This window comes from Haemophilus parainfluenzae (assembly GCF_014931275.1).
Lineage (GTDB): Bacteria > Pseudomonadota > Gammaproteobacteria > Enterobacterales > Pasteurellaceae > Haemophilus_D.
The window spans coordinates 1,597,403-1,712,745 of sequence record NZ_CP063110.1 but is presented as its reverse complement, the minus strand read 5'-3'; the positions used below and the strand labels follow the sequence as shown (position 1 = coordinate 1,712,745).

The 115,343-nt window shown below is 39.5% G+C and carries 106 protein-coding genes, 5 tRNA genes, 3 rRNA genes, 1 pseudogene and 1 riboswitch (2 of these 116 running past the window's edge); of the genes and pseudogenes, 69 read left to right on the top strand and 46 right to left on the bottom strand.

Going from position 1 to position 115,343, the window contains the following annotated elements:
- Nucleotides 1-734: the 3' portion of a formate dehydrogenase subunit alpha gene (gene fdhF / locus INQ00_RS08320; protein ID WP_232086623.1), read on the top strand. It extends 1,426 nt beyond the left edge of the window; 734 of the gene's 2,160 nt are visible here — the last part of the coding sequence; the start codon falls outside the window, past its left edge; its stop codon occupies nucleotides 732-734.
- A gap of 83 nt (nucleotides 735-817) precedes the next feature.
- Here the strand turns inward: fdhF and INQ00_RS08315 are convergent, their stop codons facing one another.
- The 5 genes from INQ00_RS08315 to INQ00_RS08295 are packed head-to-tail and all read right to left on the bottom strand — an operon-like array spanning nucleotide 818 to nucleotide 3,899.
- Nucleotides 818-1,459, bottom strand: a complete 642-nt coding sequence (locus INQ00_RS08315; protein ID WP_197546773.1) for an energy-coupling factor ABC transporter ATP-binding protein — start codon at nucleotides 1,457-1,459, stop codon at nucleotides 818-820.
- Nucleotides 1,459-2,103 (bottom strand): energy-coupling factor transporter transmembrane component T family protein, encoded by a 645-nt coding sequence (locus INQ00_RS08310; protein ID WP_197546772.1) that lies wholly within the window; start codon nucleotides 2,101-2,103, stop codon nucleotides 1,459-1,461. Before INQ00_RS08310 ends, INQ00_RS08315 begins: the two co-directional genes overlap by 1 nt.
- Entirely contained in the window at nucleotides 2,100-2,711 is a 612-nt protein-coding gene (cbiM, locus tag INQ00_RS08305) for a cobalt transporter CbiM (protein WP_070775313.1), read from the bottom strand. Before cbiM ends, INQ00_RS08310 begins: the two co-directional genes overlap by 4 nt.
- A 1-nt stretch (nucleotide 2,712) precedes the next feature.
- The gene (locus tag INQ00_RS08300; RefSeq protein ID WP_197546771.1) at nucleotides 2,713-3,216 is read right to left on the bottom strand and encodes an HI_1622 family ECF transport-associated protein; all 504 of its coding nucleotides are present in this window, start codon (nucleotides 3,214-3,216) and stop codon (nucleotides 2,713-2,715) included.
- The gene (locus tag INQ00_RS08295) at nucleotides 3,216-3,899 is read right to left on the bottom strand and encodes a DUF4198 domain-containing protein (RefSeq protein ID WP_197546770.1); all 684 of its coding nucleotides are present in this window, start codon (nucleotides 3,897-3,899) and stop codon (nucleotides 3,216-3,218) included. The genes INQ00_RS08300 and INQ00_RS08295 overlap by 1 nt, the downstream gene beginning before the upstream one ends.
- A gap of 86 nt (nucleotides 3,900-3,985) precedes the next feature.
- Between INQ00_RS08295 and INQ00_RS08290 the strand changes: the two genes are divergently transcribed.
- The 5 genes from INQ00_RS08290 to hypE all read left to right on the top strand — a co-directional run bounded on the left by INQ00_RS08290 (nucleotide 3,986) and on the right by hypE (nucleotide 7,973).
- The gene (locus INQ00_RS08290) at nucleotides 3,986-4,399 is read left to right on the top strand and encodes a MerR family transcriptional regulator (RefSeq protein ID WP_197546769.1); all 414 of its coding nucleotides are present in this window, start codon (nucleotides 3,986-3,988) and stop codon (nucleotides 4,397-4,399) included.
- A 98-nt stretch (nucleotides 4,400-4,497) separates the two neighbouring features.
- A complete protein-coding gene (gene hypA / locus INQ00_RS08285) occupies nucleotides 4,498-4,839 on the top strand; it encodes a hydrogenase maturation nickel metallochaperone HypA (protein ID WP_111315573.1) in 342 nt (113 codons plus the stop codon).
- Between the two features lie 187 nt (nucleotides 4,840-5,026).
- Nucleotides 5,027-5,833: a hydrogenase nickel incorporation protein HypB gene (gene hypB, locus INQ00_RS08280; protein WP_197546768.1), complete on the top strand. Its 807-nt coding sequence runs from the start codon at nucleotides 5,027-5,029 to the stop codon at nucleotides 5,831-5,833.
- A gap of 9 nt (nucleotides 5,834-5,842) precedes the next feature.
- A complete protein-coding gene (gene hypD, locus INQ00_RS08275; RefSeq protein WP_197546767.1) occupies nucleotides 5,843-6,955 on the top strand; it encodes a hydrogenase formation protein HypD in 1,113 nt (370 codons plus the stop codon).
- 4 nt (nucleotides 6,956-6,959) lie between these two features.
- Nucleotides 6,960-7,973 (top strand): hydrogenase expression/formation protein HypE, encoded by a 1,014-nt coding sequence (gene hypE / locus INQ00_RS08270; protein ID WP_049385154.1) that lies wholly within the window; start codon nucleotides 6,960-6,962, stop codon nucleotides 7,971-7,973.
- 67 nt (nucleotides 7,974-8,040) lie between these two features.
- On the opposite strand, the gene INQ00_RS08265 is transcribed toward hypE, so the two are convergent.
- From INQ00_RS08265 to purR, 3 genes are all read right to left on the bottom strand, one after another.
- A complete protein-coding gene (locus tag INQ00_RS08265; protein WP_049385155.1) occupies nucleotides 8,041-8,364 on the bottom strand; it encodes an HI1450 family dsDNA-mimic protein in 324 nt (107 codons plus the stop codon).
- A gap of 113 nt (nucleotides 8,365-8,477) precedes the next feature.
- A complete protein-coding gene (gene ppc, locus INQ00_RS08260) occupies nucleotides 8,478-11,117 on the bottom strand; it encodes a phosphoenolpyruvate carboxylase (protein ID WP_197546766.1) in 2,640 nt (879 codons plus the stop codon).
- 177 nt (nucleotides 11,118-11,294) lie between these two features.
- Nucleotides 11,295-12,305 (bottom strand): HTH-type transcriptional repressor PurR, encoded by a 1,011-nt coding sequence (purR, locus tag INQ00_RS08255; protein WP_197546765.1) that lies wholly within the window; start codon nucleotides 12,303-12,305, stop codon nucleotides 11,295-11,297.
- A gap of 394 nt (nucleotides 12,306-12,699) precedes the next feature.
- Between purR and INQ00_RS08250 the strand changes: the two genes are divergently transcribed.
- The 11 genes from INQ00_RS08250 (at nucleotide 12,700) to INQ00_RS08200 (ending at nucleotide 23,133) form a co-directional block, all read left to right on the top strand.
- A complete protein-coding gene (locus INQ00_RS08250) occupies nucleotides 12,700-13,470 on the top strand; it encodes a glycosyltransferase family 25 protein (RefSeq protein ID WP_269473879.1) in 771 nt (256 codons plus the stop codon).
- A gap of 8 nt (nucleotides 13,471-13,478) precedes the next feature.
- Nucleotides 13,479-14,678, top strand: coding sequence for a hypothetical protein (locus INQ00_RS08245; protein ID WP_197546764.1), 1,200 nt, complete (start codon nucleotides 13,479-13,481; stop codon nucleotides 14,676-14,678).
- A complete protein-coding gene (locus tag INQ00_RS08240) occupies nucleotides 14,671-15,552 on the top strand; it encodes a glycosyltransferase family 2 protein (protein WP_197546763.1) in 882 nt (293 codons plus the stop codon). Before INQ00_RS08245 ends, INQ00_RS08240 begins: the two co-directional genes overlap by 8 nt.
- Nucleotides 15,553-15,574: 22 nt before the next feature.
- A complete protein-coding gene (locus tag INQ00_RS08235) occupies nucleotides 15,575-16,378 on the top strand; it encodes a glycosyltransferase family 2 protein (RefSeq protein WP_049375063.1) in 804 nt (267 codons plus the stop codon).
- A gap of 33 nt (nucleotides 16,379-16,411) precedes the next feature.
- On the top strand, nucleotides 16,412-17,521 hold the full coding sequence (locus INQ00_RS08230) for a lytic murein transglycosylase (RefSeq protein ID WP_197546762.1): 1,110 nt from the start codon (nucleotides 16,412-16,414) through the stop codon (nucleotides 17,519-17,521).
- 79 nt (nucleotides 17,522-17,600) lie between these two features.
- Complete coding sequence (locus tag INQ00_RS08225; RefSeq protein ID WP_197547519.1) at nucleotides 17,601-18,740, top strand: cytochrome-c peroxidase; 1,140 nt, start codon at nucleotides 17,601-17,603, stop codon at nucleotides 18,738-18,740.
- A 100-nt stretch (nucleotides 18,741-18,840) separates the two neighbouring features.
- Nucleotides 18,841-19,956 (top strand): ABC transporter substrate-binding protein, encoded by a 1,116-nt coding sequence (locus INQ00_RS08220; protein WP_049369299.1) that lies wholly within the window; start codon nucleotides 18,841-18,843, stop codon nucleotides 19,954-19,956.
- A gap of 15 nt (nucleotides 19,957-19,971) precedes the next feature.
- Complete coding sequence (locus INQ00_RS08215; protein WP_197546761.1) at nucleotides 19,972-21,021, top strand: FecCD family ABC transporter permease; 1,050 nt, start codon at nucleotides 19,972-19,974, stop codon at nucleotides 21,019-21,021.
- Nucleotides 21,021-21,794 (top strand): ABC transporter ATP-binding protein, encoded by a 774-nt coding sequence (locus INQ00_RS08210; protein WP_197546760.1) that lies wholly within the window; start codon nucleotides 21,021-21,023, stop codon nucleotides 21,792-21,794. Before INQ00_RS08215 ends, INQ00_RS08210 begins: the two co-directional genes overlap by 1 nt.
- Nucleotides 21,795-21,806: 12 nt before the next feature.
- Entirely contained in the window at nucleotides 21,807-22,241 is a 435-nt protein-coding gene (locus INQ00_RS08205; protein WP_049357412.1) for a pseudoazurin, read from the top strand.
- A gap of 70 nt (nucleotides 22,242-22,311) precedes the next feature.
- The gene (locus INQ00_RS08200; protein WP_197546759.1) at nucleotides 22,312-23,133 is read left to right on the top strand and encodes an ATP-grasp domain-containing protein; all 822 of its coding nucleotides are present in this window, start codon (nucleotides 22,312-22,314) and stop codon (nucleotides 23,131-23,133) included.
- 55 nt (nucleotides 23,134-23,188) lie between these two features.
- Here INQ00_RS08200 and INQ00_RS08195 read toward each other — a convergent pair whose 3' ends face one another.
- The 12 genes from INQ00_RS08195 to erpA all read right to left on the bottom strand — a co-directional run bounded on the left by INQ00_RS08195 (nucleotide 23,189) and on the right by erpA (nucleotide 35,127).
- Nucleotides 23,189-23,785 carry a PM1805 family lipoprotein gene (locus tag INQ00_RS08195; protein WP_197542100.1) on the bottom strand — a complete coding sequence of 199 codons (597 nt, stop codon included), beginning with the start codon at nucleotides 23,783-23,785 and terminating at the stop codon, nucleotides 23,189-23,191.
- Between the two features lie 101 nt (nucleotides 23,786-23,886).
- On the bottom strand, nucleotides 23,887-24,210 hold the full coding sequence (locus INQ00_RS08190; RefSeq protein ID WP_197546758.1) for a c-type cytochrome: 324 nt from the start codon (nucleotides 24,208-24,210) through the stop codon (nucleotides 23,887-23,889).
- A 5-nt stretch (nucleotides 24,211-24,215) separates the two neighbouring features.
- On the bottom strand, nucleotides 24,216-24,695 hold the full coding sequence (locus INQ00_RS08185; RefSeq protein WP_070590733.1) for a TlpA family protein disulfide reductase: 480 nt from the start codon (nucleotides 24,693-24,695) through the stop codon (nucleotides 24,216-24,218).
- Entirely contained in the window at nucleotides 24,685-25,356 is a 672-nt protein-coding gene (locus INQ00_RS08180) for an ABC transporter ATP-binding protein (RefSeq protein ID WP_178162252.1), read from the bottom strand. Before INQ00_RS08180 ends, INQ00_RS08185 begins: the two co-directional genes overlap by 11 nt.
- A gap of 1 nt (nucleotide 25,357) precedes the next feature.
- Nucleotides 25,358-26,491, bottom strand: a complete 1,134-nt coding sequence (locus INQ00_RS08175) for an ABC transporter permease (RefSeq protein WP_197546757.1) — start codon at nucleotides 26,489-26,491, stop codon at nucleotides 25,358-25,360.
- Nucleotides 26,478-27,818, bottom strand: coding sequence for an ABC transporter permease (locus INQ00_RS08170; RefSeq protein WP_197546756.1), 1,341 nt, complete (start codon nucleotides 27,816-27,818; stop codon nucleotides 26,478-26,480). The genes INQ00_RS08175 and INQ00_RS08170 overlap by 14 nt, the downstream gene beginning before the upstream one ends.
- Entirely contained in the window at nucleotides 27,818-29,212 is a 1,395-nt protein-coding gene (locus INQ00_RS08165) for a Fe-S-containing protein (protein WP_197546755.1), read from the bottom strand. The genes INQ00_RS08170 and INQ00_RS08165 overlap by 1 nt, the downstream gene beginning before the upstream one ends.
- 115 nt (nucleotides 29,213-29,327) lie before the next feature.
- Nucleotides 29,328-29,849, bottom strand: a complete 522-nt coding sequence (locus tag INQ00_RS08160; protein WP_049357398.1) for an iron transporter — start codon at nucleotides 29,847-29,849, stop codon at nucleotides 29,328-29,330.
- A 28-nt stretch (nucleotides 29,850-29,877) separates the two neighbouring features.
- The gene (locus tag INQ00_RS08155) at nucleotides 29,878-31,782 is read right to left on the bottom strand and encodes an FTR1 family protein (protein ID WP_197546754.1); all 1,905 of its coding nucleotides are present in this window, start codon (nucleotides 31,780-31,782) and stop codon (nucleotides 29,878-29,880) included.
- A gap of 219 nt (nucleotides 31,783-32,001) precedes the next feature.
- Nucleotides 32,002-34,401, bottom strand: a complete 2,400-nt coding sequence (gene mrcB / locus INQ00_RS08150) for a penicillin-binding protein 1B (RefSeq protein ID WP_197546753.1) — start codon at nucleotides 34,399-34,401, stop codon at nucleotides 32,002-32,004.
- A gap of 23 nt (nucleotides 34,402-34,424) precedes the next feature.
- Nucleotides 34,425-34,778: a YacL family protein gene (locus INQ00_RS08145; protein ID WP_197547518.1), complete on the bottom strand. Its 354-nt coding sequence runs from the start codon at nucleotides 34,776-34,778 to the stop codon at nucleotides 34,425-34,427.
- A 1-nt stretch (nucleotide 34,779) separates the two neighbouring features.
- The gene (gene erpA / locus INQ00_RS08140; RefSeq protein ID WP_049369279.1) at nucleotides 34,780-35,127 is read right to left on the bottom strand and encodes an iron-sulfur cluster insertion protein ErpA; all 348 of its coding nucleotides are present in this window, start codon (nucleotides 35,125-35,127) and stop codon (nucleotides 34,780-34,782) included.
- Nucleotides 35,128-35,252: 125 nt separating this feature from the next.
- On the opposite strand from erpA, the gene map reads away from it, so the two are divergent.
- Complete coding sequence (gene map / locus INQ00_RS08135) at nucleotides 35,253-36,056, top strand: type I methionyl aminopeptidase (protein ID WP_054418940.1); 804 nt, start codon at nucleotides 35,253-35,255, stop codon at nucleotides 36,054-36,056.
- Nucleotides 36,057-36,350: 294 nt separating this feature from the next.
- Nucleotides 36,351-38,936: a bifunctional uridylyltransferase/uridylyl-removing protein GlnD gene (glnD, locus tag INQ00_RS08130; RefSeq protein ID WP_197546752.1), complete on the top strand. Its 2,586-nt coding sequence runs from the start codon at nucleotides 36,351-36,353 to the stop codon at nucleotides 38,934-38,936.
- 45 nt (nucleotides 38,937-38,981) lie between these two features.
- Here glnD and hemL read toward each other — a convergent pair whose 3' ends face one another.
- A complete protein-coding gene (hemL, locus tag INQ00_RS08125) occupies nucleotides 38,982-40,265 on the bottom strand; it encodes a glutamate-1-semialdehyde 2,1-aminomutase (RefSeq protein WP_197546751.1) in 1,284 nt (427 codons plus the stop codon).
- Nucleotides 40,266-40,386: 121 nt separating this feature from the next.
- Between hemL and wecA the strand changes: the two genes are divergently transcribed.
- From wecA to rnd, 14 genes are all read left to right on the top strand, one after another.
- Nucleotides 40,387-41,451, top strand: coding sequence for a UDP-N-acetylglucosamine--undecaprenyl-phosphate N-acetylglucosaminephosphotransferase (gene wecA / locus INQ00_RS08120; RefSeq protein ID WP_111316100.1), 1,065 nt, complete (start codon nucleotides 40,387-40,389; stop codon nucleotides 41,449-41,451).
- A gap of 181 nt (nucleotides 41,452-41,632) precedes the next feature.
- Nucleotides 41,633-41,709: transfer RNA gene (locus INQ00_RS08115), tRNA-Arg, on the top strand.
- 30 nt (nucleotides 41,710-41,739) lie between these two features.
- Nucleotides 41,740-41,815 (top strand) — tRNA-His (locus tag INQ00_RS08110).
- 24 nt (nucleotides 41,816-41,839) lie between these two features.
- A tRNA-Pro gene (locus INQ00_RS08105) sits at nucleotides 41,840-41,916 on the top strand.
- A 173-nt stretch (nucleotides 41,917-42,089) separates the two neighbouring features.
- A 16S ribosomal RNA gene (locus tag INQ00_RS08100) occupies nucleotides 42,090-43,629 on the top strand.
- 82 nt (nucleotides 43,630-43,711) lie between these two features.
- Nucleotides 43,712-43,788: transfer RNA gene (locus INQ00_RS08095), tRNA-Ile, on the top strand.
- A 53-nt stretch (nucleotides 43,789-43,841) separates the two neighbouring features.
- Nucleotides 43,842-43,917, top strand: a tRNA-Ala gene (locus INQ00_RS08090).
- Between the two features lie 234 nt (nucleotides 43,918-44,151).
- Nucleotides 44,152-47,051 (top strand): 23S ribosomal RNA (locus tag INQ00_RS08085).
- A gap of 145 nt (nucleotides 47,052-47,196) precedes the next feature.
- Nucleotides 47,197-47,312 (top strand): 5S ribosomal RNA (rrf, locus tag INQ00_RS08080).
- Together the 16S, 23S and 5S rRNA genes with 5 tRNA genes alongside form the textbook arrangement of a ribosomal RNA operon.
- 121 nt (nucleotides 47,313-47,433) lie before the next feature.
- Nucleotides 47,434-49,356 carry a DNA repair helicase YoaA gene (yoaA, locus tag INQ00_RS08075; protein WP_420026371.1) on the top strand — a complete coding sequence of 641 codons (1,923 nt, stop codon included), beginning with the start codon at nucleotides 47,434-47,436 and terminating at the stop codon, nucleotides 49,354-49,356.
- Between the two features lie 2 nt (nucleotides 49,357-49,358).
- Nucleotides 49,359-50,069 (top strand): tRNA (adenosine(37)-N6)-threonylcarbamoyltransferase complex dimerization subunit type 1 TsaB, encoded by a 711-nt coding sequence (tsaB, locus tag INQ00_RS08070; RefSeq protein ID WP_197546750.1) that lies wholly within the window; start codon nucleotides 49,359-49,361, stop codon nucleotides 50,067-50,069.
- 20 nt (nucleotides 50,070-50,089) lie between these two features.
- Nucleotides 50,090-50,632: a Slp family lipoprotein gene (locus INQ00_RS08065; protein WP_197546749.1), complete on the top strand. Its 543-nt coding sequence runs from the start codon at nucleotides 50,090-50,092 to the stop codon at nucleotides 50,630-50,632.
- A gap of 46 nt (nucleotides 50,633-50,678) precedes the next feature.
- Nucleotides 50,679-52,367 carry a long-chain-fatty-acid--CoA ligase FadD gene (gene fadD, locus INQ00_RS08060; RefSeq protein WP_197546748.1) on the top strand — a complete coding sequence of 563 codons (1,689 nt, stop codon included), beginning with the start codon at nucleotides 50,679-50,681 and terminating at the stop codon, nucleotides 52,365-52,367.
- Nucleotides 52,368-52,436: 69 nt separating this feature from the next.
- Nucleotides 52,437-53,588 carry a ribonuclease D gene (gene rnd, locus INQ00_RS08055; RefSeq protein WP_197546747.1) on the top strand — a complete coding sequence of 384 codons (1,152 nt, stop codon included), beginning with the start codon at nucleotides 52,437-52,439 and terminating at the stop codon, nucleotides 53,586-53,588.
- An 87-nt stretch (nucleotides 53,589-53,675) separates the two neighbouring features.
- On the opposite strand, the gene pta is transcribed toward rnd, so the two are convergent.
- From pta to INQ00_RS08045, 3 genes and pseudogenes are all read right to left on the bottom strand, one after another.
- Complete coding sequence (gene pta, locus INQ00_RS08050) at nucleotides 53,676-54,749, bottom strand: phosphate acetyltransferase (protein WP_420026376.1); 1,074 nt, start codon at nucleotides 54,747-54,749, stop codon at nucleotides 53,676-53,678.
- A gap of 51 nt (nucleotides 54,750-54,800) precedes the next feature.
- Nucleotides 54,801-55,127 (bottom strand): annotated as a pseudogene (locus tag INQ00_RS09865) (AAA family ATPase); the annotation flags it as partial.
- A gap of 64 nt (nucleotides 55,128-55,191) precedes the next feature.
- Nucleotides 55,192-56,397, bottom strand: coding sequence for an acetate kinase (locus INQ00_RS08045; RefSeq protein ID WP_111303973.1), 1,206 nt, complete (start codon nucleotides 56,395-56,397; stop codon nucleotides 55,192-55,194).
- Between the two features lie 221 nt (nucleotides 56,398-56,618).
- Between INQ00_RS08045 and yfbV the strand changes: the two genes are divergently transcribed.
- The 3 genes from yfbV to purF all read left to right on the top strand — a co-directional run bounded on the left by yfbV (nucleotide 56,619) and on the right by purF (nucleotide 59,193).
- Nucleotides 56,619-57,065, top strand: coding sequence for a terminus macrodomain insulation protein YfbV (gene yfbV / locus INQ00_RS08040; RefSeq protein ID WP_054420379.1), 447 nt, complete (start codon nucleotides 56,619-56,621; stop codon nucleotides 57,063-57,065).
- Nucleotides 57,066-57,169: 104 nt separating this feature from the next.
- Nucleotides 57,170-57,661, top strand: coding sequence for a CvpA family protein (locus INQ00_RS08035; RefSeq protein ID WP_005696203.1), 492 nt, complete (start codon nucleotides 57,170-57,172; stop codon nucleotides 57,659-57,661).
- A 14-nt stretch (nucleotides 57,662-57,675) separates the two neighbouring features.
- Nucleotides 57,676-59,193 (top strand): amidophosphoribosyltransferase, encoded by a 1,518-nt coding sequence (gene purF, locus INQ00_RS08030; RefSeq protein WP_197546745.1) that lies wholly within the window; start codon nucleotides 57,676-57,678, stop codon nucleotides 59,191-59,193.
- 125 nt (nucleotides 59,194-59,318) lie between these two features.
- Here the strand turns inward: purF and dacB are convergent, their stop codons facing one another.
- Nucleotides 59,319-60,758: a serine-type D-Ala-D-Ala carboxypeptidase gene (gene dacB, locus INQ00_RS08025; RefSeq protein ID WP_197546744.1), complete on the bottom strand. Its 1,440-nt coding sequence runs from the start codon at nucleotides 60,756-60,758 to the stop codon at nucleotides 59,319-59,321.
- Between the two features lie 151 nt (nucleotides 60,759-60,909).
- Between dacB and greA the strand changes: the two genes are divergently transcribed.
- Nucleotides 60,910-61,386: a transcription elongation factor GreA gene (gene greA / locus INQ00_RS08020; protein WP_014065445.1), complete on the top strand. Its 477-nt coding sequence runs from the start codon at nucleotides 60,910-60,912 to the stop codon at nucleotides 61,384-61,386.
- A gap of 32 nt (nucleotides 61,387-61,418) precedes the next feature.
- On the opposite strand, the gene yhbY is transcribed toward greA, so the two are convergent.
- On the bottom strand, nucleotides 61,419-61,718 hold the full coding sequence (gene yhbY, locus INQ00_RS08015) for a ribosome assembly RNA-binding protein YhbY (protein WP_014065444.1): 300 nt from the start codon (nucleotides 61,716-61,718) through the stop codon (nucleotides 61,419-61,421).
- A 166-nt stretch (nucleotides 61,719-61,884) separates the two neighbouring features.
- Here yhbY and rlmE point away from each other — a divergent pair, with 166 nt between their 5' ends.
- The 9 genes from rlmE (at nucleotide 61,885) to bioD (ending at nucleotide 71,358) form a co-directional block, all read left to right on the top strand.
- On the top strand, nucleotides 61,885-62,517 hold the full coding sequence (gene rlmE / locus INQ00_RS08010) for a 23S rRNA (uridine(2552)-2'-O)-methyltransferase RlmE (protein WP_005697532.1): 633 nt from the start codon (nucleotides 61,885-61,887) through the stop codon (nucleotides 62,515-62,517).
- 92 nt (nucleotides 62,518-62,609) lie between these two features.
- Nucleotides 62,610-64,508, top strand: coding sequence for an ATP-dependent zinc metalloprotease FtsH (ftsH, locus tag INQ00_RS08005; RefSeq protein ID WP_197546743.1), 1,899 nt, complete (start codon nucleotides 62,610-62,612; stop codon nucleotides 64,506-64,508).
- 115 nt (nucleotides 64,509-64,623) lie between these two features.
- Nucleotides 64,624-65,454 (top strand): dihydropteroate synthase, encoded by an 831-nt coding sequence (folP, locus tag INQ00_RS08000; protein WP_197546742.1) that lies wholly within the window; start codon nucleotides 64,624-64,626, stop codon nucleotides 65,452-65,454.
- A gap of 76 nt (nucleotides 65,455-65,530) precedes the next feature.
- Nucleotides 65,531-66,865 (top strand): phosphoglucosamine mutase, encoded by a 1,335-nt coding sequence (glmM, locus tag INQ00_RS07995; protein ID WP_197546741.1) that lies wholly within the window; start codon nucleotides 65,531-65,533, stop codon nucleotides 66,863-66,865.
- 70 nt (nucleotides 66,866-66,935) lie between these two features.
- On the top strand, nucleotides 66,936-67,418 hold the full coding sequence (gene sixA / locus INQ00_RS07990) for a phosphohistidine phosphatase SixA (RefSeq protein ID WP_197546740.1): 483 nt from the start codon (nucleotides 66,936-66,938) through the stop codon (nucleotides 67,416-67,418).
- Between the two features lie 205 nt (nucleotides 67,419-67,623).
- Entirely contained in the window at nucleotides 67,624-69,153 is a 1,530-nt protein-coding gene (locus INQ00_RS07985) for a hypothetical protein (protein WP_197546739.1), read from the top strand.
- Between the two features lie 303 nt (nucleotides 69,154-69,456).
- Nucleotides 69,457-70,188: a histone gene (locus tag INQ00_RS07980; RefSeq protein WP_197546738.1), complete on the top strand. Its 732-nt coding sequence runs from the start codon at nucleotides 69,457-69,459 to the stop codon at nucleotides 70,186-70,188.
- Nucleotides 70,189-70,254: 66 nt separating this feature from the next.
- Nucleotides 70,255-70,521, top strand: a complete 267-nt coding sequence (locus INQ00_RS07975) for a YcgL domain-containing protein (protein ID WP_197546737.1) — start codon at nucleotides 70,255-70,257, stop codon at nucleotides 70,519-70,521.
- Between the two features lie 102 nt (nucleotides 70,522-70,623).
- Nucleotides 70,624-71,358 (top strand): dethiobiotin synthase, encoded by a 735-nt coding sequence (bioD, locus tag INQ00_RS07970; protein ID WP_197546736.1) that lies wholly within the window; start codon nucleotides 70,624-70,626, stop codon nucleotides 71,356-71,358.
- 56 nt (nucleotides 71,359-71,414) lie between these two features.
- Here bioD and can read toward each other — a convergent pair whose 3' ends face one another.
- Nucleotides 71,415-72,107 carry a carbonate dehydratase gene (gene can / locus INQ00_RS07965; RefSeq protein ID WP_054420412.1) on the bottom strand — a complete coding sequence of 231 codons (693 nt, stop codon included), beginning with the start codon at nucleotides 72,105-72,107 and terminating at the stop codon, nucleotides 71,415-71,417.
- A gap of 128 nt (nucleotides 72,108-72,235) precedes the next feature.
- The gene (gene asnS, locus INQ00_RS07960) at nucleotides 72,236-73,639 is read right to left on the bottom strand and encodes an asparagine--tRNA ligase (RefSeq protein ID WP_197546735.1); all 1,404 of its coding nucleotides are present in this window, start codon (nucleotides 73,637-73,639) and stop codon (nucleotides 72,236-72,238) included.
- 140 nt (nucleotides 73,640-73,779) lie between these two features.
- Here asnS and sohB point away from each other — a divergent pair, with 140 nt between their 5' ends.
- Both sohB and INQ00_RS07950 read left to right on the top strand, forming a co-directional pair.
- Complete coding sequence (sohB, locus tag INQ00_RS07955) at nucleotides 73,780-74,835, top strand: protease SohB (protein ID WP_197546734.1); 1,056 nt, start codon at nucleotides 73,780-73,782, stop codon at nucleotides 74,833-74,835.
- A 213-nt stretch (nucleotides 74,836-75,048) separates the two neighbouring features.
- Nucleotides 75,049-75,906, top strand: a complete 858-nt coding sequence (locus INQ00_RS07950) for an OmpA family protein (protein WP_197546733.1) — start codon at nucleotides 75,049-75,051, stop codon at nucleotides 75,904-75,906.
- Nucleotides 75,907-75,970: 64 nt separating this feature from the next.
- Here INQ00_RS07950 and INQ00_RS07945 read toward each other — a convergent pair whose 3' ends face one another.
- Nucleotides 75,971-76,834: a fructosamine kinase family protein gene (locus tag INQ00_RS07945; protein ID WP_054420408.1), complete on the bottom strand. Its 864-nt coding sequence runs from the start codon at nucleotides 76,832-76,834 to the stop codon at nucleotides 75,971-75,973.
- A gap of 200 nt (nucleotides 76,835-77,034) precedes the next feature.
- Here INQ00_RS07945 and pheS point away from each other — a divergent pair, with 200 nt between their 5' ends.
- From pheS to INQ00_RS07925, 4 genes are all read left to right on the top strand, one after another.
- Nucleotides 77,035-78,024 (top strand): phenylalanine--tRNA ligase subunit alpha, encoded by a 990-nt coding sequence (gene pheS, locus INQ00_RS07940; protein ID WP_014065431.1) that lies wholly within the window; start codon nucleotides 77,035-77,037, stop codon nucleotides 78,022-78,024.
- A 75-nt stretch (nucleotides 78,025-78,099) separates the two neighbouring features.
- On the top strand, nucleotides 78,100-80,490 hold the full coding sequence (pheT, locus tag INQ00_RS07935) for a phenylalanine--tRNA ligase subunit beta (protein ID WP_197546732.1): 2,391 nt from the start codon (nucleotides 78,100-78,102) through the stop codon (nucleotides 80,488-80,490).
- Between the two features lie 13 nt (nucleotides 80,491-80,503).
- Nucleotides 80,504-80,803, top strand: a complete 300-nt coding sequence (locus tag INQ00_RS07930; RefSeq protein ID WP_197546731.1) for an integration host factor subunit alpha — start codon at nucleotides 80,504-80,506, stop codon at nucleotides 80,801-80,803.
- A gap of 47 nt (nucleotides 80,804-80,850) precedes the next feature.
- Nucleotides 80,851-81,336: a C40 family peptidase gene (locus INQ00_RS07925; RefSeq protein WP_054420406.1), complete on the top strand. Its 486-nt coding sequence runs from the start codon at nucleotides 80,851-80,853 to the stop codon at nucleotides 81,334-81,336.
- Between the two features lie 42 nt (nucleotides 81,337-81,378).
- On the opposite strand, the gene metF is transcribed toward INQ00_RS07925, so the two are convergent.
- On the bottom strand, nucleotides 81,379-82,269 hold the full coding sequence (gene metF / locus INQ00_RS07920; RefSeq protein WP_049366608.1) for a methylenetetrahydrofolate reductase: 891 nt from the start codon (nucleotides 82,267-82,269) through the stop codon (nucleotides 81,379-81,381).
- Nucleotides 82,270-82,594: 325 nt separating this feature from the next.
- Here metF and rplM point away from each other — a divergent pair, with 325 nt between their 5' ends.
- The 4 genes from rplM (at nucleotide 82,595) to INQ00_RS07900 (ending at nucleotide 84,748) form a co-directional block, all read left to right on the top strand.
- Complete coding sequence (gene rplM, locus INQ00_RS07915) at nucleotides 82,595-83,023, top strand: 50S ribosomal protein L13 (protein ID WP_005628896.1); 429 nt, start codon at nucleotides 82,595-82,597, stop codon at nucleotides 83,021-83,023.
- A gap of 16 nt (nucleotides 83,024-83,039) precedes the next feature.
- Nucleotides 83,040-83,432: a 30S ribosomal protein S9 gene (gene rpsI / locus INQ00_RS07910; RefSeq protein WP_005696173.1), complete on the top strand. Its 393-nt coding sequence runs from the start codon at nucleotides 83,040-83,042 to the stop codon at nucleotides 83,430-83,432.
- A gap of 231 nt (nucleotides 83,433-83,663) precedes the next feature.
- Nucleotides 83,664-84,302, top strand: a complete 639-nt coding sequence (gene sspA / locus INQ00_RS07905; protein ID WP_005696172.1) for a stringent starvation protein SspA — start codon at nucleotides 83,664-83,666, stop codon at nucleotides 84,300-84,302.
- On the top strand, nucleotides 84,302-84,748 hold the full coding sequence (locus INQ00_RS07900) for a ClpXP protease specificity-enhancing factor (protein ID WP_197546730.1): 447 nt from the start codon (nucleotides 84,302-84,304) through the stop codon (nucleotides 84,746-84,748). Before sspA ends, INQ00_RS07900 begins: the two co-directional genes overlap by 1 nt.
- Before the next feature lie 47 nt (nucleotides 84,749-84,795).
- Here the strand turns inward: INQ00_RS07900 and trpA are convergent, their stop codons facing one another.
- From trpA to INQ00_RS07855, 9 genes are all read right to left on the bottom strand, one after another.
- Entirely contained in the window at nucleotides 84,796-85,605 is an 810-nt protein-coding gene (gene trpA, locus INQ00_RS07895; protein WP_197546729.1) for a tryptophan synthase subunit alpha, read from the bottom strand.
- Nucleotides 85,605-86,801: a tryptophan synthase subunit beta gene (trpB, locus tag INQ00_RS07890; protein WP_197546728.1), complete on the bottom strand. Its 1,197-nt coding sequence runs from the start codon at nucleotides 86,799-86,801 to the stop codon at nucleotides 85,605-85,607. Before trpB ends, trpA begins: the two co-directional genes overlap by 1 nt.
- Before the next feature lie 12 nt (nucleotides 86,802-86,813).
- Nucleotides 86,814-87,572, bottom strand: a complete 759-nt coding sequence (locus INQ00_RS07885; protein WP_197546727.1) for an SDR family oxidoreductase — start codon at nucleotides 87,570-87,572, stop codon at nucleotides 86,814-86,816.
- Between the two features lie 23 nt (nucleotides 87,573-87,595).
- Nucleotides 87,596-89,032 (bottom strand): bifunctional indole-3-glycerol-phosphate synthase TrpC/phosphoribosylanthranilate isomerase TrpF, encoded by a 1,437-nt coding sequence (gene trpCF / locus INQ00_RS07880; protein WP_197546726.1) that lies wholly within the window; start codon nucleotides 89,030-89,032, stop codon nucleotides 87,596-87,598.
- A gap of 41 nt (nucleotides 89,033-89,073) precedes the next feature.
- Nucleotides 89,074-90,075: an anthranilate phosphoribosyltransferase gene (gene trpD, locus INQ00_RS07875; RefSeq protein ID WP_197546725.1), complete on the bottom strand. Its 1,002-nt coding sequence runs from the start codon at nucleotides 90,073-90,075 to the stop codon at nucleotides 89,074-89,076.
- 11 nt (nucleotides 90,076-90,086) lie between these two features.
- Nucleotides 90,087-90,473, bottom strand: coding sequence for a tautomerase family protein (locus tag INQ00_RS07870; protein WP_005629316.1), 387 nt, complete (start codon nucleotides 90,471-90,473; stop codon nucleotides 90,087-90,089).
- Nucleotides 90,474-90,482: 9 nt separating this feature from the next.
- Nucleotides 90,483-91,067: an aminodeoxychorismate/anthranilate synthase component II gene (locus INQ00_RS07865; RefSeq protein ID WP_005697516.1), complete on the bottom strand. Its 585-nt coding sequence runs from the start codon at nucleotides 91,065-91,067 to the stop codon at nucleotides 90,483-90,485.
- Between the two features lie 12 nt (nucleotides 91,068-91,079).
- Nucleotides 91,080-92,630 carry an anthranilate synthase component I gene (gene trpE, locus INQ00_RS07860; RefSeq protein WP_197546724.1) on the bottom strand — a complete coding sequence of 517 codons (1,551 nt, stop codon included), beginning with the start codon at nucleotides 92,628-92,630 and terminating at the stop codon, nucleotides 91,080-91,082.
- A gap of 202 nt (nucleotides 92,631-92,832) precedes the next feature.
- The gene (locus INQ00_RS07855) at nucleotides 92,833-93,414 is read right to left on the bottom strand and encodes an FMN-dependent NADH-azoreductase (RefSeq protein ID WP_111327239.1); all 582 of its coding nucleotides are present in this window, start codon (nucleotides 93,412-93,414) and stop codon (nucleotides 92,833-92,835) included.
- Between the two features lie 261 nt (nucleotides 93,415-93,675).
- Between INQ00_RS07855 and thrS the strand changes: the two genes are divergently transcribed.
- From thrS to rplT, 5 genes are all read left to right on the top strand, one after another.
- Nucleotides 93,676-95,607, top strand: a complete 1,932-nt coding sequence (thrS, locus tag INQ00_RS07850) for a threonine--tRNA ligase (protein ID WP_070582446.1) — start codon at nucleotides 93,676-93,678, stop codon at nucleotides 95,605-95,607.
- Between the two features lie 127 nt (nucleotides 95,608-95,734).
- Nucleotides 95,735-96,550: a D-hexose-6-phosphate mutarotase gene (locus tag INQ00_RS07845; protein WP_197546723.1), complete on the top strand. Its 816-nt coding sequence runs from the start codon at nucleotides 95,735-95,737 to the stop codon at nucleotides 96,548-96,550.
- 123 nt (nucleotides 96,551-96,673) lie between these two features.
- Nucleotides 96,674-97,237, top strand: coding sequence for a translation initiation factor IF-3 (gene infC / locus INQ00_RS07840; protein ID WP_425306929.1), 564 nt, complete (start codon nucleotides 96,674-96,676; stop codon nucleotides 97,235-97,237).
- 198 nt (nucleotides 97,238-97,435) lie between these two features.
- Nucleotides 97,436-97,633, top strand: a complete 198-nt coding sequence (gene rpmI, locus INQ00_RS07835; RefSeq protein WP_005596065.1) for a 50S ribosomal protein L35 — start codon at nucleotides 97,436-97,438, stop codon at nucleotides 97,631-97,633.
- A 65-nt stretch (nucleotides 97,634-97,698) separates the two neighbouring features.
- The gene (rplT, locus tag INQ00_RS07830) at nucleotides 97,699-98,052 is read left to right on the top strand and encodes a 50S ribosomal protein L20 (RefSeq protein WP_005596075.1); all 354 of its coding nucleotides are present in this window, start codon (nucleotides 97,699-97,701) and stop codon (nucleotides 98,050-98,052) included.
- 242 nt (nucleotides 98,053-98,294) lie between these two features.
- Here the strand turns inward: rplT and dxs are convergent, their stop codons facing one another.
- From dxs to xseB, 3 genes are all read right to left on the bottom strand, one after another.
- Nucleotides 98,295-100,148, bottom strand: a complete 1,854-nt coding sequence (dxs, locus tag INQ00_RS07825) for a 1-deoxy-D-xylulose-5-phosphate synthase (protein WP_197546722.1) — start codon at nucleotides 100,146-100,148, stop codon at nucleotides 98,295-98,297.
- Nucleotides 100,149-100,217: 69 nt separating this feature from the next.
- Nucleotides 100,218-101,111 (bottom strand): (2E,6E)-farnesyl diphosphate synthase, encoded by an 894-nt coding sequence (ispA, locus tag INQ00_RS07820; protein ID WP_111327232.1) that lies wholly within the window; start codon nucleotides 101,109-101,111, stop codon nucleotides 100,218-100,220.
- 3 nt (nucleotides 101,112-101,114) lie between these two features.
- Nucleotides 101,115-101,357: an exodeoxyribonuclease VII small subunit gene (gene xseB, locus INQ00_RS07815; protein ID WP_005696153.1), complete on the bottom strand. Its 243-nt coding sequence runs from the start codon at nucleotides 101,355-101,357 to the stop codon at nucleotides 101,115-101,117.
- 167 nt (nucleotides 101,358-101,524) lie between these two features.
- On the opposite strand from xseB, the gene thiI reads away from it, so the two are divergent.
- The gene (gene thiI / locus INQ00_RS07810) at nucleotides 101,525-102,976 is read left to right on the top strand and encodes a tRNA uracil 4-sulfurtransferase ThiI (protein WP_197546721.1); all 1,452 of its coding nucleotides are present in this window, start codon (nucleotides 101,525-101,527) and stop codon (nucleotides 102,974-102,976) included.
- Nucleotides 102,977-103,011: 35 nt separating this feature from the next.
- On the opposite strand, the gene INQ00_RS07805 is transcribed toward thiI, so the two are convergent.
- Nucleotides 103,012-103,956: a gluconeogenesis factor YvcK family protein gene (locus INQ00_RS07805; RefSeq protein WP_197546720.1), complete on the bottom strand. Its 945-nt coding sequence runs from the start codon at nucleotides 103,954-103,956 to the stop codon at nucleotides 103,012-103,014.
- Nucleotides 103,957-104,113: 157 nt separating this feature from the next.
- A riboswitch (molybdenum cofactor riboswitch) is annotated at nucleotides 104,114-104,255 on the top strand.
- Here INQ00_RS07805 and moaA point away from each other — a divergent pair.
- The 5 genes from moaA (at nucleotide 104,244) to INQ00_RS07780 (ending at nucleotide 109,378) form a co-directional block, all read left to right on the top strand.
- Complete coding sequence (moaA, locus tag INQ00_RS07800) at nucleotides 104,244-105,257, top strand: GTP 3',8-cyclase MoaA (RefSeq protein WP_049355725.1); 1,014 nt, start codon at nucleotides 104,244-104,246, stop codon at nucleotides 105,255-105,257. Its footprint overlaps the riboswitch before it by 12 nt.
- 88 nt (nucleotides 105,258-105,345) lie before the next feature.
- On the top strand, nucleotides 105,346-105,828 hold the full coding sequence (gene moaC / locus INQ00_RS07795) for a cyclic pyranopterin monophosphate synthase MoaC (RefSeq protein ID WP_005625811.1): 483 nt from the start codon (nucleotides 105,346-105,348) through the stop codon (nucleotides 105,826-105,828).
- Nucleotide 105,829: 1 nt separating this feature from the next.
- A complete protein-coding gene (gene moaD / locus INQ00_RS07790; RefSeq protein WP_009499890.1) occupies nucleotides 105,830-106,075 on the top strand; it encodes a molybdopterin synthase sulfur carrier subunit in 246 nt (81 codons plus the stop codon).
- Complete coding sequence (gene moaE / locus INQ00_RS07785; protein WP_197546719.1) at nucleotides 106,076-106,528, top strand: molybdopterin synthase catalytic subunit MoaE; 453 nt, start codon at nucleotides 106,076-106,078, stop codon at nucleotides 106,526-106,528.
- Between the two features lie 264 nt (nucleotides 106,529-106,792).
- Nucleotides 106,793-109,378, top strand: coding sequence for a YadA-like family protein (locus tag INQ00_RS07780; protein ID WP_197546718.1), 2,586 nt, complete (start codon nucleotides 106,793-106,795; stop codon nucleotides 109,376-109,378).
- 99 nt (nucleotides 109,379-109,477) lie between these two features.
- Here the strand turns inward: INQ00_RS07780 and INQ00_RS07775 are convergent, their stop codons facing one another.
- From INQ00_RS07775 to purE, 3 genes are all read right to left on the bottom strand, one after another.
- Complete coding sequence (locus INQ00_RS07775; RefSeq protein ID WP_197546717.1) at nucleotides 109,478-110,668, bottom strand: amino acid aminotransferase; 1,191 nt, start codon at nucleotides 110,666-110,668, stop codon at nucleotides 109,478-109,480.
- Nucleotides 110,669-110,805: 137 nt separating this feature from the next.
- A complete protein-coding gene (gene purK / locus INQ00_RS07770; RefSeq protein WP_197547516.1) occupies nucleotides 110,806-111,894 on the bottom strand; it encodes a 5-(carboxyamino)imidazole ribonucleotide synthase in 1,089 nt (362 codons plus the stop codon).
- Nucleotides 111,895-111,963: 69 nt separating this feature from the next.
- Nucleotides 111,964-112,458, bottom strand: a complete 495-nt coding sequence (gene purE, locus INQ00_RS07765) for a 5-(carboxyamino)imidazole ribonucleotide mutase (RefSeq protein ID WP_197546716.1) — start codon at nucleotides 112,456-112,458, stop codon at nucleotides 111,964-111,966.
- Between the two features lie 161 nt (nucleotides 112,459-112,619).
- Here purE and pepN point away from each other — a divergent pair, with 161 nt between their 5' ends.
- Both pepN and pyrD read left to right on the top strand, forming a co-directional pair.
- Nucleotides 112,620-115,229, top strand: coding sequence for an aminopeptidase N (gene pepN / locus INQ00_RS07760; protein ID WP_197546715.1), 2,610 nt, complete (start codon nucleotides 112,620-112,622; stop codon nucleotides 115,227-115,229).
- Nucleotides 115,230-115,297: 68 nt separating this feature from the next.
- Nucleotides 115,298-115,343: the start of a quinone-dependent dihydroorotate dehydrogenase gene (pyrD, locus tag INQ00_RS07755; RefSeq protein WP_197546714.1), read on the top strand. 974 nt of this gene lie beyond the right edge of the window; 46 of the gene's 1,020 nt are visible here — the first part of the coding sequence; it begins with the start codon at nucleotides 115,298-115,300; the stop codon falls past the right edge of the window.

Sequence of the window (115,343 nt, the reverse complement as noted above, 5' to 3'; positions counted from 1 at the left end):
ATGTCAAGGATGACTGGGTGATCATTAGTGAAATTGCTACGGCAATGGGTTACCCAATGCACTATAACAATACCAAAGAAATTTGGGATGAGTTGCGTGATCTTTGTCCGCTTTATAAAGGGGCAACTTACGAAAAAATGGAAGGCATGGGTTATATCCAATGGCCATGTACTGACGAAGGCCCTGAAGATCAAGGTACGCAATATTTGTATAAAGGCCAAATCTTCGACCGTCCGAACGGCAAAGCTGAATTCTTTGCATGCGACTGGGAACCACCGATGGAAGATCTTTCAGAAGAATTCCCATTGGTACTTTCTACCGTACGTGAAGTGGGTCACTACTCCTGCCGTTCTATGACCGGTAACTGCCGTGCACTTGCGGCACTTGCTGATGAACCAGGATTCGTACAAATGAACGATCAAGACGCCAAAGAATTAGGCATTAAAAACAACGACTTGGTTTGGATTGCATCATCACGCGGTAAAGTGATTTCTCGCGCAGATGTCAGCACTCGTACCAACAAAGGCGCTTGTTATATGACCTATCAATGGTGGATCGGTAAATGTAACGAATTAACCGCTGAACATTTGAATCCAGGTTCTAGAACACCGGAATACAAATATAGTGCGGTTCGTATCGAGAAAATCGAAGACCAAGCCTGGGCTGAACGCTATGTGGTAACTGAATACGCGAAATTAAAAAATCGCTTAAAAGAAACCGCACTTGTGGCTTGATTAGCGTCATAAATGAATGACGGGCGAACTTAAATGGTTCGCCCGTTTTTTATTCAATTATTTTCTCATGATTATGAACGCATTTAGCCATCATTATCTGGAGCTAAAGACAAACAGGAATCGGCGAGCGTTTCACTAAAGTGTAAATCATGCGAGGCAATAAGCATCGGCAACTGTAATTCGCGTAAAAGTGCGGTCAGTTTAGCAATATTTTTTACATCCAGTCCATTGGTTGGTTCATCAAGTAATAATACTTTGGGTTGCATTGCTAGCACGCCAGCCAGTGCTGTAAAGTTCTGTTCTCCACCAGATAGGGTATTCACAGAACGATTTTTTAATCCAACAATATTCAGACGTTCCAGTTGTTGTAAGGCAATTTGATAGGCTTCATCTCTGTTCAATCCTTGATTAAGTGGACCAAAGGCCACATCATCAAGTACGGTTGGACCGAAAAGTTGATCGCCCGCATGTTGGAAACAGATCCCTACCTTTCCGCGTAATGGTACAAAATCCTTTTCTTGATGGCATGTTCGATCGAACCAGCGAACCTCTCCATGTTGGTAAGGTATAAACCCTAATAGACAGTGTAATAGCGTCGATTTCCCACAACCAATATCGCCTTGTAAAAAAAGGCGATGACCTTTAGGGAGTTCAAAAGAAAGGTTATCAATAATCACGCGTTGGTCGCGCATGATTTGTAATTGTTTGATTTCGAGGACGTTCATCAAGATTTATCCTGTGTTTTTTTCACATCATGCAGCTGAAAGCCACGAGCTTTTAGCGCCATTTCTGTTTTTTCTGCTTTAACGAGTGCATGAATTAATAATAGGGCGACACGCTGCGCCGCAATAAATAAGGTTCGGCTATTAAGTTTTGGCTGGTAGCCACGTGCTCGCATTGCCATATCCATCTTTTTATGTACTTCACTGAACACGGAAATATAGCGCACAGTGAGAACAAATAGGTGAAGTAGTTTTTCAGGCAATGGCAAACGACATAATGCTTGCAATAAAAGACTCTCGTTCATATCAATTAACAAGAGGCGAGTTAAACTTAAAATTAAATTGAAACGTAGCGTGATGAGTAGCGCGAGCTGAATGCCCATTGGATTTAATACTAAACCTTGCTCGGTGATTTTCCAGCTTAAGGTTAACCAAACGAGTAGTGTAAAGAGATTTAGTTTCAGCCAATATTTGAAATAACTGGCAAGGGATTTTTGATAGCGAATTAGCGCAATAAGTAATCCGCTGAATACGAGCAGATTAAGGATAATAAGCGTTGAAATATGTGTCATTGTGCTGACGATAAGTCCACACAAAAACACATAAATTAACCGTAAGTGCGGTTGAAAAATAGCAAGGAAATTCATTTCACCACACTGAGCGCTGTTGGATACATTTTGTTTAACAATAAGACCACACCAACACTGACGATACTGTCGATAATAAATACGGGGATATGTGATATCACTAGAAGCATGATCAGATCGCTATAGGCTTTACCGCCATCCAGAGCCAAGACTAAAGAAGCGAGCAAGGCTGAACCGCCAACGCCGATCACGCCAGCACCAATACCTGCTGCAATTTGAGTGCGACGGGAATTGTCATTTTCAAGTCTTTTTGCAAATAGCCAATGTACAAGAAGGGCAGGTAATGCCATCACGCATAAATTGACACCTAATACAGCAAATCCCCCAAAGGAAAAGAGCAGAGCTTGTAATACCAATGCGATTAAAAAAGCAGGGAAAACGGCCCAGCCGAGAAACAGGCCGGCCATGCCGTTTAAGATGAGATGCACGCTACCAATGCCTACCGGTACATGAATGGTTCCAGCAACAAAAAAAGCAGCGGCAAACAATGCTGTTAGCGGCAATTGCTGCGAATTGAGTCGTTTAAGACCAATCATTACGCAGACTAATGCGACAGCTGCACCACCAAGCAATACGGGTGTATGCAACACACCTTCCGATAAATGCATATTATCTTTCCTTAGATTGCGACGCACGCGTCATCTTTGAGGCTCTAATCAATGCCCATAAGCCAAAAATACCAACAATATAGCCGATACCGCCAATAATATCGTGCAGGTAAATTTTGTCTTTTAATTTAGAAATATCTTCGCGGACCAACATCAATGCATTGTCACTGTTATTAGTGGTTTGCGCAGATACTCTGTTGGCAACAATTGAGGCACGATGTCCTTCTTCACCTTCTATCACTACTTTAATGGCACCTTCGGTAGTTGTATTGATCGGATAGGCAAATTGCCCATCGCGATCCGTTTTACCTTCCAATAGAGGGGAGTCCTGGCCAGCTTGCAAAATCTCCATATAGCTTTCTGCCGCTGGGGTCATATCGGAATAATAGGCTTTGCCAGAAACTGTGCGTCCATCATATTGTGCAAAAACATGCAAACTATGAGCCAATGCTGATGGTGCGCACAGCCAGGTGAAAAGTACGGTTAAAAATACAACTCTTTTCATTATTTCGCGTCAAAAGTTAGCATATATTCAACACTACGTTTGGTATAGTCAGGATTGTCTTTAACTGGCTCGTCAAATTCAGCCCAGACTTTGTTATAGCCCGCTTTAGGGGTGAATTGTGCAATACCTTTTTCATTGGTTAAGTTGAATGGGTGATCTTCGCCTAAACCCACTTTGATGCCTTGCACAGGTTTACCTTTTACTAACACGAGAATATCGAGTGGTTGTCCCGCTTTCGGTTCACTTTGTGGGATCAATTCATAATCCATGTTGTGTGATTTATTTGCTTGCGCATCCCAGTGTAAAATCGCTTTGCCGAATTTGACTGGATTAACACTGAGTACAGCTTCAGGTGCTTGCTGTTTGGTTTTTTCGACATATTTACCGCTTGGCAATTTCGACCAAACACCATTATCAAAGCGAATAAATGCGATGGCAGCATCAGGTGCAGCAAAGTGTGCTTCGCCTTCCTTAAAGTTCACAGTGGCATTTTGCAATTGGCCCTTAGCATCGAGTAGGCGTACTGCTTTTAATTTGCTTTGAGGATAGGTTTCAGTTTCCTCATGACCAAATTTAACCACATATTGCCCTTTAGCATCCTTAGCAGGCTCCAACCAAACATTATGTGCATTAGCGAGTGAAGCACCGAATAGTGCGGTAATAAACAATGCTGTTTTTTTCATGGAAGTTCTCCTTTTCTAACATGTGAATACTGTGATAAAGTATAAAATATGAAGTAACTTCAGAGTCAAGTGTAATTTAATAAAAAATGAAAATTGGTCAACTAGCCAATATCGTTGGCTGCACGGTGGAAGCCGTACGTTTCTATGAAAAGCAAGGATTAATTGAACCCGCTAAGCGAACGAATGGTAATTTCCGCGTTTATACGGAAGAGCATTTGAAGCAACTTTCTTTTATCTGTTATTGTCGCAGTTTGGATATTTCGCTAAAAGAAATCAAAATGTTGCTGAATCCGCAATGTGCCACTCAAGAGCAAGAAAGAGAAATCAATGAGCTGCTAGATCGACATATTCGAGAAGTATCAAAACGGATCCATGAATTAGCTCACTTACGAATTCGCTTAATTCAGCTCAAAGGTAAATGTAACCATTTTGAGCAAAACAATGATTTAATGAATACTTTATTGCAGCACAGTGGCATTAATTTTGTGCCGTTGAAATAAAGTATAATGCCAACACGGGTGAAATATTGAAATGCAGAAAATGAATAGTAAAAAGAGTAGAATTAAAACATACTGCTTTTTATCCTAAGGAGAAAATCATGCACGAAATGTCCCTCTGTCAGAATATGATGGAAATTATTGAACAACAACAGAAAAAGCATGACATCCATGAAGTGACAGATATCTGGCTAGAAATTGGGGCACTGTCTTGTGTCGAGCAAAGCGCGGTTGAATTTTGCTTTGAAATTATGCGTAAAGATACCGTTGCTGAAAATTGCCAATTACATTTTATTCATTTACCCGCGATAGCATGGTGCTGGCAATGTCAAAAGGAAGTAGAGATTGAGGCCTATCAGGATTGCTGTCCACTCTGTCACAGTGCATGTTTACAACGTCGAAGCGGCACAGAATTTAGAGTGAAAGAAATCGCCGTAAAATAGCAGAGTATTTTAATTGATTAGAATGTCGTCTGACTTTTGAATATAAAACACGCTAACTGATTGATAGTATGCGTTTATCCCTCTTCAAAGAATATATTTAACATTGAGAATATGGTATTCTAATGCACATGAATTACCATAGATTCTAAGCATTTACAGAATAAACGAAAAATTATTGAGGTGACTTATGTGTACAACCTGTGGCTGTGGCCATCCAGACCAAGTCAGAATCGGTGAATTACCGCATGTTCATAATGATTCCAACGCGCAACATGCGATAAAACTACCTAATTTTTCTCACTCCTCATTCCGCATGCCAGACACGCCGCAACAAGAAGAAACGCAACAACGATTACTGAAAGTAGAACAAGATATTCTCGGTGCAAACAATCAATTAGCCGATATGAATCGTCGTTTTTTTGCGAATCAGCATATTTTGGCACTTAATCTTGTTTCAAGTCCTGGCTCAGGCAAAACAACCTTGTTGACGACCACATTAAACGCATTAAAAAATGACTATCCTTGTTATGTGATCGAGGGCGATCAACAAACAGAAAACGATGCGGATCGTATTCGTCAAACGGGTGTACCAGCGATTCAAGTTAATACGGGTAAAGGTTGTCACTTAGATGCACAAATGATTGGTAATGCATTGGTGAAATTGCAGCCACAGGAAAATAGTCTGATGTTTATTGAAAATGTCGGAAACCTAGTCTGTCCGTCAGAATTTGATTTAGGCGAGCATGCTAAAGTGGTGATCTTATCCGTGACAGAAGGCGAAGATAAACCGTTAAAATATCCACATATGTTTGCGGCTTCGAAGTTAATGATTTTAAACAAAGTAGATTTACTGCCGTACTTAAATTTTGATGTGGAAAAATGTATTGCTTATGCGAAACAAGTGAATCCGACAATTGAGGTTATCCAGTTGTCTTCTCAAAGTGGAGAAGGATTACAGCAGTGGCTAGATTGGTTAAAAGTGCAAGAACGATAGGAGCATCAAATGCAGTTTGTTGATGAATTTCGTGATCCTGAACTGGCAAAAAGTCTGTTGCAGCGACTACAAAAAATAATGGAAAAACAACCGCACTTTACGCCAGAAAATCCGTTATATCTGATGGAGGTCTGCGGCGGACATACTCATACCATTTTTAAATTTGGGCTTGATCGTTTATTACCGAAAAGTATTGAATTTATTCACGGTCCAGGTTGCCCGGTATGTGTCCTACCGATGGGGCGAATTGATGTTTGTATTGAGATTGCTCGTCGTCCAGAAGTAATTTTCTGTACTTTCGGTGATGCTATGCGAGTACGCGGACGTTTAGGTTCATTATTAGAAGCCAAAGCACAGGGCGCGGATGTTCGTATCGTTTATTCACCGCTTGATGCATTGAATATCGCATCAAATAATCGAGACAAAAAAGTCGTGTTCTTTTCACTCGGTTTTGAAACGACGATGCCAAGTGCTGCGATTACCTTGCAACAAGCGAAAAAACAGCAGGTAAACAACTTTTTTGTGGTATGCCAAAATATTACCATCATCCCGACATTACACAGCTTATTGTCACAAGGACAAGTCAAAATTGACGGCTTTCTTGCACCAGGTCATGTAAGCATGGTAATTGGTTCTGAACCTTATCAGGAATTGTGTGATACCTACCATAAGCCTTTTGTAATCACTGGTTTTGAGCCTTTAGATATCCTACAAGCAATTTTAATGTTGGTGACACAGATTGTTGAAAAACGCTGTGAAGTGGAAAATCAGTATAAACGCATAGTGCACCAACACGGCAATGTGTTGGCTCAACAGGCAATAAGCGAAGTATTCCGCTTGAAAGCCAGCAGCGAATGGCGAGGATTGGGCGAAATTGCAGAATCTGGCGTAGAACTGACAGATGATTATCAATGCTTTGACGCAGAAGCGCATTTTGCTTGTCAGCCACATCAAGTTGCTGATGATCCTGATTCTCGCTGCGGTGATGTATTAATCGGTAAATGCAAGCCGGCTGATTGCCCATTATTTGCTAAAAAATGTAATCCAGACAATGCCTATGGTGCATTGATGGTGTCTTCTGAAGGGGCATGTGCGGCTTATTATCAATACAGACGGGAATAAAACAATGACTGATTTTATTACGATGGCACACGGAAATGGCGGTGCCACAATGCAAGAGTTGATCCGCGATTATTTTGTCGAGGCCTTTGATAACCCGATACTTTCACAAGGCGAAGATCAGGCTCGCATTGCTTTACAAGAAATGAACGCTTTAGGCGGAACATTAGCTTTTTCTACCGACAGTTTTGTCATTGATCCGATTTTTTTTCCTGGTGGAGATATTGGTAAACTCGCCGTTTGTGGCACAGCTAACGATGTTGCCGTATGCGGTGCCGTACCAAAATATTTGTCTTGTGGCTTTATTTTGGAAGAAGGCTTACCACTGGAAACCTTAAAAAAATTGATCCAGTCTATGGCAAAAGCCTGCCATTCAGCCGGTATTCAAGTGGTAACAGGTGATACCAAAGTGGTACAAAAAGGCGCGATAGATAAAGTGTTTATCAATACGGCAGGTATTGGTGTGATTCCAAACGGGCTCGACTGGGGCGTGCATCGTATTCAGCCTGGCGATCAGATTATTGTGAGTGGTACTTTGGGTGATCATGGTGCAACCATTTTGAATTTACGTGAAAATCTCGGTATTCAAACTGATTTATGCAGTGATTGCGCCGTGCTTGCACCGCTTATTGATTGTATTCGTCCGATTGAAGGCGTGAAAGCCGTACGCGATGCGACCCGTGGTGGTGTGAATGCGGTACTTCACGAATTTGCGCAGGCACAGAAAGTGGGGATTCAAATTGATGAAACGGTATTACCAATTCGTCAGGAAGTACGCGGTATTTGCGAATTACTCGGTTTGGATGCGTTGAATTTTGCTAATGAAGGCAAATTGGTAATTGTGGCAGATAAAGCAAAAACAGCTGAAATTCTGACCGCACTTCGTAACCATCCATTAGGTGAAAATGCGGCCGTAATCGGCGAGGTAACGACTGATGGCAAAGTTCGTGCAGTTGGTCTTTTCGGTCAAAGTCGTTTATTAGACTTACCACGCAACGAACCTTTACCACGCATTTGTTAAGCAAAAACCGGTTTAATTTTTAATTAAACCGGTTTTAGTTTGTAAATTGATATAGAGAGAAGAGTGATTATTTTTTCCAAATAACGTGGAATTCGCGATCTTCTTCTCGATGTGAAATTAAGAATTTTGCAAACACATCATCCATTTCATCTTTATCATTCACTAAACCCACCCAAACTTCAGCAAAAGCGTCAGGATCGATTAACACCCCAATTTCTTGTTCCCAATCGTCTGCTGTTTCGACAAACTCGACCGCACCACGATCTTCAAATTGCAGATTGAATAGCATAATATCAGCGGGATCGAGATTTTCGCCTGCCATTTCTAAGAAAATATCATAAGCAAGATCAATCGCTGCATCGGGATCGAGTTTTTGAATATCAGTTGTCATTGGGTTTTCCTTCATCAAGTAAATTGCGCGTATGATACCGCAAGAAATAGAAAACAAAAAGTACGGCCAAATTTATCATTATTTTTGACCGCACTTATTTTTAGTTGCCGTAACTAGCCCGTATTTCGCATACCTGCGGCAATACCTGTGATAGTAATCATCAGGGCTTGTTCGACATCAGGGCTTGGGTTTTCAGGCGATTCACGGAAACGACGGAGCAATTCTACTTGAAGGAGATTGAGCGGATCCGTATAAACATTACGTAACGCAATAGAATCGGCGATCCATGGCAAGTCTGCCATTAATTCATCTTTGTGAGAAAGCGAAAGCACGGTTTTAATATCTGCATTCAGTTGATTACGCAGATTTTCACCTAAGTACCAAAGCTCTTTTTTCACTAAGTTGTGATCATATTGTTCAGAAAGCCAAGTATCGGTTTTACTGAAGACCATTTCCAACATGCCCACACGAGTAGAGAAGAATGGCCACGCTTTACACATTTCTTCAATAATATGACCTTTGCCTTCATCTACAATTTTTTGAATTGCCGCACCCGCACCCAGCCATGCCGGTAGCATTAAGCGGTTTTGCATCCAAGCAAAAATCCATGGAATGGCACGTAAGCTTTCTACGCCACCATTTGGATTACGTTTTGCAGGGCGAGATCCAAGTGGCAGTTTAGACAGTTCTTGTTCTGGTGTGGCACTACGGAAATAAGGTACGAAGTCTTTATCACCACGAACAACACTACGGTAAATGTCACATGAAGTAGCGGAAAGCTCATCCATCACAGCACGCCATTCTGCTTTTGGTTCTGGTGGTGGAAGTAAGTTTGCTTCTAAAATTGCACTCGCGTAAAGATCAAAGGTTTCAACCGCAACTTCGGGTAAACCAAGTTTAAAGCGGATCATTTCCCCTTGTTCAGTCACACGTAAACCATTTTTGAGTGAGCGCGGAGGTTGGGAAAGTAATGCCGCATGTGCAGGCGCGCCACCACGACCGATTGTACCACCACGACCATGGAATAAAGTGAGTTCAATACCCAGTTCTTCGGTTAAATTGACTAATGCTTCTTGTGCACGATATTGTGCCCATGATGCCGCCATCATGCCCGCATCTTTAGCTGAATCAGAATAACCAATCATCACCATTTGATGATTATTAATCACCCCACGATACCAACCAATATTAAACAATTGACGCATGACACCTTCAGAGGCATCTAAGTCATCTAAGGTTTCAAAAAGTGGCACAACAGGAATGTGATAAGCCACGCCCGCTTCTTTTAATAATAAATGCACGGCGAGTACATCAGAGGCACTTCTTGCCATTGAAATAATATAGCAAGCAATTACGCCTTGTTTTTGTTGGGCAATGACTTTGCAAGTCTCTAAAATTTCTTGGGTTTCTGCAGACGGCTCCCAATGGGTTGGAATTAATGGACGGCGAGAATTTAATTCACGTACCAAGAAAGATTGTTTTTCTGCTTCGCTCCATTGTGCATAATCGCCAATACCAAGATAACGTGTAATTTCTGCGATAGCATCTGTATGACGCGTGCTTTCTTGACGGATATCCATTTGTGAAAGCGTGACACCAAAACAGCGAATGCGATGCAAAATATCCAATAATGAACCATTGGCGATAATCCGCATGCCACACGCCATTAATGATTGATAGCAATCATAGAGCGGTTCCCAAAGTTGATTATCTTCCATAATGATATCCGCTTGGCTTACGCGTGGTGGACGATTAGTCATGCAATCTTCAAAGTAATCAAGGGTCGCGATAAGTTTTGCACGAAGTTCTTTGACCACAAAACGATAAGGCTCTAAATGCTCACCATATTTTGCAGTAAATTCTGACGTGCATTTCACCATAGATAATTCATCGGCAAGGGATTTGATGTCATTTAAGAATAAATCTGCTGCTTTCCAACGAGCAAGATAGAGGACTTGCTGAGTAATTTTTGAAGTAACAAATGGGTTACCATCACGGTCACCGCCCATCCAAGAAGAAATTCTGACAGGGCGTAAGCCCACAGGTAAATCATAACCTAAGAAGCTACGGGCATGTTCATTTAATTGACGTAAGAATTCCGGTACCCCTTGCCATAGGCTATTTTCAATCATGGCGTAGCCCCATTTGGCTTCATCGAATGGGGTAGGGCGAACAGTACGGATTTCATTAGTATGCCAAGCTTCAGCAATTAAACGAAGCAACAGACGTTCAATAATGCCGCGTTCTTTCGGTGTTAAGTCATCGTGCTCTAATTTGCTTAAACATTTATTGATCTCAACGTGTTTATGGACTAAAGAACGACGTGTAGTTTCGGTTGGGTGTGCCGTTAATACAAGCTCAATAAGCAAGTTTTCAACGGTTTTGTAAACCTCTTCTTTTGAGGCATTTTGCGCTTTTAAACGTTGAAATAAAGCACTTAATGAACGATTAGAGGATTGTAAATCTTTATGTTGGCGAGAGACCGTTTGGTATTGTTCAGCGATATTCGTCAGATTAAGAAAATGGCTGAATGCACGCGCAACGGGAATAATGTTTTCGTTAGAAATGGTGGAAAGGGTATCCAACAATGTTTTACGTGCTTGGCTATCGCCCGCTCGAGATTGTTTGGACAATTGTCGAACATTTTCAATCAAGGTAAGAATGTCTTCGCCTTGTGCATCATTGATGGTTTCTCCAAGAAAACGCCCTAACATATTAATATTATGGCGGAGAGTGCGATACTCATCAGTCATATAAACTCCGATAAAGAAAAAATAAAATAAAACCAGGAGAGATATAACCAAAAATATGTATCTGGATCAAATGCTATACGTCGAAAACTTGCATTAAATCAAAAAAGCTGAAAATAAGTAAAAAAAAGACCGCACTTTTTTAGATAAAATTTAAAGTGCAGTCAAAAAATTTAATGTTTATGCAAGTGTACGAACTGATTTTCGTAGTACCAATTCTGGATGGATCGCAATACGATGTTTTTCGTGATTGTCGTTATCTTTATTCGCAATACGTTCAAATAAGAGATTCACTGCCTGTGCACCTAAGCGCGACTTCGATTGGTGAATCGTTGTGAGTGGCGGTGCATAGAAACGTGATGAGTGAATATTATCATAGCCAATAATCGAGATATCATCAGGTACGCGCAAACCTTTTTCCGTAATAGCAGAAATTGCACCTAATGCCATCACGTCATTACAGCAGAAGACTGCAGTAGGTAGGCTGTCTTGTGAAAGGATCTTGTTCATGCACTCGTAACCGTCTTCTGGCTCAAAGAAACCTTCCATAATCCAATTTTCATGAATTGGTAGATTGGCTTCATTCATGGCTTTCACAAAACCTTCATAACGGGTTCTTGCGGTAGTTTTATCCAATTCCCCCGCAATAAGACCAATGGCTTTATGACCACAATCAATTAAATGCTTAGTCGCAATATAACCGCCCGTAAAGCTGTTATCTTCAATGATATCGGTATCCACATTAGGGCCCCAATCCATTACCACCATAGGTACGGAAGAGAAACCTGAAAGCACATCAAGTGAATGTTGCGTATATTCAGAACACATCACCAATAAACCATCTACGCGTTTTTTGGCAAGCATGTCGACGTGATTTTTAATTTTTTCAGGATCATTTTGTGTATTACACAAAAAAAGTGAATAACCTTGACGATAACAATGATCTTCAACGGCATGAATGATTTCAGCAAAATAAGGGGATTCACTGGTGGTCACAATCATCCCAATAGATTTTGTCGTATTGACTTTCAAACTACGCGCAACAGCACTAGGTGAGTATTTCAAGCTTTTAATGGCTTGCATCACTGCCTCTTCGGTTTCCTTTGCTACAAAACGGGTTTTATTAATTACATGGGAAACTGTGGTGGTGGAAACACCAGCCATTTTCGCGACATCTTTAATTGTTGCCATAATTTTGCCTCTAGAGAATTTTTCCCATTATAAAGACTGTCACCAAATAGGTTAAGCAAATTATAAAAAATTTTTGAAAAAACGTACTTTATTGTTAGAATGGGTTATCTTTAACTAAACAAGTGGGAAATTAAAATGGGTGATTTTGGTTACGCGATGCTAACAGTAGTACTTTCTTTAAGTGTTGTAGTTGGTTTAGCAGTTTCAATTTTCTAATTGAAAGAAAAACATATTTAGGATTAACCGCGCTTTAAGCAATTAAAGTGCGGTTATTTTTTTGTTGTTTTTTGTCTCTGAGCTAAAAGCAATGCCAACAGACTATTTCTTTAGTATAATTTGCAACTATTTTCGTTTGTTGCAATCAAAATAACGCAAAAACTAAATTGAGATAATTATGAATAAATATTTGATTTCACTAGATAAAGATGTTCAGCGTCGTGAGCTGTTTTTTGCTCAACCAGATACCGCTGATTTTGCTGTATTTTCAGCGATTAATACCATGCAAAAAGAATGGGAAGAATTGGCAGAAGTGTTCAATCCAACGAAGTTTGAACAGTATTATGGACGCAACGTCACAAAAGGCGAAATTGGTTGTACATTAAGCCATTTAGCGGTTTATCGCCAGATCGTAGAAGATCAAAATGTGGCGGAAAATGACTATGCTTTAGTCTGTGAAGATGATGCGTTATTTAATGCTAATTTATCGCCAAACACAACCGCACTTTTAACCGAAAAATGTGATGCAGATATTGTATTAATCGGGCAGTCAAAAATTGCGGAATTTGATGATGTGGAATTGGAAATTAATTATCCGACAACCTTCTCATTTTTACGTCAAACAGTGGGTGATGTCACCGTGGCTTATCCATATAAAAGTTATTTTGCGGGTACGGTAGCATACTTAATTAAAAAATCAGCGGCACGTGCATTTTTAAGACAGATCGAACAAGAAAAACCGTTTTGGCTGGCTGATGATTTCTTATTATTTGAAACCCAATTCCATATTAATAACAATGTAGTTCGTCCGCTTGTGGCCATTGAAAATCCACAATTAGTGAGTAATTTGGAAGCGATTCGCGGTTCAAAATCCAATAATTTAGTGAAGAAATTAATTAAATATCCGCTCAAAAAAATCTTAGCGGTGAAAAAGAATTTAGGAAAATAACATAAAAAATGACCGTACTTTTTAACCTTTTTTACCTTTATGATCCTTGGCTGTTCCATGTCGTACGAATGTCATTCGTCGCGGGCTTGGCTGCACTGGTTGTTTTGGCTTATCAGTACATTAAAAAGCAGAAACCACAAGGCATCATTTTGCCTTTAGACAGTCTTGCTGTTTTAGGCGGATTGATTGTTTTCAGTGTGATTCCGTTATTGCTTAATGACACAAAAGATCTTTCTGTTATCACCATGTATGTAAAGGAATTGATTTTATTCTTATTAGGTGTGGGACTTTATAATGCCTTTTATGCCAATGCAAACGGACAACAACGAGTCGTGAGAGATTTACAAATTGGTGTTGTGGTGCAATTTGTAGTGGGCATCATTGGCTTGCTCGGCGCATCATTTATGATCGATTTCTTGCTTTCGACCAATGCGGTGTTACCTGCCCGTTTTTATGGTTCAGAGCAGGAATATCGCTTATATAACATCACCGCAACCGCTTTTTTCCAATTGAGTTTATTCTATTTGATGCTGTTGCATTTCTTACTGGCTTACAACGCTAAACATAATACACTTCCAAGTATTTTAGTGTTTTTTATGCTATGTATCGGATTAATTTCAGGACGTACATTCCTTCTGTTATCGGTTGTGAGCATTTTAGTGTATTTCAAATGGCGTTATGTTCCATCACTCATTGCATTTGCTATTTTGGTCTTGTTATTGGCGTATTTCTTACCAGAAAATCCTTATGTGGCACATGCTTTAGAACCGGTGATCAATTTATTACACGGTGCAGGATTTGTCAGTTCGTCAACGGATACCTTGATGAAAAACCACCTGTTCATGCCAACGCTTAAACAGTTTATTTATGGCGATGGCATGTATATGACAGGGCAGTTGGAAGTTGGCCGTTATTATGGTCATACGGATTCCGGTTTCTTACGCCAAATTCTTTATGGTGGCGTGTCTTATGCTTTAGTGTGTTTTGCCGTGACATTCTATTTTGTACGCAAAGTCGCCTTAAATTGGTTTGATGGCAGCTGGAAATTTATCCTTTCTGCCTTTGTGATTTTGGCATTTTGTAACATCAAAGCAGACACCTTTGCTTTCCCTGGTATTATGTTTGTCATGCTGATGTTCTTATCGCTTTTTGGCACTCACGGTAAACAACTTATTTTATTTAAACAAAAGGAGCCGAAAGATGTTTAGTATCATCGTGCCTTCTTATAATCGGAAAGAAGAAATTCCTGCGTTATTGGAAAGTTTAACCAAGCAAACCACTTATAATTTTGATGTGGTGATTGTGGATGATTGCTCGAAAGAACCCGTTGAAGTGACACAATCTTATCCATTTGCAGTTAAAGTGATTCGTAACGAAACTAATCAAGGCGCCGCAGAAAGTCGTAATATCGGGGCAAGAAATGCCGATAATGATTGGTTGTTATTCCTTGATGATGACGATCGTTTTGCAAATGATAAATGTCAGACATTAGCCGATGTGATTGCAGAGCATGCCGATGTTAACTTTGTTTATCATCCTGCAAAATGTGAAATGGTCAATGAAGGCTTTAGCTATGTGACCAACCCAATTGAGCCACAAGAGATTAGCGTAGAGCGAATTTTACTGGCGAATAAAATCGGTGGTATGCCGATGATTGGGGTGAAAAAAGATCTGTTTTTAAAAATCGGCGGATTATCAACCGCACTTCGTTCATTGGAAGACTATGATTTCTTGCTGAAACTTGTGCAAGATCCAACGTTTAAAGCGTGCAAAGTAGCAGAACCATTAACTTATTGTACGTTCCATACTAAGCGTTCTAGCGTATCAACGGATACGACTAATACGCAAAAAGCGATTGATTATATCCGTGAAAATTATGTGAAAACGGCAGAGCAAGAAAAGAATTTTGCCATCAACGCACAATATATGTTGGCTTACCCACATATAATGAATTTATCCCGTAAAGCCGCTTTTTACTATTTTGAAATTTTTAAATTAACGAAAAGTATTAAGCAGCTAGTCATTGCCTTTGTGGTTTTAATTTCACCTAAATTGGCAATTAATTTGAAACGATTTATGTAGATAACTTATTAGATAGAGAAGTATGAAATTTTCAGTTTTAATGTCCTTATACATTAAGGAAAATCCACAATATTTAAGAGAATGTTTTGAAAGTTTAGTGGCTCAAACCCATCCAGCAGATGAGATTGTGTTGGTGTTTGATGGTGCGGTAACGCCAGAATTGGAAGCCGTGGTTTCTGAATTCGAAACCAAATTACCCTTAAACTTAGTGAAGTTGCCAAAGAACTTAGGCTTAGGCAAAGCGCTCAATGAAGGATTAAAACATTGTTCACACGATTGGGTCTTCCGTATGGATACCGATGATATTTGTGTGCCTGAGCGTTTTGCAAAACAAGTGGCGTTTATTGAGCAGCATCCAGATACGATTATTTTCGGTGGGCAGATTGCTGAGTTTGGTGAGAATATTCAAGACATCGTGGCATATCGTAATGTACCGACTGATGCTCAAGATATCGTTAAATTTACGCAAAAACGTTGTCCGTTCAATCACATGACGGTGGCGTATCAAAAAAGTGCGGTTATTAATTGTGGTGGATATGAAGATTTACAGGAAGATTATTACCTGTGGATTAAGCTTGTAGCACAAGGTCAAAAAGTGGCAAACTTGCCGGATATTTTAGTTTATGCCCGCGTAGGCAATGGTATGGTAGGGCGTCGTCGTGGTTTAAACCAAGCGAAAGCAGAATGGCGTTTATTTAAATTGAAACATCGCTTAGGTATTCAAGGCTTATTTTCTGGCTTATTCACCTTTGCCTTGCGTTCAGGTTCTCGCTTATTACCAACCTCATTATTGAAAGCCGTTTATAACCAATTTTTACGCAAATAATGCGATATTTTGATAATTAAAAAAGGAAAAGAAATGAATTTAATCTCAACGTTAAAAATGACTGCGTTATCGACCGCACTTTTATTAGTGGGTTGTTCAAGCAGTACAACAACATCATCAACAAAAAGTATTCCATCGGTAAGTAGTAACGCTGTTTACAGCAAGCCTAGAACCTTAGATAACTTTAATGATTACGTGCAGTTCTTAAAAGGTAAAGCAGCAGCTGAAGGCGTGTCTGCTTCTGTATTGAATACACAAAATAATATTCAATATATGCAAAAGGCGGTGGATTTAGATCGTGCCCAAGCGGGTAGAAGCAAGCGTAATTCAGATCAACCACAGTTACCCAATCCAAACGGCACAACCAATTATCTGAATAAAGTACTGACTCAAAATAAAGTGGATATTGCCGAAGAGCGTTATTGGGAAGTACAAGCGCCATTACAACAAGCAAGCCAACGTTATGGTGTTCAACAGGAATACATCCTTGCCCTATGGGGTATGGAAAGTAGCTTTGGTCACTACCAAGGTAGCTATGATGTACTTTCAGCTTTAGCCACATTAGCCTTTGATGGCAGACGTGAAGCCTTATTCAGTAAAGAATTTGTGAATGCGATGAAAATGTTAGAACGTGATCATATTCAACGCCACAGAATGTTAGGTTCTTGGGCGGGCGCAATGGGACAAACTCAATTTATGCCAAGTGCATTCTTGAATTATGCAGCAGATGGTAATAATGATGGCGTGAAGGATATCTGGAATAACCAATTTGATGCGTTTGCTTCAATTGCAAATTATCTTCACACTGTGGGTTGGGATAACAAATTGCCTTGGGGCGTTGAAGTCACATTAAATCAACCATTAGATTTATCGCTGTCTGGTATTGAGAAGAACAAAGCACGTTCATTAAGTGATTGGCAGTCTAAAGGTATCACCTTAGCAAGTTTCAGCCAACAAGAACAAGATAAATTGACCGCACTTTCGCAAGCCGATCTTTGGTTAGTTCGTCCTGATAAAGAAGTTGGGCGTGCATTCTTGGTCTCCAATAACTACCGCACAATTTTAGATTGGAATAAATCAAACTATTTTGGCGTGAGCATTGGAATGTTTGCTGATCGCATTAAGATGGCAACCGGCTTGTAGAAAATTATTTTCCTTTTATAATCCAACAAAGCTTTGTTGGATTATTTTTTATCTATAATTTGAATATTTGGAGAACATGATGCAAAAAAAATGGCTTTCAATTTTATTGTTTGCACCCTTGATGCAGAGCAATTATGCCTTAGCTGATCAAGCTAAGGAAAAAGAATTGAATTATCAAGGCTTGGGCGAAGTTCTGTTTTTTGATAAATCGCTTTCTTTTAATAAAACACAAAGCTGTTCAACTTGTCACAACCCGGGTACCGCCTTTGTGGATCAACGTAAAAATTCGGCAAATCAAATGATCTCTGAGGGGGATAATCCGCATCTTCATGGCAATCGAAATGCCAACACGGCACTTTATGCGATGTTTTCACCAGATTTTCATTTTGATGAAAAAATTCAAGATTATATGGGTGGACAATTCTGGGATGGTCGTGCAAAAGATTTAGCCGAGCAAGCAGGTGGTCCACCGGTTAATCCTGTAGAAATGGGTATGCCAGATAAAAAATCGATTGTCGAACGTTTAAAAGCGAATTCAATTTATTACAAGGCAATTACGGCTATTTATGGTGAAAGCATTTGGGCAGATACCGACAAAATCTATGCCATTATGGAAAAAGCCATTGCGGAGTTCGAAAAGCATGAATTATTTGCGCAATTCTCTTCAAAATATGATCGCACTCTAAAAGGTGAAGCAGAATTGACCGCACTTGAAGCGGAAGGTAAGGTATTATTTTTCGATAAAACACGAACAAACTGCAGTAACTGCCACCAGTCAAGTGAAGCGAATTCAGCAAAAGAAACCTTTACGAATTATCGCTATTACAATATCGGCGTGCCAAGTAACCAAGCGTTAATTAAGTTGAATAAACTCCCAGCTGATTATGTGGATAATGGATTGTTGGATAACCCAATGGTGAAAGGCGATGAAAAGCAAAAAGGTAAATTTAAAGTGCCAACATTGCGTAACATTAGTGTCACAGCACCTTATATGCATAACGGTGTTTTCCGCGATTTAAAAACCGTTTTACTATTTAAAGACAGTTTCAATAATCCTAATCGTAAAATTAATCCTGAAACAGGAAAAGCGTGGGATAAAGCCGAATATGCTCAAACCATTAATCCTGATGTTTTAAAAGCAAAACCGCTAACAGATGAAGAGATTAATGCGTTAGAGGCATTCTTAAAAACGTTAACTGACGAAGCTTACGAAGAATAATTAAGCGCCTGAGTTGAATTTAGCAATCGTTTTCGTTATTATTTTCACCGATAATTATTATCATTTTGAATTGTTTAATTTTACTCAGGAGATTTTTCTTATGAAAAAACGTTTTTCAACTTTAGCGATTGCCACTATTCTTGGTTTAAGTGCAGGTTTTGCCAATGCTGATCCCGTGAAAGTAAAAGATATACTTGATCGTGAAGTCACTGTAGATTTACCGGCAAAACGCGTGGTACTTGGTTTCTATTACCAAGATTATATGGCAGTTGGTGGTGATAAAGCGTTAGATAACGTTGTCGGTTTTTCTAAGAAAGTATGGTCTTCTTGGGCACCAGCTAGCTGGGAGTTATTTAGTAAAGCTGTGCCAAAATTGAATCAACTAGATGATGTGGGTGAAGTAGAGGAGGGCACATTCTCTGTGGAAAAAGTGCTTTCATTAAAACCTGATCTTTTAGTCTTAGCTGATTGGCAGTACGAAATGCTAGGATCTGATTTAGATGCTATCAATGAAGCGGGTATTCCAATTGTTGTATTAGATTACAATGCTCAAACCTTAGATAAGCACATTAAATCTACTGAAATTATTGGCGAATTAACCGGTCAGAAAGATCGCGCAGCAAAAATTGCGAAAGAATACAAAGACATTGTTGAACATATCCAGACTACGGTTAAAAATGCAAAATTAGCAAAACAACCGAAAGTGTATGTAGAGTTCGGTCGTGGTGGCCCTGCTGAACAAGGGATGACATTCTTCTCAAGCATGTGGGGCTCTATGATTAGCCTTGTAGGCGCAGAAAACGTTGCTCCTGCAGAAATTGGTAAATGGGGTACATTAGCTGCTGAAAAAGTATTAGCCGCGAAACCAGATGCGATTATTATTACAGGCCGTGAAACTGAATTGAAGAAAAATCAAGACGGTATGGTAATGGGCTTTGGTATTGAAAAAGCGGAAGCAGAACGTCGTTTAAACGCATTTAAACATCGTGCAGGTTGGGCTGAATTACCGGCAGTGAAAAACAACCGTGTTTACGCAGCCTATCATGCGAACTCTCGTACTCTATCAGACAGTGCTTCAGTTCAGTTTGTAGCTAAAGCCGCTTATCCTGATCTGTTTAAAGATTTAGATCCGCAACAAACTTACTTAAACTTCTATAAAAACTACTTACCGGTTACCCCGGAAGGTACGATTTATCTTTTCCCTGAAACCAAATAAAGGAAACGTTAATTAATGAAAAACAATTCTGTTGTAGCAGATATTGTGGCTAACCAGCGTAAGCTTGAACGCAAACGCTGGTTTGTTATTTTATCTTTTCTTGTGATTGGCGTGGTCAGTCTTATTCTCGACGTGATGACAGGCCCAGCGATGCTATCGGTATCTGAAGTTGTGAATGCGTTATTCGGTATCGGTGAAGTCGATAAAATGACTAACAATATTGTGCATAATTTACGTTTACCGATGGCAGTGATGGCGCTTGTAGTCGGGGCAACACTGGCTGTAGGTGGGGCAGAGATCCAAACCTTATTAAATAACCCTATGGCAAGTCCTTATACATTAGGACTCGCTGCAGCAGCAGGTTTTGGGGCTTCTGTTGTGATTGCTTTCGGAAGTTTTGGTTTACCGGTACAAATTGCAGTGCCAATTGGTGCGTTTGTCATGACCATGCTCGCGTCTGGGATTCTTTTCTTGTTTGCGTCTAAACGTCGTTTTAATTCTGAAATGCTCGTACTGGTAGGGATTGCATTGCTCTTTATTTTCCAATCCTTACTCTCATTAGTACAATTTATTTCGGCTCCCGAAGTCTCGCAGCAAATTCTTTTTTGGCTATTTGGTAGCTTAAATAAGGCCACGTGGCAAAGCTTAGTCATCATTACTGTTGTGACGACGATATGCGTAGCATTACTTTCAAAAGAGCTTTGGAAATTGACCGCACTTCGTTTAGGTGAAGATCGTGCAGCAAGTCTTGGTATCAATTTGCAAGTATTACGTATTAAGGTTTTAGTTCTTGTCGCAATGATGACGGCGACAGCAATTAGTTTCGTTGGCGTGATTGGCTTTATCGGCTTAGTTGCACCACATGTTGCTCGCATGTTACTTGGTGAAGATCAACGTTTCTTCTTACCGGGCGCAATGTTAGTCGGTGCGGCATTCTTATCCCTTTCTTCGGTATTATCCAAAGTTATTATCCCTGGAGCATTGTTCCCAGTGGGGATTGTTACCTCGTTTATTGGGGTGCCTTTCTTCTTTTGGATTATTTTAAATAATAAGAGGGGACAATAATGTTAGAATTAAAGAATCTTACGGTAAAACGAGGTGATCTCACCGTTGCTGATCACATTAATGTCCGTTTTGAAGAAGGTAAAGTTTACACGGTGCTTGGGCCAAACGGCACGGGAAAATCCTCCATGCTGAAAACCATTTTTGGTGAATTACCACATGAAGGAATGATTACCTATCAAGGCAAACAGCTAGAACGGACGAAGTTAGCAGATTGGCGTAAACCAATTGGCTATATGCCTCAAGATAGCCGAGTAGATGCAAGCTTGACCGCACTTGAAGTTGTCCTTTTGGGACGAATGGATAGTCTAACGATGCGAGTGAGCGATGAGCTTCTCACTGAAGCAGCAAGTATTATGGCACAATTAGGCATTGGTCATTTAGCCCATCGTGATATTCTGAATCTCAGTGGTGGACAACGTCAAATGGTGATGTTTGCTCAGGTTTTATTACGTGAGCCACAGATTTTAATGTTGGACGAGCCGGTTAGTGCGTTAGATATGCATCATCAGCTTAATCTATTAGAAGAAGTTTACACCTATACGAAACAGAAAAATCTGATTACTATAATGGTATTACATGATTTAAGTCTTGCTGCTCAATTTTCAGATGAGTTGATTTTACTTGGTGAAGGTAAAGTACAAGGCGTGGGCAATGCGCATCATGTTTTACAAGTAGAAACCATTAATCGTTTATATCGTGTAAACGTTGAATTATTGCAATGTAGTGCCGGTTTGCCGGTGGTTCGTCCACAACGTAAATCAGCACATTCTTAGAAGGAAATGAAAATGAAGAAAATCGCACTTGCAGCATTATTAGGTTTAAGTTTTGCTGCTCAAGCCGCTCATCATGACATCAAAATGTTGAATTCAAACAGTGAAGGCTCAATGGTTTTTGAACCGGGTTATTTAAAAGTACAACCAGGTGATACAGTGACATTTCGTCCGGAAAATAAAAGCCACTTTGTACACAGTAAAGCGATTCCTGAAGGTGCACAAAAATTCCAATCTGAAGAAGATCAGGAACTCACGATCACTTTAGATAAAGAAGGTGTTTATGTTTATACTTGCCCAGTACACCGTTCAATGAATATGAATGGTGTGATTCAAGTGGGTGATAATCTACCAAACAAAGAACAAGCAGAGAAAGTGGTGAAAGACCTTGAGAAAAAATCTATGACGAACAAAGGTCGTCTTGAAAAATATTTTGCTCAAGTAAAATAATTATTGAAATCGATGCGCCAGTTTGATGATTGGCGCATCTTCTTTATGTTTAAATCCGTTATTATTTACTATGCTTACAATCACCACTTGCAAAACTTATCCTTCGGCTCCTCAAAATCTTATTCTTGTTCAAACACAACTTTCTGATCAAGGTATTCCTACTCAATTTTTACCTTGGCAAGAAACATTACAGAGCCATTTTATTCTGCCTTTAGCCGCATGGGATTATGCAAATTTTTATGATGAATTTACTCAATGGATTAAACAGCATAAGAATGCATTCATCAATCCTGCGGAATTAATGTTATGGAATAGCCATAAAGGCTATCTATGTGACTTACAGAATTGGGGTGTCAATGTTATCCCAACCATTATTTGTTCAACAAAAACATCTGAGATTTTGACCGCACTTGAAAGCCAAGATTGGCCTGAATTTGTCATTAAACCTGCTGTAGGGCAGAGTGGTAATTTGGTAACAAAACTCAAACAAGGTGAAGTATTGCCTGATCTTTCTGCGTATGGTGAGCAAGTTGTGTTACAGCCCTTTATTCCTGAAGTGGCGACAAATGGTGAAACTAGTTTGATTTTTTTCAATGGTGTATTTAGTCATGCTATTCGCCGACAGCCACCTCAAAATGAATGGCGAGCGAATTCACAATATAAAGTTGAAATTATCCCTGTTGAGGTTGATAGCCATATCATTGAAACAGCATGCCATGTTTTACATAAATTGCCAGAAATGCCTATCTATGCACGAGTAGATGGAACGATTATTCACAATCAATTTCTATTGAATGAATTAGAATTGATTGAACCTGCGTTATATTTAGATTGTTGGGAAGGGGCAACAGAACGATTTGTAGATGTGTTAAAAAGTAAAATACTAAAATAAGCGCATAAAAAAACCTTACCTGTTACAGTAAGGTTTTTTCATCTTCAACGATTAATTATTTTGCAGCTGGAGCAGCTGGTGCGGCAGGTGCAAATTTTTGTGCTAAATCAGCACCGTCTTTTTGTAATTTAGCTACTGCAGCTTGTAGTTTTTCAACTTTAGCTTGATAAGCTTTAGTTTGTTCTTCAGTTGGTGCTTTAGTTGCTAAGTTTAATTGATCAACTAATAATTCACTTGATAATGCAAGTACTTCTTTATTTTGATCTTTGATGCTTTTCACTGAAGGTGAAGCAACTTCTAATTTATCTAAGCTTGCAATAGTATCTTCAACAGTTTTGTTGAAAGTTTTGATTGCTTCTTCAATTTTCTTCTCATCTTTTGCTTGAACCGCAGCAGTTAAATCAGATTGAAGTTTTTGTTGTGCAGCCATTTGAGCTTGAGCTTGGCTTGCATTCCATTCAAGTAATTTGTTGTAGTCAGCTTGTTCTTGAGCAGGCGTTGCTTCAGCAGGTTTTGCTGCTTCTTGTTTAGCTTCTGGTGCTGGCTGAGTTGTTTCAGTTTTTGCTGGAGCTGGTTTATCTGCTGGTTTATCACAAGCAGTTAAGAATAATGCAAATAATGCAGTTGCACTGATTTTAGTAAATTTGTTCATAAACAATCCTTTATTGATATATAAAAAATTTCTTAGCTTATAAAAACTAAGCCCTTTCTAAGACCTTACATTTTAAAATTAGTTTAAAAAAATTTCAAAAACTATTTTAGTGTTTGAATATATTCACTTAAATTATGAATATCTTGCTCACTTAAACGCTGTTTTGCAGGGCTTCCTGCACCAGTAATATTTCCCGCTTTTCGTTCTGAAAGTGCGGTTGAAATTTCTTCTGGTTTTAGTTGATTAATAATTTTTGACTCACCCATTGCTGGTTTTTCGCCTTGTTTCCCATGACAAGTAGCACAAGAGCGTTTATATACCTTTTCAGCTTTCACTAAGTCAGCTTCGGCAGAAAGTGTGGGTGTGGCAAATAAAAAGCCTAAAACGGGTAAAAGTGTAGAGAGTAAGTAAATTCGTTTTTGCATTTTGGCTAGCCTTTAAATAATTTATCTAAATCTTCTGCGGGAATCGCCCCTTCATATTTAGCCTGAATATTGCCTTCAGGTGTGATCACAAAGCTTGTTGGCGTGCCGATAAGCTGATAGCGTTCTGCTGTGATTTTTAATTGGTCTTTGATAACTGGCAACGTAAGCTGACGTTTGGCGACCACGGCTTTGGTATCCACTTTATCTCCATCCACATTAATGGCGATAAGTTGAACTTTATCTGGATTAGCTTCGGCTAATTTTTCGAATTCTTTTAATTCTGCGACACATCGTCCACAGGTTTCAGACCAGAATGTCAGTAAGCGAGTGCCTTTCCAATCATCAAGTTTCACTTCTTTACCTTGTAAATCATAGGCAGCGATGTCTGGTGCTTTTTGACCAATTGCAGCAACTTCATCTTTACAAGAAACGCTGCCAAAAATGACCGCACTTATGGCAAGTAGTTTGACGAATTTATTTTTCATGAATTTCCTCTTTTACAAATTTTCCGTGATGGAGATAAATAACACGATCGGTTAACTCACCTAATTCAGGATTGTGTGTAACCATAACGATGGTTCTACCTTGGCGATTTAATTCTTGTAGTAAATCCAGTACAAGCGCTTCATTTTTTTCGTCAAGGTTACCCGTAGGTTCATCGGCAAAAATAACAGGCGGTTGGTTCACTAATGCACGAGCAATACACACCCGTTGTTGTTCGCCCCCAGAAAGTTGGCTTGGACGGTGATCAATACGATGACCCAATCCCACTTGTTCGAGTACTGCTTTAGCTGCCGCTTCATCAATCACACTGTGATAGTGCTGTGCGAGCATTACATTTTCAAGTGCAGTCAAATAAGGAATTAAATGGAATTGTTGGAAGACTAGACCAATTTTTTCCGCTCGGAAACGTTGACGACCTACTTCATCCAGTTGTGCTGCATCGACGCCGTCTAAAATCACTTTACCTTCACTGGCGGTATCTAAGCCAGTTAGAATATTCATGAGTGTGGTTTTACCCGAACCCGATGCACCCATGATGGCAATAAACTCACCTTGACGAATTTGAATATTAATATCTTCTAAAGCAGTGACTTGCCCGAATCGTTTATATAAATGTTGCGTTTCAATCACAAATTCACTCATTTTATTCCCCTTTTAACACATTTGCGGTTTGAATATTTAAAGCCCGTTTGGTTGGTACAATCACCGCAATAAAGGCAACCAATAACGATAAGACGATAGTAATTGGAATAACTGGCAGACGCATATCAATATAAGATTTGAATACGGTTAATCCAAGTAATTGTGCCAAGATGTAGCCGAGAATCAGTCCCGCAACAATTGCGCAAAGTGCAATGATCAGAATTTCGGTACTAATTTGCTTAATGATGTCACTTTGTTTTGCACCTAAGGCTTTTTGCAGTGCAAATTCTTTTGCTCGCTCACCAACAATAGCAATCAATGTGGTATTCACACAAAGGGTGGCGAGAATCAAAATGACTAATGAGATTAAGCCCATCAATCCTTTGATTTTATCTAAAATCTGCCCTTCAGACGCTGAGACTTTTCGAATTGGGCGAGCTGTTAGATCGGGTTGGCGTTGCATAATGTCTTGCGCAAATTGTGCGACGTTACCTTGTTCATTTTTGACATTGAGCAAGGCGTTGTTTGCCAATCCTTCTTTATCTAACCAGCTTTGTGCAAATTCTAAGCTGACGATTAACATATTGTCTGTGGCATCACCCGCCTCAACAATACCTTTTATCGTGAATTCATGTTTTTCGACCGCATTTTTAGACAGAGTTAATTTACTTCCAACACCTAAATTAAGGCGTTCAGCTAAGGTTTTACCAATCATGGCATTGCGATCGTCAAAATTCACATTAATAGCTGAACCGGTAATTTGCCAATAAGGCGCGAGAACACGCATATCTTCAAACCACACGCCCATAATGACAATTTTTTCTAAATCACTTCGCGCAACGCCATATAAATAAGGGCTGCCTGCTGTGATGAAATTATCCGGTGCATGATGAAGAATTTGCTTTAATTGGCGCTCTTTCATCAAACCACCATTAGCCGCACCGATGTAAAAGTTTGCCCCAAAAGTACGGAGCTCTTGGCTCATTTTGGTATTAATATCGAAATATACTGCTGCCATTGCGGTTACAATAGACGCACCGACAGTCAATGCAGAGAAGATAATAAATACCCGTTGTAAACGTAGGCGTAATGCTTGGAAGATTAAACGCCAAAACATACTTTTATTGGCGGCCATACAGCACCTCCACAGGGTAAAGTTTGGCAATACGATGGGCTGGGAACCAAGTGCCCACCACAGCAATTAAAATAGACAGCATCAATACGCAAGGGATTACAATCCAAGCAAAACTCAGTGGCACGCCAAATAGCGCAGAGCCAATAAATCTTGCTAAGCCCCAACCTGCAATACAACCAAGAGTGCCACCAATTAAGGCACTGATAATGGCTTCGCAATAAAATAATAAAGCGATTTGCCATTGATATGCCCCTAAGGCTTTCATTAGACCAATTTCTTTTGAGCGCTCAATGATCCCTGTACTCATTAATGAGGCAATCCCCATGGCTGCCGCGATTAAAGCAGCGAGAGTAACGACAGCAAGCAATAACTGGATTTTACCAATGACGACCCCTTCTGACGCTGCGACTTGCCAAATTGGGCGAACAATAGCACCAGAAATGGCTTCTTCTAACTGATGTGAAATAGAAGAAACATAAGCCGTACAATACCAACGATCGTACTCTTCGGCATCTAACGCATCAGTATTGGCTCGCGCTTTACGAGAAAGGTCATTTTCAGGCACGGTAAGCGCAGAGACTTTAACTGATTGAATTTTCCCTTCTAAACCCAGTAATTTTTGTACAGCACTGAGTGGCATGACTAATTGATTATCTTCAGCACCACCTGTAGATAAAATACCGGTAATTTCAACCGCACTTTGATTATCAAGTTTATCATTTTGATAGTGGAGCTTGATCTTATCGCCTTGTTTTAAAGCAGTTCGTTGTGCTAATTGTTCACCAATGAGAGCAGGAATAAATTCACCTTCAGGCGTTTCAAGGTCATTGACCCATTCCCCTTCAACATGCCAATAAGGACTAATAATTTTTTGGCCAGTATGGAAATCATCTTCATCTGGTACAGGAATGTTGTGATCGAAAAATGTACCAAGCACATTAATTTGTTCAAGTGCGGTCGATTTTTCATGCGTTTTTGCAGAAAGAATTTCTGCTTTTACATTTGCACTTAACAATGGAGCGAATCCCACGATGTTATTTCGCCAAAAAATATCTTTAATATTCGGCAGTTCTTTTTCATCAAGGAAATCTTGGCTGCTTAAATCAGTGTTATGACTGAGTTCGCCAGGCAAGGCTGCATTGCTTGCAGGCTCAACCAAAATATTAGCACCATAAGATTTCAGCTCTTTCGCCATCTTGTCGCCGATATCAATAGAAACAGCTAATAGCGCAGAGACTAATCCAGCCGCCAAGAAAATAGTTACCACTGCTAAAAACTTACGTTTTATGCTAAAACGCCAAGATTGGAATAACATTCTTGCTAGCATTATTCCCCCTTACCTAAATATTTTTCAGGGTTATCACGGAATAAATCGAGGTTTTTCTCGCTTTCAAAGAAGTAAGTTTTACCTTCATAATTGTATTTGTGCTCCGTTTTAGTGTTTTTCATTTGGGTGCCACTAATCGGATCTTTTACATCGATTTCAACAATTGTGCTAAATAAATTCAGCCCTTCTTCTAAGCCGGTTCGATTAATGAGAATTTCAGTCTCAGTTTGTTGCCAATCTTCAATCGGTACAGGATTACAGCCACCCGGTTTACCAATAGATGGAATAAACATATGTACGCCGCAGCCCACGCAAACGACCTGGTTACCTTCCATGACATAGCCTTGGTCACCACAAAGCAAGCAGGCATCAAATACTGCGGCTAGACTCAATTTATCCGGTTGACGATTAATAACAAAGAAACGCACGGCTTTACCGTCATCAGCAATCCAGACAAAACGGTGTAATTTGCCATCTTTTACTTGTTCAATTGGAATATGCACTTGTTGCTTTTCATCTAAAGTCAGAGGAATTGCTTCTGAAAGTTGTGGTGGACGAGAAGCAATTTGTTCCCAATAAAGTTGTGTAGCAAAAATAATTGCTAAAGCTAAATATCCCCAACCGAGTAGGTGAGAGGACGTACGTAATGCAGCTAATTTTTGGCGTTTTTCAATGGGTTCTTGTGTGACATTAACTTGTTGCTTGCGTGATAAATGAATTTTGCCGTAAAAGATGGCAAGTATAACGAAGAGTAAGGCTGCACAGATGTAATTTAACCAGCGAGTGATTTCGCCTGATTTCGCAACAAAACTTAAACGAGGCTTGGTAAGCTCAAGCACCTGAAGTTTCATTAAAATTAATAAGACTTCACCGATAAGTGGAACAAGCAAGCAAACTAAGAGAAGGCTAATGGCACCTTTTAAAAGTGCGGTTGATTTTTGTTGTGTTTTTACCGCTTGTTTTAGAAGTAAATCGATCCAGCCTTGTAAGCATAAACAAAAAACAAAGGCAAAAATGACCGCACTTATATGTAAGATCGAATCGGTATTGATAACATCAGTAGAAACGAGGGCTGTAATGTTAGGATCTTTTGCCCAGAAGCTTCCTGCGATGAGCATTAATACAGTTTGCCAAAAGGCAGGTAAGCGACCTTTGCCGAAAATTAAACATAAGGCAAAGATAATCAATAGCACCAATATTACCGCATTGACGATTAAATTGGTGATTTGTCCCGCAGGTAAACTAAGGCGAAGTGCGATACCGGCAATAAAACCGAATAGGCTAAGCCAAATTATTTTTTTTGCACTTACAGTGGATTGTTTACTGTGATAAACACCGAGCAATAATGAAAAAGGTAAAAGTGCTTGAAGCAGGAAAGTAAAAAAATAATTCATAGTTTGACCATTTAATAGGATAAAACAGACAATATTTTAAGGTTAAATGAAATGCTATTGCCTTCCCAAGACAAACAAGGGAAGGCAAGTCGGTAAAATCAATATTTACCTGAGATTATTTGATGCCAGTGAATTTGAATTCATAGCTTACATCAAACGGTTTCCACCAACGACCTACACCCGTTTCAGAGTCGGTATGACGGTGCATACCTGCTTTCGATGGAGGGTCGATGTGGTAAGTTAATTTATAGTTACCCACGCCCATCATTTTCACGTTTGCACCATAGTGAGGACCGTCACCCGCTACCATTGGCATGAAGGTACCTTCTTGTTTTTCACCAGTATCAGCATTTACTAAAGTGTAGTTGATAGTTAAGTAAGGCATCCATTCACCATCACCAAAGCCATTTTTGTTACCTTTTACTGCGTGGATATCCGCTTCTAAGTGAATATCTGATTTCGCAGCAGGTAAACCCATGCCACGTGGTTCCATATCGATTGGTTTGAGATAAACCGCTGCAATTTCCATTTCATTCATGGTTACCGCTTCGCCGATTGGATACTCTTGGAATGCGTTTGCAGTAGACGCGGTGAAAATACCCGCAAATAATGCTGTTGCTAAAAGTGCTTTTTTCATTGTTTTTCTCCTAAGGGATTGTTGGGTATTACGCGGCTTTTTTGCTTTGATATTTCATAATAAACAGAGCAAATACGGCTGCGATGAGTAAGATTGCTTGTGGTATTAGGGTTTCCATATAAGGATAAATACCTAACCACGAAATTTCAGGCACACCGCTAATCAGCGTTGGCTCGAAAAGTTTGCCTTCAATGAGTTCTAAAACAGATTTACCGGCGAATACAAAGGCCATTAAATACATGAAAGAACCCGTGAACATAAAGAATGGTTTAAGCGGTAATTTCACCACGGTATAACGCATCACGAAGTAGCAAATGGTGAGAATAATTGCGCCGACAATGATACCTGCGAAAAGATAGATAAAACTGACCGCACTTTTCGCATCACCCACGAGGGCATAGTAGAACAATACGGTTTCCGCCCCTTCACGATATACGGCTAAGAAGCTGGTAAGCCATAAGCCAATGAGTGACCCAGTAGTGAGGGCAGTAGAGAGTTTACCTTCTAAATAACGTTTCCAGTTTTGTGCTTCGACTTTGGACAATAACCAGTAACTCATCATAAACAGCATGACTACAGCAAAAATCATCGTAAAGCCTTCGAGCAATTCGCGGTTTTGACCTGAATTTTCAAAGATAAGCTGGAAGATAAATGCGGTAATCACACTGGCAATTAATGCCACATAAACAGACTGACGGATAACCGGCAATTTATCTTGGTGGTTGTTTTTAATTAAGTAAGTCACGATAGCCGCAACAATTAATAAGGCTTCCAAACCTTCACGAAGAATGATTAAAAGGCTATATAAGAACATCGACCAATCGCTTTGCTCTCCGCCCTGTAACATTTCAACGGCTTTAGTTAAATTCTGGTCTAAACCATCAGCTTGTGTTTGTAACTTATCACCTTGTTCAGCTTTCATTAAACTGACTAAACGGGTGAAGTAACCTTCAAGTTCTGCTTTAAAATTGCTATCACGAGAGCCAATTTTGTTCTCCATGCCACTGCTTTCAAACACATCAAAATAGGTGTCTTGCACAGAAAGAATCGCTTTTTTGCTCTCACCTTGTTGATAGAGCGCAATAGCTTGTTGAATACGTTGGTTGATCTCTTGTTTAATCTTATTCCAATCTTGTTCTTGTTGATTATCTGTTGCTTGCTGCGCGGCATTGGATTGAACATTTTGTTCTTCACGTGTCGTTGGCAGGTTAGGCAAGTTTTCTTCAATATCTTGTAATAATTGCGTGCTTTGATAGCCAATCTCTGTGATTTGATCGGCTTGTTCACTTAAACGGATGATGTTGTAAAATTGTTGATTGATCGCCGCTGAGATTTCTGCAGAGCGATTTTGGCGAATGGACATTTCCATTTCTGAATTTTTATAGCCATCGTACTGCGCTTGCTGGAACAATTTTTTTGCGTTATCGAGATCACCATTTTGATACGCTTCAAGCCCTTGAGCGAGCAAATCATCAATGGTTTTAAAACTTTGTTGCCAATAAGGGGCGATCTCTTGATTATCATAAACACCATGTTGACCATCGGCATTGAGCTGGTGACCTTCAATCAATGATGGCAACACTTCTTGTAATTCTTTTTTGAGCTGATCGATTTTAGCTTGAATCTCTTTTTGTGAACTGCCTTCACCGATCATTTTACGGATCTCACCAAAAGTCGCTTCCATTTGGTAACTTTTTTGTGCCGAGAAATTGATACGAATCGGACCTTCTAGATTTTCAAACACTTCAAAATAAGCCATTTGCACTTCAGTGCGCGCATCATCGGTATTACCTTGCTGGACAAGTTGAGCCGTTTTGTCTAAGCGGGACGTAATATCATTAACCCACTGTTGGTAGTTGTCTTGCGCAAAGAGTGAAGAAGAGAAGGCGAGTGAAAAAATTAAAAAGAAAAATCGAATAGAACGGAGTAGCATCGTCTATTTACCTCATTACCTAAAATGAAATTAATTCCTATTTATAATTATCTTTTGATATCAGTGAAATGACAATAAATAATTTTAATTTTTGTGATAGAGATCAAAAAATTTACAAGAGTTGGAAATGTCTAGAGGGTGATTGTATGCTTAAAAGAATAAAGCGCCTTTGTTAGGCGCTTTATGGAGATATAAAAGTGCGGTCAAAAATAAATGAATTTATTGAGCGGGTGCCGCTTCTTCAACAGGCGCTTTATTATCTAACACATCCCATACACTTTCTTGTTTTGCGGATTCAGGTTGCTCAGGTTGTGGCGATTGTGTAGTCTGCGCTGCTGTAGCTGTTGCCGTACTCGTCGTTGGTGCAGAAGCGCAGAAGTTTTGATCTTTATTTATCCATACAGGGATCGTCCGACTGCTACCACAACTCCAACTGCCGTAAGCATTGATGCCAACCCATTTAATGGTAGAAGGTTGACCGAGTTTCAGTTTTTCAATGACAACACGGTTTAAATAATCTTTATAGATTTGTAATGCACCAGAGGCACCCGTCAATTTGGTTTCACCGTTATCATCACGACCTAGCCAAATGGTGCTAACATTTTTACCATCTATACCCACAAACCACGTATCACGGGCATCGTTGGTCGTACCTGTTTTACCCGCAAGACGAAGATCGGCATAATCATTTTGTAAGCTACGCGCAGTACCACGTTCTACGGTTTGTTGCATCGCATACAAGGTTTGATAAGCGGCTTCTCTCGGCACCACTTGATCCGGTACCGTATTGTGTTCGTAAATAATATTTCCTTGACGATCAGCAATGCTTTGAATGGTACTTAACTCAATTTTGCCACCTTGATTTGCAATGGTTTGATAGAGTTTGGTCACATCATAAGGTGAAATACTGTAAGAGCCGAGCAAGGTTGCAGGCACTTTTGGAATAGCAACATTATCCCACCCCATGGCTTTTTGTGTATCAATCACTTTGCTTAAGCCAACTTTCATCCCAATATTTACCGTTGGAATATTTAGCGAGCGAGCAAGGGCATCCATCAACATCACTGAACCGCTATATTTGCGATCGTAGTTACGAGGTTGCCAAGGTTGGCTACCTTTAACATAAATCGTGATTGGTTGGTTTTGAATTGGTGTATTTAAACGGAATTGTTCCGGATTCATCAGTGCGGTCAAATAAATGGATGGTTTTACTAAAGAACCAATTTGACGTTTTGACATTAAGGCACGGTTAAATCCGGCATATTCTGTTTGTAATCCACCTACGACAGCACGTACTTCACCCAGGTGATAATCCGCTACAATCATGGCACCTTCAAGGTGTGGATTTTTGGTTTGTAGTTGTAAATGATTGACCGTATTTACCACAGCATTTTCAGCTTGTGCCTGTTGTTTTAAATCCATGGTGGAGAAAATTCTCGCACCAAGTAGTGCAGACGTTTTGTTTTCCCCTAATTGACGGCGAAGATCCGCTTGTAATGTTTGGATGAAAGCAGGGTATTTACGTGAAATTTGACCTTTAGCTTGCACGCCTAATGGACGTTTACTCAACATCTCATAAAGCTCATCCCCAATCATTTGGTGATCAAGCATCAGTTTCAATACTACATTTCGGCGATCGAGCGCATATTGTGGATTTCGCCATGGATTATAAAGGGATGGTCCTTTCACCATGCCAACTAAAAGGGCAATTTGGTCTAGGCTAATTTCACGGATAGAACGACCAAAATAAAATTGGCTCGCCAGTGCAAAACCGTGAATTTGGATATCCCCATTTTGACCAAGGTAAATCTCGTTCAGATAGGTTTCTAAGATACGGTTTTTATCATATCGCCAATCTAACACCAATGACATTAAGGCTTCATTGGCTTTACGTGTCAGAGAACGTTCGCTGGATAAAAATAGGTTTTTAACTAATTGCTGAGTGAGTGTACTGCCGCCTTGAACCGTTTGACCGGCTTTAATATTGGCAATCATTGCTCGCACAATACCTACTGGATTAATTCCGTTATGCTCATAAAAACGGCGATCTTCTGTGAGTAATAAGGCATCGATGAGTAAACGAGGGTATTGCTGTAACGGAATGGCTAAACGATCTTCATTATCTGATTCCAACATTGCAATTAATTTAGGCGCAAGACGGAATTCATCAATGGCTTTTACATTGACTAAGTCTTCAATACGAGAAAGTTTGTTATCTGTAAAACGTAAACGTAATACACGTTGTGGCTCTGGTTTGTCAGGATAAGGGAACGCACGACGAAGTAATACGATGGTATCCTCTTCGAGTTTAAAATCGCCTGGTGCCGCAATCATAGTCGTTTGACGGTATTCGTTATCGAGTAAGATTTGAATCACTTCGTCAAAAGAAAGGTTATCAGAAAGTTTTACGCTTTCTAAACGACTATACACTTCTGCCGGTAAACGCCAAATTTGGCCATCCATTTTGGAGCGAATTTGCCAGTCTAAATAGCCACCATAAAATACGGCAAGCGTCCCTAAAGTAAAGGCTGCTTTAGCTAAAAAGATTTTACAAGAACGGCGCTTATCTGGCGCTTGCGTTTCTTGTTGCTCTGGTGAGGTTTTTTCCGTTTCCGACATAATATTAGCTTCAGAGAATGAGGTTAAGCAATAAATTCAAAATAAGTATTAAGAAAGTGGATGAAGTCTGTTGTACCGCAGAAGGCGATGCTTTCTTCATCATAATAATGGAAGTCGTCTTCTAAAATTTCATCTGTTTCAATCGCAAGGTTATTGGCGCGAATCATCACTTCATCGGTATTGATAAAAAGCGTGTATTCGGCACCAATCAGCGTGACTTCATCATTATTTTTAATTTGCTCACAGGCAGAAAGTGCGGTCAAAAACGCTTGAGGATTTGACCGCACTTCTGAATTAAACCAATTGGCTAGCGCAATGTGTTCCATTGAACATTTGGCGTGCACATTGCCTAGATAATGGGTAAATTGAAAATCCATGTTAGATGCTGAATGACGAACCGCAGCCACAGGTGCTGGTTGCATTTGGATTGTTCACCACAAAACGAGAACCTTCCAATCCTTCAGTATAATCAACGGTGCCACCAATTAAGTATTGTAAGCTCATTGGATCAATGACTAATTGCACACCGGATTTTTCAATCGTCAGGTCGCCTTCATTGACTTTATCATCAAAGGTAAAACCATATTGGAAACCGCTGCAGCCACCACCGGTGATGTACACGCGTAATTTTAATTCATTGTTTTCTTCTTCGGTAATTAAGCTTTTTACTTTATTGGCTGCCGCATCAGTAAAAGTTAGCGGCACGGCCATATCTAAATCTGACATATCTCTATCCCCACTTTCCTAAAAATAATCTTTGTATTATCTAATAACCTGTTAATTCATTCAAGATTTTTCACGGAATTAGTGCTATTATATGCGAATAAATCAGAATTAAATAAGGAGAAATAATGGGCATTCCATTAAGAACTGAAGAAGAACTTGTTAAGTTGCGTGAAGCGTGTAAATTAGCATCTGATGTTTTGGTTATGATCGAACCTTATGTAAAAGAAGGGGTGACGACGGGAGAATTGGATCGCATTTGTCATGATTACATGGTGAACGTACAAAAAGTGATTCCTGCTTGCTTAAATTATCATGGTTTCCCGAAAGCAACCTGTATTTCTATAAATGAAGTAGTTTGCCATGGTATTCCAAGCGACGATAAAAAATTAAAACAGGGCGATATTGTTAATATTGATGTAACCGTGATTAAAGACGGTTATTTCGGAGACAACTCTAAGATGTATGTCGTGGGTGAAACCAATATTCGTAGCCAAAAATTGGTTGAAGCGGCACAAGAAGCGCTTTATGTGGGATTACGTACGGTTAAGCCGGGTATTCGTTTAAATGAAATTGGTAAAGCGGTACAAAAATATACTGAAAGCCAAGGCTTTAGCGTAGTACGAGAGTACTGTGGCCACGGTGTGGGAACTGAATTCCACTGCGAACCTCAAGTATTACACTATTATGCTGATGACGGTGGTGTGATTTTAAAACCAGGCATGGTATTCACCATTGAGCCAATGATTAATGCGGGTAAAAAAGAAGTACGCATTATGGGCGATGGTTGGACAGTAAAAACCAAAGACCGTAGCCATTCAGCGCAATATGAGCATCAAATTGTGGTTACCGAAAACGGTTGTGAAGTGATGACAATCCGTGATGAAGAAATTGCGGAAGGTCGAATTCAACGTATGATGGTCAATATTTAAAGCATTAAAAGAAAATTTGATTTATGATGAGATTTAGAACTTTCCTTCTGATCAGTTTAGTTATCGTATTTTTTGCGTGCCTTCCCCTTATTATTTTTGAGGTGATAGGAGAAGGAGAGCCTGCAATAGGTTTAGTGTGGATTGGCTTCTTCGTTACACTACCAATTGGTGCAGTTGTACTAGGTGTCTTTTGGATCTGTTCAGTGTTTCATTGGATATTTGACAAAGATTAATTCCCATCATGGTTATTGAAAGCTCATTTTTATGGGCTTTTTATTTAATTAAGAGAACGGTATGCTTTTTCCTTATCATTTCGATTCTCCACTCACGCCAAGTGCGGTCAAAATTCAGCGTGAAAATTTGAAGGAATTGGAACGTCAGCATTTTTCTGATTATTCTGTTTTTGAGTTGATTGCTAACCGTACACAATTTTGTGATGATTTGTTAAAACAGCTTTGGCAGCAATTTGAATTAGATAAAGCTTATCTTACCTTAATTGCGGTAGGTGGTTATGGCAGACAAGAAATGTTTCCTTTATCTGATTTGGATGTTCTTATTCTTTCAAAAGAAGAAAGAGGCATTGAAGCGGAAGAAAAAATTGCTCAGTTTGTGCAGTTCTTATGGGATTGTGGATTCGACGTAGGGCATAGTGTTCGTTCTTTGGAAGAATGTGAAAAGGAAGGTAAACAAGACATTACTATTGCCACCAATTTGCTTGAGTCTCGTTATTTATCGGGAGATATATCCCTTTTCAATGCTTTAGAAGAAATACTGAAAAAGCCAGATTTTTGGGCGGTAAAATCATTTTTTGATGCCAAAGTACAAGAGCAAATTGAACGTTATCAGCGTTATCACAACACCAGTTACAATTTAGAACCCGATTTAAAATACAGCCCAGGTGGTTTGCGGGATCTTCACCTTTTATATTGGATCGCCTTACGCCACACAGGAGAAATGACCCTTAATGGCATTTTGGAAAGCGGCTTTATTTACCCATCAGAACACCAACAATTATTAGACAGCCAAGAATTTTTATTCAAAGTGCGGTTCGCTTTACACTTGATTTTAAAACGTTATGACAACCGACTGCTGTTTGATCGTCAAATCAAAGTGAGCGAGATGCTTGGTTTTGAAGGCGACGGGAACCGTGGTGTCGAAAAAATGATGAAACGTTTTTTCCAAGCTTTACGCACGATTTCTCGTTTGACCGATATCCTGATTAAGCACTATAAGGAGCATTTTTTATCAATAGATGGCGAGCTCTCTATTCATCCTTTGGATGAGAATTTTGAATTAGTGAATCAAAGTTTGTGTTTACGCAAGGAAGATGTGTTTTTACGTTCACCGGATCGTATTTTGGATCTTTTTTTCTATCTTACGCAGCATGAACAAGCCGAAATTCATTCCTCAACATTACGCCAACTTCAGATTGCGTTGGAAAGTTTGACGCAGAAATTGTGTGATATTCCTGAAGCAAGGGAGAAGTTTATTCGGTTATTTAATCAACCAAAAGCGATTCAGCGAGCATTCCTCCCAATGCACCAATATGGTGTGTTAACGGCTTATTTGCCACAATGGCAGGGGATTGAAGGCTTGATGCAATTTGATCTCTTCCATATTTACACTGTGGATGAGCATACCTTGCGAGTGATGTTGAAGTTGGAAAGTTTCTTAGCTGAAGACGAAGCAGAATCTCATCCCATTTGCCATCAAATATTTAGTCAAATTTCTGACCGAACTTTGCTTTATGTTGCCACACTTTTCCATGATATAGCGAAAGGGCGAGGGGGGGATCATGCGGAGTTAGGGTCTGAAGATATCGCTGACTTTGCTCGTTTGCATGGTTTTGATCGTCGAGAAATTGAAACAATGATCTGGTTGGTGAAAGAACATCTGCTCATGTCAATTACCGCACAGCGTCGAGATATTCATGATCCCGAAGTCGTGATGAACTTTGCAGAAAATGTGCAAAATCGAGTTCGTTTAGATTATCTCACTTGTCTGACCGTTGCGGATATTTGTGCGACAAATGGTACATTATGGAATAGCTGGAAGCGTTCTCTTTTTGCCTCTTTATACGATTATACGGCGCAACAATTCCGACAAGGGATGGATTTGCTATTAGATAATGAAGAAAAGATCCTTGAAAATCGTCAGTTGGCTTTGGCAATTTTATCCAAAGAACAACCAGAATTATTGGAAGAGAAAATTTCAGCGTTGTGGCAGCGTTGCCCATCTGATTATTTCTTACGAAATAGTCCAAAACAAATTGCGTGGCATACAGAGTTATTAGCTGAATTTGGTGGTGAAGTACTCGTTAAAATCAGTAACCGTTTTTCTTCCGGCGGAACAGAAATTTTCGTTTATTCTCCTGATCAAACCAATTTATTTAATAAAGTGGTCTCAACCATTGGCGCGAAAAAATTCAGTATTCATGATGCGCAAATTTTAACATCCGATGATGGCTACGTATTCGACAGCTTTATCATCACAGAATTAAATGGTGAATTGGTTCGTTCAGAACGTCGCAGAGAATTAGAGACGGTATTAACCTCTGTTTTATTAGGTGAAAAATTGCCATCCATGTCTTTTGCAAATAATCGACAGTTGCAACATTTTACCGTAAAAACAGATGTGCGTTTTTTGAAAGAAACCAAAAAAGAGCATACCGAATTAGAAGTGGTAGCCTTAGATAAACCCGGTTTATTGGCTCAAATCAGTCAAATTTTTAGCGAGTTAAAACTCAATATTTGTAATGCAAAAATTACGACTGTGGGAGAAAAAGCCGAAGACTTCTTCATTCTGACAAATGAAAACGGAATCGCATTAAGCGAAGAGGAAAGGGGATTGTTAGAAAACGTGCTCTATGAACGTTTATAATATGAAATAAAAAAGTGCGGTTAAATTTAACCGCACTTTTTATATTTAAGCCACTGCGGCAAATGCAATATCAGCGGCAGTAAGCGTTTTTTCAATGTCTTCATTTGTATGTGCTAAAGACATAAAGCCTGCTTCAAAAGCAGAAGGAGCAAGGTAAACACCTTGATCGAGCATTTTATGGAAGAATATTTTGAATTTTTCGGTATCACATTTCATGACTTCTGCATAAGAGGTAACTTGTTTTTGGTCAGTGAAGAAAATACCAAACATGCCGCCTACATGATTAATTACAAATGGCACATTGTGTTTTTGAGCTAATGCTTTTAAGCCGTCACAAAGTTTAGTGGTTAATTCTGCAAGGTGTTGCTCGTTACCTGCTTTTTTCAATTCGGTTAAACAGGCTAAACCTGCCGCCATTGCAATCGGGTTACCTGAAAGAGTACCTGCTTGATAAACAGGGCCGGTTGGTGCGAGGTGTTGCATAATCACTTTTTTACCGCCAACAGCACCCACTGGCATACCGCCACCAATGACTTTACCTAATGTGGTGAGATCAGGTGTTACACCATAGTAAGCTTGTGCACCCGCAAGTGAAACACGGAAACCCGTCATGACTTCATCAATAATGAAAAGTGCACCATATTGGTCACAAATTTCACGAATGCCTTGTAAGAAACCTTCTTTTGGCGGAATACAGTTCATGTTGCCTGCGACAGGTTCAATAATCACACAAGCGATGTCGTTAGGAAATTCTTCAAATAATTTTTTAACAGAATCAAGATTGTTATATTCTGCAGTTAAAGTGTGTTTTGCAAAATCTTCAGGCACACCTGGTGAGCTTGGTTGACCAAGTGTTAACGCCCCCGATCCTGCTTTTACTAGAAGTGAATCAGAATGGCCGTGGTAACAACCTTCAAATTTTAAGATTTTGCTTCTATTTGTATAACCACGCGCAAGACGAATGGCTGTCATGGTTGCTTCAGTACCTGAACTCACCATACGAACCATTTCAATTGATGGCACAATTTCACAGACCAATTCTGCTAAATCAATTTCAGATGGTGTTGGCGCACCAAAGCTTAAACCATTCTCCGCTGCTTTTAATACAGCATCTAAAATAGCAGGGTGATTGTGACCTAAAATCATTGGCCCCCAAGAACCCACATAATCGATATATTGTTTGCCTTCGGTATCGTAAATGTAAGCGCCTTTGGCTTTTTGAATAAATACGGGTGTGCCACCTACGCCTTTAAAAGCACGAACAGGGGAGTTTACACCACCAGGAATAACTTCTTGTGCACGAGAGAAAAGTGCGGTTGATTTTGTCATGATTTTTAATCCTTATATTAAAAGTGGGCATATTGTACTAAAAAACTGAATTTGAGAAAAATTTTTGTGTGCTGATTTTTCTTTATGTTATCCTTTGCAAAAAATTTTTAGGATAAAAACTATGCTAAGTCTTCTCGTTACTTTTTTAGGGGCATTTTTAACCTTAATTGTCATGCGACCAATTGCCAATAAAATTGGCTTGGTTGATAAACCGAATTATCGTAAACGTCACCAAGGTGCAATTCCCCTTATTGGCGGTGTTTCTCTTTTCATGGGAAACCTTTGCTATTATTTAATGGAGTGGGATCAACTTCGTTTACCGTATCTTTATATATTCAGTATTTTTGTTCTACTGGCAATTGGTATCTTAGATGACCGCTTCGATATTAGCCCTTTCTTGCGTGCAGGAATTCAAGCGGTGCTTGCGATTTTAATGATCGACTTAGGTAATGTTTATTTAGATCATTTAGGCCAAATTCTCGGGCCATTCCAATTAACACTTGGTTCTATCGGATTGATTATTACCGTATTTGCCACAATCGCGATTATTAATGCCTTTAATATGATTGATGGTATTGATGGATTGCTAGGAGGGTTGTCAATTGTTTCATTTGCTGCCATCGGTATCTTGATGTTCCGTGATGGACAGATGGATATGGCATATTGGAGTTTTGGCTTAATTGTAGCGATTTTACCTTATCTATTATTAAACTTAGGGATTCCGTTCGGGCCAAAATATAAAGTTTTCATGGGCGATGCAGGAAGTACTTTAATCGGCTTTACTATTATTTGGATTCTACTTTTAAGTACGCAAGGGAAAGGACATCCGATGAATCCAGTGACCGCACTTTGGATTATTGCTGTTCCTTTAATTGATATGGTGGCAATTATTTATCGCCGTTTACGCAAAGGGAAAAGTCCATTCCGTCCGGATCGCTTACATGTACACCACTTAATGGTTCGTGCAGGATTAACCTCTCGCCAAGCCTTTTTATTAATTACCTTCTTTGCAGCCATTTGTGCCACAATTGGGATCTTAGGCGAAGTCTTCTATATTAATGAATGGGCAATGTTTATTGCGTTTATTGTATTATTCTTCCTTTATGCTTATTCAATTACAAAAGCATGGAAAATCACCCGATGGGTACGAAGAATGAAACGTCGAGCACGTCGTAACAAGCAATAAATTAAATAAAAAGGATAGCAATTTGCTATCTTTTTTACGTTTTAGCACTAAAAATAAACGAATACATAATAAATTCTATACAAATTGAACAAAAATTTATCTTTTGATATTTTTTTTCAAAAAAGTGCTAGACAAGGTATTTGGAAATCATTAATATACGCCCCTGCAACGACGCAGTAACGCGTTCGTAGCTCAGTTGGATAGAGCGTTGGCCTCCGGAGCCAAAGGTCGCAAGTTCGAATCTTGTCGAGCGCGCCATAAGTCAATGCGGTAAACAACTAATCAATGGTGGCTATAGCTCAGTTGGTAGAGCCCTGGATTGTGATTCCAGTTGTCGTGGGTTCGAATCCCATTAGCCACCCCATTTTCTCTTAATTGAGAAATCTGACGGCGAGTAGCGCAGCTTGGTAGCGCAACTGGTTTGGGACCAGTGGGTCGTAGGTTCAAATCCTATCTCGCCGACCAATTATTTTTTTTGCTCTTTAACAATATATCAGACAATCTGTGTGGGCACTTGTTGATTGACTTGTTTTAAAAATATTTTTTAATTTTGAAGTCTTAATAGGTGCTAACTAGAAATTCATAATACTTTTTTAAGTAGTGACATTTTATGTCAGCAGTATTGAGCGATTGAACTTGAATTGAAGAGTTTGATCATGGCTCAGATTGAACGCTGGCGGCAGGCTTAACACATGCAAGTCGAACGGTAACATAAAGAAGCTTGCTTCTTTGATGACGAGTGGCGGACGGGTGAGTAATGCTTGGGAATCTAGCTTATGGAGGGGGATAACTACGGGAAACTGTAGCTAATACCGCGTAATATCGAAAGATTAAAGTGTGGGACCTTCGGGCCACATGCCATAGGATGAGCCCAAGTGGGATTAGGTAGTTGGTGAGGTAAAGGCTCACCAAGCCGACGATCTCTAGCTGGTCTGAGAGGATGACCAGCCACACTGGGACTGAGACACGGCCCAGACTCCTACGGGAGGCAGCAGTGGGGAATATTGCGCAATGGGGGCAACCCTGACGCAGCCATGCCGCGTGAATGAAGAAGGCCTTCGGGTTGTAAAGTTCTTTCGGTAGCGAGGAAGGCATTTAGTTTAATAGACTAAGTGATTGACGTTAACTACAGAAGAAGCACCGGCTAACTCCGTGCCAGCAGCCGCGGTAATACGGAGGGTGCGAGCGTTAATCGGAATAACTGGGCGTAAAGGGCACGCAGGCGGACTTTTAAGTGAGGTGTGAAAGCCCCGGGCTTAACCTGGGAATTGCATTTCAGACTGGGAGTCTAGAGTACTTTAGGGAGGGGTAGAATTCCACGTGTAGCGGTGAAATGCGTAGAGATGTGGAGGAATACCGAAGGCGAAGGCAGCCCCTTGGGAATGTACTGACGCTCATGTGCGAAAGCGTGGGGAGCAAACAGGATTAGATACCCTGGTAGTCCACGCTGTAAACGATGTCGATTTGGGGGTTGAACTTTAAGTTTGGCGCCCGTAGCTAACGTGATAAATCGACCGCCTGGGGAGTACGGCCGCAAGGTTAAAACTCAAATGAATTGACGGGGGCCCGCACAAGCGGTGGAGCATGTGGTTTAATTCGATGCAACGCGAAGAACCTTACCTACTCTTGACATCCAGAGAACTTTCCAGAGATGGATTGGTGCCTTCGGGAACTCTGAGACAGGTGCTGCATGGCTGTCGTCAGCTCGTGTTGTGAAATGTTGGGTTAAGTCCCGCAACGAGCGCAACCCTTATCCTTTGTTGCCAGCGATTTGGTCGGGAACTCAAAGGAGACTGCCGGTGATAAACCGGAGGAAGGTGGGGATGACGTCAAGTCATCATGGCCCTTACGAGTAGGGCTACACACGTGCTACAATGGCGTATACAGAGGGAAGCGATAGTGCGAGCTGGAGCGAATCTCACAAAGTACGTCTAAGTCCGGATTGGAGTCTGCAACTCGACTCCATGAAGTCGGAATCGCTAGTAATCGCAAATCAGAATGTTGCGGTGAATACGTTCCCGGGCCTTGTACACACCGCCCGTCACACCATGGGAGTGGGTTGTACCAGAAGTAGATAGCTTAACCTTCGGGAGGGCGTTTACCACGGTATGATTCATGACTGGGGTGAAGTCGTAACAAGGTAACCGTAGGGGAACCTGCGGTTGGATCACCTCCTTACCAAAAACGAGAGACAATAAGTGTCCACACAGATTGATTGATATATTGTAGACAATATCGAGCAGAAAGCCGTTATTCCCTTGGGTCTGTAGCTCAGGTGGTTAGAGCGCACCCCTGATAAGGGTGAGGTCGGTGGTTCAAGTCCACTCAGACCCACCACTCAAACTGAGTGAGTGATTGAGGTGAATAAGGTAATAAATAAACGATGACATGGGGATATAGCTCAGCTGGGAGAGCGCCTGCCTTGCACGCAGGAGGTCAGCGGTTCGATCCCGCTTATCTCCACCACTTATCATCGTTAAGTAAATTGAGTTTTTATACTTAATGAGTTTATTTAACGATGATAACTGAAAATGTTATTTCTGTTCTTTAACAACCAGGAAACAAGCTGAAAAACTGAAGAGACTTTCAAGTCCTTTTAAAGGATAAGAAAAAGTCTGAGTAAGAAGAAAATCTTGATTGAACAAAAGCAATCAAGTGTTTAGTTGAAAAACACAACATCAAGAATTTTTGAGGTTGTATAGTTAAGTGACTAAGCGTACAAGGTGGATGCCTTGGCAATCAGAGGCGATGAAGGACGTGCTAATCTGCGAAAAGCTTGGATGAGTCGATAAGAGGCGTTTAATCCAAGATGTCCGAATGGGGAAACCCAGTAGATGAAGAATCTACTATCACTTAGTGAATACATAGGTAAGTGAGGCAAACCGGGAGAACTGAAACATCTAAGTACCCCGAGGAAAAGAAATCAACCGAGATTTCGTTAGTAGCGGCGAGCGAACGCGAAGGAGCCTGTTAGTGATAATGACAGAGACAGAGGAACAAGCTGGGAAGCTTGGCGATACAGGGTGATAGCCCCGTACTCGAAGTCCAGGTCATGGTACTAAGCTAACGATAAGTAGGGCGGGACACGTGATATCCTGTTTGAAGATGGGGGGACCATCCTCCAAGGCTAAATACTCCTGATTGACCGATAGTGAACCAGTACTGTGAAGGAAAGGCGAAAAGAACCCCGGTGAGGGGAGTGAAATAGAACCTGAAACCTTGTACGTACAAGCAGTGGGAGCCCTTTAAGGGTGACTGCGTACCTTTTGTATAATGGGTCAGCGACTTATATTTTGTAGCGAGGTTAACCGAATAGGGGAGCCGAAGGGAAACCGAGTCTTAACTGGGCGTTTAGTTGCAAGGTATAGACCCGAAACCCGGTGATCTAGCCATGGGCAGGTTGAAGGTTGGGTAACACTAACTGGAGGACCGAACCGACTAATGTTGAAAAATTAGCGGATGACTTGTGGCTGGGGGTGAAAGGCCAATCAAACCGGGAGATAGCTGGTTCTCCCCGAAATCTATTTAGGTAGAGCCTTGAGCGGACACCTTCGGGGGTAGAGCACTGTTTCGGCTAGGGGTCCATCCCGGATTACCAACCCGATGCAAACTACGAATACCGAAGAGTGATACTCAGGAGACACACGGCGGGTGCTAACGTCCGTCGTGGAGAGGGAAACAACCCAGACCGCCAGCTAAGGTCCCAAAGTCTATATTAAGTGGGAAACGAAGTGGGAAGGCTTAGACAGCTAGGATGTTGGCTTAGAAGCAGCCATCATTTAAAGAAAGCGTAATAGCTCACTAGTCGAGTCGGCCTGCGCGGAAGATGTAACGGGGCTCAAATATAGCACCGAAGCTGCGGCATCAGACGAAAGTCTGTTGGGTAGGGGAGCGTTCTGTAAGCGGATGAAGGTGAATCGAGAGGTTTGCTGGACGTATCAGAAGTGCGAATGCTGACATAAGTAACGATAAAACGGGTGAAAAACCCGTTCGCCGGAAGACCAAGGGTTCCTGTCCAACGTTAATCGGGGCAGGGTGAGTCGGCCCCTAAGGCGAGGCTGAAAAGCGTAGTCGATGGGAAACGGGTTAATATTCCCGTACTTGGATAAACTGCGATGTGGGGACGGAGCAGGTTAGGTTATCGCACTGTTGGATATGTGCGTTTAAGTTTGTAGGTGGGAAGTTTAGGCAAATCCGGACTTCTATTAAACACTGAGAGATGATGACGAGGCTCTACGGAGCTGAAGTAACCGATACCACACTTCCAGGAAAAGCCACTAAGCTTCAGGTTTATCTAAACCGTACTGAAAACCGACACAGGTGGTCAGGTAGAGAATACTCAGGCGCTTGAGAGAACTCGGGTGAAGGAACTAGGCAAAATAGCACCGTAACTTCGGGAGAAGGTGCGCCGGCGTAGATTGTAGTCCCTTGCGGGCGAAGGTTGAACCGGTCGAAGATACCAGCTGGCTGCAACTGTTTATTAAAAACACAGCACTCTGCAAACACGAAAGTGGACGTATAGGGTGTGATGCCTGCCCGGTGCTGGAAGGTTAATTGATGGTGTAATCGAAAGAGAAGCTCCTGATCGAAGCCCCAGTAAACGGCGGCCGTAACTATAACGGTCCTAAGGTAGCGAAATTCCTTGTCGGGTAAGTTCCGACCTGCACGAATGGCATAATGATGGCCAGGCTGTCTCCACCCGAGACTCAGTGAAATTGAAATCGCCGTGAAGATGCGGTGTACCCGCGGCTAGACGGAAAGACCCCGTGAACCTTTACTATAGCTTGACACTGAACATTGAATTTTGATGTGTAGGATAGGTGGGAGCCTTAGAAGCAGTCACGCCAGTGATTGTGGAGGCGTCCTTGAAATACCACCCTTTAACGTTTGATGTTCTAACGAAGATTACGAAACGTGGTCTCGGACAGTGTCTGGTGGGTAGTTTGACTGGGGCGGTCTCCTCCCAAAGAGTAACGGAGGAGCACGAAGGTTTGCTAATGACGGTCGGACATCGTCAGGTTAGTGCAATGGTATAAGCAAGCTTAACTGCGAGACAGACAAGTCGAGCAGGTACGAAAGTAGGTCATAGTGATCCGGTGGTTCTGAATGGAAGGGCCATCGCTCAACGGATAAAAGGTACTCCGGGGATAACAGGCTGATACCGCCCAAGAGTTCATATCGACGGCGGTGTTTGGCACCTCGATGTCGGCTCATCACATCCTGGGGCTGAAGTAGGTCCCAAGGGTATGGCTGTTCGCCATTTAAAGTGGTACGCGAGCTGGGTTTAGAACGTCGTGAGACAGTTCGGTCCCTATCTGCCGTGGGCGTTGGAGAATTGGTTGGGGCTGCTCCTAGTACGAGAGGACCGGAGTGGACGCACCACTGGTGTTCCGGTTGTGTCGCCAGACGCATTGCCGGGTAGCTAAGTGCGGAAGAGATAAGTGCTGAAAGCATCTAAGCACGAAACTTGCCAAGAGATGAGTTCTCCCAGATTTAAAATCTGTAAGGGTTGTTTAAGACTAAGACGTAGATAGGTCTGGTGTGTAAGCGGTGCGAGCCGTTGAGCTAACAGATACTAATTGCCCGAGAGGCTTAACTATACAACGCTCAAGGGTTTTGGGTGTTGAGAAGACGAAACAGACTCAGAGAAGAAAGAGAAGAAAGTTTTGAAGGTTATCAGCTTGTTTGGTTGTGAGCGCTAGAGATAGCGGAACAGAAAGAGAGAAAAGTTATTAAAGGAATAATCCTGGCGGCGATAGAGCGGTGGTCCCACCTGACCCCATACCGAACTCAGAAGTGAAACGCCGATGCGCCGATGGTAGTGTGGGGCTTCCCCATGTGAGAGTAGGACACCGCCAGGTAATGAATGTGAACCCCGAGCTGAATGGCTTGGGGTTTTTGTTTTATATAAAACATTAGAATTCATATATAAATGAGTCTAATAATGATAAAATCTTCGCCTATTTCTAGATAGCAATAATTATGAAAAAACAGATAAGTAAGATCTTTTCCAGTGATGGCGAATTGAGTAAGAATATCAAAGGATTTAAGCCACGAGCAGAACAGCTCGAAATGGCTCAATCAGTAGGATATGCTATCCAAAATAAGCGACCGCTTGTTGTAGAAGCTGGAACAGGTACTGGAAAGACTTTTGCTTATTTAGCACCGGCACTTATTGCAGGAAAGAAAACGATTATTTCAACCGGCTCTAAAAATCTACAAGATCAACTCTTTTCAAGAGATCTACCTGCCATAAAAAAAGCCTTAAATTATTCTGGAAAAATTGCATTATTGAAAGGGCGATCCAATTACTTATGTTTGGAACGACTGGATCAGGTTATCGCTCAAGGTGTGCTTGGGGATAAATCTGTTTTAGCCGATTTAAGTAAAGTAAGAAAATGGAATAATGCGACGAAAACAGGTGATTTGACCGAATGTATAGAATTGGCTGAAGATAGCCCGATTTTGCCTCAATTGACGAGCACGGCAGAAAGTTGTTTAGGAACAGATTGTCCCAACTACACTGAATGTTATGTTGCACAAGCTCGTAAAAAGGCATTAAATGCAGATCTCGTTGTTGTAAATCATCATCTTTTCTTTGCTGATATGGCGGTAAAAGAAAGTGGCTTTGGTGAGCTTATTCCCAATGCAGAAGTCATCATCTTTGACGAAGCACATCAACTTCCCGATATAGCAAGCCAGTACTTTGGCCAATCATTAACATCTCGCCAGCTATTTGATTTATGTAAAGATATCAATATTGTTTATCGTACAGAATTGAAAGATATGCCGCAGCTTGGCACAACTGCAGATACCTTGCTTAAAGTCATTCAAGATTTCCGTCTTCTTCTTGGAGAAGGAAATCAGCGAGGAAATTGGCGTGAGCTATTTAAACAAAGTGCGGTCAAAAAATCCGTAGAATTATTACAAGAAAAAATTGAATTTCTTTCTGAAGTGATCAAGATTGCACTAGGTCGTTCTCAAACACTGGATAGTATTTTTGAACGTACTGAAAGTATTAAAAATCAATTAATGCGTCTTTGTGATACGGCTATAGTCGGTTATTGCTACTGGTACGAAAGTATGGGACGACAATTTGGTTTGCATATTACACCACTAACTGTCGCAGATAAATTTGGTGAACAGCTAAATAATAAAGAAGCGGCTTGGATTTTCACCTCAGCGACTCTTGAAGTTGGCGGCACTTTTAATCATTTCTGTCAGCGACTAGGTATTGAGCAAGCAGAACAAAAAATTCTTCACAGTCCTTTTGATTATCCTAATCAATCGCTACTTTGCGTGCCACGCTATTTACCAGAAACGAATCAAAATAATACGTTACAAGCTCTTGGTGAAATGTTGTTGCCTATCATTGAAGCGAATAAAGGGCGATGCTTTGTGCTTTGTACTTCTTATTTAATGATGAGAGGCTTGGCAGAGTATTTTAGAGAAAAGAGTGAGCTTTCTATCTTATTACAAGGTGAAATGCCTAAAGCAAAATTACTCGAACAATTTATTCATGAAACTCATAGTGTACTGGTTGCAACCTCGAGCTTTTGGGAAGGTGTGGATGTCCGTGGTGATGCACTTTCCTTAGTCATTATTGATAAATTGCCTTTTACTGCACCAGATGAGCCTTTGCTAAAAGCACGTATTGAAGATTGTCGATTACAAGGTGGCGATCCATTTAATGATATACAGATCCCTGAAGCGGTTATTACGCTGAAACAAGGTGTAGGACGCCTAATTCGAGATGTAACAGATCGTGGTGCGGTAATTATTTGTGATAATCGTCTTGTTATGCGAAATTACGGCGAAACCTTTCTAAAAAGTTTACCTAATTCAACCCGTACCCGAGATCTCAACAAAGTGGTACAATTCTTACAAAATGAGAAAATGGATTAATAATGAAAAATATCACCTTATTAGCACTCGATACTTCAACAGAAGCCTGTTCTGTTGCACTTTGGCATAAAGGCGAAAAAACATATTTAGATGAATTAGCACAACGTACACACACAAAACGTATTCTTCCAATGATTGATGAGTTGCTTGTCAATTCAGGTATTAATTTGAAGCAAGTAGATGCGTTAGCATTTGGACGCGGTCCTGGTAGTTTTACTGGTGTTCGTGTCGGCGCAGGGATTGCGCAAGGGCTTGCATTTGGTGCTGATTTACCTGTTATTGCGATATCAAATTTAACAGCAATGGCTCAGGCTGCATTTGAATTATATCAAGCTGAAAATGTGGCAGCTGCCATTGATGCGAGAATGAATGAAGTTTATTTTTCTCAAGTAAAACGAGAAAAAGTGCGGTCAGAATTGGGTGAGTTTTTCCAATGGAATCCCGTGATTGAAGAACAAGTTTGCCAACCAGAAAAAGTACTTGAGCAATTTTCAGATTTATCGGCATACCGAGTCGGAACGGGTTGGACAGCGTATCCTCAATTTAAAGAAAACGGTTTAGAAGGAAGTGATATTATTTTACCTTCTGCACAATATATGCTTGAGCTTGCTTTAACAGATTATGCGCAGAATAAAGTCATATCTGCCTTAGAGATTGAGCCTGTTTATTTGCGTAATGAAGTAACTTGGAAAAAATTACCTGGGCGTGAATAATTTTCAAAAAGGAGTTGAAGATGAATAAAAAAACGATCTTAGTTTTGACCACACTTTCGACCACATTAGTGGGATGTGTTAATGCACCGAAAGGACTGGAAAAAGAACAATTTACTTTAAAATCATTATCTTCAATTCAACAGAGTGATTATAGCTGTCAGTGCAAATCAATTCGTTTAGGCGGAAAAGTATTAACAGCACAAGCCCAGCCGAATAAAACTAAAATTGAAGTATTAAGCTATCCAGTTTACTCAACCTCTGCAAAACCCATGATTGATGAACAACCTAATGGACGTTTTATTACTTATCTTGATGGTTTTGTTGAGCCTGAAAGTTTAAAAGACCAATTTATTACAATTGGCGGTACCTTACTGAAAACAGAACAAGGCAAGGTTGATCAGGCAAGCTACACTTACCCTGTAATTAAAACCAATCATTATCGTGTCTGGAGGCTTTCTCAAAGCTATTACTATCCAGATGATATGTGGGATGATTGGGGCTTTTTTGGTCGACGACCATATTATTGGTATGGTGAGCCTGAAATTCGCTATTATCTCTACTAACTAAATGATAAAATTAAGAAAATTTTCCAAAGAATAAGGATAAAAAATGGAAAAAGTTTGGTTTCAAAATTATCCAGAAGGTTCACCCACCACGCTGGATACCTCAAAATATGATTCGATTCTCGATATTTTAGATAAAGCAATTCGTGAGCATCCAGACCGTCCTGCTTATATCAATATGGGACAAGTGCTGACTTTTCGCAAATTAGAAGAGCGAAGCCGTACATTTGCTGCATATCTACAAAATGAATTAAAATTAAAACGTGGCGATCGTGTTGCTCTCATGATGCCTAATTTATTGCAATATCCTATTGCGCTTTTCGGTATCTTACGTGCGGGCCTAGTTGTCGTAAACGTGAATCCACTTTACACCCCACGTGAATTAGAACATCAGTTACAAGACAGCGGTGCAACGGCGATTGTTGTTGTTTCAAACTTCGCTTCAACCTTGGAAAAAATCGTGTTTAACACTAAAGTAAAACATGTAATTTTGACAAGAATGGGTGATCAGCTTTCTTTTGGTAAGCGTAATTTGGTCAATTTTGTCGTGAAATACGTCAAAAAGTTAGTGCCAAAATATAAATTACCGAATGCAGTGACTTTCCGTGAAGTGTTAAGTATTGGTAAATATCGCCAATATGTTCGTCCACAAGTGGATCGTGAAGATTTAGCTTTCTTACAGTATACAGGCGGTACAACAGGTGTTGCCAAAGGTGCAATGCTGACACATGGCAATATTATTACCAATATTTTCCAAGCGAAGTGGATTGCAGAGCCATTTATTGGCGATCATGCGAAGCAACGCATTGCTGTACTGGCTTTACCGCTTTATCATGTTTTTGCCTTAACGGTAAACTGTTTACTCTTCTTAGAGCTTGGCGTTACCGCGCTCTTAATTACGAACCCACGTGATATTGATGGTTTTGTTAAAGAGCTCAAAAAATACCGTTTTGAAGCGATTACTGGGGTGAATACCTTGTTTAATGCGCTACTTAATAATGAAAATTTCAAAGAAGTAGATTTTTCACGATTAAAACTTTCTGTTGGTGGCGGTATGGCGATCCAACAATCAGTCGCAACGCGTTGGCATGGTTTAACTGGCTGTAACATCATTGAGGGTTATGGCATGACAGAATGTTCACCGCTAATTGCCGCTTGTCCGATTAATGTGGTGAAACACAATGGTACAATCGGTGTACCAGTGCCAAATACCGATATTAAAATCATCAAAGATGATGGCTCGGAAGCACAACTTGGTGAAGCTGGAGAGCTTTGGGTTAAAGGTGAACAGGTCATGCGTGGGTATTGGCAACGTCCTGAAGCGACTGCTGAAGTGCTTCAAGATGGTTGGATGGCAACGGGTGATATCGTCATTATGGACGAGAGCTATAGCCTCCGTATTGTTGATCGCAAAAAAGATATGATCTTAGTTTCAGGCTTCAACGTTTATCCAAATGAAATCGAAGATGTGGTGATGCTAAATTATAAAGTCGCTGAAGTGGTCGCTATCGGCGTGCCACACGAAGTGTCAGGAGAAACCATTAAAATCTTTGTTGTGAAGAAAGATGATAGCCTCACGCATGATGAATTACGCCAACATTGCAGACAACATCTCACAGGTTATAAAGTCCCGAAAGATATTGAGTTTCGCGATGAATTGCCGAAAAGTAATGTAGGCAAAATTTTAAGACGCATACTGCGTGATGAAGAAATAGCAAAACGCGCGCAACATTAATTAAATCAGGGATATGTGTTCATATCCCTGTTTAGTCTGTACCTCTATTTGAAAATACATCCTATTACAATGATAAAAGAATGCCAAAATCAACCGCACTTTACATTAATTCAAAATAATGAAGAGCTTGCTCAGGTTTGTCAGTTAGCGCGTCAGCAAAGTGCGGTCGCTTTAGATACCGAATTTATGCGGGTATCGACCTATTATCCTAAATTAGGATTAATTCAACTTTATGATGGTGATCGTGTTTCATTGATCGATCCTTTATCCATTACTGATTTTTCACCTTTTGTGGAATTATTACGCGATCAGCAGGTGACAAAAATTTTACATGCTTGTAATGAAGATTTATTGGTTTTTTTGCAAGAGTTTGATGCACTTCCACAACCTATGATGGATACGCAAATTATGGCACGTTTTCTAGGTTTTGCTAATTCAGCGGGCCTAGCCAAATTGGTGTTACATTATTTGGGCGTTGAAATGGATAAAGGGGCAACACGTACAAACTGGCTAAAACGTCCACTTTCCCCTGTACAGCTACAATATGCCGCAGGGGATGTATGGTATCTCTTGCCAGTCTATCAAAAAATGCAAATAGAATTAGCACAATCACCTTGGCTCCAAGCGGTAATTGATGATTGCCAGCTTGCGATCTCTAAAACTAGTAAATTAGACGATCGCGATCCAAACAAAGCCTATTTAGAGATTCCGAATGTTTGGAAATTGAATCCGCTCGAATTAGCGCGTTTACAGCTATTAGCCAAATGGCGACAAGAAACGGCAATGGCACGAAATTTAGCCCTTTCTTATGTGGTTAAATCAGACAACCTTTGGAAAGTGGCAAAAAACAATCCTCGCAATACATCAGAAATGTTAGCGCTTGGCTTATCTGAAAATGAAGTCCGTGTACGTGGCAAAAAAATGCTTCAATTGCTAGCACAAAGCCGCCGAATTTCACCTTATGATTACCCTAAGCGTTTAGTGCGTATTGTGGACGATCCTCGTTATAAAAAGGCAATTCGATTGTTACAAGAAAAAGCTTATGAACTGACCCCAAAAGGATTAACCCACGATGTTCTGGCAAGTAAACGAAATTTAGAAGATCTCATTAAATGGGTCTGGTTAAAAAATGAAGATATGACAAAACAGCCCGATTTGCTTTTAGGGTGGCGAAGAGAGATTGGCTTGAAGCTGGTTGAATACTTAAAATCTGTAGAGTAGCCACTAAAAACAATTTTAAAAATAACCGCACTTTGAATCATCAAAAGTGCGGTTATTTTCTTTAGTGTTTTACAACAAAGGCTTTAATTAAGCTTGTGTTGCTTGGATCGCGGTTAATGCGATGGTGTAGATGATATCATCCACTAATGCACCACGAGATAAGTCATTAACCGGTTTACGCATACCTTGAAGCATTGGACCTACAGCGACTAAATCTGCAGAACGTTGTACCGCTTTATAGCCGATGTTACCTGCGTTGATATCAGGGAATACAAATACGTTTGCTTGACCTGCCACTTTAGAGTTTGGTGCTTTAGAAGCAGCCACATCTTTCATTACAGCTGCATCGTATTGTAATGGACCGTCGATTAATAAATCAGGACATTTTTCTTGTGCAATGCGAGTTGCTTCTTTTACTTTCTCTACAGATTGACCAGAACCAGAAGTACCGGTTGAGTAAGAAAGCATTGCGACTTTCGGATTTAAACCAAATGCTTTTGCAGATTCAGCAGATTGGATTGCGATTTCAGCCAGTTGTTCAGCGGTTGGCTCTGGGTTTACTGCACAGTCACCATACACTAATACTTGGTCTGGTAATAACATGAAGAATACAGACGAGATAATTGAGCTACCTGGTGCTGTTTTGATGATTTGCATCGGTGGACGAATGGTATTTGCAGTGGTGTGAACGGCACCAGAGACTAAACCATCTACTTTGCCCGCTTCTAACATCATCGTACCTAATACAACGGTGTCTTCTAATTGCGCACGTGCTTGTTCTTCCGTTAAACCTTTAGATTTACGTAATTCAACCAAACGAGCAACGTAATTTTCGCGTACGTCAGCTGGATTGATGATCGTTACGTCAGCGCCTAAAGTCACGCCTTGCTCTGCCGCAACTTTTTTCACAGATTCTGGATCCGCTAATAATACCGATTTTGCGATACCACGTTCAGCACAGATAGCTGCCGCTTTAACTGTACGAGGTTCATCACCTTCTGGTAATACGATGGTTTTACCTGCTTTGCGTGCCAAATCAGTTAATTTGAAACGGAATGCCGCTGGAGAAATACGCGCTTCACGAGCAAGTGGTGCAGAGATTGCATTCGCTAATGCTTGTGCATCTAAGGTTTTAATTTTGCCTGATTGTGCACCAAACACCCCTAAGATTTCAGTGTTGTTCACACCGCCAAATTCTGAAGCAATGGCTTCTACTAATGTGCCTTCTTCATTGTTTGCCACTAAGATAATTTGTGCATCTAAGGTTTGTGCAATCGCAAAGTTTAAGCTATTTGCAAAAGGCGCTTGAGCTGAAGGTTGAACACCTTTAACAACCACTAAATTTGCATTTAATGCTTGGAAATCAGCAACGATTTTTTCTAACAACACGTCTTTTTGATTATTTGCGATTAATGCTTGAGCGGCTTTTACATCTTCGACTGCATTGAATACGACAGCGCCTGTTGTTTTAGCTGCGTCTAGTGCTGCTGCTAAATTTGCTTCTGCGCTAGTTGGAATAAGAATAACTGCTTTAGTCATTTTGATATACCTTTTAATGAATGAAAAAACCTGCTGATTTCTCAGCAGGTTTGAAGGAAGTTGATTAGCCCGCTAAACGTGCTGTATCTTGTGCAATTACTAATTCTTCATTGGTTGGAAGAACGATCGCTTTAAATGCAGAGTCATCAGCAGTGATCACGCCTGATTTGCCAAAGCGAGCAGCAAGGTTGCGTTCTTTGTCTAATTTGATGCCGAATAATTTTAAGTGGCCTAATGCTAATTCACGAACGTGAGCAGAGTTTTCACCAATACCCCCCGTAAATGCGATGGCATCTAAGTGATCATCACCTAAAACGGCCATGTATGCACCGATGTACTTCGCTAAACGGTAGCTGTAAACATCTAATGCACGTTTTGCTTCTGGTTTAGATGCATCGTCGTAGTTATCTTCTGCATAACGGCAGTCACTTGTTACTTCAGTTAAACCTAAAAGACCTGATTTTTTCACTAAAGTCTCTTCGATTTGATCCATTGACATGCCTAAGTTTTTGTATAGGTAGAAAACGATCGCAGGGTCGATGTCACCACAACGTGTACCCATGACTAAACCTTCTAACGGGGTTAAACCCATAGATGTGTCAATACATTTACCGTTACGAACAACAGAAACAGAACCACCGTTACCTAAGTGACAGATGATTGCGTTTACTTGGTCTGCCGGTTTGCCTACGTATTCAGCGACTTCACGAGAAACGAAGTAGTGGCTGGTACCGTGTGCACCGTAACGACGTACACCATGTTCTTTGTAAAGTGAGTATGGAAGTGCATATAAGTATGCTTCTTCTGGCATGGTTTGGTGGAATGCTGTATCAAATACGACAACGTTCTTATCTTTTAAGTGTGGGAATGTTTTAAATGCTTCACGGATACCGATTAAGTGAGCAGGGTTGTGAAGCGGTGCAAATTGTGCAGCGTCTTCAATACCTTTAACCACTTCATCTGTTACAACAACAGATTGGGTGTATTTCTCACCACCGTGAACAATACGGTGACCAATCGAGGTGATAGAGTTTTTCAGCTCATCAGTCATAATGTTTGACGCGATGAAGTTAAGTGCTTCAGTGTGCGCTGCACCAGCACCTAAATCTGCACTACCTTTTTCACCGTTAAGTTTCCATTTGATACGAGCTTCAGGAAGATAAAATGCTTCTGCTAAGCCTGATAATTTTTCTTCACCTGTTGCAGGATCAAGGATTGCAAATTTTAATGAAGAACTACCACAGTTAAGGATGAGAACAAGTTTTGACATAGGAACCCTATTTTTGATTGAGGTTAATAAAAATCCATTCAAAAGAACGGAGTATAAATCTTATATAGAATACACCTTTTAGCGTATAAAATAAATTAACTGGAGGGTAAAAATACGATCTTTTATTAGAAAAGTTGAAAATTTCAACAATTTCTAGTCAGGGATGACAATTAAACCTAAACTAGAGTATTATAAGCGCAGTTATTTTCAAGGATGTTTTCATGTCATCATTTTTTTCAACCTTAAAACAAGGGCAAGTTTATTTGCAAACGTGGCCATTAGAAGCGAAGCTCGGCATGATTTTTCCCGAAAATCGCATTATTAAAGCCACAAAATTTGCACAAAAATTTATGCCTTTTATGGCAGTATTTGCGGTGGTTTGGCAGCAACTTTATGCCAAAGCAGATCTTACTGCATTTTCGCTTGCTATTTTGACCGCACTTTGTGCGTTAGCGATGCCATTTCAAGGTTTATATTGGTTGGGGAAACGAGCAAAATCACCCTTAGAACCGCAAAGTTCTCAGTGGTTTTATGAAATTAGTGAACGTTTGAGAAAACAACATGAAAGTTTGCCAACTGTGCAAGATAAACCGACATATCAGCACTTGGCAGAAGTATTACGAAAGGCACAGCAAAAATTAGATAAAGCATTTTGGCAAGAAATCTAGCAAATTGCTTCAAATTTAATTGACGCAAACGTTTTCCTTTTGTGTTTTTTTATGTAAAATATTGCGGTCGCAATGGCGACCCTTTTTAATTGAGAGACTATTTAATGATTGATTATATTATCATTGGCATCATCGCATTTTCGATTATCGTGAGTTTATTACGTGGGTTTGTGCGAGAGGTGATGTCCCTTGCAAGTTGGGTCGTTGCATTTATTGTCGCTAGCCAATTTTATCCTTATCTCGCCACTTATCTCACTCAAATCGAATCTGACTACGTGCGTAACGGCACCGCAATCGGCATTTTATTTGTTTTAACCTTAATCGTAGGTGGCATTGTTAATTATGTGATTAGCCAATTAGTGGATAAAACAGGACTTACCGGAACAGATCGTGTTCTCGGTGCGGCATTTGGCTTAATTCGTGGCGCGTTAATCGTTGCTGCGATCTTATTCTTCTTGGATACCTTCACTAACTTTGAACAAACCGATTGGTGGAAAGAATCAAAATTAATTCCTCATTTCGGCTTCATTATTGAATGGTTCTTCCAACAACTACAAGCAAGTTCTAGTTTTTTAAACTCAACTTTTAAACAATAAGGTAGTCAATCAGTATGTGTGGAATTGTCGGTATCGTTAGCCAAAATCCGGTTAATGAATCCATTTATGCAGCATTAACGTTATTACAGCATCGAGGTCAAGATGCGGCGGGGATTGTCACAATAGATGATGAAAACCGCTTTCGTTTGCGTAAGGCTAATGGTCTTGTAAGCGATGTATTCAGACAAGAACATATGTTACGTTTACAAGGTCATGCAGGCCTCGGACATGTACGTTATCCAACAGCCGGCAGTTCAAGTGTATCTGAAGCTCAGCCTTTCTATGTTAACTCACCTTATGGTTTAAGTCTTGTTCACAATGGTAACTTAACCAACTCAACCGAATTAAAAGATAAATTATTTAAAGAAGCACGTCGTCATATAAATACCAATTCGGATTCAGAACTTCTTCTCAATATTCTTGCTAATCATTTGGATAGAGTGAATAAATACCACCTCGATCCACAAGATATTTTTAATGCAATTCGTGCGACACACAAAGATATTCGTGGTGCTTACGCATGCTTAGCAATGATTATTGGACATGGCATGGTAGCATTTCGCGATCCGTTTGGTATTCGTCCTCTCGTGTTAGGTAAACGAGAAGAAAATGGTTCTGTGGAATATATGTTTGCCTCTGAAAGTGTGGCATTAGATGTTGCAGGTTTTGAATTAGTACGTGATGTTGCACCGGGCGAAGCGATTTATGTGACCTTTGATGGCAAACTTTATGCCGAGCAATGTGCCGAAAGTGCAGTCTTAAATCCGTGCATTTTTGAATACGTGTATTTTGCTCGCCCAGATTCGACGATAGATGGTGTGTCTGTTTATGCGGCACGTGTTCACATGGGCGAATATTTAGGTAAAAAAATTGCAAAAGAATGGGCTGATGAAGTAGACAACATTGATGTAGTGATTCCTGTACCTGAAACTTCAACGGATATAGCGTTACAGATTGCAAAAATTTTAGACAAACCTTATCGTCAAGGCTTTGTTAAAAACCGCTATGTTGGCCGTACGTTTATTATGCCTGGGCAAGCACAACGTATTAGCTCAGTTCGCCGTAAGCTCAATACAATCAAAGCTGAATTCAAAGATAAAAATGTGTTGTTAGTTGATGATTCCATTGTTCGTGGAACAACATCAGAACAAATTGTATGCATGGCTCGCGCTGCGGGTGCGAAGAAAATTTACTTTGCGTCAGCTGCACCAGAAATTCGTTATCCGAATGTGTATGGCATTGATATGCCAACAAAACAAGAGCTTATTGCCTGCGGTCGTAGTGTCGAAGAAATTGCAGAATTAATTGGTGTGGACAAATTGATCTTCCAAGATCTTGAAGCGTTAACAGAATCCGTTCGTCAAGAAAACCCTGCGATTAAAGGTTTTGATTGCTCAGTATTTACTGGCGAATATATTACAGGCGATATCACGCCAGAATATCTTGATAACATCGCTTCTCAACGTAACGATTCAGCAAAGAAAAAACGTGAAAAAGATGCGAGTAATCTCGAAATCCATAATGAAGGATAAAACAGTCTAAAAGTATAAAGCGCCAAATTCGATGAAGAGTTTGGTGCTTTTTCTTTTTAATTTAAAATGAAGAAAAAAATAACCGCACTTAGTATATTTGAAGTGCGGTTATTTTTTTATGTGTTTTAGTCTTTATAAAAATCGTTATAAAGTGTACTTTCAAACTGCACAAGTGGAGCGCGTTTCGTTTTACTTTCTAAATCACCAGTGGAGTAACCATTGATAAATTGAACAAAAGCCACTTTTTCACCTCGCGCATTGGTCATAAAACCGGCAAGGTTATAAACCCCTTTTAATGAGCCTGTTTTCGCGATGACATTTTTAACTAATGGTGGATTAATTAAGCCGCCGCGTCCGCTGATAGTGCCATCTACACCTGCAATCGGGAAGGTTTCCATTAAATGCAGTGTATCTTCATTTTTAGCGATGTACTCTAAAACAGAAAGCATAGTTTTTGGTGCAACTAAATTGTGACGAGAAAGGCCAGAACCATCTGCTAAAATGCTGTTGCCAAATTTAATGCCTTGTTTTTGTAATACTGATTTAACCGCCAATGTACCTAATTGGAATGAAGCTGGGCGTTTATAGTAGTTGTAGGCTACCGCTCTAAATAAAGCATCTGCAATCTGGTTATCTGATTTTTTCATCATTTTTTTCAATAACTCAGGCAGTGGTTTGGATAAATGTTGTGCAAGTTTTTGCCCTTGCTGTGGTTTTTGAGGCTGTTTCACTTTACCTGTAAATTCGATGCCAAGACGTTTTAGTTGGCGTTGAATAATAGCAGCCGCATAGGCATCTGGATCTTGTACTGCAAAACTAAGCCCAAAAGGTTTTGTTTGACGCGCAATACAGCCTTTCACCTGATAACGATTATTGTCATGAACCACCACATCTAACTGGCAATAACCAGATTCTTGCTGATCTGCAATATACACTTGTCCGAAAACTTGAATCGGGAATTGTGCAGGAACGTTAATTTTTACGGTTTCACCTACAGGTTGATTCGCATCCAGTTCTGCATAGAAACAGTTATTATCGATATTTGCCGCTGCTGGAGGAGAGTTAAAGCACATGGTGAGATCGTTCCAAATCCAACCCAATCCACGGTCGTGGCTCGCAAAGACAGAGGTATCTAACACGAGATCGCCATTAATTTTCTGAATACCTTGATTTTTTAAATTAGCGAGTAGGGTGTAAAGTTGTCCACTGGTGAGATCGGGATCGCCAGTAAATTGCACAACAAGATCGCCTTCTAAGGTATTATTCTGAATTTTTCCGTTACTTAAAAGTGAGGTTTCAAACTGGAAGGCATCACCTAATACCAATTTAGCCGCTACAGCGGTAAAGACTTTTTGCGTACTGGCTGGCAACATAAAGGTTGAACCATTGTAATCGGCGATAATTTGATCTTTATTGAGGTTTTTGGCAATGATGCCAGCCGATGCACCTTCCGGTAAATATTGGGTGATTGAAGTAACATCAACTTCAGCCATAGAAGAAAAAGAAAATCCGAGAGTGATAAATGCCGCTTTAAGTGCGGTCGAAATGGAAGATTTTTTACTCATTTTTGTACAGTTCTAGTTGCTATTTTTCTTAAGACGGATAATAATAAGCCCCGAACTCAATTGAGTAAATCATTTTTTATTTTTCATTGGCTACGGCAAGGTTGCAAGACGTTGTCGTGGTTTTGTTTTTACCAAATTTCAAGGAAAAAGAATGAAACAAATTCCAATGACCGTGCGCGGTGCGGAGTTATTACGAGAAGAATTAGATTTCTTAAAAAATGAGCGTCGCCCAGAAATTATCAAGGCGATAGCTGAAGCACGTGAGCACGGCGACTTAAAAGAAAATGCAGAATATCACGCCGCGCGTGAGCAACAAGGTTTTTGCGAGGGACGTATTCAAGAGATTGAAGGCAAACTTGCAAATTGTCAGGTTATCGATGTCACTAAATTACCTAATAACGGTAAAGTTATTTTTGGTGCTACAGTTGTATTAGTGAATACCGATACCGATGAAGAAGTGACTTATCAAATCGTAGGTGATGATGAGGCAGATATTAAATCAGGTTTGATTTCTGTGAATTCACCGATTGCCCGTGGTTTGATAGGCAAAGAGTTGGATGATACCGTGAATATCACCACACCAGGTGGAACGGTTGAGTTCGAGATTATTGAAGTTAATTACATCTAAAAAAACATCCCCTCAAATTGAGGGGATAACAATTATTTACGAGGCAGCTGTATTTTGCCTTCTTCGCTTGGTCTATAAAGAACCAAAATATGTCCGATAGTTTGAACGTTAGATGATTGTGTTTCACGCACGATCGCATCGATGATAAGTTGTTTGGTTTCACGATCTGCGCCAGCAATTTTCACTTTGATGAGTTCGTGATGATTTAATGCATTATCGATTTCGGCCAATACCCCTTCGGTTAAGCCGTTACCGCCAAGCATGACGACAGGACTAAGGTGATGAGCGAGTCCTTTTAAAAATTGTTTTTGTTTTGTTGATAAAATTGTCATAGGGAATCCTTTAATAAAATGAATATTTGTCATGAAGAGACCGAAAAAAACGGTCAGGAAAAATGTGGTTTTTCAGCACTTTTTGGTAAGCCTAGCCTTGAATTAGGCAGATTGTACCCAAATATAGATGAAACTACTACAAAAAATAGTACAAAAGATAGAGTTTATGGGAAAGAAAAAACGTTCAGCGAGTTCTTCTCGTTGGCTAAACGAACATTTTAAAGATCCGTTTGTTCAGAAAGCACACAAGCAAAAATTACGCTCTCGTGCTTACTTTAAACTAGATGAGATTCAACAAACAGATAAATTGTTCAAGCCAGGAATGACCGTAGTGGATCTCGGAGCTGCTCCAGGTGGTTGGTCACAATATGTCGTGAGCCAAATCGGTGGAAAGGGAAGAGTCATTGCGTGCGATATTTTGGACATGAATCCAATTGTCGGCGTTGATTTTTTACAAGGCGATTTCCGTGATGAAAACGTGTTGAATGCATTATTAGAACGGGTTGGGGAAGCTAAAGTTGATGTAGTGATGTCCGATATGGCACCGAATTTTAGTGGTATGCCATCGGTTGATATTCCGCGAGCAATGTATTTAGTGGAACTGGCTTTAGATATGTGTAAGCAAGTTTTGGCGAAAAAAGGCAGTTTTGTGGTCAAAGTATTCCAGGGAGAAGGCTTCGATGAGTATTTGCGTGAAATTCGTTCACTGTTTAGTGTAGTAAAAGTACGTAAGCCAGAGGCCTCTCGTGGACGTTCTCGTGAAGTTTACATTGTAGCGAGTGGTTATAAAGGCGAATAATTGCTTTGATAGCTTTTCATTGTGTCACGGATGAGATAGTATTTCGTTTTATTTTAATTAACTTAAGAAAGGCAGGTTAAACCTTGAACGATATGGTCAAAAATCTAGTTCTATGGGTTGTGGTTGCAGTTGTCATGATGACAGCTTACCAAAGTTTTAACTCCAATGGCGTGAGTGACTCAACAGATTACACAACTTTTGTGTATGATGTGAGTAATAGTCAAGTGAAAGAAGCGCGTTTTGATGCGAATGAAATCACTGTGACCAAAAATGACGGTTCTAAATATATGACCGTTATGCCACCGTTGGAAGATAAAAAACTCTTAGATGACTTATTAAATAAAAAAGTCAAAATCGAAGGTACGCCTTTTGAAAAACGTAGTTTACTATCACAAATTTTGATTTCGTGGTTCCCGATGCTATTCCTTGTTGGGGTATGGGTTTTCTTCATGCGCCAAATACAAGGTGGTGGCGGCAAAGCCATGAGCTTTGGTAAAAGCCGCGCTAAAATGCTGAACCAAGACCAAATCAAAGTCACTTTTGCAGATGTCGCAGGTTGTGATGAAGCAAAAGAAGAAGTGGGTGAAGTGGTCGATTTCTTGCGTGAACCGAAAAAATTCCAAAACCTTGGCGGTAAAATTCCAAAAGGGATTTTGATGGTTGGTCCTCCAGGTACAGGTAAAACTTTATTAGCTAAGGCTATTGCGGGTGAAGCAAAAGTACCTTTCTTTACCATTTCAGGTTCTGACTTTGTGGAGATGTTTGTGGGTGTTGGTGCTTCTCGTGTACGTGATATGTTCGAGCAAGCAAAGAAAAATGCACCATGCTTAATCTTTATTGATGAAATTGATGCGGTAGGTCGCCAACGTGGTGCAGGCTTAGGTGGTGGGCACGATGAGCGTGAACAAACCCTTAACCAAATGTTAGTTGAAATGGATGGTTTCGGTGGTAACGAAGGCGTAATTGTTATTGCCGCAACTAACCGTCCAGATGTACTTGACCCAGCATTAACTCGTCCAGGCCGTTTTGACCGTCAAGTTGTTGTAGGTTTACCGGATGTGAAAGGTCGTGAGCAAATTTTAAAAGTTCACATGCGTAAAGTCCCTGTGGCTGATGATGTAGATGCAATGACACTGGCTCGTGGTACACCTGGTTATTCAGGTGCAGATTTAGCGAACTTGGTGAATGAAGCGGCATTATTTGCTGCACGTAGCAATAAACGTACTGTATCGATGCTTGAGTTTGAAAAAGCCAAAGATAAGATCAATATGGGACCTGAACGCCGTACCATGATCATGACAGATAAACAAAAAGAATCGACAGCGTATCATGAAGCAGGTCACGCCATTGTGGGTTACTTAGTGCCTGAACATGATCCTGTACATAAAGTTACGATTATTCCTCGTGGCCGCGCATTAGGTGTGACTTTCTTCTTGCCTGAAGGTGATCAAATAAGTATCAGCCAAAAACAATTAGAAAGTAAGCTTTCAACTCTTTATGCAGGACGTTTAGCAGAAGATTTGATTTATGGTGAAGAAAATATTTCTACCGGTGCATCTAACGATATTAAAGTGGCAACCAATATTGCACGTAATATGGTGACCCAATGGGGCTTCTCAGATAAACTCGGTCCGATTCTTTATACCGAAGATGAAGGCGAAGTATTCTTAGGTCGCTCAATGGCGAAAGCAAAACATATGTCTGATGAAACAGCGCATGCGATTGATGAAGAAGTTCGTGCGATTGTGAATCGTAACTATGCGAGAGCAAGACAGATTTTGATCGACAATATGGATATTCTTCACGCCATGAAAGATGCGTTAGTGAAATATGAAACCATTGAAGAAGAACAAATCAAGCAGCTAATGAATCGTGAGCCTGTTACACCACCATCTGGTTGGGAAGATAACAAAGACACGAGCTCGAAAGCTAAGCCGCAAGAAGAAACCACTGAAAGTGCGGTTAATCATTCAGACGATTCTGAAGAGTAAGAATAAAGCCTTCCTAATTAGGAAGGCTTTTTTTATTTATAATGTCATTCTTTTCATCACTATATTCCGTTATAATCTAGCCTTTAAAATTTGATTTAAAAATTGACCGCACTTTATGAAACTTTACGCTAATAACAAATGTCTAGATTTATCATTACCTCAAATTATGGGAATTTTGAATTTCACGCCTGATTCATTTTCAGATGGCGGACAGTTTTTTAGTCTAGACAAAGCATTATTTCAAGTTGAAAAAATGCTCAAAGAAGGTGCAACAATTATTGATATTGGCGGGGAATCAACTCGACCAATAATGGCAGAAGAAGTGCCTGAAACTGAAGAGTTGCAACGAGTGATACCTCTTGTTGAAGCCGTGCAAAAACGTTTTGATTGTTGGATTTCAGTGGATACCTCTAAAGCAATTGTGATGCAAGAAGCAGCTAAGGTCGGCATGGATTTAATCAATGATATTCGTGCTTTACGTGAACCTGGTGCACTCGAAATAGCAGGACAGTTGAATTTACCCACTTGTATCATGCACATGCAAGGACAGCCGCGCACAATGCAGACTAATCCGCATTATGATGATGTAGTCCAAGATGTTTATCAGTTTTTAGAAGCTCGGACTAAAGCTTGTTTAGATGCGGGAATCGCTAAAGAAAATATCATTTGGGATATGGGGTTTTGTTTTGGTAAGACCGTGCAGCATAACTATAAACTTTTACAGCAATTAGCACACTTTTGTGAAAGTGGTTATCCCATTTTAGCAGGCCTTTCACGTAAATCGATGATTGGTGCCGTATTAGATAAACCCGTAACTGAACGTGTTGTGGGAAGTGTAGCTGGCGCATTAATTGCTGCACAAAATGGTGCGACTATTTTACGTGTGCATGATGTGGCTGAAACGGCAGATGCCCTGAAAGTATGGCAAGCTACGCAACAAGCGTAAGAAAGTAACAGATTTTATATGTTGTAGAATAAATGATTTCTGCAATATCAATTATTCAAATTTATAAGGAATAAACATGGCAAATCGTAAATATTTTGGTACAGATGGCGTACGTGGTAAAGTGGGTACTTATCCAATCACGCCTGATTTCGCATTGAAATTAGGTTGGGCTGCGGGTAAGGTTTTAGCTTCACAAGGTTCTCGCACAGTATTAATCGGAAAAGATACTCGTATTTCAGGTTATATGTTGGAATCTGCTCTTGAAGCAGGTTTAGCTGCAGCTGGCTTAACTGCTGCATTTACCGGCCCAATGCCAACCCCTGCCGTGGCTTATTTAACTCGTACTTTTCGTTTAGAAGCAGGCATTGTGATTTCTGCATCGCATAATCCTTACTATGATAATGGAATTAAATTCTTCTCTGCGGAAGGAACAAAATTACCGGACAATATTGAAGAGGCTATTGAAGCCATGCTCGATCAACCAATGGATTGCGTTGAATCAGCTGAATTAGGTAAAGCTCGTCGTATTAATGATGCGGCAGGTCGTTATATTGAATTTTGTAAGAGTACATTTCCAGCTCATCTTGGCTTAGATGGTTATAAAATCGTAGTGGACTGTGCAAATGGTGCGACTTACCATATTGCACCAAATGTATTACGTGAATTAGGCGCGGAAGTAATTGAAATTGGTGCGACTCCAAATGGGATTAATATCAATGAGAAATGTGGTGCAACTGATGTAAAAGCATTACAAGAAAAAGTGCTTGAAACCAAAGCGGATGTTGGTTTGGCTTATGATGGTGATGGTGACCGTATTATGATGGTGGATCACTTAGGTAATAAAGTGGATGGTGACCAAATCCTTTTCATTATTGCTCGCGAAGCACTACGTTCAGGCCAATTAAAAGGTGGGGTAGTAGGTACATTAATGAGTAATATGAGTCTAGAAATTGCCTTAAAGATGTTAGGTGTGCCTTTCGTACGCGCTAACGTTGGTGACCGTTATGTATTAGAAAAAATGGTAGAGCATGACTGGACATTAGGTGGAGAAAACTCAGGCCATATCATTATTGCTGATAAAAATACGACAGGTGATGGTATTATTGCATCACTAGCGGTATTAAGCGCAATGGTTCAACATCGTTTATCTTTAAACGAGCTTGCAAGTGCGGTGAAATTATTCCCTCAAGTACTCATTAATGTTCGTTTTGCGGGCGGTGATAATCCATTAGAAAGTGAAGCAGTAAAAGCGGTAGCTGCAGATGTGGAAAAACGTTTAGAAGGCAAAGGTCGAATTTTACTGCGTAAGTCTGGTACTGAGCCTCTTATTCGCGTCATGGTCGAATGTGAAGACGGTGTACTTGCAAAACAATGTGCAGAAGAAATTGCAGAAGCAGTGAAAGCGAATTAATAAAGTGGGGGCTTGCCCCCATTTTTGATCCATAAAATTTATCTTTTATTATTTTTAGGAAAGCAAAGACATGAAAATTTTTATTATGCGTCATGGAGAAGCTGAAGTTGTCTCTTCATCAGACGAGGCTCGGCATTTAACCGACTATGGACGCAAACAATCAATATTACAAGGTCAATGGCTTAAAACCCATCTAAATTCAACCGCACTTTCAGTTCAGAAAGTGATTGTCAGTCCTTATATACGAGCGCAAGAAACGTTTGAGCTTGTAAATTCAGCGTTAGACAATATTCTTAATGATGTTGAAACTTGGAGTGGGATTACACCTTATGGGAATGCGACTCTGGTAGCAGATTATTTATCTGTTTTGCAGGAACAAGGTGTTGAAAGTGTTCTGCTTGTTTCTCATTTACCTTTAGTAGGAAGTATTGTTTCAGAGCTTTATGGCAAGCGAAATCCAATCAGTTTTTACCCTTCAACGATTGTTCAAATTGACTGGAATGGTGAAAAAGGCACCATTGAAGCTTTCCATTATCCCAAAGAAAATGGTTAAAGTTGATTGAAGATAATATGAAAATAAAGTTTGATGTGATTTACTTTTTTGAACTATAACTATAGTTGACTCCAAAAGTCGCTAAATAACAAACACCTAGAAATGTGTATTTCTGGGTGTTTTTTTAAAATTTTTTTGATAGACTAAAAGTGAGCTATAACTGAATAGCTTAAATTAGCCATTATAATGATACAAGGAGAGTGTTATGAAAAATAACATTGAAGATAAAGCAACTGAAGTAAAAGATACGACAGTGAATGCAGCAACACAAGTTAAAGATGCATTATTGGCAGCGGCTAACTACATTAAAGATGCAGTGACACATAAAGCGTCTGAGGCAAAAGAAGTGGTCGAAGACAAAGCTACTGAAGTGAAAGATGTAACTGAAGATAAAGTATCTGAAGTAAGAAAAGCAGTTTCTGAAGCAAAAGAAGCAATCGATGATAAAGCTGCTGAAATGAAAAAAGCAATCGATGACAAATTTTCTGAAGTAAAAAGAGCCGTCGAAGATAAAGCATCAGAAGTGAAAAAAACAGTTTCAGAAGCAACAGATGAAGCGGCAGATAAAGCAGCCGAGCTAAAAGATGCGGCTGAAGACAAAGTTGCTGAAGTGAAAGATGCGGCTGAAGACAAAGTATCAGAAGCAAAAGAAGCAGTTTCTGAAGCAAAAGATACACTTGTAGACAAAGTAGTTAAATTAAAAGATGCAGTTGCAGATAAAGTTGCAGAAGTAAAAAATGCAGTTTTTGAAGCAAAAGATGAAGCAGCAGATAAAGCAGCTGAGCTAAAACATAAAGCTGAAGACAAAGCATCAGGAGCAAAAGAAGCTGTGGAAGATAAAGCTGCTGAAGTGAAAGATGCGGCTGAAGATAAAGCATCAGAAGTGAAAAAAGCAGTTTCAGAAGCAAAAGATGAAATAGCAGATAAAGCAGCTGAGCTAAAAGATGAAGCTGAAGATAAAGCATCAGAAGCAAAAGATACGGTCTTAGGTAAAGTAGCTAAATTAAAAGATGCTGTTGTAGATAAAGTTGCTGAAGTAAAACATGCAGTTTTTGAAGCAAAAGATGAAGCAGCAGATAAAGCAGCTGAGCTAAAACATAAAGCTGAAGACAAAGCATCAGGAGCAAAAGAAGCTGTGGAAGATAAAGCTGCTGAAGTGAAAGATGCGGCTGAAGATAAAGCAGCTGAGCTAAAAGATGAAGCTGAAGATAAAGCATCAGAAGCAAAAGATACGGTCTTAGGCAAAGTAGCTAAATTAAAAGATGCTGTTGTAGATAAAGTTGCTGAAGTAAAACATGCAGTTTTTGAAGCAAAAGATGAAGCAGCAGATAAAGCAGCTGAGTTAAAAGATGAAGCTGAAGATAAAGCATCAGAAGTGAAAAAAGCAGTTTCAGAAGCAAAAGATGAAGCAGCAGATAAAGCAGCTGAGCTAAAAGATGCAGCTGAAGATAAAGCTGTAAAAGCAAAAGAAGCTGTTGAAGGTAAAGTTGCTGAAGTAAAAGATTCGCTTTCAGAGGCAAAAGATGTAATGTCTTCTAAAGTTGAAGCTGCAAAAGATGCAACAGTAAGCGCGGCAGTACAAGTTAAAGATGCTGTGGTTGCAGCAGCTAACTATGTTAAACATGTTGCGGAAAATAAAATGACTGAAGCAAAAGATGCTGTGTGCTCTAAAGCAGAGGAAGTAAAAAATGTAGATTCTGAAACAAAAGATCAATCTGCAGCCGTAAAAAAGTAACTGAAAAGTAAAAACAATGGTTAAGGATTATTCAAGTTAACTGAGTTGGGTTGTTCAAAAAAAAAAACACAAAAAGTAATTTTATATCTTTTACAAAAATAAAATTTTTATAATGAACTTTTTACAAGTCTTTTTAAATTCATAGGGTTATAGTTGTTTTAGAGAGGTGTTATAAAAAAAACTATATCTTTAGAAATGTAAATTTTTTTGGAAGATGTTTTATTTTAAGTTTTTTTACGTAAACTAGATCACACAAAGCAAATAGCTTTGGATTAATTCTTAATTATAAAATGGAGAATGACAATGAAAAAATCAGTATTAGCCGTATTAGTATTAGGTGCATCTTTAGCCGTAACTGGTTGTTTCGATAAACAAGAAACAGCTCAAAAAGTTGAAGCAGCAAAAGATGCAACAGCAAATGCAGCAACACAAGTTAAAGATGCAGCAAAAGAAGCTGCAACTGATGTTAAAGATGCAGCAAAAGAAGTTGCAACTGATGTTAAAAATGCGGCAATTGACGCAAAAGATTCAGCTGCAAATAAAATGGCTGAAACAAAAGAAGCAGTAGCTGATAAAGCTTCTGAAATGAAAGATGCTGCTGCAAATAAAATGGCTGAGGCAAAAGATGCAATGTCTTCTAAAATGGAAGAAGTAAAAAATGCAGCTTCTGAAGCAAAAGATGCTGCAGCAGATAAAGCAGTTGAAATGAAAGATGCTGCAGCAGATAAAATGGCTGAAGCAAAAGAAGCAATGTCTTCTAAAATGGAAGCAGCAAAAAACTCAGTTTCAGAAACAAAAGATGCTGTAGTAGATAAAGCAGCTGAAATGAAAGATGCCGCAGCAGATAAAATGGCTGAAGCAAAAGATGCAATGTCTTCTAAAATGGAAGCAGCAAAAAACTCAGCTTCAGAAACAAAAGATGCTGTAGTAGATAAAGCAGCTGAAATAAAAGATGCGGCAGCGGATAAAGCGGCTGAAGCAAAAGATGCTACATCTGACAAAGCAGCTGAAGTGAAAGATGCTGTGACTAAATAATTAAACTTTTGTAAAATGAAAACCTATCAGAGATTATCTGGTAGGTTTTTCTTTTGGAGCAATAAAATGTTATGTGCAATTTATAAAAGTTTACGTAAACCAGGCTGCTATCTCTATATTTCGAAACGAGATGATTTTTCAGCTGTACCAGACGTATTAATGCAAAGTTTTGGTAAGCCTCAGTTTCTTATGCCATTTAATTTGAAGGGAAGCAAACCGCTTGTTCATGTAGATAAAAACGAGGTAATGGAAAAAATTACTCAGCAAGGATTTTATCTCCAAATGCCAAAACAAGATGATGGCTTGTTTAATAGTTTGAGTGAGATCAAATAAGCTTATTATTTTTTCGTAAAAATCTTCAAATATTGCTTTATCTCAATATTTTCTTCAAAAAACTCCTTTAAAATTCATCGCACTTTTAAAAGGAGAATGAAAATGAGTAGTTTCTTTGTGGCAGGTACAGATACCGATGTGGGCAAGACCACCGCCTGCCGTGCCATTATTCAGGCATTACAAGCAAAGGGCGTGCGAATTGTGGGTTATAAGCCGATTGCTTGTAGCTGTGAAGAGGGTATTTATCCTGTCGAAAATCAGTCTAATGAATCCCAAACAGATTATGATGCTGAAAATAATTCAGATGTGTTAGCTTTAATGGATGCAACGAATGAGCCAGTATCTTATCAAGAAGTAAATAGCTATACTTTTGCTCATTCCTTGCCGATGCTGACTCGAGATAAATCACGCATTAAATTAAGTAAGATTAATCAAGCCTTAACGATATTAGTTCAAAAATATCAATCTGTTGTCGTGGAAGGTTCATTTGGGTTACTCACCCCCATGGCGGAAGGTAAAAGCTTTGCTGATTGGGTTGTTGAGCATAAAATGCCTATTGTATTGGTTGTTGGCATTAAGGAAGGCTGTATCAACCATGCACTACTTACCGCTCAAGTAATTAAACAACTTGGTGTACCTTTATTAGGTTGGATTGCGAATCGAATTAATCCTTGCTTGGGCCACTACAAAGAAGTTATAGAGGTTTTAGAAACTCAGATTGATGCACCATTATTAGGGAAAATTCCTTATATCCATAAACCAGAATCCCAAGAGTTAGGACATTATTTAACGAATATTGATCGCTTAATGTATATGCAGACAGAATTAGTTAAATAGCAACTTTAAATAAAAAGTAATGCGGTTAAAACTTATTAGATTTTAACCGCACTTTTTTATTCTTCGCCTTCAGAAAGTTCTTTTTTCAGAATATCCTCTTCCGCGAGGCTAGATAAACGAGCAATGGCATTGCGATAAGAGATTTCAAGAGTTTCCCGACTGGTTGCAATAACACCTTGATCTACTAAGAATCCATCATTTACATCATATACCCAGCCATGTAGGGAGAGTTTTTGTCCACGTTCCCAAGCGCTTTTTACGATAGATGTGCGTCCTAGGTTATAAACTTGCTCTGCAACATTTAATTTAGTGAGCATATCTGAACGTTTTTCTGCTGAAAGATTGCCTAATAGATGCCCGTGTTTAAACCAAATATCACGAATATGGAGCAACCAGTTATTGATTAACCCTAGATCGTGATCTTGCATCGCTGCTTTAATACCACCACAATTTGTATGACCGCAAATAATAATATGTTCAATTTTTAGTACATCAACGGCATATTGTACAACTGAAAGGCAGTTAAAATCCGTATGAATAACTTGGTTAGCAACATTACGATGAACAAATAATTCGCCCGGTTCAAGATTTGTGAGTTTTTCAGCAGGAACTCGGCTATCCGAGCAGCCAATCCAAAGATAATGAGGTGTTTGGTGATCGGCAAGTTCTTTAAAATAAGTGGAATTTTCTTCTTTCATTCTTTGCGCCCAACTGTAGTTGTTTGCAAAGAGTTGTTTAATTTTGTCCATTTCTACTTTCCTTAATATGATGTATTTGAAAGATTGATTCAAACACAATAAATAAAATAGGGGATAAATTTATCGCCTAAAATGATGACCGCACTTTAAAGAAAGTGCGGTCAATTTAAACAATATTTTTAGAAATTTGCATTTCTTGGTGCGCGAGGGAATGGAATTACATCGCGAATATTTTGTACGCCAGTTACATAAACGATTAAGCGTTCAAAACCAAGACCGAAACCTGAATGTGGCACAGTACCATATTTACGAAGATCGCGATACCACCAGTAATCTTCAGGATTTAGACCCATTTCTTCCATGCGTTTATCTAATACGTCTAAACGTTCTTCACGTTGTGAACCACCAATGATTTCACCAATTCCAGGTGCGAGAACATCCATTGCAGCTACAGTTTTGCCATCGTCATTTAAACGCATATAGAAGGCTTTGATATCTTTCGGATAGTTTTTCACGACAACAGGTGATTTGAAATATTCTTCTGCTAAGAAACGTTCATGTTCAGAAGATAAATCGATCCCCCAAGAAACAGGGAATTCGAATTTCTTACCTGATTTTAATAACACGTCGATCGCATCGGTATAGTCGATTTGAGCAAAATCAGAGTTTACAAAGTTTTCTAAACGAGTAATAACATCTTTATCTACATGTTTTTCAAAGAATTTTAAGTCATCTTTACGTTCAGTAAGCACCGCACGGAAAACGTATTTCAACATGTCTTCTGCTAATTTCGCATTATCAGCAAGTGTTGCAAATGCAACTTCAGGTTCAACCATCCAGAATTCTGCAAGGTGACGAGTGGTATTTGAATTTTCAGCACGGAATGTTGGACCGAAAGTATAGATTTTGCTTAATGCACACGCGTAAGTCTCACCATTTAACTGGCCTGAAACGGTTAAAAATGATTCTTTGCCGAAGAAGTCTTGACTGAAATCGACTTTACCATCTTCACTACGAGGAAGATTTTCTAAATCAAGCGTTGAGACACGGAACATTTCACCCGCACCTTCAGTATCTGATGCAGTAATTAATGGGGTAGCGACCCAATAGAAACCTTGTTCATGGAAGAAGCGATGAATAGCTTGAGCTAAGCAGTGACGAACGCGTGCGACTGCACCGATAATATTGGTACGAGGACGTAAGTGTGCCACTTCACGTAAGTATTCAATTGAGTGACGTTTTGCTGCCATTGGATAAGTATCAGGATCTTCTACAAACCCTGTCACTTCTACTTTTTCAGCTTGAAGTTCAACAGCTTGACCTTCAGCAGGTGACTCAACAATAGTACCGGTTACGATAACAGAGCAACCCGTTGTTAAGCGTAAGACTTCGCTATCATAATTTTCAATATCGTTATTAACAATTGCTTGAATAGGGTCAAAGCAAGAGCCGTCATAAACAGTAAGGAAAGAAAGACCTGCTTTAGAGTCACGACGGGTACGGACCCATCCGCGTACGGTAACTTTTTCGCCTATAGCGATTTTACCTTGTAACACATCAACAATAGATGCAACTTTAGACATATAAACCTCTGTAATTCATTATAAATTAGGCAATAAAACTGTGTTAGTTTACCTTAAATCGCAAAATTTTCCATAAAAAGTTAGTGTAAATCGGGCTTGCACAGTAAAATAATTCCTTCACTTTATTTAGGAGAAAAACTATGTGGTCTGATATTTTGACCGGCTATGGCATTTTTATTTTAGAGATTTTAACGATTTTACTTGTAATCGCAGCTATCGTGGCAATGATTATTTCTGCAAAGCAACGTAATGCGGCACATCATGGTGAATTAGTTGTGACCGATCTTTCTGAAGAATTTAAGGAAACAGTTAAGCATTTACGCGATTTCCAACTTTCAGAAGAAGAGCTTAAACAAGCGGAAAAAACAGAGAAGAAAGCCAAAAAACAAGAAGCAAAGGCTTTAAAAGTAAAATTAAAAAACGGTGAGAAAGCAGCACCTAAACCTTGTGTTTACGTGCTCGATTTTAAGGGTGATATTTCTGCATCAGAAACAACCGCACTTCGTGAGGAAATTTCTGCGATTATTAATGTGGCAGAAGCCGATGATGAAGTCTTACTACGTCTAGAAAGCCCAGGTGGTGTTGTTCATGGTTATGGCTTAGCTGCTTCACAGTTAGCTCGCTTAAAACAAAAAGGGATTAAATTAACGGTTGCAGTAGATAAGGTCGCTGCAAGTGGTGGGTATATGATGGCTTGTGTGGCAGATAAAATTGTTTCTGCGCCCTTTGCGATCATTGGTTCTATTGGTGTGGTTGCGCAAATTCCCAATATTCATCGTTTATTAAAAAAACATGATGTTGATGTTGATGTGATGACAGCCGGGGAGTTTAAACGTACAGTCACAGTGTTAGGTGAGAATACCGAAAAAGGAAAACAGAAATTCCAAGCTGAACTTGAAGAAACCCATCAATTATTTAAACAATTTGTGGCCCAAAATCGATCGCACTTAGATGTGGATAAAGTCGCAACAGGTGAGCATTGGTTCGGTCAGCAAGCTCTAGAGCTTCAGCTAGTCGATGAGTTAGCAACCAGTGATGATATTATTCTTGAAAAAATGAAAGATAAGTCAGTACTCTCAGTGAAATACAAAGTGAAAAAGCCACTTTTACAAAAAATAGGTAAACAGGCAGAAGAAAGTATTGAGGGTATTATCCATCGAAATTTAACAAAAAATGGGCAAGATTTTATTCAATAAGAAAAATTTTTACTTATTTGACAACTCTTTACACAACTTTACAAAAAAGTTCCATAAAAAATCATTTTTTAATGTTTTTTTATTTACAAGTTAGAGAATTATGACTACCATACGCAATGAAACTTTTTATAGTTTTATTTGTAAAATTTATAAAGTTTAGTTGTGTAGGTTCTTCTTGCAAGGATTGCACCTTAACAGTAAAAAGGTAAAGAAATGAAATTATCTCGTATTTTATTATCTGCAGTTGCAGTAGCAACAGTTGCTGCTTGTGGTAACTTAAGCAAAGTTACAGAAGCTGGTACACCAGAATATAAAGAAGTTGATGGTCAACAAGTACCACAACTTGTATGGCCTAAAATTGATAAAGCAGGCTTCAACCATGATGGTAGCCAATTCGGTTCATGGCCAAACTGGGACAACGTTCGTATGATCGAACGAGGTATGAACAAAGACCAATTATATAACCTAATCGGTCGTCCACACTTCTCTGAAGGTTTATACGGTGTTGAAGAGTGGGATTATGCGTTCAACTATCGTGAGAATGGTGTTCACAAAATTTGTCAATACAAAATATTATTTGACAAAAACCACAATGCTCAAAGCTTCTTCTGGTATCCAAACGGTTGTAACGGAAACTCAGCATTTACTTTAAGTGGTGACTTCTTGTTCGACTTCGATAAAGATACTTTAACTCCACGTGGTAAAGAAGTTGTTGATAACGTTGCAGCACAATTAAAAGAAACTGGTGCTAAAGAAGTTAAAGTTGCAGGTTACACTGACCGTTTAGGTTCTGATGCTTACAACTTAGATCTTTCTCAACGTCGTGCAAACCGTGTTAAAGCTCGTTTAATTGAAGATGGTGTAACATCTGAAATTACAGCTGTTGGTTACGGTAAAGTGCCACAAGTTAAAGCTTGTAATGGTTACAAACACGCAAGTAAAGCTGAGAAAGACTGTTTACGTCCAAACCGTCGTGTAGAAATCACTGCTTCTGGTTCTGTATTAAAATTACAAGAAGGTGGTCAAACTAGCGGTGGAACTCAAGGTCCAGCACCTCTTTATCAAAAATAATTAGATAGAGAAGACAAAAAGAGCGTAATAAAAATTATGCTCTTTTTTATTTTATGTTAAGAAATTATTCAAGTAAAAGTTCTTCAATCAATTTAGTGGTTAAGTTGATATAACTTCCATTAAAACGATGGCTGAAATTGAGTAAATAATAGAGCTGGTAAAGGTGTTTTCTTTCTTCAAAACCTTCTTTATCAAGCGGGAAAGTGCGGTCATAAATTTCATAGAATTCAGGCGAGAAAGGTTGGAATAGTTCACTGAATGCTAAATCACATTCTCTATCCCCCCAGTAGCAAGCAGGGTCATAAGTAAAGGTTTGGTTACCTACAACAGCAGTATTTTCAACCCATAAGTTACCATGTAACAAAGAGGGTTTCGGATTATGTTTTGCAAGCTTTTGTTTTACTTTCTCAGTTATTAAATCAAGATCGCCAAAATCTAAACCTTTGTCTTTGCAAAGCTGTAATTGCCATCCAATGCGTTGTTCTGCAAAGAATTTCGCCCAGCTCCCATTCCATTTATTAGGTTGATACTCAGGACCAAGCCAAGTATCAAAATCTAAACCATAGTTTTTAGTACCGGATACTTGATGAAGTTTTGCTAATTCTTCGCCAAAATGTGCGGTGGCATCAGTTTGTTGAGTAATAGTAAGCGCTTCTAACAATAAGAAACTATGATTTTGAGAACAGCCTACTCCATACACTTGTGGAAGTCTGATTGTATTGGTTTTGTCTAGTAGGTTTAATTGATCAGCCTCAGCACGAAACATTGAACGATAAGACCGTTCATTCACTTTAACAAAGACGGGTTGGATTCCATCCGTAATAAGCCAAGTTTCATTTACTTCGCCTCCTGGTACTTTGTTTTTTTCTTTGATGTTATAGTAAGCACCAAATTGATCAGCTAAGACTTGAGAAATTGATTTCCACATAATACGCCTCCTAGACATGCTCGATTCATCCTCATTCTATCCAAAATGTTAAAAATTACTGTGATATATCTCAAAAAATAGCAAAAATCTTTGTCATTTTTCATCTGAAACATCAATTCACTAATAAACGCGTGATTTTTTAATGAGTTAGTATTATCATTAAGCGTATTTTTAGTTAGAAAAGATAATCAGGGGAAACTATGCAACATCTGAAAGATCTTGTTGAGAAAGCAAAATCAGCGATTGAACAAATCGAAAATAAAAGTTTAGCCACATTAGATGAAATTCGTGTGGAATATTTTGGTAAAAAAGGGCATTTCACCCAACTTATGCAGGAATTACGTAATGTTGCTGCAGAAGAGCGTCCAGCAATGGGAGCTAAAATCAATGAAGCAAAACAAGCGGCATTAGATTTTTTAAATGCTAAAAAAGCAGAATGGGAGCAAGCTGAACTCAATGCGAAATTAGAAAAAGAACGTATTGATGTAAGCCTTCCTGGTCGTAAAACAGAAACGGGTGGTTTACACCCTGTTACCATTACTATCAATCGCGTAACAAAATTCTTTTCAGAGTTAGGTTTTTCTGTGGAAACAGGTCCCGAAATTGAAAGTGATTATTACAATTTCGATGCATTGAATATCCCTAAACATCACCCAGCACGTGCAGATCACGATACATTCTGGTTTAATCCTGAATTATTACTTCGTACACAAACCTCAGGTGTGCAAATTCGTACCATGGAAAAAATGCAGCCACCTATTCGTATTATGGCGCCAGGTCGTGTATATCGTAACGACTACGATCAAACACATACACCAATGTTCCATCAAATTGAATTGCTTTATGTAGATAAAAAAGCAAACTTCACCGAGTTAAAAGGCTTATTACACGATTTCTTACGTGCATTTTTTGAAGAAGATTTACAAGTTCGTTTCCGTCCTTCCTATTTCCCATTTACTGAACCTTCTGCAGAAGTCGATGTAATGGGCAAAAACGGTAAATGGTTAGAAGTTTTAGGTTGTGGTATGGTGCATCCTAATGTGTTACGTAACGTAGGTATTGATCCAAATGAATATTCTGGCTTCGCAGTAGGCATGGGGGTTGAGCGTTTAACTATGTTACGCTACAACGTCACAGATTTGCGTTCATTCTTTGAAAACGACTTACGTTTTTTAAAACAATTTAAGTAATTAACCGTTGGGTTAAATTGACGATAATGATTAATTTAGAACGTAACACGTTCATCAATAAAGGATACAGAGATAATGAAATTTAGTGAAAATTGGGTGAGAGAATGGGTTAATCCATCAATTTCAACAGAGCAGTTATGTGATCAAATCACGATGCTTGGTTTAGAAGTTGATGGCGTTGAAAAAGTAGCTGGCGACTTTACAGGTGTTGTTGTGGGTGAAGTTGTTGAATGTGCGCAACACCCAGATGCAGATAAATTACGTGTCACTAAAGTAAATGTTGGTGGCGAGCGCTTATTAGATATCGTTTGTGGTGCACCAAATTGCCGTCAAGGTTTAAAAGTAGCATGTGCAACTGAAGGCGCTGTATTACCTGGTGATTTTAAGATTAAGAAGACTAAATTACGTGGACAACCTTCAGAAGGGATGCTTTGCTCATTCTCTGAATTAGGCATTGATGTAGATGCAGATGGTATTATTGAATTACCGTTAGATGCACCAGTAGGCACAAATCTACGTGAATATTTAGATTTAGATGATAAAGCTATTGAAATTAGTTTAACGCCAAACCGTGCAGATTGTTTAAGCATTGCAGGTGTTGCACGTGAAGTTGGCGTGGTTAATAAACAAGTTGTTAATCAACCGCACTTTGATGCCGTACCGGCAATGATTTCAGATAAAGTTCAAATTGAATTAAAAGCGCCAGAAGCATGTCCTCGTTATTTATTGCGCGTGGTGAAAAATGTGAATGTTAAAGCGCAATCACCAATTTGGTTACAAGAAAAATTACGTCGTTGTGGTATTCGTTCTATCGATCCTATTGTGGATATTACCAACTATGTTTTACTTGAATTAGGTCAACCAATGCATGCTTTTGATGCATCAAAAGTAGCTCAACCTGTTCAAGTGCGTTTAGCCAATAACGACGAAGAACTCCTTTTATTAGATGGCACAACCGCAAAATTACAACAGAATACTTTAGTGATTGCAGATCAAACTGGTCCATTAGCAATGGCGGGTATCTTTGGTGGTCAAGCTAGCGGTGTTGATGCTGAAACAACAAAAGATGTGATTTTAGAGGCTGCATTCTTTGCACCATTAGCGATTGCGGGACGTGCAAGACAATATGGTTTACACACCGATTCTTCACATCGCTTTGAACGTGGTGTTGATTTTACGCTACAACGTCACGCAATGGAACGTGCAACAGCATTGTTAGTAGACATTTGCGGTGGTGAAGCAGGCGAAATTTGTGAAGTCGTGAGCGAGCAATATTTACCAAAAGTCAATGAAGTGACTTTACGTCGTGAAAAATTAGATAGCTTATTAGGTCATCATATTGAAACTGAAACCGTGACCGAGATTTTTGAACGTTTAGGTTTTGCCGTGAAATATGCTAATGACGTCTGGACTGTGACTTCTGCAAGCTGGCGTTTTGATATTGAAATCGAAGAAGATTTAATTGAAGAAGTAGCGCGTATTTATGGTTATAACAGTATTCCAAATAATGCGCCATTAGCACATCTTCGTATGCGTGAGCATAAAGAAGCCGATTTAGAATTAAGCCGAATTAAGACCGCACTTGTTGATGCAGATTATCAAGAAGCGATTACTTATAGCTTCGTTGATCCAAAAGTACAGACTTTACTTCATCCAGAAATTGATGCACTTGTATTGCCAAACCCAATTTCAGTTGAAATGTCAGCAATGCGTGTTTCATTATTAAGTGGATTACTTGGTGCAGTACTACACAACCAAAACCGTCAACAAAACCGTGTACGTTTATTTGAAACGGGATTACGTTTTATTCCTGATGCTAATGCAGAATTTGGCATTCGCCAAGAGTTTGTTCTTGCTGGTGTAATTACAGGTACCGCTAAATCTGAATCTTGGACAGGTAAGGCCGAAAATGTTGATTTCTTTGATCTTAAAGGTGATTTAGAAAGCATTCTTTCTCTCACTGAAGTGGGGAGTCGTGTTAAGTTTGTGGCAAAAGCACACAGTGCATTGCACCCAGGACAATCTGCTTCAATTGAATTAGATGGAAAAGAAATTGGTTTTATTGGAACTATTCATCCACTTATCGCTCAAAAACTAGGATTAAATGGCAAAGCGGTTGTTTTTGAAATTTTATGGGATGCCATTGCAAATCGTCGAGTGGTTCAAGCCAAAGAGATTTCAAAATTCCCAGCAAACCGTCGTGACTTAGCTTTAGTCGTTGCTGATACTGTGCCAGCAGGCGATATTATCGAAGCATGTAAACAAGCCGGCGGAGAAAAATTAATACAAGTCAATTTATTCGACGTATATCAAGGCATTGGCGTTGCTAGCGGACATAAGAGCTTAGCAATCAGTTTAACCATTCAAGATAATGAAAAAACGCTTGAAGATGATGAGATTAATGCGGTAATCTCTGTTGTATTAAACGAAGTTAAACAACGCTTTAATGCGGAGCTTAGAGACTAAACAGGAGACTAACATGGCAACGATTACAAAAATTGATATTACTGAATACTTATTAGATAAGTATCAATTACAAAAAGCTGAAGCTAAAACATTAGTGGAAGACTTTTTTGAGGAAATTCGTTTATCGTTAGAATCTGGTGGTGAAGTGAAATTATCAGGTTTTGGTAATTTTGAACTTCGTAATAAAGCTTCCCGTCCAGGGCGTAATCCAAAAACAGGTGAAAGCATTCCTGTTTCTGCTCGCCGAGTAGTGGCATTCAAGCCAGGGCAAAAATTACGTGCTCGTGTGGAAAACACCAAGCCAAAACAATAGTAAGAAAAGTGCGGTCGTTTTTGACCGCACTTTTGTCAGGATTGAACATGAATAAGATTAAATGTGCTTTTTTAGTCGCGGGAAGTTTTTTACTTTTTGCTTGTTCAAGTGGTATTCGTGAAGATTATGCAATGAACTATAAAGGTCAGATTGGTGATCCTATTATGGCCATTGCTATGTTAAGTGAACAACAATATGAATGGGCGGGTACACCTTATGTCTTAGGTGGACAGTCTCGTGGCGGTATTGATTGTTCTGGTTTTGTGCAAAAGACCTTTATTGATCGTTTTAATATCAATCTTCCTCGAACTACGAAAGATCAAGCGGGTTACGGAAAACTTGTTCGTAAAGAAGATATCCAAACTGGCGATTTAATTTTCTTTAAAACGGGACGCGGACCAAATGGCTATCATGTGGGGATTTATGTGAAAGAAGATAAATTTTTACATGCCTCAACCAAAGGTGGCGTGATTTATTCTTCGATGAATAGCCCTTATTGGAAAAAAGCTTTTTGGCAAGTGAGACGAGTATAGTGGAAATAAAAAAGTGCGGTTAATTTTAACCGCACTTTTCTTTTATGGATTTGCTGTAGGGCGAATGCCTAATGTATGACAAATCGCATACGTGAGTTCGCTACGATTTAACGTGTAGAAGTGGAAGTCATTCACACCTTCACGAGAAAGGATTTTTACCATATCCATTGCCACACTCGCCGCGACGAGATTGCGAGTAGTAGGATCATCATCTAATCCTTCATATGCTTTAGCCAACCATGCTGGAATTTTTACATTCGTAAATGATGCCATTTTTTGCAGTTGTTTGAAATTAGTAACAGGCAGAATACCTGGAACAATTTCAGCCTCAATACCAATGGATGCACAGCGATCACGGAAGCGAAGATAACTGTCAATATCAAAGAAGAATTGAGTAATGACATGATTCGCACCTGCATCAATTTTACGTTTCAAATTGATTAAATCTGCTTGTGCTGATTTTGCTTCAGGGTGAACTTCAGGGTATGCCGCAACTGAAATATCAAAATCAGCCACGGAGCGGAGTAGTTCAACTAAGTCAGCCGCATAGAATGGTTTCTTCGCATAACCTTTTGGTTCATCACCACGTAATGCGACGATGTGACGAATTCCGCTATCCCAATAATCTTTTGCAATTTCTTTTAATTCTTCAGGTGTCGCATCAATACCTGTTAAATGTGGTGCAGCTTCTATGCCTGTTTCTGCTTTAATGGCTTTCACGATGCTATGCGTACGATCACGTTCGCCGGAGTTTGCACCATAGGTGACGGAAACAAATTTAGGATTTAATACTTTTAAGCGATGGATGGAATCCCAAAGCATGCTTTCCATTTTTTCATTTTTAGGCGGAAAGAATTCAAAGGAGACATTAATTTTTTTGTTAGTATCAGCAAGATGTTGATTTAATGTGTTAATTTCGTTTGCGTAGCTCATAGCATGCCTTCTTACGTTTTTTATTAGAATGCACTTATCATAAGATAAGAACTAATATGCGTCAATTTCAATGATTTCATCAAAATAATGAATGAAATTAATGATTGTTTATTGTGCGTTGTATTTTAAAAGAAAATCAATTTATTTGCACAAAAAGTTAGCATTTTTTCTAAAAATAGGTATAATACGCCGACCCTGTAAATGCACGGATTCCCACCGTGCATTATTTTATCGAGATCACACTCGAAGGGGTGTAGATTAAGATCAATGGTTGTGTTTCGATATGAAACACTGGGTATCAAACTTATATTTTGGTAATTAATTAATGAAAACTTTTGTAGCAAAACCGGAAACAGTAAAACGTGACTGGTATGTGGTAGATGCGACAGGTAAAACTTTAGGTCGTTTAGCTACTGAATTAGCACGCCGTCTTCGTGGTAAACACAAGGCTGAGTACACTCCACACGTAGATACTGGTGATTACATCATCGTTATCAACGCAGATAAAGTGGCAGTAACTGGTCGTAAAGAAACAGATAAACTTTACTACTGGCACACTGGCTATGTAGGTGGTATCAAACAAGCGACTTTCAAAGAAATGATCGCTCGCCGTCCTGAAGCGGTGATTGAAATTGCGGTTAAAGGTATGTTGCCAAAAGGTCCATTAGGCCGTGCAATGTTCCGTAAATTAAAAGTGTATGCAGGTGCAGAACACCAACACGCAGCACAACAACCACAAGTATTAGACATTTAATCACGAGGTTTAGGAAATGGCAGAGAATCAAAACTACGGCACTGGTCGCCGCAAAAGCTCTTCAGCTCGTGTATTTATCAAACCGGGCAGTGGTAAAATCACTATCAACCAACGTGAATTAGACGTATATTTTGGTCGCGAAACAGCTCGTATGATCGTACGTCAACCGTTAGAATTAGTGGAATTAACTGATAAATTAGACCTATACATCACTGTTAAAGGTGGTGGTATTTCTGGTCAAGCGGGTGCAATCCGTCATGGTATCACTCGTGCATTAATGGAATATGATGAGACTTTACGTCCTGCTCTTCGTGCAGCTGGCTTCGTTACTCGTGACGCACGTCGCGTTGAACGTAAAAAAGTTGGTTTACACAAAGCACGTCGTCGTCCACAATACTCCAAACGTTAATTTTTATTATCGTTTCAAGAAAGCAGAGAGCAATCTCTGCTTTTTTTATATCTGTAAAAACAAATTAATTAAAAATTACCGTTCTTTGATTTTTCATCGGTTGTTTATAATCAATTGATTTTAAAGAAGAAATAAGAAATTGTTAGCAATTTATCTGCCGGTTATGTTAAAATAATCGACCATTTTTTTTAGTAGAAGTATATAAGTTAGTTTGGATCTTCGGAGGAATAAATGTCCAATGCATCAAGTAAACGTTCGGTAATGACTCTTTTTTCAAATAAAAATGACATTTACTGCCATCAGGTAAAAATTGTTTTAGCTGAAAAAGGTGTTGCTTACGAAAACGAAGAAGTTGATCTGCAAGCATTATCAGAAGATTTAATGGAATTAAATCCTTATGGCACATTACCAACCTTGGTGGATCGTGATTTAGTGTTATTCAGCTCACGCATCATTATGGAATATCTTGATGAGCGTTTTCCACATCCTCCACTTATGCCAGTTTATCCGGTTTCTCGTGCGAAAAGCCGTCTTTTAATGTTACGTATCGAACAAGATTGGTACCCAACATTAGAAATTGCTGAAAAAGGCACAGAAGTTGAACGTGAAGAAGCGTTAAAACAGTTAAAAGAAGAGTTGTTAGCGGTATCCGTCATCTTCCAACAAACCCCTTATTTTATGAGTGAAGAGTTTGGCTTAGTCGATTGCTATGTTGCCCCATTATTATGGAAACTACGTAATATGGGTGTTGAATTTAGCGGTACAGGAAGCAAAGCAATCAAAGGCTATATGGATCGTGTATTTAGCCGTGATTCCTTCTTACAATCAGTGGGTGAAGCTGCGCCTAAAAATTTAATGGATGATAAATAATGACCCACACACCTTCTCCAAAACGCCCTTATTTACTAAGAGCCTATTATGATTGGCTAGTGGATAATGATTTCACCCCATATTTAGTGGTGGATGCGAATTATTATGGTACCAATGTGCCGGTGGAATATGTGAAAGATGGGCAAATCGTCTTAAATCTTTCTGCGGGAGCAACTGGGAATTTGCAATTAACCAATGATTTTATTCAGTTTAATGCACGTTTCCAAGGTGTGGCTCGTGAATTATATATTCCGATGGGTGCAGCTTTAGCTATTTATGCACGTGAAAATGGTGATGGCGTGATGTTTGAGCCAGAAGACATTTACGATGAATTAAATCGTGAGCCAACATCAGAACAGCCATTAAGTTTTGCAGAAGTGGTAGATAAGCCTAAAACTGAAAAGAAACCACAGAAATCAGCATCTCATTTACGAATTGTAGATTAATGAAAGAAAAATAAAAGTGCGGTTAATTTTAACCGCACTTTTTTTATTTATGATTTGGTTGCTGCTTTCATATTGCGAACAAACTCGGCGAGTTCAGACAAGCATTGAGCCTGATTGTCTAAGTTTCGCTCAATAATTTTTACTGTTGCAGAACCTGAAATTGCACCTGCTGCCCCCAGTTGAAGGGCTTCTTTCACTTGAGCAGGTTGAGCAATACCAAAACCTTGTAGAATTGGTGGTGCTTTGTGGGCTTTAAGTTGTTCTACAAGTGTGTCTAAGTTTGCGGCGTGCGCTTGGTTTTCTGCACTTGTTACACCCGCACGAGAAACTAAATAGGTATAGCCTTCGCTGTTTTCAGCAACGCCTTGTACCGTTTTGGTATCAGCATTTGGTGGGCAAATAAAGACAGGTTGAATACCGTGTTTTTTAGCGGCTTGAACATAGTCTTCTTTTGCCAATAGCGGAATATCTGCCACTAAAACCGCATCCACGCCGACTTCTGCACAACGTTGATAGAAATTATCTAAGCCTTTCGCAAAAATTAAATTCGCACAAAGGAGTAAGCTAATCGGAATCTCTGGATATGTTGACCGCACTTTAGCGAGTAATTTAAAGCTATCTTCTGTGCTATGTCCGGCATTCAATGCACGATTATTAGCCGCTTGAATAACAGGGCCGTCTAATAACGGATCCGAAAATGGGAAACCCAGTTCTAAAGCATCTGCGCCATTTTCGACTAAAGTGCAAATAATCTCAAAAGAGCGATCAAATGTTGGATCGCATAATGTAACGAAAGGTACAAAAGCCCCTTCTTTTTTCACTGCAAGTTCTGCAAATTTAGTTTCAAAACGGCTCATTATTGCATTCCTTTTTCTTTTAAAACTTTATCAACGGTGAAAATATCTTTATCACCACGACCAGAAAGATTCACCACTAAAATTTGTTCTTTATTTGGTTCTTGATGAATCATTTTTAACGCATGCGCTAATGCGTGGGAGCTTTCCAATGCAGGAATAATTCCTTCATGTTTTGCTAACGCTTGGAAAGCATTTAAGGCTTCATCATCTGTAATACTTGGGTATTCTGCACGACCAATGCTTTGTAAGTAAGCATGTTGAGGCCCTACAGAAGGGAAGTCTAATCCAGCAGAAATAGAGTAGGATTCTTCTACTTGACCATCTTCCGTTTGCATTAAAGGTGATTTCATACCGAAATAAATACCCACTTTTGCATGGCCTAATGGCGCACCATGTTCACCGCTTTCAATACCATGGCCAGCAGGTTCTATACCAATTAAACGTACACCTTTTTCATCAATAAAATCGGCAAACATACCAATCGCATTAGAGCCACCACCGACTGCAGCAATAACTGCATCGGGTAAGCGCCCTTCTTTTTCTAAGATTTGACGTTTGGTTTCTTCACCAATCATTTTTTGGAATTCACGCACAATCGTCGGGAATGGATGAGGGCCTGCCGCTGTACCCAATAAATAATGGGTGTTTTCATAGTTGGCTGACCAATCACGCATGGCTTCACAGCAGGCATCTTTCAATGAGCAAGAACCTTTTTGTACAGGAATCACTTCGGCACCCATCAAACGCATACGGAATACGTTTGGTGATTGACGTTCTACGTCCTTTGCACCCATATAAACACGGCAAGGCATATCTAACATCGCACAAGCTAGAGCGGTTGCCACGCCATGTTGGCCCGCACCAGTTTCGGCGATAATGCGCGTTTTACCCATGCGTTTTGCCAATAAAATTTGACCTAACACTTGGTTGGTTTTATGGGCACCACCGTGAAGTAAATCTTCACGTTTTAAATAAATTTTTGCTTTTGTACCTTTGGTTAAATTACGACAAAGGGTAAGTGCGGTTGGTCTGCCCGCATAATTTTTCAGTAAATCTTGAAATTCACGTTGGAATTCAGGATCGTCTTTTGCTTCAACAAAGGCTTTTTCTAGCTGTTGTAGTACCGGTACGAGAATCTCTGGTACATACATTCCGCCAAATTCACCGAAATAAAGATTTAAAAGGGTTTCTGACATAATATTTCCTTGTTATTTTTGAATTCTTGCGACATTAAGTGGTGCAAAGGTTTGTGCAGTAGGCATCACTTCAATGCGATTAATATTGACATGTTCTGGTTGTTGATTGAGCCATAACACAATATTAGCAATATCTTGTGGACTGACATATTCCACATTTTCATAGAGTTTTTTAGCTCGGGCATCATCACCTTTAAAGCGGATATTAGAAAATTCAGTTCCACCACAAAGACCGGGTTCAACATTGGACACGCGAATTTGTGTACCAGCAAGATCGGCTCGAAGATTTAAACTAAATTGTTTTATAAAAGCTTTAGTGCCACCGTATACATTGCCACCTGGATAAGGATAAGTACCTGCAATTGAGCCTAAATTAATAATATGACCTGAATTGCGTTCAACCATTTGGGGTAACACAAGACGAGTGATGGTAACGAGACCTTTAATATTGGTATCAATCATTTGCATCCAATCGTCTAAACTCGCTTTATCTGCACTTTCTAAGCCTAATCCTAAACCTGCATTATTCACCAATAAATCAATGGATTGCCAAGTAGCGGGAAGGGAATGGAAAGCATCTTCTGTTGCTTGGCGATCTGAAATATCAAAGGCAAGAAAGTGGAAGTTTTCACCTAATTCTTGTTGTAATTGTTCTAAACGTGCTACGCGGCGCCCTGTGCCAATCACACGATAACCATTTTCAATAAGTGTGCGACAAATTGCCGCACCAAATCCGGCAGTTGCGCCGGTTACTAACGCTGTTCTTTGCATAATACTTCCCCTTAGCAATCAGATTAATTTGACAAAATCGTCTTAAAAACTGACCGCACTTTTTCGCTGTCTTTTACGCCTGCGGCAGTTTCTACACCAGAATTGAGATCAACCCCTAGGCAACCTTGCTTAATGGCTTGTTCAATATTGTTAGGTGAAATGCCACCAGCCAAAATAATTTTGTGTTTCAAATTTTCAGGAATGAGTGACCAATTAAAGGTTTTTCCTGTGCCACCTTGTTGATTAGCGGATTGGCTATCGAAAATATAGCGAGCAATATTTAAATCATCAGTAAAATCAACCGCACTTTGTGCTTCAGTATCTATTGAAATGGCTTTCCAAATTTGAGTTTCCTCAGGCAGTTGGTGACGAAGTGCGGTAATAAATTCAGCGGTTTCTGAACCGTGTAGCTGAACCGCATAAAGCTGCAATTGTTTAGCGATTTTTACAATAAAATCAATTTCTTGATTCTGAAATACGCCCACAAAACGAAGTGGTGATGCGGTCACTAATTCTTGAGCTTGACGTAGGCTCACACAGCGTTTTGAATGTTCGACGAAAATTAAGCCGCCGTATAATGCCCCGTTTGCATAAACCTCTTTGACATCTTGCGTGCGAGTTAAACCGCATACTTTATTTTCGCCAAAAATCACTTCACGCACAGCATTATTTAAATCTGCACTGCCCATTAGGCTGCTGCCGATTAAAAAGCCATGTGCCACTTTTTGCAAATCACGAATTTGGCTGTGATTATAAATCCCCGATTCGCTGATAATACGTGCATCACTAGGAATGCGATCGGCATATTTTTGTGTGAGTTCTACCACGCGGTTTAAATCAACAGTGAGATCGTGAAGATTACGATTGTTAACCCCGATAATTTTTGCACCTAAAGCAAGGGCGCGCTCAAACTCTTCTTCGTTGCTGGTTTCCGTCAACACGCCCATGCCGAGAGAATGCGCCAGATCAGCTAGTATGCGATAGGTTTCATCATTCACCACTGAAAGCATCAATAAAATAGCATCAGCTTGATAATAGCGTGCAAGATAAACCTGATATTCGCTGATCATAAAATCTTTGCACAATACAGGTTGTGAGACAACGTCACGTACTTGCGGCAAATAGTCAAATTTACCTTGAAAGTATTTCTCATCCGTTAGCACAGAAACCGCTGATGCATAATGTTTATATACATTGGCGATTTCATCTAAATTAAATTCATTACGAATTAATCCTTTAGAAGGAGACGCTTTCTTACATTCCAAAATATAAGCAGGCTTTTGATGTGTGCCTTTAGCCAACGCATCATAAAAAGAGCGGTCAGATTTGTGAATGTTTTCTTTAAATTGTGAAAGCGGAAATTCAGCTTCCTTTGCCTTAACCCATTGTGCTTTGTCTAAGACGATTTTTTGTAGCACCGTAGCAGAGTCAATTGGTTTAGTGAAATCTTGCGTGATCATAATCTTTCTTCTTATTGTGGCTTATCAAATCAGCCTTTATCTTAATATTTTGTTAAATGTTGTAGTGTCTCAAACGCTTTGCCTGATGCAAGGTGAGCCAACACATTTTGAACATTTTGTTTTAAGTCATCATGACCAAATAATTTCAACAATAATGCTACATTTGCGGCTACCGCATTAGCATGTTCAGCTTTGCCCTTACCTTGTAAAAGAGCAGTCAGATATTGGGCATTTTCTTGCGGTTCGCCACCACGTAAACTTTCTAAAGATTGTGTTTTTAAACCAAAATCTTCTGGCGTTAAGGTGAAGTAGTCAATTTTGCCGTTTTTAATTTCAGCGACTTGGGTTTCTCCGTGTACAGCGACTTCATCAAGACCGGCACCATGAACCACAAAAGTATGCTGATGACCTAATGCGACAGCGGTTTCAGCGTAGGTTTTCACTAATTCAGGGGCATACACGCCAAGCAAATGATAAGTTGGGCGAGCGGGGTTAATCAATGGACCTAAAATATTAAAAAGCGTACGCGTTTTTAATGCCGCACGAACAGGGGCCACATGTTTAAACCCACTGTGATATTGTTGAGCAAATAAGAAACATACGCCAATATCATCAAGCGCTTGACGAGCTTGTTCTGGCGTGACGTTGACATTCACACCGAGAGCGGTTAATACATCACTGGCACCGGATTTACTTGATACGCTACGGTTGCCGTGTTTTGCCACTTTGGCACCCATAGAGGCTGCAACAATGGCGCTAGCAGTAGAAATATTAATTGTGTTTTGACCATCACCGCCAGTACCCACAATATCCGCAAAAGGGTAGTCAGGTCGAGGGAATGATTTGGCATTTTGCAAGGATGCCGATACCGCACCACTTAATTCTTCAATGGTGGCACCACGTACTTTTAACGCAATCAGCATGGCAGCGATTTGTTCGTTATTGAGCTCGCCTTGCATAATGGCATTAAAAATGACCGCACTTTCTTCTTTATTAAGTGTTTTTCCGCTGTAAAGTTGTTCTAATAATTGAGCCGTTTGCATAATCTCGTCCTTTATACGTAAATATCGTAATCTAAATCGCGCGCTTCATCGCCAGTCATACCACGGAAGCCCCAACAATGCGCCGGTTGTTCTTTAATCGTAATTTCAACGTTGTGAGATTTAATCCCAATTTTGTATTCGAGTTCACTGAAAAGCATTTTGATTAAACGTTTTTTCGTACCTTCCATACGACCTTGCATCAGGTTAATTTCAATAACGGTGTAATCATCGTTACGATCGATAGGATAAAGAAAATCTTCTTTATCTAAACATAAGAAACGAATCGCATGCTTTCCGCGAGGGATGTCTAAACCAAGGTTTAAACAGTTATAAATTACTTCAGCAATATCTTGACGACGAGGTGCAAGCACTTCTTTTAATCCATATACGGTAATCATTTTTCTTCCTTAATCTCTGTTTAATAACCATTCCACAGATTGTTGTAATAATTTGGAACCTTGCACAGTAAGGATGCTTTCTGGGTGGAATTGGAAAGCACAAATTGGCAAGGTTTTATGACGAATTGCCATCACGATACCATTGTAATCGGCATTGACAATAAATTCGTCAGGCAGATTTTTACCCATTAAAGAGTGATAACGAGCCACAGGCATTGGGTTGGCAATATCTTTAAACATGGCTTGGTTATCGTGTTGAATGCGCGATACTTTACCATGTAATACTTCGCCTGCATGTACAACCTCTCCACCAAAGGCTTGAATAAGCGCTTGATGGCCTAAGCAAATACCAATAATTGGCACATCATTTTTTAAACGTTCAATGAGCGGGAGCAAGATACCTGCTTCAGCCGGAGTACCTGGTCCTGGAGAGAGTGCAAGAATCGTATCCGGTGTATTTAATGCTTCTTGTACCACTTGTTCTAAATTAGTGTCATTACGATAAATTTTTACGTTATGCCCAAGCACACGGAATTGATCCACTAAGTTATAAGTGAATGAATCAAAATTATCTAAAAAGAGAATATTAGCCATAATTTATCGTCCTTATTTTGCTTGGGTATTGATTTGTTTGATTGCTTTAAGTACTGCAGCTGCTTTATGGCGAGTTTCATCCGCTTCCATTTGAGGGTCAGAATCCAACACTTCACCACAACCCGCTTGAATATGGGCAATGCCATTTTGTACAAAAGCAGAACGAATGACGATACAGGTATCGAAATGACCATCAGAGGTGAGATAACCGACCGCACCACCGTAGCTGTGACGTTTTTGCTGTTCAAATTGATAGATTAACTGCATCGCTTTGATTTTAGGCGCACCAGTTAAAGTCCCCATATTCATGCAAGCTTGATAAGCGTGTAAGGCATCAAGTTCAGGACGAAGTTTACCCACTACGCGAGAAACCAAATGCATGATGTGAGAATAGCGATCCACTTGCATTAATTCGGCGACTTTACGTGTACCGCTTTGACACACGCGAGCAATATCATTACGGGCTAAATCCACTAACATTAAATGTTCAGCTTGTTCTTTATGATCAAGACGTAATTCTAATTCCAAGCGCGCATCTAATTCAGGGTCAATATTGCCATGGGCATCAAAACCACGCGGGCGAGAACCTGCAATGGGATAAATTTCTAATTGGCGATTATCCGGTGCATATTTCAACGCACTTTCTGGTGATGCACCGAATAAAATGAAATCCTCATCGTTCATGTAGAACATATAAGGGCTTGGATTGTTATGTTTTAATTGTGCATAGCTCGCAAGGGTATTCGGGCAAGCTAATGAAAAACGGCGAGATGGCACAATTTGGAACACATCACCAATATTAATATGATGTTTTAATGCTTTGACAATGTCGATAAATTCAGGATCTTCAAAATTGGTGTTGACCTCATCACTTGCTGCTTTAATGGAAAATACGCCATCAATATTTCTTAATTTTTGAGCAATAGAAAGTGCCGTTTTCGCGACTTCCACTTGTTCTTCTTGACTAAAACAAAAGCTTTTTAATGTGGCTTGTTGGCTTTGGTGATCGATGGTAATTAAATTTTCTGCGAGATAAAAACTGTAATCCGGGCAGTTAATGCCATCATCTTTTAATTCAACACCTTGCATTGGAATAAAATTTGCCACCAAATCATAAGCAAATAAACCACCTAAAAAGACAGGTGTGCTGCTATGTTGATAATGGTTAGAAATTACACGAAGTCCATCAAAAATGGTTGCAGCTTGTAATTTGCTGTCTTCATCTAATTGATTGTCGAGCGGCGCGAATTGTACAGAAAATTCATTCTCAAAATTAATCGCACTTATGGTACCGAGTTGGCTTAATACAGGATGAATTTCGTTTAACACTTGTTTTCCGTTCGCATTCAGTGCTCTAAAAGTCACTTGATTGCCTAAACAAGTAATTTTAACGGCGGCATTAATCAGAATAAGGCTCTGTAAGCTGTTTTTACTGCCAATTTCGGCAGAGTCGAGTAGAAGAGAATTTGAGTTCTGTTGACATAGTGTATTAAAAATTGCGGTGGTGTCAGCATGATAGGGAACCGGTTGAGAGGTCACCGCAATAAAAGGGGTATTTTTCATAATCAATCCTGTATTTTGAACTTCTGCACTATTAAACTAGTACATGATGCATAAGTCAAGAAAATAATCAAAAATTTGGCGTGATTTTACAATATTTTTTTAATTTTTAACCAAAGATATTAAAAATAGAGGAAGTTGATTAGAAAAAAGCCATTTCGAGGCATATCTCAAAATGGCTTAATAGAAGAAGTAGATTTAGTGATTAGAGAGAAGCAACGATCTCATCAATTTTATTTCTTGCTGAACGTTGTGCTTTTTCAATTGCCTCTGCACCTAATCCAATACCTTTTGCATAAGCAAACTGAACATCGGTAATACCAACAAAACCTAAAATCGCTTTTAAGTAATTTGTCACATTGTTGTTTTCATCATACATGCCACCAAAACTTGCTAATACAATCGCTTTTTTACCTTGAAGTAAACCCTCAGGGCCATTTGCAGTGTATTGGAAAGTCACGCGAGGACGCGCAATAAAATCAAAGTAAGATTTAAGTTGTGTTGGGATGCCTAAGTTATACATAGGTGCACCAATTACGATGATATCCGCAGCCTTTAATTCAGCCACTAATTCATCTGATAAGGCTAAAAGTGCATTTTCTTCTGCAGTTTTAGGTTCGCCACGTACCGCAGTTGCCGCCGTTGCATCAAAATGGGGAAGTTGTTGCGCCGCTAAATCACGTACCACAATGTTGTGTTCTTTTAATTTTTCAATGGTGTAATCGGCTAATTTATTACTTTGAGAGTGATCTGCAAGGATGCTTGATTTCAATACTAATACGTTCATAGAGTTTCCTTTAATTTGTGTTTGTCAAAAGTGCGGTCATTTTATCGGAAATTTTGAATAGATAAAGTAGCTATCAGGAAAATCATTATTTACTCATTGGAAAGAATTCAGCGAGATATTAACAAGTGTGGTGGAAAGTGCTAAAATTCTCCGCCGCACTTGGTTTGCTCGATAGTGGGAGTGAATGAAAGTGCGGTTTGTTTTTTAATCATTATTTGCATGTTGCCTTTCGTATGGGCGACCACTGTATAAGGAAAAATTATGCCTATTATTACTTTACCGGACGGTTCTAAACGTGAATTTGATCGTCCAGTTTCTGTGTTAGAAGTGGCTCAAGATATCGGAGCCGGTCTTGCCAAAGCAACCATAGCTGGCCGTGTAAACGGTGAACGTCGTGATGCCTGTGACATCATCAATGAAGATGCCAACCTTGAAATTATTACTGCAAAAGATGAAGACGGTTTAGAAATTATTCGTCACTCTTGCGCACACTTGCTTGGTCACGCAATTAAACAATTATTCCCAGATGTCAAAATGGCAATCGGTCCAACGATTGAAAATGGCTTCTATTATGACGTGGATTTAGACCGTTCTTTAACGCAAGAAGACATTGATGCGATTGAAAAACGTATGCTTGAATTGGCGAAAACCAATTATGACGTCATCAAAACTCCGGTAAGCTGGCAAGAAGCAAGAGATACTTTTGAAAAACGCGGTGAGCCATACAAAATGGCTATCTTAGATGAAAATATCGAACGTACCGCAACGCCTGCGCTTTATCATCACGAAGAATACATTGATATGTGTCGTGGACCACATGTGCCAAATATGCGTTTCTGCCACAACTTTAAATTAATGAAAGTTGCAGGTGCTTACTGGCGTGGTGATAGCAAAAATAAAATGTTACAACGTATCTATGGTACGGCGTGGGCTGATAAAAAACAATTAGCGGAATACTTAACTCGCTTAGAAGAAGCGGCAAAACGTGACCACCGTAAAATCGGTAAAGCGTTAGATTTATATCATATGCAAGAAGAAGCACCGGGTATGGTGTTCTGGCATAACGATGGTTGGACAATTTTCCGTGAATTGGAAACCTTCGTTCGTACAAAATTAAAAGAATACGATTATCAAGAAGTGAAAGGTCCGTTCATGATGGACCGTGTGTTATGGGAAAAAACAGGTCACTGGCAAAACTACGGCGATTTGATGTTTACTACACAATCAGAAAACCGTGAATATGCGATTAAACCAATGAACTGCCCAGGACACGTTCAAATCTTTAACCAAGGTTTAAAATCTTACCGTGATTTGCCAATCCGTATGGCAGAATTTGGTTCTTGTCACCGTAACGAACCATCGGGTTCTTTACACGGTTTAATGCGTGTACGTGGCTTCACTCAAGACGATGCACATATTTTCTGTACTGAAGACCAAATTGAAAGTGAAGTAACCAGCTGTATTAAAATGGTTTACGACATTTACAGCACGTTCGGTTTCCAAAATATTCAGGTGAAATTATCTACTCGTCCTGAAAAACGTATTGGTGCTGATGATATGTGGGATCGTGCCGAAGCAGGTCTTGCAGCAGCATTAGCACATAACGGTCTTGAATATGAAATTCAAGAAGGTGAAGGTGCATTCTATGGTCCGAAAATTGAGTTTGCATTACGTGACTGTTTAGATCGTGAATGGCAATGCGGTACCATCCAATTAGACTTTGCATTACCTGGTCGTCTAAATGCGTCTTATGTGGCAGAAGACAATGATCGTCGTACACCAGTTATGATTCACCGTGCGATTTTAGGTTCGATTGAACGTTTCATCGGTATCATTACTGAAGAGTATGCGGGTTTCTTCCCTGCATGGTTAGCACCAGTTCAAGCGATTGTGATGAACATTACCGATAGCCAAGCAGACTACGTTCAAAAAGTAGTAAAACAACTTTCTGATGCGGGATTACGTGTTAAAGCTGATTTACGTAATGAAAAAGTCGGCTTCAAGATCCGCGAACACACCTTACGTCGCGTGCCTTATATGCTTGTTTGCGGTGATAAAGAAATCGCAGAAGGCAAAGTGGCAGTACGTACCCGTAAAGGTGCAGATTTAGGTACTTTCACGATTGAAGAGTTTGCTGAAATCTTAAAATCCCAAGTAAGACAACGTGAGTTGAAATTGTTGGGTGAAGAGTAATTAATTCTTTAAAATCTTAATTAAAAATGACCGCACTTTGATGTGCGGTTTTTTTATATTCACGGTATAAAAATAAACTCAAGTATCTCTTTCTTCTATATAATAGCCTTATCACAAGGAGACGAATATGACAGCTCAAATTCAACAATTAACACCAGAATTAACTTTAGAACGTATCAATGAAATTCCTGTTTTAATCTTAAATCACTCCGTAGGTTCAGCTCGAATTGCATTACAAGGCGCGCAGTTATTAAATTGGCAGCCTAAAGGGACAGAGCAGGATATCTTTTGGTTAAGTGAGATTGAACCTTTCACACAAGGTGTGGCAATTCGCGGCGGTGTACCGCTTTGTTACCCTTGGTTTGGAGGTGTTAAACAGCCTTCACACGGTACAGCGCGTTTACGTTTGTGGCAATTGAGTGATTATGATCTCCAAGCTAATAAAGTGCGGTTAGAATTTTCGCTCTTTTCTGAATATGGTGTGATTGAAGCCAAAATGAAAATGGAATTTACCGATAAATGCACAATGACTTTAACGCATTTAGGGCAAGAACCAGCTCAAGCGGCATTACACAGTTATTTTAATATTGGTGATATTTCACAAATTGAAGTCCAAAATTTACCAAGTCGTTGTTATGACTCACAAGGTAAACATACTGATGTTCCTTCAACACGCAGAATAGAACAAGGTGTGGATTGTATTTATACGTTAGAGAAAGATAAAACATTGTTGGTGGATAAAGCGTTTAATCGACATATTCAAATTACACACCATCATGCAGATTCAATTGTGCTATGGAATCCTTGGGAAAAAACACCAAGTGCGATGCAACCAGAAGGGTATAGAACAATGGTATGTATTGAAACCGCAAGATTAGAAAAACTACTTCAATTTGGAGAGAGTATTTCAGCTGAAATAAGTGCTTTAACTACTGATATTTAAAGGAATAGAAATCCTTGTTGCATAAACGTGGCAAATACTATAAAATTTTGCCCGTTTTTTGTTTGTTTTTATAGCAAATGATTTAATAAATCTTCTGTTTGAAGACAGTAGGTTTTTTCTTAAATAAATAGAAGGAATAACATTATCAAAACCGTAAAAAAAGCTCCGGCAGCTAACCGCCCGAATCGCATTAACGATGAAATTCGAGTAAAAGAAGTTCGTTTGATTGACCAAGATGGTGAACAAGCGGGGATTGTATCAATTCAACAAGCCTTAGATATGGCAGAACAAGCAGCGCTTGATTTAGTTGAGATCAGTCCGAATGCCGAACCACCGGTTTGTCGTATTATGAACTACGGCAAGTTCCTCTATGAAAAGAGTAAAACTGCAAAAGAGCAGAAGAAAAAACAAAAAGTCGTACAAGTGAAGGAAATTAAATTTCGTCCAGGTACTGACGAAGGTGACTACCAAGTTAAATTACGTAGCTTAATTCGTTTCTTAGAAGATGGCGATAAAGCGAAAATTACTGTACGTTTCCGTGGTCGTGAAATGGCTCACCAAGATATCGGTTTAGACGTATTAGAACGTGTTAAAAACGATTTGGCTGACATTTCTGTGGTGGAATCTGCACCGGGTAAATTAGAAGGTCGCCAAGCAGTAATGGTGTTAGCACCTAAGAAAAAATAATTTTTTATTTAGATCTAATCTAGATAATCGAATTTTCACTTCGGTGAGAATACAACTGCATATTGGGCAAACTACGCAGCCTAATTGCTTTTGGAGAAGGGCAATTCAATTTGCCATATTGGAATAATTAGTGCCTACAAGTAATCTTCGGATTCGCCTAATTATGTGTTTAACTTAAAATGCGGAGTTATTTTAACAATGCCTAAAATTAAAACAGTACGTGGTGCTGCTAAGCGTTTCAAAAAAACAGCTTCTGGCGGTTTCAAACGTAAACAATCTCACTTACGTCATATTTTGACTAAAAAGACAACTAAACGTAAACGTCATTTACGTCATAAATCAATGGTTGCGAAAGCAGACCAAGTTTTAGTAGTAGCTTGCTTACCATACGCATAAGCCGTTATTTAAGCAAAACGTACGATTAGTTAAATTAGTTAAAATATTACATAGGAGATTAAATAATGGCTCGTGTAAAACGTGGTGTTATTGCAAGAGCACGCCATAAGAAAGTTCTTAAGGCTGCTAAAGGTTATTATGGTGCACGTTCACGCGTGTATCGCGTTGCTTTCCAAGCGGTGATCAAAGCTGGTCAATACGCATATCGTGACCGTCGTCAACGTAAACGTCAATTCCGTCAATTATGGATTGCACGTATCAACGCTGCGGCTCGTCAAAATGGTTTATCTTACAGCAAATTTATCAACGGCTTGAAAAAAGCGTCTGTTGAAATCGACCGTAAGATCCTTGCTGATATCGCTGTATTCGACAAAGTAGCGTTCGCTGCATTAGTTGAAAAAGCAAAATCTGCACTTTAATTTTTAAAGTTTAGATTCAAAAATTAGGACGCTGAAAAGCGTCCTTTTTTATTACCTCCAAAAAAGAAAAAACCGCTACTCAAAACTTGAATAGCGGGGAGGTCTTAATTATAAGAAACTTCAAAAAGATAACTGCAATATGCAGTGCACTAGCAATGTATCAGACTGTGTGTTTTTGAAATAGTTCGATATTTTTGAAAAAATATTTAAAAAATATCAAAATCAAACGAAAATGAACGAATTTAGCCCTTTATAAAGGCAATAATTTGCTCTTCAATTCCTTTTTCATCTAATTTAATTTCAGCAAGCGCTTCTTGTTGTGTGCCTTGCGGAATGAAGATATCAGGTAAACCTAGTTGTAAAAGTGCGGTTGTTTTTCCATGAGAATTTAGCACTTCTGAAACAGCAGAACCAGCACCACCTTGAATCGCATTTTCTTCCAATGTCACAATGACGTCATGTATATTCGCCACTTCTAGAATACGAGCTTCATCAATTGGTTTCACAAAGCGCATATCGACAACAGTCGCATTGAGTTTTTCTGCCACAGATAAAGCAGCTGGTAAGAGTGTACCAAAATTCAGAATCGCGATTTTTTCACCCTCACGAACCATTTTTGAACGACCAATTTCTAATTCAGCAAGTGGGGTTAATTCTACGCCGATTGCATTTCCACGCGGATAACGTACCGCAGCAGGTTTACCACATTTATAACCAGTATAAAGCATTTGGCGGCATTCATTTTCATCACTTGGTGTCATAATGATTATATTCGGAATGCAGCGCATAAAACTTAAATCAAACGCACCTTGGTGAGTTTGACCATCAGCACCTACAATACCTGCACGATCGATGGCAAAGAGAACAGGTAAGTTTTGAATGGCGACATCGTGAATAAGTTGATCATAAGCACGTTGTAAGAAGGTAGAATAAATGGCTACAACAGGTTTATAACCACCAATTGCAAGACCGGCAGCAAAGGTGACAGCGTGTTGCTCAGCGATGGCTACATCAAAGTATTGTTGTGGGAATCGTTCTGAAAATTCTACCATGCCAGAACCTTCACGCATTGCAGGGGTAATACCGACTAATTTATCGTCTTGTTCCGCCATTTCGCATAACCAATCACCGAAGATTTTTGAATAGGTTGGTTTAGCATTTGATTTAGGAAGTTGGCCGCTTGTTGGATCAAATTTTGGTACGCCATGGAAACCAATTGGGTCTTTTTCTGCCGGCTCGTAACCTTTTCCTTTTTTAGTTTTGATATGTAAGAATTGCGGCCCTTTGAGATCACGCATATTGCTTAAAGTAGCAATTAATTCATCAATATTATGCCCGTCAATTGGTCCAATATAGTTAAAACCGAGCTCTTCAAAAAGCGTACTTTCTGGCGAGAACATCACACCTTTCATGTGCTCTTCGGTTTTCTTCATAAAGTTTTTAACGGTCGGCACCTTATCTAAGATTTTTTTGCTGCCATCCCGAACTGTTGAATATAATGAACCAGAGAAAATGCGGGCAAGGTGATTATTCAATGCTCCCACATTTTCAGAAATCGACATTTCATTGTCATTTAAAATGACCAACATGTCAGTATGCAAAGAACCCGCATGGTTTAAGGCTTCAAATGCCATCCCCGCAGTGATTGCACCGTCACCAATCACACAAACGGTTTTTCGACCTGCATTTTCACGTTCTGCCGCAACAGCAATACCTAGTCCTGCACTGATTGAAGTAGAAGAGTGACCAACACTTAATACATCGAATTCACTTTCTTCACGCCAAGGGAAGGGATGAATACCGCCTTTTTGGCGAATGGTGGACATTTGATCTCGACGCCCCGTCAAAATTTTGTGTGGATAAGCTTGATGGCCCACATCCCAAATTAATTGATCAAAAGGAGTTTTAAAAATGTAGTGTAGTGCAACCGTTAATTCAACGGTACCAAGACCAGATGCTAAATGACCACTGGTTTGACTAACGGATTCCAACAGATAACTCCGTAACTCCTGACAAAGTTGCGGAAGCTGATCTTTATTTAAAAGACGCAAATCTTCCGGCGAATTAATTAAGGATAAAAGAGGATAGTTGTTCATATATTCGTTAGTCCTAAAATGTGAAAAAAGTGACCGCACTTTGAAAAATCAAAGTCAGTGTTGTCACCATTAACTTTTACGATTGACAATAAATTCAGCTAATGCACGCAATGCAGTGGTATCAAAAGGTAAATTGTCTAATTCATGTAAGGCAGTTTGATAGAGTTCTTGGGCTTTTTGTTTCGCACCCTCTAATCCTAACAGCTTTGGATAAGTGCTTTTATCTAAATCTAAATCAGATCCCACCGGTTTACCGATTTCGGCACTATCACCTTCAATATCTAAAATGTCATCTTGTACTTGGAAAGCTAAACCAATAGCTTGTGAATAACGTTCTAGTTGTTGCTCTAATTCTTTGTTTTCAAAGTGAGGAGAGCAGATAAAACCCAGTTTTAATGCGGCCGTTAGCAACGCACCCGTTTTGTTGCGATGAATAAGTTCTAATTCGGCTAAATTAACTTGTTTGTGTTCTGAAATTAAATCTAAACTTTGCCCTAAACACATGCCTTGTACGCCAGATGCTTGAGCTAAGGCTTTCACTAATTGCAATTTTTGTTCTGCAGAAAGAGAAGGGGCTTCAGTAAGAATTTCAAAGGCAAAAGTTTGTAACGCATCGCCAGCTAAAATGGCAGTAGCTTCATCAAAAGCAATATGACAAGTTGGTTGACCACGACGAAGTTCATCGTTGTCCATGGCAGGCAAATCATCATGGATTAAAGAATAAGCATGGATAGCTTCAATGGCTGCTGCCGCGTAATCTAAAGCTGTTGTTTCTGCACCCAGCATTTTACCCGTTGCATAGACAAGGAAAGGGCGAACACGTTTGCCGCCTAGTAATAAGCCATATTTCATGGCATCACGCAAAGGGGCATTATAAGAGTCAATTTCTTCAAATTGATTGGCTAAAAACTGATTAATACGATCTTGAACTTGTTTGAGTTCAGTGCCGAATTGATAACTCATGGATTACTCGTCCCCTTGATAATCACTTAATGGGGCGGTTTCGCTTTTTTGTAACAAAATTTGAATACGTTGTTCTGCTTGTTGCAAGCGCTCTTGACCAAGTTGAGCCAATTTAATACCGTTCTCAAATTCTTTCAGCGCATCTTCCAATGGTAATTCACCGCTTTCAAGTTTTGTCACAATTGTTTCTAATTGTGCAAGTGTTGTTTCAAAATCAGGTTCAGCATTTGCTGGTTTACGCGCCATTAAATTATCCTTTTCAGATGAATAAATTGCTCCGTATTGTACTTGATTTTTATAGGGATGTTAAAAACTTATTTCAAAGTGCGGTCAGTTTTTCGTGAGAATTTGAACTTTGTGGGATCTGGAATTTAGCGTACAATACGGCCATTTTTTATTATTCACAGATTATTATGAAATTTATCGTTAAACTTTTTCCTGAAATTATGATTAAAAGCGAAACCGTGCGTAAGCGTTTCGCAAAAATTTTGACTTCAAATATCCGCAATATTTTACAGAAATATGATGAAGAAACAGCGGTTGTTCGTCATTGGGATTACATCGAAGTGCGGTCAAAAAATGAAGCCAATCGTGAAGAGTTGATTGCGCTTTTACAACGCATTCCAGGGATTCATCATTTTTTAGAAGTGGAAGAAAAACCGTTTACCGATTTACATCATATCTTTGAGTTGACCTTAGCGGATGTCGCTGCTCAACTAGAAAACAAAACCTTTTGTGTACGCGTAAAACGTAAAGGGAAACATGATTTTAGTTCCATTGAAGCAGAACGTTATATCGGTGGTGGTTTAAATCAGCATATTGAAAGTGCAAAAGTACGCTTAAAAAATCCTGATGTGACGGTGCGTATTGATATTGAAGATGACAAAATGATGCTGGTGAGAGCTCGTCATGTTGGTCTTGGTGGTTATCCAATTGGGACACAAGAAGATGTGCTTTCATTGATTTCAGGTGGATTTGATTCAGGTGTATCTAGTTATATGCTTATTCGCCGTGGTTCACGTGTGCATTATTGTTTCTTCAATTTAGGTGGTGCTGCCCATGAAATTGGCGTGAAACAAATGGCTTACCATATTTGGAATCGTTATAGTTCATCACATAAAGTCCGTTTTATTGCCATTCCTTTTGAAGGTGTAGTGGGCGAGATTTTAGAGAAAGTCGATAACGGACAAATGGGCGTAGTATTAAAACGAATGATGGTGCGAGCTGCAAGTAAAGTTGCACAACGTTTTGATATTCAAGCGATCGTTACTGGTGAGGCGCTCGGACAAGTTTCGAGCCAAACTTTAACCAATTTACGTTTAATTGATGAAGCATCTGATGCGTTAGTATTACGTCCACTCATTACTCATGATAAAGAACAGATTATCGCGATGGCGAGAGAGATCGGCACAGATGATATTGCTAAATCCATGCCGGAATTCTGTGGAGTGATTTCTAAAAATCCAACGATTAAAGCGGTACGTGAAAAAATTCTTGAAGAAGAAAATCACTTTGATTTTGGCGTGTTGGAAAGTGCGGTTGAAAATGCACAATATTTAGATATCCGCCAAATTGCAGAAGAAACAGAAAAAGAAGTAGTGGAAGTAGATACCATTTCGGTGCTTGGCGAAAATGATATTATTTTAGATATTCGTAGCCCTGAAGAGACAGATGAAAATCCATTTGAATTAGATGAGCATCAAGTGATGCAATTGCCGTTTTATAAATTATCTTCACAATTCGGCTCATTAGATCAAAGTAAAAATTATGTGCTTTATTGTGAGCGAGGCGTGATGAGTAAACTGCAAGCGCTTTATTTAAAAGAAAATGGTTTCACGAATGTAAGAGTTTTCGGGAAAAAATAAGCCAAAAAGTGACCGCACTTTAACGTGCGGTTTTTTTATTCGTAATCTAATTCACCGACTAATTCATCGATAGCTTTGGCAAGTAACGTTCTGTCATGACGATAGCTAATATCATCCGCATTCAAGCGTTTAGCTAAGATTTTAATGGAAGAAATCGCAGACAAATCGACCGCACTTTTTTCGCGATAAGGGGTAATTGCACCATTAATAACGGGTTCACCGACAATTTCATTAATTTTCTGAATACGATCAGCCAGTGAAAGCTGAGAGGCAGCGCCAATTTCTACCCCTAAATTATCAATAAAAATTACTTTCGCTTTGCTATTACGCAGGGCAGTCGCTAATTCAGGTAGCAATAGCGGAGGCATAATGCTCGTCATGAAACTTCCTGGACCAAGTAAAATGACTTCCGCTTGTTCCAATGCTTGGATGGCTTCTTGTGCGGCTTTAACCATCGGTACTAAGAAAAGTGATTGGGGTAATTCTGTTAAATTATCAATGCTCACTTCCCCCACAATACTGGAGCCGGAACCTAAACTCGCGGCAAGATGAACAGGTTCTTCTGACATGGGAATAATGTGAGATTTTACCTTGAGTAATTCACGAATTAAGTTAATGGCTTCAATAGGGCGAATATGCATATCTTCTAAAGCTTTGAGCATTAAATTGCCTAAATTATGCCCAGAAAGTTCACCTTCACCGGTAAAGCGGTATTCAAATAATGCAGATGCCGTGCTTGGCTCAATGATGATTTGGTTTAAGCAATTACGTAGATCGCCCCATGCGATACCACCTCGTTCTTGGCGAATTCGGCCAGTTGAACCGCCGTTATCTGTGGTGGTGACTATACCGGTTAAACGCTCTTTCATAAAACTAAGCGCCGATAATACACGCCCTAATCCATGGCCACCACCAATGGCAACAATATGTTTGATTTCGTCTAAATGTTCATGACGGCTGTGACGAGATAAATCAGACATTTTTCTTCCTTTTTTACCTATAAATAATTATAAAAAATAATGTTATATATTTTTTTATATAAGTTAATGCTGTTATTTTTATCAATATAGTCGGGTTATTCTACCAAATTATTGCTATTAACCGCTTGCTTTTATTACAATACCAACACAATTTATTTTTAACGCATAACTCCGAGCTTGTTTAGCCTAAGTTTCACAAGAAATACGGTGGCAAGCCAATAACGCGGTACGTTATTCAGGGATACGCTGGAAACGGTTTATCCTCTCCATATTTAGAAAGGTGTAAAATGCAATCCATTCCTATCAAGAACGTAGGAGAGTCTCGCTTAGTCGATCCTTTCCAACGCCAATATTACTATCTACGACTGTCGATTACCGATCAGTGTAATTTTCGTTGTACCTATTGTTTACCTGATGGTTATCAACCCGAAGCTAACAAACCAAGTTTCTTAACCTTAAAAGAAATTACCCATCTTGCTCAAGCGTTTGCTGAAATGGGCACAGAGAAAATCCGTTTAACGGGTGGCGAACCGACTTTACGCAAAGATTTTATTTCTATTGCTGAAAGCATTGCTAATATTGATGGAATCCGTCAATTAGCTGTCACGACAAATGGCTATCGCATGGCAAAAGATGTGGCAGATTGGAAGAAAGCAGGGATTACGTCTATTAACGTCAGTGTTGATAGCTTAGATCCTAAAATGTTCCATCAAATTACAGGTATCAATAAATTTGATGACGTGATGCGTGGTATCGATCGTGCATTTGAGGTGGGCTATAACAAAGTTAAAGTCAATTCAGTTTTAATGAAAAATTTGAATGACAAAGAGTTTGAGCAATTCCTTGTTTGGGTGAAAGATCGTCCAATTCAAATGCGCTTTATCGAACTCATGCAAACGGGTGAAATGGATAGTTTCTTTGATAAATTCCATCTTTCAGGGCAAGTATTAGCGGATAAATTGCTGCAAAACGGTTGGCAATTACAACATAAATCCCATACTGATGGTCCAGCTAAAGTATTCACGCATCCTGATTATGCAGGCGAAATTGGCTTAATCATGCCTTATGAGAAGAATTTCTGCGCAAGCTGTAATCGTCTTAGAGTATCAGCGAAGGGCAAACTTCATCTCTGTTTATTCGGCGAAGAAGGCATTGAATTACGTGATTTATTGCAATCCCATGAACAGCAAGATATTTTGCAAGCACGTATTTTTTCTGCATTGCAAGGCAAGCGTGAACATCATTATTTGCATATCGGTGATAGTGGCGTAAGAAATCATTTAGCCTCTATCGGTGGCTAAAAGAAAATAGGTGACTTTTACTGTTCACTTATTTTGCTTTCGTCACACATGTAAAACATTCAATATTTTAACCGCACTTTATTTTATTATGACTACATTTACGCATATCAATTCTCAAGGTGAAGCCAATATGGTGGATGTTTCTGCGAAAGCAGAGACCGTTCGTGAAGCTCGTGCTGAAGCCATTGTGACCATGTCAAAAGAAACCCTTGCTATGATCGTGGAAGGCAAACATCACAAAGGTGATGTATTTGCTACAGCACGTATTGCAGGTATTCAAGCAGCAAAACGTACTTGGGAACTTATCCCGCTTTGCCACCCCTTATTACTTTCTAAAGTAGAAGTGAATTTAGAACCGTTACTTGAAACCAATCAAGTTCGTATTCAATCTCTTTGTAAATTAACCGGAAAAACCGGCGTAGAAATGGAAGCATTAACGGCTGCAAGTGTGGCAGCTTTAACTATTTACGATATGTGTAAAGCCGTACAAAAAGACATGGTAATTGAGCACGTTCGCCTGTTAGAAAAGAGCGGTGGAAAATCTGGTCATTTTATTGCGGAGGAAAAATAAGATGTTAAATGTTTTATTTTTTGCTCAAACTCGTGAATTAATTGGCGTCGATTCTATTCAGCTTGAAGGCGATTTTGCGACAGCGGAAGCGGTGCGTGAACATCTCGCTCAAAAAGGTGATAGATGGGCGTTAGCGTTAGAAAAAGGGAAGCTTTTAGTCGCCATTAATCAAACCTTGATGCCATTAGAAAGTGCGGTCAAAAATGGGGATGAAATTGCATTTTTCCCACCGGTAACAGGGGGTTAAATGACGGATATTCAAATTTCAGTACAAGAACAACCGTTTAATCAAAATGCCGTTTACCAATGGCTTTCTGAGCAACATTCAGTTGGCGCAACGGTTATTTTTGTGGGGAAAGTACGCGATCTTAATTTAGGTGATGAGGTATCCAGCTTATACTTAGAACATTATCCCGCGATGACAGAAAAAGCCTTACGTGAAATTGTAGAACAGGCGAAAGCCCGTTGGGATATCCAGCGAGTGTCAGTGATTCATCGTGTGGGACTTTTACATACTGGCGATGAAATTGTTTTAGTCGGTATCAGTTCTGCTCACCGAGGCGATGCTTACCATGCTAATGAATTTATTATGGACTTTTTAAAATCCAAAGCGCCGTTCTGGAAAAAAGAACAAACCAATCAAGGTGAACGCTGGATTGAAGCAAGAGAAAGCGATAAAGAAGCGTTAAATAAGTGGTAATTCAATATAAAAAATGGTCATATTTATGGCCTTTTTTACTTTTATCAGCAGAATAAGTATATAATTATATATGTTTTAAGTTATTAATTTATCTTTAATTTATCTTTGCATTACATTTAACTTCTCCATAAAAAACTATTCTTTGTCAGCTTTTGTAAAATCTTGTAAATTATCTGTTAATTGCTGAACTATGTATTATACTTATTCGTAATCAAGATTTTGTTTGTCTTGACTAGTTATTTTTAGATTATAGGAAAGGTTATTATGAATCATGTTTTTAAAATTATTTGGAATACAGTAAACCAATGCTGGATTGCTGTTTCAGAACTAAGCAAATCTGTGGGTAAATCATCTCAAATAGACAAACGTAAAGCATTAAATGTAATTATTGGAGCTGCAGTTTTAGCGGGTGTAAGCACAACCGCAATGGCTGAAACCAATGTGGTATCAAATGATCAGGGAAATATCGTTGGTGGTATTGGTGCGAGCGCTCTTGGTGGAACTGGTACAACAGGGAATTCTGTTGTTTTAGGTAATAAAGCTAAATCTGAAACAACTGAGAGCGTAGTAATTGGTGGTAATACTACAAATACAGGACGTTGGTCAGTAACTTTGGGTGATAAAGCTAATGGTAATTCTCAATACGGCGTGACGATTGGTGATCGTGCATCAACAGGTAAAGGCGGAAACGCAATTGCTATCGGTTTAATGGCAAAAACCTCTAATGAGAAAGTGGGTGGAAATAGCCAAACTGCTGTAGGGGCGGCATCTTATGCTGATGGTGAAGCAGCTTCAGCCTTTGGTGCAACAGCAAATGCAACAGGCGCTCTAGCAACCGCTGTTGGTAGAAACTCAAAAGCTCTCGCACTAAGTGCTTCTGCTTTTGGTGATAGTGCATCAGCTTCAGCATGGGGTGCAACTGCATTAGGTCGTGGTGCATCGGCTAGAGCAGATAATTCTATTGCTGTGGGCTCAGCTGCAGTAACCGAAGGACGAGAATCTACAGCATTAGGACGTCGTTCTTATGCGGGCGCTCAAAGTGCCACAGCTTTAGGTACTCTAGCAAGTGCAAGTGGGGTAGTTTCGACAGCTGTAGGTAATGGGGCTAAAGCGAGTGCTTTAGGAGCTTCATCATTAGGTAACGGTGCAGATGCTAGCGGTAGAGGTTCAATGGCTTTAGGTTATGCATCTAAAGCTTCAGGTGTGGATGCATTGTCATCTGGCTCTAATGCTAATGCTTCATCAATGAATGCCGTTGCGGTTGGTAAAGATAGTAATTCCTCTGCTGTTAATGCTATTGCTCTTGGTACATCTAGTAACGTCTCTGGGGTTAGTGCGGTAGTGATTGGTAATCAAGCAAAAGGTACTCATGAAAACTCTGTGACATTAGGTTCTTATTCAAGCAGCGCGGCTAATGATTTTGATAAGACAGCAAAAGCTTTATCTTCTTTTGACGATAATGCAACAGGCACGACAGTTAACTACAATGGTACTTCTTCAACTCAAAAAGGTGCAGTATCTGTCGGTGATGGAAAACTTGTTCGTCAAATCCAAAATGTAGGAGCAGGTCGAATTACCGCTACTTCGAATGACGCAGTAAATGGTAGCCAATTATACCAAGCTTATTACAATGCAGGCTTTAACATTCAAAACAATGGTAAAGAAACATCACGTATTAATACCCATGGCAAAGTGAATTTTGTAAATGGTACGAATACCGAAGTGGTTGTTACAGACGGTGATAACGCTGCTAATATTACAGTAAATTTAAAAAATGATATTGATGTTAATAGTGTTAAAGCTAATAATGTCACCGTAGGGCCTGTTACGATCAATAAAGATGGTATTAATGCAGGTGATAAAAAAATCACGAATGTATCAAATGGTACAATTTCAGCAAATAGTAAAGATGCTGTGAATGGTAGCCAATTATATGCAGCAAAGAACGAGCTTAATACCAATATTACTAAAGCCGCTGCAGCAGCTAAAACAGAAGTAAAAGCTGGAACGAATGTAGAGGTGACTTCTGAAACTGGTGCGAATAATCAAACGATTTACACGGTTAACGCAAAAGACACTTCAGCTTCTGTTGAAGCAGCTTCTGATGCTGTTACAGTAACAGTTGGTGAAAAAACAGAAGTTAAAAATGGTATTTCTGTTACCACAGTAACCAATTACAAAGTAGATCTTTCACAAAAAACCAAAGATGAAATCAAAAATGCAGGTGGTCGTGGATTTAACGTGACTGCAAGTGCATCTGAAGGTACTGTTGTAAATGAAGTGACAGAAGAAACGGTTCAATCTACAGCAACCAAAATGGATAAGTTAACACTTGATGCGGGTAAAAATATTAAATTAACCCATAAAAAAGGTAAAGTGTTAAGTGTTGCAGTATCTGACACACCGACATTCAAAAATGTCACAACAACGGGTGATCTTAACGTTGGCGGTACTGTCCATGCACACGGTGGCTTGGATGTTCACAACAATCGTATTGTGAATGTGGCCGATCCTAAAGACCCAACTGATGCAGTAAATAAACGTTATGTTGATAATGCAGTGAAAAACATTAATAACAACATCAATCGTTTAGACAACAAAATTGATCACGTTGATCGTCGTTTACGTGCAGGTATTGCAGGTGCGACAGCGATTTCTTTCTTACAACGTCCAAATGAAGCGGGTAAAAGCTTAGTTTCTGTTGGTGTTGGTGGTTATCGCAACGAAAATGCATTAGCGGTTGGTTATGGTCGAAATTCTGATAATAATAAAATTTCGATTAAAGTTGGTGCAAGTATCAATACCCGCAGTGATGTAAACTGGGGCGGAAGCATCGGTTACCAATGGTAATTATTTGATAAAAAGGCAGAGTAAAATCTGCCTTTTTTTATTATATTGAGATGAAAAAAAAGTGCGGTCAAATTTAACCGCACTTTTTGCTTTTATTGATTAAAGCACTTTCACAATACTTTCACACAAATAACGAATATTGTCTTCAGTGATACCTGCTACATTGATTCGGCCAGAACGAACAGCATAAATCGCAAATTCTTCTTTTAAGCGATCAACTTGCTCAGGTGATAAGCCGCTGAAAGAGAACATACCGTTTTGTTCCATGATAAAGCTGAAATCTTGTTCTGCACCGTATTCTTTTAATAACTGAACGAATAAATGACGCATTTTTTTGATGCGTTCACGCATTTCAGTCAATTCATTTTCCCACTCTTGACGAAGTTGTGCATCATTTAACACCGTTGCTACGGTCGCTCCACCGTGAGATGCTGGGTTAGAGTAGAGGGTACGAATAATTGATTTCACCTGTGTTAATGCAGTTGAAGCAATTTCTGCATTTTCAGCCACAAGGGTAAAGGCACCTACGCGCTCATTGTATAAACCAAAGTTTTTAGAGAATGAACTTGCCACTAATAATTCTTTATGATTTGCCGCAAAAGCACGTAAACCGTAAGCATCTTGATCTAAGCCATTGGCTAAACCTTGATAAGCAAAGTCAAAGAGTGGTAACCAGCCGTTTTTCGCTGAAAGCGCAGCTAACTCTTGCCATTGTTCAGGAGTTGGGTCAATACCAGTTGGGTTGTGGCAGCAACCGTGTAAAAGCACGACATCGCCTTCGCTTGCTTGGCTTAAATCTTCAAGTAAATGTTCCCAGTCAAGGGCTTTGCGTTCAGCATCATAATAACGATATTCACGAATCGTCATGCCCACCGCATTGAAAATTGCATTGTGGTTTGGCCATGTAGGTGTACTAATCCATACATTTTGTGCTTTGGTTTGACGTTTGATAAATTCCGCCGCAATGCGTAGTGCACCTGTGCCACCTAAACTTTGTACCGTTCTTGCTCGATTTGCTTTAATGACATCAGAATCTTTACCGAAAAGGAGCTCTTTTGTGCGTTCGTTATAATCGGCAATACCATCGATAGTCAGGTAGTTTTTCGTTTTTTCGTGATCAAATAAGCGTTTTTCCGCTTCTTTCACCGCACGCATAATCGGTGTTGTACCTTGTGCATCTTTATAAACGCCAATACCTAAATTGATTTTATTTTCACGCGTTTCAGATTTGAATGCTTCGCCTAAGCCTAAGATAGGATCGGCCGGAGCTGCTTTGATATGTTCAAACATAGCTTTTCCTTATGTATGTGTTGTGAGATGAGTAATTTTATACTTCAGTCAATGGATTTTATCAAGAAGAACCTAATAAAAATCAACCGCACTTTGATGTTTTTAGATATTCATCAAAAAGTGCGGTTGTTTTTTGATTATTTTAATTTCTCAATCGCCCAATTTAAACCTGATTGATAGTCCTCTGGGAGCTCGTGACCAAGTTTTTCAAGCTGTTGAATAATGATCGTTTTGTCTGGATGCGTAATATTGATATGACCTAATTTCCGACCAGGACGAACTTCCTTACCATACCAATGTAACTGAGAGAAAGGCGTGTTCAACCATTGTGAATTATGTTCTGTACCAATCAAGTTGACCATGACACTTGGTGCAATGGGTTGTAACGATGGAGTGGGTAAATCTAGTAAAGCACGTAGATGCAATTCAAATTGACTAATAGCACAACCTAATTGTGTCCAATGCCCACTGTTATGCACACGAGGGGCAAGCTCATTAATTAATAATTTATTCCCCACCACAAAGCATTCCATCGCCATTACTCCCACATATTCAAGCTTGTCCATGATTTTTCCAAGCATAGATTCAGCCTGAGTTTGTTGGCTTTGTTGTTGAGGGAATGAAATATCTGTCACACTGTAACGTAAAATGCCATTTTGCTGTAGGTTATGCGTCACTGGATAGAAACGTTTTTCACCATTTTTAAATCTTGCGCCTACAATAGAGACTTCATAATCAAAAGGAATAAATTTTTCTGCGATAACTTCACCTAATAAATCGTCCGTAATATCACGTTGATTATTTTCAGTGATAATCCATTGACCTCGACCGTCATAACCACCGGTGCGACGTTTCACTACGACTTTTTCACCTACGTTTTTAAATACTTCAGACCATTGAGTTTTATTTTTTAATAAACACCATGGCGAGGTAGAGAGATTGAGTTCATCCAGTAAAGATTTTTGGGTAAAACGATCAGCCAATAAGCCAAAAACATTTTGATTAACGAAATTCTTATGATGGCCTAATAATTCAGTTAACGGTGTCTTTTCCCAACGTTCAATTTCTGCGGTGATGATGGCATCTTTAGGTAAATCAAATATGGGGGCATTAAACTCAAGCGGTTGAACGTGAATATCTAAAGGTGCGCCTGCGTAACGTAACATTCTGCCGAGTTGACCATTACCAAGCACATAAACAGTAGGATATAGGGTAGAGTTTTGCATAAAATTTCTCATTAAATCTAGCTAAAAAACAACCGCACTTTGAAAAGTGCGGTCAAATTTAAAGGTGTTTTATGTACGAGGATCAGGATTATCCAATACCATATTGGTTTGATTTTCGCGGAATATTTGTAGGCGAGCGAATAACGCCTCATCCCAACCTGCAAGAATTTGTGCGGCGAGTAATCCCGCATTCGCTGCACCAGCAGGGCCAATCGCTAACGTACCGACAGGAATACCTTTAGGCATTTGCACGATAGAATAGAGACTATCAACACCGCTTAACATAGAGCTTTTAACAGGGACACCCAATACGGGCACAAGCGTTTTGGCTGCAATCATACCGGGTAAATGAGCAGCGCCACCCGCACCCGCAATAATCACTTTGTAACCATTCTTTTGTGCATTTTCGGCAAATTCAAACAGTTTGTCGGGGGTTCGATGTGCGGAAACGACTTCAACATGATATGCCACATTGAGTTCATCTAAAATTTGAGTGGCTTCTTGCATGGTTGCCCAATCGCTTTTTGAGCCCATAACAATAGCAATTTGTGCAGTATTTGACATATTTTAAAAAATTTATCTGATAAAAAACGATGCGTAGAATAGCATATTTGCCCACTTTTAAGCAAACGTTTGCTATGTGGTAAAAGCTGAAAATTCCATTGCAAGTTTTGTCATAAAATCTTATCCTAATACGAGTTTTTTTCTTAGAAATAGAGCAGATTATGTTAGCTAAAGCGAAATATAGAAAAGATTACAAACAACCTGATTTTACGGTTACGGATATTTTCCTTGATTTTCAATTAGATCCTAAGCATACCGTTGTCACAGCAAAAACAACCTTCCAACGTTTAAATGATGAAGCAACCCATCTACGATTAGATGGTCATGGCTTCCAATTTGCCTCCATTAAATTCAATGGCGAAGATTTCAAACATTATCATCAAGACCATGAAAGTTTAACGTTAGATTTAACCAATCAAAGTGCGGTCAATTTTGAACTTGAAATTGTAACGAATTTAGAGCCTGCACAAAACACCTCTTTACAAGGGCTTTATCAATCTGGTGAGGGCATTTGTACACAATGTGAAGCAGAAGGTTTCCGTCAAATTACTTATATGCTTGATCGCCCAGATGTATTAGCTCGCTATACAACCAAAATTACCGCCGATAAGACTAAATATCCTTACTTACTTTCTAATGGTAACCGCATTGCAAGTGGAGAATTAGAGGATGGTCGTCATTGGGTTGAGTGGAATGACCCATTCCCGAAACCAAGCTATTTATTCGCTTTAGTGGCGGGTGATTTTGATTTATTACAAGATACCTTTACGACAAAAAGTGGTCGTGAAGTAGCCTTAGAGCTTTATGTTGACCGTGGCAATCTTGATCGCGCTTCGTGGGCAATGGAAAGCCTGAAAAAATCTATGAAATGGGATGAAGACCGTTTCAATTTAGAATACGACTTAGATATTTACATGATTGTTGCTGTGGATTTCTTCAATATGGGCGCCATGGAAAATAAAGGGTTGAATATCTTTAACTCTAAATTTGTGTTGGCAAATCCACAAACAGCAACTGATGATGATTACCTCGCCATTGAAAGCGTGATTGCACACGAATATTTCCATAACTGGACAGGAAACCGTGTAACTTGCCGTGATTGGTTCCAATTAAGTTTGAAAGAAGGTTTAACGGTTTTCCGTGATCAAGAGTTTTCATCTGACACAGGTTCTCGAGCAGTCAATCGTATTAATAACGTGAAATTCTTACGTACGGTGCAATTTGCTGAAGATGCAAGCCCAATGTCACACCCAATTCGCCCTGAAAAAGTCATTGAAATGAATAACTTCTATACCGTGACCGTATATGAAAAAGGGGCAGAAGTAATTCGTATGTTGCACACTTTATTAGGTGAACAAGGTTTCCAAAAAGGGATGCAACTTTATATTGCTGAAAACGATGGTAAAGCGGCAACCTGTGAAGATTTTGTTTCTGCAATGGAACGTGCAAATGACGTTGATTTAGCACAATTCCGTCGTTGGTATAGTCAATCAGGTACACCAGAATTATTGATTAGCGATGCCTATGATGAACAAACTCATACTTATCGTTTAACGGTTTCGCAATCTACGCCACCAACAGCGGACCAAATGGAAAAAGTAAACTTACATATTCCATTGAAAATTGCGCTTTATGATGCCAAAGGCACGAAACAAATGTTACAGCATAACGGTGAGTTGCTAAGCGATGTGTTAAATGTGACAGAAAAAGATCAAGTCTTTGAATTCCATGGCATTTATGGTCGCCCAATTCCTGCGTTATTATGTGATTTCTCTGCACCGGTTAAACTGGATTATGATTACACCACAGAGCAGTTATTAGGTTTGCTTAAATTCGCTGATAACCAATTTGCTCGTTGGGATGCCGCACAAATGCTGTTTACTCAAGAATTACGTCGTAATGTGGCGCATTTCCAACAAGGTGAAGCCTTTGAAATTTCACCTGATGTTTTGACCGCACTTGCGCATGTATTGGAAAATTATGAACAAGATATTGAATTAGCGACATTAATTCTAACCTTGCCAAAAGACATTGAGTTTGCAGAAAGTTTTAAAACGATTGATCCAGATGGCATTGCAGCCGCAAGAGAATTTATGTTGGTACAAATCGCAGAATACTTGAAAGAAGATTTATTGCGTATTTACACCCATATTCGTCTTGAAGATTATCGAGTGACGCAAGAAGATATTGCTTTACGAGCAATGCGTAATCTTTGTTTAAGTTATTTGGCTTACACCAATTTAGGCAATAATGTGGTGCAAAAACATTACAATAATGCCAATAATATGACAGATACGTTGGCCGCATTAACTATGGCAACCAAAGCGGCGTTACCTTGCCGTGATACTTTGTTAGCGGATTTTGAACAAAAATGGCAACATGATGGCTTGGTCATGGATAAATGGTTTGCTTTACAAGCAACTCGCCCAGATGAAAACGTATTGGAAATTGTACAAGTATTAATGGATCACCCAAGCTTTAACTTCAACAATCCAAACCGTTTACGTTCATTAGTGGGTAGCTTTGCAAATCACAACTTAAAAGCATTCCATCATATCAGTGGTTCAGGCTATCGTTTCTTAACGGATGTCTTAATTCGTTTAAATGAAACAAATCCGCAAGTAGCAGCGCGTTTAATTGAACCATTAATTCGTTTCTCACGTTTTGATGCACAACGTCAAACGTTAATGAAACGCGCCTTGGAGCGATTAAGTGCCGTTGAAGAACTCTCGAAAGATTTATTCGAGAAGATTGAAAAAGCATTGCAATAAACAAAAAGTGCGGTTAATTTTGACCGCACTTTCCATTTACAGTGAACTATCCTGAGAGATAAACGAGTATGTATTCTTTGATCCGTAAAGCCATCTTTTCCCTTGATCCTGAAA

Excerpts from the sequence above, each read along its gene's own strand:
- INQ00_RS08315 (WP_197546773.1), bottom strand. The coding sequence starts at position 1,459 with ATGAACGTCCTCGAAATCAAACAATTACAAATCATGCGCGACCAACGC.
- INQ00_RS08310 (WP_197546772.1), bottom strand. The coding sequence starts at position 2,103 with ATGAATTTCCTTGCTATTTTTCAACCGCACTTACGGTTAATTTATGTG.
- cbiM (WP_070775313.1), bottom strand. The coding sequence starts at position 2,711 with ATGCATTTATCGGAAGGTGTGTTGCATACACCCGTATTGCTTGGTGGT.
- INQ00_RS08300 (WP_197546771.1), bottom strand. The coding sequence starts at position 3,216 with ATGAAAAGAGTTGTATTTTTAACCGTACTTTTCACCTGGCTGTGCGCA.
- INQ00_RS08295 (WP_197546770.1), bottom strand. The coding sequence starts at position 3,899 with ATGAAAAAAACAGCATTGTTTATTACCGCACTATTCGGTGCTTCACTC.
- INQ00_RS08290 (WP_197546769.1), top strand. The coding sequence starts at position 3,986 with ATGAAAATTGGTCAACTAGCCAATATCGTTGGCTGCACGGTGGAAGCC.
- hypA (WP_111315573.1), top strand. The coding sequence starts at position 4,498 with ATGCACGAAATGTCCCTCTGTCAGAATATGATGGAAATTATTGAACAA.
- hypB (WP_197546768.1), top strand. The coding sequence starts at position 5,027 with ATGTGTACAACCTGTGGCTGTGGCCATCCAGACCAAGTCAGAATCGGT.
- hypD (WP_197546767.1), top strand. The coding sequence starts at position 5,843 with ATGCAGTTTGTTGATGAATTTCGTGATCCTGAACTGGCAAAAAGTCTG.
- hypE (WP_049385154.1), top strand. The coding sequence starts at position 6,960 with ATGACTGATTTTATTACGATGGCACACGGAAATGGCGGTGCCACAATG.
- INQ00_RS08265 (WP_049385155.1), bottom strand. The coding sequence starts at position 8,364 with ATGACAACTGATATTCAAAAACTCGATCCCGATGCAGCGATTGATCTT.
- ppc (WP_197546766.1), bottom strand. The coding sequence starts at position 11,117 with ATGACTGATGAGTATCGCACTCTCCGCCATAATATTAATATGTTAGGG.
- purR (WP_197546765.1), bottom strand. The coding sequence starts at position 12,305 with ATGGCAACAATTAAAGATGTCGCGAAAATGGCTGGTGTTTCCACCACC.
- INQ00_RS08250 (WP_269473879.1), top strand. The coding sequence starts at position 12,700 with ATGAATAAATATTTGATTTCACTAGATAAAGATGTTCAGCGTCGTGAG.
- INQ00_RS08245 (WP_197546764.1), top strand. The coding sequence starts at position 13,479 with ATGACCGTACTTTTTAACCTTTTTTACCTTTATGATCCTTGGCTGTTC.
- INQ00_RS08240 (WP_197546763.1), top strand. The coding sequence starts at position 14,671 with ATGTTTAGTATCATCGTGCCTTCTTATAATCGGAAAGAAGAAATTCCT.
- INQ00_RS08235 (WP_049375063.1), top strand. The coding sequence starts at position 15,575 with ATGAAATTTTCAGTTTTAATGTCCTTATACATTAAGGAAAATCCACAA.
- INQ00_RS08230 (WP_197546762.1), top strand. The coding sequence starts at position 16,412 with ATGAATTTAATCTCAACGTTAAAAATGACTGCGTTATCGACCGCACTT.
- INQ00_RS08225 (WP_197547519.1), top strand. The coding sequence starts at position 17,601 with ATGCAAAAAAAATGGCTTTCAATTTTATTGTTTGCACCCTTGATGCAG.
- INQ00_RS08220 (WP_049369299.1), top strand. The coding sequence starts at position 18,841 with ATGAAAAAACGTTTTTCAACTTTAGCGATTGCCACTATTCTTGGTTTA.
- INQ00_RS08215 (WP_197546761.1), top strand. The coding sequence starts at position 19,972 with ATGAAAAACAATTCTGTTGTAGCAGATATTGTGGCTAACCAGCGTAAG.
- INQ00_RS08210 (WP_197546760.1), top strand. The coding sequence starts at position 21,021 with ATGTTAGAATTAAAGAATCTTACGGTAAAACGAGGTGATCTCACCGTT.
- INQ00_RS08205 (WP_049357412.1), top strand. The coding sequence starts at position 21,807 with ATGAAGAAAATCGCACTTGCAGCATTATTAGGTTTAAGTTTTGCTGCT.
- INQ00_RS08200 (WP_197546759.1), top strand. The coding sequence starts at position 22,312 with ATGCTTACAATCACCACTTGCAAAACTTATCCTTCGGCTCCTCAAAAT.
- INQ00_RS08195 (WP_197542100.1), bottom strand. The coding sequence starts at position 23,785 with ATGAACAAATTTACTAAAATCAGTGCAACTGCATTATTTGCATTATTC.
- INQ00_RS08190 (WP_197546758.1), bottom strand. The coding sequence starts at position 24,210 with ATGCAAAAACGAATTTACTTACTCTCTACACTTTTACCCGTTTTAGGC.
- INQ00_RS08185 (WP_070590733.1), bottom strand. The coding sequence starts at position 24,695 with ATGAAAAATAAATTCGTCAAACTACTTGCCATAAGTGCGGTCATTTTT.
- INQ00_RS08180 (WP_178162252.1), bottom strand. The coding sequence starts at position 25,356 with ATGAGTGAATTTGTGATTGAAACGCAACATTTATATAAACGATTCGGG.
- INQ00_RS08175 (WP_197546757.1), bottom strand. The coding sequence starts at position 26,491 with ATGGCCGCCAATAAAAGTATGTTTTGGCGTTTAATCTTCCAAGCATTA.
- INQ00_RS08170 (WP_197546756.1), bottom strand. The coding sequence starts at position 27,818 with ATGCTAGCAAGAATGTTATTCCAATCTTGGCGTTTTAGCATAAAACGT.
- INQ00_RS08165 (WP_197546755.1), bottom strand. The coding sequence starts at position 29,212 with ATGAATTATTTTTTTACTTTCCTGCTTCAAGCACTTTTACCTTTTTCA.
- INQ00_RS08160 (WP_049357398.1), bottom strand. The coding sequence starts at position 29,849 with ATGAAAAAAGCACTTTTAGCAACAGCATTATTTGCGGGTATTTTCACC.
- INQ00_RS08155 (WP_197546754.1), bottom strand. The coding sequence starts at position 31,782 with ATGCTACTCCGTTCTATTCGATTTTTCTTTTTAATTTTTTCACTCGCC.
- mrcB (WP_197546753.1), bottom strand. The coding sequence starts at position 34,401 with ATGTCGGAAACGGAAAAAACCTCACCAGAGCAACAAGAAACGCAAGCG.
- INQ00_RS08145 (WP_197547518.1), bottom strand. The coding sequence starts at position 34,778 with ATGGATTTTCAATTTACCCATTATCTAGGCAATGTGCACGCCAAATGT.
- erpA (WP_049369279.1), bottom strand. The coding sequence starts at position 35,127 with ATGTCAGATTTAGATATGGCCGTGCCGCTAACTTTTACTGATGCGGCA.
- map (WP_054418940.1), top strand. The coding sequence starts at position 35,253 with ATGGGCATTCCATTAAGAACTGAAGAAGAACTTGTTAAGTTGCGTGAA.
- glnD (WP_197546752.1), top strand. The coding sequence starts at position 36,351 with ATGCTTTTTCCTTATCATTTCGATTCTCCACTCACGCCAAGTGCGGTC.
- hemL (WP_197546751.1), bottom strand. The coding sequence starts at position 40,265 with ATGACAAAATCAACCGCACTTTTCTCTCGTGCACAAGAAGTTATTCCT.
- wecA (WP_111316100.1), top strand. The coding sequence starts at position 40,387 with ATGCTAAGTCTTCTCGTTACTTTTTTAGGGGCATTTTTAACCTTAATT.
- yoaA (WP_420026371.1), top strand. The coding sequence starts at position 47,434 with ATGAAAAAACAGATAAGTAAGATCTTTTCCAGTGATGGCGAATTGAGT.
- tsaB (WP_197546750.1), top strand. The coding sequence starts at position 49,359 with ATGAAAAATATCACCTTATTAGCACTCGATACTTCAACAGAAGCCTGT.
- INQ00_RS08065 (WP_197546749.1), top strand. The coding sequence starts at position 50,090 with ATGAATAAAAAAACGATCTTAGTTTTGACCACACTTTCGACCACATTA.
- fadD (WP_197546748.1), top strand. The coding sequence starts at position 50,679 with ATGGAAAAAGTTTGGTTTCAAAATTATCCAGAAGGTTCACCCACCACG.
- rnd (WP_197546747.1), top strand. The coding sequence starts at position 52,437 with ATGATAAAAGAATGCCAAAATCAACCGCACTTTACATTAATTCAAAAT.
- INQ00_RS08045 (WP_111303973.1), bottom strand. The coding sequence starts at position 56,397 with ATGTCAAAACTTGTTCTCATCCTTAACTGTGGTAGTTCTTCATTAAAA.
- yfbV (WP_054420379.1), top strand. The coding sequence starts at position 56,619 with ATGTCATCATTTTTTTCAACCTTAAAACAAGGGCAAGTTTATTTGCAA.
- INQ00_RS08035 (WP_005696203.1), top strand. The coding sequence starts at position 57,170 with ATGATTGATTATATTATCATTGGCATCATCGCATTTTCGATTATCGTG.
- purF (WP_197546745.1), top strand. The coding sequence starts at position 57,676 with ATGTGTGGAATTGTCGGTATCGTTAGCCAAAATCCGGTTAATGAATCC.
- dacB (WP_197546744.1), bottom strand. The coding sequence starts at position 60,758 with ATGAGTAAAAAATCTTCCATTTCGACCGCACTTAAAGCGGCATTTATC.
- greA (WP_014065445.1), top strand. The coding sequence starts at position 60,910 with ATGAAACAAATTCCAATGACCGTGCGCGGTGCGGAGTTATTACGAGAA.
- yhbY (WP_014065444.1), bottom strand. The coding sequence starts at position 61,718 with ATGACAATTTTATCAACAAAACAAAAACAATTTTTAAAAGGACTCGCT.
- rlmE (WP_005697532.1), top strand. The coding sequence starts at position 61,885 with ATGGGAAAGAAAAAACGTTCAGCGAGTTCTTCTCGTTGGCTAAACGAA.
- ftsH (WP_197546743.1), top strand. The coding sequence starts at position 62,610 with ATGGTCAAAAATCTAGTTCTATGGGTTGTGGTTGCAGTTGTCATGATG.
- folP (WP_197546742.1), top strand. The coding sequence starts at position 64,624 with ATGAAACTTTACGCTAATAACAAATGTCTAGATTTATCATTACCTCAA.
- glmM (WP_197546741.1), top strand. The coding sequence starts at position 65,531 with ATGGCAAATCGTAAATATTTTGGTACAGATGGCGTACGTGGTAAAGTG.
- sixA (WP_197546740.1), top strand. The coding sequence starts at position 66,936 with ATGAAAATTTTTATTATGCGTCATGGAGAAGCTGAAGTTGTCTCTTCA.
- INQ00_RS07985 (WP_197546739.1), top strand. The coding sequence starts at position 67,624 with ATGAAAAATAACATTGAAGATAAAGCAACTGAAGTAAAAGATACGACA.
- INQ00_RS07980 (WP_197546738.1), top strand. The coding sequence starts at position 69,457 with ATGAAAAAATCAGTATTAGCCGTATTAGTATTAGGTGCATCTTTAGCC.
- INQ00_RS07975 (WP_197546737.1), top strand. The coding sequence starts at position 70,255 with ATGTTATGTGCAATTTATAAAAGTTTACGTAAACCAGGCTGCTATCTC.
- bioD (WP_197546736.1), top strand. The coding sequence starts at position 70,624 with ATGAGTAGTTTCTTTGTGGCAGGTACAGATACCGATGTGGGCAAGACC.
- can (WP_054420412.1), bottom strand. The coding sequence starts at position 72,107 with ATGGACAAAATTAAACAACTCTTTGCAAACAACTACAGTTGGGCGCAA.
- asnS (WP_197546735.1), bottom strand. The coding sequence starts at position 73,639 with ATGTCTAAAGTTGCATCTATTGTTGATGTGTTACAAGGTAAAATCGCT.
- sohB (WP_197546734.1), top strand. The coding sequence starts at position 73,780 with ATGTGGTCTGATATTTTGACCGGCTATGGCATTTTTATTTTAGAGATT.
- INQ00_RS07950 (WP_197546733.1), top strand. The coding sequence starts at position 75,049 with ATGAAATTATCTCGTATTTTATTATCTGCAGTTGCAGTAGCAACAGTT.
- INQ00_RS07945 (WP_054420408.1), bottom strand. The coding sequence starts at position 76,834 with ATGTGGAAATCAATTTCTCAAGTCTTAGCTGATCAATTTGGTGCTTAC.
- pheS (WP_014065431.1), top strand. The coding sequence starts at position 77,035 with ATGCAACATCTGAAAGATCTTGTTGAGAAAGCAAAATCAGCGATTGAA.
- pheT (WP_197546732.1), top strand. The coding sequence starts at position 78,100 with ATGAAATTTAGTGAAAATTGGGTGAGAGAATGGGTTAATCCATCAATT.
- INQ00_RS07930 (WP_197546731.1), top strand. The coding sequence starts at position 80,504 with ATGGCAACGATTACAAAAATTGATATTACTGAATACTTATTAGATAAG.
- INQ00_RS07925 (WP_054420406.1), top strand. The coding sequence starts at position 80,851 with ATGAATAAGATTAAATGTGCTTTTTTAGTCGCGGGAAGTTTTTTACTT.
- metF (WP_049366608.1), bottom strand. The coding sequence starts at position 82,269 with ATGAGCTACGCAAACGAAATTAACACATTAAATCAACATCTTGCTGAT.
- rplM (WP_005628896.1), top strand. The coding sequence starts at position 82,595 with ATGAAAACTTTTGTAGCAAAACCGGAAACAGTAAAACGTGACTGGTAT.
- rpsI (WP_005696173.1), top strand. The coding sequence starts at position 83,040 with ATGGCAGAGAATCAAAACTACGGCACTGGTCGCCGCAAAAGCTCTTCA.
- sspA (WP_005696172.1), top strand. The coding sequence starts at position 83,664 with ATGTCCAATGCATCAAGTAAACGTTCGGTAATGACTCTTTTTTCAAAT.
- INQ00_RS07900 (WP_197546730.1), top strand. The coding sequence starts at position 84,302 with ATGACCCACACACCTTCTCCAAAACGCCCTTATTTACTAAGAGCCTAT.
- trpA (WP_197546729.1), bottom strand. The coding sequence starts at position 85,605 with ATGAGCCGTTTTGAAACTAAATTTGCAGAACTTGCAGTGAAAAAAGAA.
- trpB (WP_197546728.1), bottom strand. The coding sequence starts at position 86,801 with ATGTCAGAAACCCTTTTAAATCTTTATTTCGGTGAATTTGGCGGAATG.
- INQ00_RS07885 (WP_197546727.1), bottom strand. The coding sequence starts at position 87,572 with ATGCAAAGAACAGCGTTAGTAACCGGCGCAACTGCCGGATTTGGTGCG.
- trpCF (WP_197546726.1), bottom strand. The coding sequence starts at position 89,032 with ATGATCACGCAAGATTTCACTAAACCAATTGACTCTGCTACGGTGCTA.
- trpD (WP_197546725.1), bottom strand. The coding sequence starts at position 90,075 with ATGCAAACGGCTCAATTATTAGAACAACTTTACAGCGGAAAAACACTT.
- INQ00_RS07870 (WP_005629316.1), bottom strand. The coding sequence starts at position 90,473 with ATGATTACCGTATATGGATTAAAAGAAGTGCTTGCACCTCGTCGTCAA.
- INQ00_RS07865 (WP_005697516.1), bottom strand. The coding sequence starts at position 91,067 with ATGGCTAATATTCTCTTTTTAGATAATTTTGATTCATTCACTTATAAC.
- trpE (WP_197546724.1), bottom strand. The coding sequence starts at position 92,630 with ATGAAAAATACCCCTTTTATTGCGGTGACCTCTCAACCGGTTCCCTAT.
- INQ00_RS07855 (WP_111327239.1), bottom strand. The coding sequence starts at position 93,414 with ATGAACGTATTAGTATTGAAATCAAGCATCCTTGCAGATCACTCTCAA.
- thrS (WP_070582446.1), top strand. The coding sequence starts at position 93,676 with ATGCCTATTATTACTTTACCGGACGGTTCTAAACGTGAATTTGATCGT.
- INQ00_RS07845 (WP_197546723.1), top strand. The coding sequence starts at position 95,735 with ATGACAGCTCAAATTCAACAATTAACACCAGAATTAACTTTAGAACGT.
- rpmI (WP_005596065.1), top strand. The coding sequence starts at position 97,436 with ATGCCTAAAATTAAAACAGTACGTGGTGCTGCTAAGCGTTTCAAAAAA.
- rplT (WP_005596075.1), top strand. The coding sequence starts at position 97,699 with ATGGCTCGTGTAAAACGTGGTGTTATTGCAAGAGCACGCCATAAGAAA.
- dxs (WP_197546722.1), bottom strand. The coding sequence starts at position 100,148 with ATGAACAACTATCCTCTTTTATCCTTAATTAATTCGCCGGAAGATTTG.
- ispA (WP_111327232.1), bottom strand. The coding sequence starts at position 101,111 with ATGAGTTATCAATTCGGCACTGAACTCAAACAAGTTCAAGATCGTATT.
- xseB (WP_005696153.1), bottom strand. The coding sequence starts at position 101,357 with ATGGCGCGTAAACCAGCAAATGCTGAACCTGATTTTGAAACAACACTT.
- thiI (WP_197546721.1), top strand. The coding sequence starts at position 101,525 with ATGAAATTTATCGTTAAACTTTTTCCTGAAATTATGATTAAAAGCGAA.
- INQ00_RS07805 (WP_197546720.1), bottom strand. The coding sequence starts at position 103,956 with ATGTCTGATTTATCTCGTCACAGCCGTCATGAACATTTAGACGAAATC.
- moaA (WP_049355725.1), top strand. The coding sequence starts at position 104,244 with ATGCAATCCATTCCTATCAAGAACGTAGGAGAGTCTCGCTTAGTCGAT.
- moaC (WP_005625811.1), top strand. The coding sequence starts at position 105,346 with ATGACTACATTTACGCATATCAATTCTCAAGGTGAAGCCAATATGGTG.
- moaD (WP_009499890.1), top strand. The coding sequence starts at position 105,830 with ATGTTAAATGTTTTATTTTTTGCTCAAACTCGTGAATTAATTGGCGTC.
- moaE (WP_197546719.1), top strand. The coding sequence starts at position 106,076 with ATGACGGATATTCAAATTTCAGTACAAGAACAACCGTTTAATCAAAAT.
- INQ00_RS07780 (WP_197546718.1), top strand. The coding sequence starts at position 106,793 with ATGAATCATGTTTTTAAAATTATTTGGAATACAGTAAACCAATGCTGG.
- INQ00_RS07775 (WP_197546717.1), bottom strand. The coding sequence starts at position 110,668 with ATGTTTGAACATATCAAAGCAGCTCCGGCCGATCCTATCTTAGGCTTA.
- purK (WP_197547516.1), bottom strand. The coding sequence starts at position 111,894 with ATGCAAAACTCTACCCTATATCCTACTGTTTATGTGCTTGGTAATGGT.
- purE (WP_197546716.1), bottom strand. The coding sequence starts at position 112,458 with ATGTCAAATACTGCACAAATTGCTATTGTTATGGGCTCAAAAAGCGAT.
- pepN (WP_197546715.1), top strand. The coding sequence starts at position 112,620 with ATGTTAGCTAAAGCGAAATATAGAAAAGATTACAAACAACCTGATTTT.